Consider the following 111973-nt stretch of genomic DNA (forward strand, 5'->3'; position numbering starts at 1 on the left):
GTATCGCGCTTGGGCGGGGGGGCTTGGGTAGCGCGATACGGGTGCCGTCCTGCGAACAGGATGCCGACATTAAATAAGTACGAGCGCTGAATTCGGAAATGACAGTTTGTTGCAGTTGCAAATTGTTAGTGCAGCAACCAAAAAAGTCGCCCTGCAGCGAGGGCTGTCAGAGCGACTGCGTACGGCGCCCCCACCCGGAAGCCGATACGCAATTCAAACGTAACATCAAAGGCATGCAAGTAAAGTTACATTTACTTTAGATTCCTATTGCGTCGAATGACGCCCCCACCACAATGAGTATTACTGGCCTCACCAGCCAACCACACGAGGAGCACAAATGAAAAATCCTGACACTGAAACATACGATCCGTACAACGCCAGAACCACAGCGCAGGCAGGCCACAACAACCCGCCGACTTCCCTGTATGAAGAGATCAAGCAGGAAATCGAAGACCTGTTCGACGAGGCGAAGAACTTCGCGGACGGCGAAGCGATCGACAATCAGGCGTTGGCAGACGCTGTGACTGAGTTGCACGATAAGATCCACGATGCTGGCAACCGTGCTGATACCGCTCGCAAGACTGAAGCCAAGCCGCACGATGACGCTAAGGCTGAAATCCAGGCGCGTTACAATAAGCTGATCGGCAACACCAAGACGTCAGGCAAGGGCAAGGTCGTGCTTGGCAAGGAAGTGTTGCAGGGGCTCCTGACACCATGGCGCAATAAGGTTGCCGCTGAAAAGGAAGCTGCTGCCAAGGCAGCGCGCGAGGAAGCCGACCGCGTAATCCGGGAGGCGCAGAAAGCCATACAGGAGAGTGCTGGCAATCTGGAAGCGCGCGAGCAGGCAGAGGAACTGGTCAAGGAAGCCAAACAGGCTGACCGTTGGGCTAAGCGCGGAGACAAGGCAGCAACGACTGGTACTGGCCTGCGCTCGGTATGGCATTGCGATCTGGTTGATGAAGGCGTGGCTTTGGATTGGGCATATGGCCGTGCGCCGGAGCGTTTCAAAGCTGTTGTGCAGGCAATGGCCGAGGAGACCGTACGCGCCGGTATGCGTCAGGTGCCGGGCTTTAATGTGCGAGAGGAAAGGGTGGCGCGGTGAGGGTACCGGTCTTTAGACTTTAAGATCGTATTGGGCGCGATAATGGTCGCGAACTTCTTCGAATTTGTGAAGAAACTCTCTCGAGGCCGCTGAAATTGCAGGGATAGCGCTCCAACCATCGTCTTGCGTCACAATCCTGACGTCAACGTCGAAACCCAGCGCGATCAATCTCGATTTGATAATTTCTACCAATTCATCAGCGGTCTTCAATTCTTTAGTCATGGCAACTCCTAACTAAAAATTAAGTCTATCACACACCACGCCAGCCACCAACTGGCGGGTTACCACACACGAGGAGAGAATATGTCTTATGCAGAGTTGTTGGCGCGTAAAAGCGCCGACGCCCCACTGCGCGGGCTTTCGTCTATTCCGTCATTGCATGAAGGCATGTTTGCTTATCAGCGTGACGTAACCAAGTTTCTACTTGGTGTAGGCGGGGGTGCTGCGTTTCTGGATACCGGGCTTGGGAAAAGCTTTGTCGCATTAGAATGGGCGAGAGTAGTTTCAGAGCAGATCGGAAAGCCCGTTTTGATGCTGGCGCCGCTCGCTGTTGCGCCGCAGCACGTTCGAGAGGCGCAGAAATTCGGATACGAAGACGCGCGAGTTGTTCGTTCGCAAGACGATGTTGGACCGGGCATCAACGTCACTAACTACGCCAAAATCGATCATTTCGACCCTAGCGAGTTTGCGGGTGTGGTGCTTGATGAGTCCAGCATCATCAAGAATTTCAGTGGCCAGACAACCCGCAAAATGATTGCGATGTGGAAAGACACACCATTTCGTTTGGCATGCACCGCAACGCCGGCGCCGAATGACCATATGGAGTTGGGCCAGCATTCGCAGTTCTTGGGCGTGATGAATTCCAACGAGATGCTAACTCGGTGGTTTATCGCCGATCAAACGAATATGGGCCGCTATCGTCTCAAGGGACACGCCGTAAAACCGTACTGGAGTTGGGTTGCGAGTTGGGCCAGATGCATTTCAAAGCCATCAGATATCGGTTATTCCGACGAAGGTTTCGGACTCCCACCTTTGGAAACATTTCGACACGAGATCAGGGCCGACCTGAGTGTCGACGCGGGAGAAATGCTGTTTCGAATTCCGGATACGAGCGCTACAGCCATTCACAAGGAAAAGCGCCTAACTGCCAACGCACGAGCCGAGGCAATTGCCGAGCAGGTGAATTCAGAGCGCTCTGAGCCTTGGGTTGTGTGGTGCGACACCGATTATGAAGCTGATGCTTTGACTAGCCGTATCCCCGATGCGGTTGAGGTTCGAGGATCGATGACTGACAAGGTTAAAGAAGATCGATTGGTTGGTTTCAGCGAAGGGAATATCCGCGTAATCGTCAGTAAGCCGTCAATCGCCGGTTTTGGATTGAACTGGCAGCACTGCGCCCGAATGGCATTTGTCGGGCTATCGTTCAGCTACGAGGCATATTACCAGTCAGTGCGTCGCTGCTACAGATTTGGGCAGAAACGCCCAGTTCATGTGCACATTGCGCTAGCAGATACCGAACGAGCGATCTGGGACACAATCAATCGTAAGAGCGGCGATCACGAGCAAATGAAGAGCGAGATGTACGCAGCGATGCGTCGAGCTCATCAGAAACGCCAAGTCAAAATCAACTATCAGCCAACCACGCCTGTAAACTTGCCCGATTGGGTGAAGGGAGCTTCAGCATGACCTATGTCCTAGACCAAGCAGCCGGCGAAAAATGGGCGGCTTACAATGCAGATTGCGTGCCATTCACACAGGGTCTGCCTGATGCGTCGATAGATTTCAGTGTTTACTCCCCACCGTTCTCTTCGCTCTACATCTATTCGGAGAGCGTAGCAGACATGGGAAACTGTGCGACGGACGATGAGTTCTTTGAGCAATACCGCTACTTGGTGCGCGAAAAACTTCGCGTGACCCGGCCGGGACGCCTCACTGCAATCCACGTCAAAGACCTAGTCTATTACCAGAATAGCAGTGAACGTGGCACAGCAGGTTTGCGTCCTTTTTCGGATGACTGTACCCGCCTCCATATTGAAGAAGGGTGGGATTTTCATTCGCGGATCACAATCTGGCGCGATCCAGTGCGGGAAATGCAAAAAACCAAAGCTCATGGGCTTCTTTGGAAAACACTTCGCGCTGACAGCACGTTTAGTCGAATGGGTATGCCTGAGTATTTGCTTGTTTTTCGGAAGTGGGCGAAGGATGGCGAAGAAGTTAAGCCCGTAACCCACACCAAAGAGAGTTTTCCAGTTACGGACTGGCAGGATCATGCGTCGCCAGTATGGAACTTTAGCAAGCAAGATTTGCCCGAGACTGATGTTCTGAATGTTAAGGTTGCCAGATCAGACAAGGACGAAAAACACCTTTGCCCCATGCCTCTAAACATCACAAAACGCGCATTGCGTATGTGGTCAAATGCAGGCGACACCGTTTTTTCGCCGTTTATGGGAATTGGGTCTGAAGGATACGTTGCTCTGCAGAATAAGCGCCGCTTTATCGGCACAGAATTAAATCCCAACTACTTCAAACAAGCCGTGAAAAATCTAGGTGACGCCGCAGCTGTTGGCGAGGTTCCTAGCCTCTTTGGAGATAACGACAACGTCGGGGCTGCAAATGCAGCCTGACGACATCTGCCACGTCTGCTTCCGTCACGCCGTTGGACTCGGCGTCCAGGAACACAAAGAACCCATCCGCTGGCTATGCAAGGAATGCGCAGACATTGCTGAGCATATTCGATCGCGCCGCAGGATGGACCCTTACGAACTGCGCGCTCTTGATACCGGCGTTGAGGCGGTTGGGGAATTTTTGCAGTCCATACAGAAAACCGACCTTGCTGAGTGCGACGAGCTGGAAGCACGCATGCTGGTGAAAGCCGCATGGGAGGGCTGCGGGCGAGGGATGCGGGAAGCTTTGAAGGAGGCGCCGTTCTAGTTAGGTCCATCTTTGGAATGTGACGGTTGCTCACTATTCAGCTTTTTAAGCTTTTCGGTAAGCATCCCAGCTATGATGGCATCAGATATTCTTTGAATTTTGGCAATATCTGGATCATTCGCAAGAGCGGAGGATAATCCAATCCTCTTTTCAGCAAATGATACCGTTCCTACCTCTGCCCAAGTTGATCCCGTGACACCATCGATTTCAACGCCTGAATATTTTCGGAGAATGGACACAGCAAATCTGCGACTCTCTTGGGTTTTATCACTTATCTCTCCACCAAGAATATTCAGAGCAAGCTTAACCATCTCTATGTCCGACTGACGATCCGTTGTGGCTTTCTGTAATGCCGCCACCTGCTTATTTGAATCCGCTGCTGCAATAGCTGACTCTCTAGCAGCGGATCCTGACTGATACGCTGAATATGCTGATGCAACTGCTGCGATTAGCGCTGCACTGGCTGCCCATTTATTTCCGTCCATTAGCCCCCTCACAAGTGGAGTGAAACATATCGTGTTTTTACCCAAACCGAACATGCTTAAGCAAGAGGCAGGCGCATGACCGCCTACTACAATGAATTTGATCCGAAAGCTGCCGCTTGGCTGCGCGAGCTAATCAAAGCGGGGCACATAGCTCCGGGAGATGTTGATGAGCGTTCAATTGTCGATATTCGACCTGCCGACCTCGTCGGATACACACAATGCCACTTCTTTGCCGGGATCGGCGTCTGGTCCTACGCATTGCGCCGAGCAGGATGGCCCGACGACCGTCCTGTCTGGACAGGTTCTTGCCCCTGCCAGCCTTTCAGCGCGGCAGGCAAAGGAGATGGGTTTGCTGACGAGCGGCACTTATGGCCGCACTTCCACTGGCTTATTCAAAACTGCCGACCTGCAGTGGTCTTTGGCGAGCAGGTTGCGAGCAAGGACGGACTTGGCTGGCTCGACCTTGTACAAGCTGACCTGGAAGGATCGGGTTACACCAGCGGGGCGGTCGATACCTGCGCTGCGGGCTTCGGTGCGCCGCACATCAGACAAAGACTTTATTGGGTGGCCTACACCGACAACGCGCGATCAAAAGGACGGGGCCAACCCGAACGTGAACGTACCCTTGAATGCCTTGTTGGGCCGTGTGGCTTGGTTGACGGGTTGGCCTACGACAACAACAACAACGGATGCGCTGGGCAGCCGTCACCGGGGTTTCACAACTCCGAACATTACTTTGAACCATGCGGGGGCGGTGGCGTGCTGGAAAACCCCGTGCACTCCGAACGGCGGACGCAGCATGTCAACGGAGAAGATGGACGCGACGGGCAGGACGATCGACGGGAAGAAACACACGGCGTCATTGGAACACGAAGCGAAATTCTCAGGATGGCCGACACCAACAAGCAGCATGGCTACGCTCGGGGACATCGTGCAAGCCATGACCGCGGGCAACGCAACGAACCGTCCGAGTTACGAGAAGGCGAACGAACCGTTCTTCGGCCCCGCCCGACTAACGGCCTCTGGTCAGATGCTGACTGGCTCTTTTGCCGGGATGGAAAGTGGCGGCCAGTTGAACCCGGCACATTCCCGCTGGCTCATGGGGCTGCCGCCGGAGTGGGACGATTGCGCGGTTACGGCAATGCAATCGTTGCGCCCGCCGCGCAAGCCTTCATCGAAGCGTATCTCGAAACAGAGTTAGTCGCCGCGAACGACAACGAAATCAGGAAGCCTGACGCTTTGCCTCGAGCGTGTTGAGAAGGTCGCTAAGTTCCTTGGCATCGCGGTAGTTCAGACCTACCGCCTGCCTAGATCCCATCTCGACTAGTTTTTGAGCTTTCTGATCAAACACTGACCAAGTGTCGTTTACTCCGTTCGATGTCTTGTAGCGTCCACCGATGTACCGTCCACCCGTTAATGTCGATCTGCTCATGCGAGTCCTTTCAAGGAACGAATCAATTGAAAACAATGAGTACAGCTATGGTTAATGCAGCGCAACCTTTGGTCAATGATGCTGACCCAATGCTCGACGTCGCGCTGTCGTACCAGGCGCAGAACTGGCCCGTATTTCCATGCCGGCATCGCGACGATGAATATGTCGATCAGGACGGCTGCATTGAGATCCTCGCCACCAAGACCCCGCTCACAAGCAACGGGTTCCGTGGCGCGACGCTGAATGAGCGCATCGTTCGCGAATACTGGCGCCGCAATCCTTCCGCTATGATCGGCGTGCCAACCGGTGCACCTATTGGCGCGTGGGTACTCGATATTGATCCGAAACATGGTGGCGACGAAACGCTTGCAGCCCTTGAATTAACACACGGCGATCTGCCTGCAACCCTGACAGCAGAAACCACGAGCGGCGGCCGTCACTACTTCTTTCGTCACCGTCAGGGCGTTCGCAACCGCGGCGCTCTTGGCTCCGGCGTCGACGTGCGCGGTGACGGCGGTTATGTCATTGCGGCCGGGAGCGTGCCGGAGGTTGGCCTGCCTTATCGCTGGATATCAGAACAAGAGCCGGTCGACGCGCCAGACTGGTTGCTGGAGCTGGTGCTGCCACGCTCGTACGAGAGCACATACACTGCGGCGCCGTCTGTTAGCGGCAAGATCAATGACCGTTATGTCGAGCGTGCAGTTCAATCCGAGTTGGACGATCTTGCGCTTGAACCGATGGGCAACCGCAACAACCGGCTGAATGACGCAGCGTTCCGTTTGGGCACTTTCGTCGGTGCAGGCGCTCTGGCTGAATCCGAGGCGCGCGCTCTGCTGCAAGATGTGGCACGAGGCTGGGGCCGAGATTGGCCGCGCTGCGTCAAGACCATCGACAACGGCCTTGCTGCCGGTGCGCGCAGCCCACGTAGCGTGCCGCAGAATGATAACGACAACACGCGTCTGGTCGATATCAGCCGCATGATTGCCAATGGCTTGGCGAAAGCGGAGGCGCGCACAGACATCGTTGCAGAGCCAGTCACGGACTTTGATTCATCTATAAACGAACCGGAACAACCTACTGAAAGCAAACGTGCAATCATTGCAACGCCTTTTGTCTGGAAAGACCCGGCGACGCTTCCACGGCGCGAGTTTGCGTTTGGTAAGCACTTCATTCGCAAGTATGTTTCAGTGACGGTTGCCCCGGGAGGTCTCGGCAAAACTGCCAACAGCATCGTCGAAGCGCTGGCCATGGCGTCGGGTAAAGCGCTCAATGGCACGAAGCCGCCGAAGCGTCTTAAGGTCTGGTTATTCAATGCCGAAGATCCGCGCGACGAGCTTGAGCGCCGCATCATGGCCGCGTGTATTCACTTCAATCTGAAGCCAGCGGATATCGTTGGGCATCTGTTTCTGGACACGGGCCGCGAGCAGGAATTGGTCATTGCGATCGATGACAAGAAAGGCGTGCGCATTCAGGAGCCGGTCGTTGAAGCCGTAGTTGAAACGATCTCTGAGCTTGGCATTGACGTGATGATTGTTGACCCGTTCGTATCGACGCACCAGGTCAATGAAAACGACAATGGCGCAATCGATAAGGTAGCCAAGCTTTGGGCGCAGGTCGCTGACCGGACGAACTGCTCAATCGATATTGTGCACCATCTGCGTAAGGTGAGCGATCGTGAAGCTACGGTTGAAGATGCTCGCGGCGCTGTGTCCCTGATCGGTGCGGCACGCTCGGTGCGCGTGCTTAACCGTATGTCAGAAGCGCAAGCCAGTGAGGCTGGCCTTACACACGAAGCGCGGTTTTCATATTTCAGCGTGGTGTATGGCAAGTCGAACTTGTCGGCGCTTTCGCACAAGGCTGACTGGCGGAAGCTGGAAAGTGTCGCGCTGGGGAACGGGCAGGGCCTGACCAAGCCACAGGACCACGCACCGGTCGTGACCTCGTGGGCATGGCCGACAAGCGAGGAAGTCGCTGAAACACTCACCGAAGACGAACGCGACGCAATCCGTGGCGTTGTGAACGGCGGCATGTACAAACCGGCGCCGCAGGCCAAGGAATGGGTAGGGCGTGCCGTTGCATATGCACTGCAGCTAGACGTTGACGAGGAGACAGATAAGAAGCGTGTCGGCATGATCACCAAGGCGCTGTTCGCCGAAGGCTTCCTAATGAAGGTGGAAGACCGCGACCCTGTTCAACGCAGGGCGACGACGTTTGTTCGAGCGATGTGAAGAAGCAAGAAAAAGGCAAGCGGGGCTTCGGCTCCGCTTTTTGCTTTTACTGAACGTTCACTATGTAACATTCTGATTATTGGAGAGTCTATGAGTATGAATGGTTTAAGCTGGGCGTCTATTCGACAGATGGTTGCACCAGCCGTTAAGGCGAAAACTAACGGGAAATGCTATTACTGTGGCGTCAATCTTGATGGCGTATTTGACGTTGAGCACTTGGTTCCACAAGCCAGAGGCGGCACCCATGCGCTTAAGAACCTTGTTCCATCATGCAAACCGTGTAACAGCGAAAAAGGGGCAAAATCGCTCGAAGATTGGCGCGATTACAAGCATATGCTGATTGCATGTCGAGACTATCGCTTGCCATCTTTCAATTCTCGACAAGTGTCATGGCTTCGCTCTCAAGGATTCGAGCCATATGAGTCGGTCCCTAAACCAACATTCTGGTTCGAAATGGAGCGGACTGCTCACAACGATAACGGTCCATTGTCAGAAATTGCAGCTTAAAATGCAACCTGCTGTCACAATACAAATACAACTAAAAGTTTGCGTAAGTCATACTGCGTAAGTCTCAAAAAACCTAAAAAGACTTGCGCAAAAGCACGCTGCTTTTAGTGCGTAAGAGTTCTTATATAGAAACTTACGCACAAAGCGCGCAGCGCGTAGTTCTATGCGTTTGAGAACTACGCACTTTTGAGAAAATTTCCTGATTGAAAAATACAACCTGATTTGAGGTTTGTTGAAATTATGCCGGTTGACGCTTGACCGACCTGTCACCCCCACCATGATGTGAATTGTCAGCCAACCAAGCTGACGCACCATGAACACGAGGAGAGACCATGACACGAAGAAGTGCGCTGAAAGGCGCGTCTATTTCCAAACCTGCAGCAAAGACAAAAGCCACAACCCAGACCGTGCGCATTAATGGCGTCCGGACGATCATCACGACACGCGATGGCAAGGTGACGACAAAAGCTGCCTTGCCTCTGGAATGGGAACTGCAAGCTGCGCAGGTCCGGGCATTACGCAGATTACCAGAATACATTCACACAGCGAAAGACGTTCGACCGGGTACATTCACGCTGGCGGGTGATCAGAACGCAGCCAAGCGCGGCACCAAGGCGAGAGCAGAGGCATTAGCTGCAGGACTGACGCCAGGAGAAGCAGACGTCCGGATCTATCTCTACGGAGGTGTACTGCGGCAGATTGAAAACAAGGTCGGCAAGGCCAAGCTCGAACCAAGCCAGATAAGCCGTCATCCGTTACTTGAAGCTCTTGGCTTTCCCATCGTGGTCGTCAGGGCGGTGACCGAAGAAGATGCAGCGGAGCAGGCCGTGAGGCTGGTTAAAGGCTGGCTGAGTGAAAGCGCGACATACCAAGCCGCGTGACGAACCAAACACGAGGAGAATTTTATGAGCAATGCATTAACAAACAAAATCATCCCTGAAGGCTTCTATTGGTCAAAGTTGTGCGGAATGGCTTTAAGGAAGAGACACCTTGGATCACCGGTCACGGTAGAACGGCACACCATGGCCCCAAATTCTTTGTTGAGGCGGGTACTTGCAGAAATATCGCCTGTCGAGAACGACGCGAATGAAGCCAAAAAACTGACATCAGAAGACGCTTCCCGTTACGGTTCCGCATTGTGGTCTGGTAAATTGAAAGAATACTTCTCTTGGAGAGCGGAGCAAGGTTTGTCGTGGTGGCATGAACAAGAGCGCCTTTATCCTTCCGCAGCAAATGACAATTCGACGGTAGCAGTCAGGAAGGCGGCATGAGCAGGCACAAGTCCCTTGCCGGAGCCATGGCTGCTTTGATGGCTTACAAAAACCGGCCTGAAAGCGAAATCATACCCGTTTCAACAAACTGGAATGTCTTACCCGCGAATGACAATGAGCCTGAAGTGCTGGCACAAATGCATACAGAGCGACGCATCCAGATACTTCCGACCGTTGAGGAAATCATGCGAAATGTCGACAGTGAGGACATCGAGCGCAATGATCTAGGTCAGATCGTTCGTATAGGTCGGCTGAAATTTAGCGATGGTACGCAAGTTGAGGCAGGGCATAAATACGGACCAGGTGGCGAGGTAATCGCCACTAAACATCGTATGCCAGCTGGTGCAATGCTTGGATGCCGCGAACAGGAGAGCAGAACGCTCGGTGGAGATGAAAACCCGTCTGAAGTTGCAGCAAGTAATAGCTACTTTCTAGCTGCGTTCGAATTGAAGCGCCGAGAGCGTATTCCATCAGGAAAAAAGACAAAGCGCTCGTACCAAACGCATGACGAGGCGAAAAAGGATCTCGCAAAGGCGTACGCAAACACGCCAGAGCTGCCGCCAGTAATTAAATGTCCGCCCGGTCTGCCCAATGCAGGCAACCGCATTGGTGACAGCTTTCTCGGAATGAAGAAAACGACAACCGGTGAATCGGGTTCAATGGGTTGGCAGGATGTTTCTACTGCGCTGGTAGATCGCGAGATATGGGCCCAAGCCATCGAGGCGCTATCTGAGAGGGATAGAACGGCAATGGATACGGCGGCACATGGGAAGGTGAGGAACTACGAAGGGTTAGGAATATCTTTGGGCTTCAAGCCAGAATATTCGAGACGGAGGGGTGGACGGAAGGCTCTGACAGCCGCGAATGATAACCTCCAAGAAAATATAAAAAGATTTTCTGCTTAGGTCCATATTCCGCATAGTTATGGTTCTTAGATGTGAAGGGGTCGAGATGGAAACATTGCGACCCCAAACATTTCCGGCCACGGACCCTGCGCTATGCTGCATCAAGTGCAGCCTCTGAGTGTGGGGTAACTACCCAACGAGAGTAGAAAGCATGCCGACCCCACTGGCTTTGCCATGCGTCGCCTGCGCTGTCGTCAATCTGACAAGCAAGCGCAATCCCCTGCAGTCATGGGCTCGCAGACATAGGCAGTGCACGCCTGCATTGCGCTTGCCAATCAATTCAGATCCCCGGCGCCGTTTCTCCTCCGGCAGACGGGATACGGCGGGTTGAGCTCATTCCTGTGGGCTCCCCGCCGATCAATAAAAGGAAGGTTGGCAGAGCGGCTTAATGTAGCGGGTTGCTAACTCGTCGGGCGGCAACGTCCCGTAGGTTCAAATCCTACACCTTCCGCCATTCATAGCAGGATAGAGAAGCAGCATCTCATCTGGTTCATACCCAGAAGAACGCCGGTGCAAGTCCGGCTCCTGCAACCAATTGATCTGTTCTAGGGCGTGGCCCGCGAAATCGCCTTTGCGGTTGCAGATCATCCAAAACGAGACCGGCAAAGCTTCGTCGTAAACTACGGGAAAATTATCAAAAGGTCTGAACTGAATAGTTGTTGAGGGAATAAGATCCTCTCTCTACTCGGATAAAAAGCGCAACTTCTAAGGGTAAGTTGTAATCACTGTTGTAAGCTAGAAAGCCGAAATAATCGGTGTAATTCCAACCTGGTATAATTCGACGTAAATCACGAGCCGTAAATGGTTCTAAAAGGGTTCCATCGACGTACACGGCAGTTAGAACGAGCTGATAGGCGTTCTTCGCCGAAATTTTCATCATACAATGGTATACATAATCACCAAACTAGCAAGCAAACCTAAGTCCGCGCTTATAAAAAGGGGCGATCCAGCTTAGAGTGATGTGAAATGCGGCCACAAAAAATCCTTTGAATCGGCTTGTCGGGGCGTTTTCATTTGAGAAAAGGCAGGCGGTAAACGCCTACCTCAAGTTCGTATCCGGCAGTATTGTGCAAGAGCTTTAAATTATTTCTTTTGCTTCTCGGTATCTTTGATTTGGGTGGTGAAGCCACCTCCTGTTTTGCTTGCAGATTTCTCAGCAGATGCTGATTTATCCTTCTTCGGTTTGCGCACTTCACGATTACTGCGTACTTGGCCTTTTGCCATGACGGAAACTTTCTTGTTCAGAGCGGATTGTTCCAAACCTGCACAGATATCCGTTCAGGTCATTTTGCTCTAATTTAAGCCTAGCACCTATGCCTTGCGCCCGTACGATAATTCGACAGTTCAGGCCGTTTTGTTTGGAATGAGTATAGATTACCTGCAAGCATCGGCGCGCGATCTAAACGTATTTGTCAATTGAAACTGCTCATTGATAAGTCCCCTGCTTTTTGCCGGATCTCTATGTTTGGTTTCACACCATGACACAACGCACATGGCTCCGCCTTTATAAGACTGCCCGTTGGCAACGAATGCGCGAGCGACAGCTGACCGAGCAACCGCTCTGCATGTTCTGTTTACAGGTCGGTGATGTGGAACCAGCGACAGTTTGCGACCATGTCATCGCTCATAAGGGCGACGAGTTCCTCTTCTGGGATGCTGGCAACCTCCAGTCACTTTGCAAGACGTGCCACGACCGAACCAAGCAGCGTTTGGAGCGAGGTCAGGACATCGTGACCTTCGGGGCCGATGGATGGCCGGTCTGACCCCCGGGGCATCAAAAAGTCGACGAAGGTCGAAAACGCCGGAACGGCGAGGGTCCACAGCGCACGCATCCACAATTCAAAATATGACCCCTGTAAAGGATTTATGCCATGGCGAGGCCAAGAACGCCTCGCGCCAAGGCGGCAGTCGAGGCAAGCGATAAGAAAAACCCGCAGCGCTTTAAAAACCGTACCGAAGCGAAGGCTGATGGCCCGCTCGGCAATCCTCCCGCATGGTTGAAGGATACTCCGGAGCTTAAAGCCAAGGCTGCATGGAAGCTGTTTGAAAAAGAGCTGCCGTGGCTGAACCAGTCACATCGCACTTTGGTCGGTATGGCGGCCAATATTCAGGGCCGCATCATGGCTGGGCAAGAAGTTGGCGTGCAGGCGATGAACTTGCTGCGTCAGATGCTTGGCCAGATGGGCGCAACTCCGGCTGATGCATCGAAAGTTGCGACTGGCGACGACGGCGACGAGAAGGACGATTTGCTTGACTGATATGCCTGCGCTGGAGCGTGTGAGCGCTTACGCGCAAGCTGTCCTTGATCGTACTGAGATAGCAGGCCCGCACGTTCGGAACGCTTGCCAGCGTCATTTCGACGATTTGGCTACAGGTCATGAGCGCGGGCTCTGGTTTGACGACGAGGAAGCGGATCGTGTGTTTCGCTTCTTCGAAGAGCGCCTGAAGCTCTCAGAAGGCCAGTTCGAAGGCAAGCCATTTAAACTACATGCATCGCAAGCCTTCAAGCTCGGTTCGCTGTTCGGTTGGAAGCGTGAGGACGGTTCCCGTCGTTTTCGTCGTGCTTACATCGAAGAAGGTAAGGGTAACGGTAAATCTCCATTCGCCGGCGGTGTCGGTCTATTCGGACTGATCGCAGACAAGGAAGCTGGCGCACAGATTTATGCAGCCGCTGCCAAGAAGGAGCAGGCCGGAATTCTATTCCAGGACGCTGTGAAAATGGCGCGTGCCGCGCCTGCACTGATGCAGCGTGTCAAGTTCAGTGGTGGTATCGGGCGCGAGTTCAACATCGCGCACCACAAATCGCAGTCTTTCTTCCGTCCGATCTCAAAGGATTCAGGCAAGTCGGGTTCTGGACCGCGTCCCCATTTCGCGCTTTGCGATGAGGTGCACGAGCATCCAGACCGATCGACGATGGAAATGTTGGAGCGTGGCTTCAAGTTTCGTCGCCAGCCGCTGCTTTTGATGATTACAAACTCTGGAAGCGACAAGAACAGCATTTGCTGGGAAGAGCACGAACACGCAGTTCGGGTTGCAGCCGGGACGCAGACGCCAGACGAGGTGTTTAACTACGTCGGTGAAGTCATCGACGACACGACGTTTGCATGGGTTTGTGCGCTTGATAAGGGCGATGATCCTCTGAACGATCCGACTTGCTGGAAAAAAGCTAATCCACTTCTCGGTGTGATCCTGACGCACGAATATCTTGCAGGGGTTGTTGCTCAGGCCAAACAAATGCCGGGCAAGCTAAATGGCATTCTGCGCCTGCACTTTTGCTGCTGGACGGACGCCGATAAGGCATGGATGCCACGCGAGACTGTCGAAAGCGTCATGGACGACTTCGAACCCGAAGAAGATCATGCTGACAAGCCGGTTTTCATGGGTGTCGACCTTTCGGGCAGCAAGGATATGACTGTTCTTGCCTGCGTGGTGCCTACTGGCTTCATGGAGTTGGAACGCGAAGACGGTGCTACCGTCAGTCTGCCGACCTTTGACGCTTGGGTTGAGGCTTGGACGCCACAGGAAACGCTGCAAGCGAGAGCGCAGGCCGACAAAGCGCCATATGAGCTTTGGGTGCAGCAAGGCTGGCTCAATGCCACGCCCGGCAAACGTGTCCGATATGACTTTGTTGCAGCACGCCTCCAGCAGCTTGATCAGCAGTTTGAAATAAAAGCCATTGCTTACGACCGCTACGCTTACGACAAGTTTCGCGAAGAGGTGGATGCGCTCGGCATTGAAGTCGATCACGTTGCGCACCCGCAGGGCGGTAAGGTCAGGGCTAAGCCTGAACCAGCCAAGGTTGAAGCGGCAAAAGCTGCAGGTCTTCCCGCACCGCAAGGCTTGTGGATGCCGGGTTCTGTCCTGGCGCTGGAAGATATGATCATCGACGGGCGCATTCGTTTACGGCGAAACCCGGTGTTGATGACAGCGCTCATGGGCGCCACGTTCGATCACGACCCACAAGAAAATCGATGGTTTGTCAAAACGAAAGCTTCGGTGCGCATCGATGCGGCAGTAGCTTTGGCGATGGCTATTGGTGCTGCGATGGACACTCCGATTGAGCCGGAAGAAAACCTAGATGACTTCATCAATAACATGGTCGTCATCGCCTAACTCACGACGGAGCGAATATGGGCTTCATTGATAGATGGGTCGGAAAGCCCATCAAGCTCACCGACGGCGAGTTCTGGCGGGGTTTCTTCGGCCTTGGAACGACGTCAGGTGAAACAGTCAATTACGAAAAGGCTCTTGAGCTTGATGCTGTTTGGGCCTGTGTAAATCTCGTAGCGAACTCTGTAAAAACGCTGCCATGCAACGTTTTCAAGGACGACGGCGTAACAATCGATCGTGAAAACGTTCTCTATGAGCTGCTTCACGATATGCCAAATCTCGACGACACAGCGTCTGATTTTTGGGCAATGGTGGCCATGTGCCTTTGTCTGGACGGTAACTTCTTTGCAGAAAAGAAGATGAACGGCGGTCGCCTTACAGCGTTGAATCCATTTCATCCGCTCGCCGTTAAGGTCTGCCGTGACGATCGGAACAATCGATACTACGAAGTGACTGAAACCTCTAAGGGCAAGTCAGGCACCATTCGTCGTATCAGCGAAGACAAGATGTTTCACGTTCGTGGCATGGTAATTCCCGGCTGTGATCGCGGTCTTTCGCCAATTGGTGTTGTCAGGAACACTGTCGGCAACGCGCTTGCGGGTGAGAAGACTGCGGGCAAAATGTTTGCCAACGGTATGCAGGTTGCCGGCGTTCTTTCATCTGACCAGATCCTGAAATCAGAACAGCGTAAACAGCTTGGTGAAGTTCTTGGCCAGTTTGCCGGGTCTGAAAAGGCCGGCAAGATTGCTGTTCTGGAAGCTGGGCTTAAATACCAGCAGCTAACGATCAATCCTCAAGACGCACAAATGCTAGAAACTCGACAGTTTAGCGTTGAGCAGATCTGCCGCATCTTCGGCGTGCCCCCTGTCATGATTGGCCATGCATCAAATGGGACAACGACGTGGGGCAGCGGGATTGAGCAACTTATCCTACAGTTTACTAAGACCTGCCTCACCCCGTTGCTGCGCAGCATTGAATCGGCCGTTTATCGCGATTTGCTAGACGCAAAGACCCGCAAAACGACTGTCGTGAAGTTCAATATGGAAGGCTTGCTGAGAGGCGATAGCCAAGCTCGCGCTGACTTCCTGCAGAAGATGGTCAATAACGGCATTTATACGCCGAATGAAGCTCGATCCTATGAAAACAAGGCTGAAATGCCTGGCGGTGACGAGCTCATCGTAAACGGGACAATGCAACCTTTGCACGGCATCGGCCACAACGGCGGACCATCGCTCGATGACGCGCCGGACACGCGCGCTGCTTAAGGATACTTTATGAAATTCGAACACATTTTGACGGCCTTTGAGGCTGAGCCGTGGGCGATTCAGCGCGAAAAACTGGCAGTTCTTGCGGATATTATCGCAGCTCGTGCGGCTGGTGATAAGTTTGTGACGTCTGATTTTGCTGCTGCTGTTTCTGATGCTCGGGCGAAAGAAATTGCGGAAACCGACGGTAAGGTTGCAGTTATTCCTGTTTACGGGGTTCTCTCTGACCGTATGGACATGTTTTCTGCAATGAGCGGAGGCACTTCATATGCCGGCATCAAGCGGCAGCTCCACAAGGCGCTGTCGAATGACGATGTTAAGGCCGTCGTGCTTGACGTTGATAGCCCAGGCGGTTCTGTACCTGGCACCGATGAGCTGGCCACCGAGATCCGCAAGCTACGCGGTGGCGAAAAGCCGATCATCGCGCATGTCAACAGTCTTGCCGCAAGTGCCGCATACTGGTTGGCATCGTCCGCTGACGAAATCGTTGTTACGCCTTCGGGCCGAGCTGGTTCGATCGGTGTCTACACCGCGCATGATGACATTTCTGCTGCCTTGGATAAGGCAGGCGTCAAGCGGACATATATTTCGGCGGGCAAGCACAAAGTCGAGGGCAACGAAACCGAGCCGCTCGGCAAGGAAACGCTGGCGTATATTCAGGACAGCGTTAATCGCTCATATGAACGCTTCCTAACAAGCGTTGCCGATGGTCGCGGTATCACAAAAGCCCGTGTGGAAGCTGACTTCGGTCAGGGCAGAGTTTTCTACTCAGAAAAGCTCATCGAGCTGGGTATGGCGGACCGTGTCGCAACGCTCGACGAGACACTGGCACGCTTCGGGGCCGAAACTGAGCCAGCGTATGTGCGCAGGGTGAAAGCATCAAATGCCGCGAAGGCCGATGCAGCCACGCTTCTTGCCTCGAAAATGGCAACGGGCGAACAGATTACCAAACGCGAATTCGAGAATGGTTTGAAGGGTCTTCTAAACCTATCGAATTCTGAGGCAGAGCGGGCCGCTCGGCTCTACCTCAAGGAAGGTCAGGGGGCTCCTGACGTCGAGACGGATGCTGCTGCTTTGGCAGCCCTAAACCGGCTTTTGGCCGAAGCAAACACACCACTCATCAAAATTTAAGGAGCCACACATGGCTGATAATGTACTTGCCGATAAGATCGGCGAGCTTGGTACTTCGCTTGCCTCCATTAAAGAACAGGTCGGCAATCTCGCTGTAGACTTTACGTCGAAACTTGCTGCTAACGGCGAGGTTTCGGCTGAGCTCAAGGAAAAGACCGACAAGGCACTTTCTGAACTCGGCGACATGACCACGCGTCTCGGCGACCTCGAAAAGCGTGCCGCTCGCGAAAAGGAAGAAGGCGCGAACGAACAGAAGTCGCTTGGCGATCTGGTTATCGACTCTGCCGACTACAAAGCGGGCATGCTGACGGGTTCGTCTCGCGGTTCGATCAAGGTAACGGCTGACCGTGCTGCAATTACTTCGGCCAACACCACGGTCGGTGCTGGTCGCAGTCAGGGCACTTCGCTCGTTCCGGGTGCACGCGTGCCGGGCATCTTTGGTCTGCCAGAGCGTACTCTGACGATCCGCGATCTCGTGCTTCCGGGTCAGACTTCTTCTAGCTCTATCGAGTACGTGAAGGAAACCGGCTACACGAACAATGCGGCTCCTGTCGCTGAAACGACTGCAAAGCCATATTCGGACCTGACGTTCGATATGACTTCTGCGCCGGTTCGTACGATTGCTCATCTGTTCAAGGCTTCGCGCCAGATCCTGGATGATGCTCCGGCTCTTCGTTCCTATATCGATGGCCGTGCTCGTTACGGTCTGCGCTTTGCCGAAGAAAATCAGCTGCTCAATGGCTCTGGTACTGGCCAGAACATTCACGGTCTGGTTCCGCAGGCAACTGCGTTCAATCCGGCGTTCGCCGCAGAGAATGAAACCGGCATTGACCGACTGCGCCTTGCGATCCTTCAGGTCGTACTCGCTGAATACCCGGCAACGGCATTTGTCCTCAATCCAATCGATTGGGCAAAGATCGAGCTGACCAAGGATCTTGGCGGGAATTACATCATCGGCAATCCGCAGGGATCGTTGACGCCAACTCTCTGGAACCTGCCAGTGGTTTCCACTCAGGCTATGGCTGCAGGTGAATTCCTCACTGGTGCGTTCAGCTTCGCTGCACAGATCTTCGATCGTCTCGATATCGAAGTGTTGCTGTCGAGCGAGAACGTCGACGACTTCGAAAAGAACATGTTCACGATCCGCGCGGAAGAGCGACTGGCATTCGCCGTCTATCGTCCAGAGTCGTTCGTAACCGGCGACGTCGAAGGCGCTTAATGGGGGACGGGGAGCTTCAGCGCCCCTTTTCCAGATTGGAGAGAACATGACTGATTTTCTAGAAGTTAAAGCCCTAAAGACTTTTGCTCTCGGCAAAGATCTAAAAACTCGCAAGAGCCCGTCTTTCGAAGTTGAAGCTGGCGAAGCTCGACAGCTGGAAGCACAGGGCCTTGTGTCTTTGGCTGGCAAGACAGATGCGACTAAGGAAGCGGACGGCGGCGCGCCAGAAAATGGCACCAAGCCTAAGCAGAAGGCGAAATTAGATGGCAGTATCGACAAAGACGCGTAAGAGGCGGGTAGCCAGCTACATCGGCGCCGGGGTCGTTATCCCAAATCCTCAGCCCGAACCGGAGCCGGAAGTACCACCTGAAGGTGGGGGCGATGGCTCTGATTGATCTTACTGTATTCAAGCGTCACCTTCGTGTTTTTCACGACGACGAAGACGACGAGCTGACGCTTTATCTCGTCGCCGCAGAAAATGTGGTCACTGAATACCTCGATCGCGAGGTCGTAGCGGCGGGTCAAACGCCGTCACTTGCTGACGGCATCGTCATTAATGCCGCTATTTCGGCGGCCATTCTGCTTGTCGGTGCAGACCTTTACGAAAATCGCGAGCCTGACATGAGCGCGAGCGGAGACGCAGTGCTACCACGGCATGTTCGTGCACTGCTTTCAGCGTACCGAGTTTGGCGGGACTAAATATTCAGCGCGGCAGAGAAAATGGGCAGCCAATATTGGCTTTTGCCCATTTGTTCCAAACAGTCTCAAAACGATCATGCGGAAAGGCCTGCCGGTCTTTGTAAAATGACGCATCCGCATACAGCAGCTTGGTTCTCAATAACTCCATCATAAAGTTGAGAAGCAAGTGCTTCCTTTTTGTTAGTAAATCGACGACTGGCTTAGCTAGTTCGGACTCAGAGAATTCACCTGCTTTGTTCGGCAGATCAAAAATCCTGACGCGTACCAGATGCCTCATGACTGGATCTGGATTCAATCTCCAGACTGATCCACCCGGCTCATCGTAAAACGGCTGAGTATGTTGATGATTGTCGATGACTGCTTCGCAGCACGTAAGAATATTGTTGACGATGTCGGAAAATACGTCGGTTACAACTGAAGTATGTGTGCTGTTCGGCAAGCTAAGAACAAGATTTGACCATCCATGCTTTCTGACAAGCAAGGAAATCTGAAACTCATCAAAAATTTCGTTTTGCTCTGCAATCATCGATACACACGCGCGGCTGATTGGCGTTTGATTTTTGCTCTAACCGCGCTTCTCCAGTCTTTGCCGCCATACGATCAGACTCGTTCTTTGCTGTCGAGCGAAGGAGGAAAATATGCCCCACGTCCGCTTCTCCGAAGACTTCGACTGGAAGCCACTCCCGCAAGTCACGCTTGCTTATAAGGCTGGCTGGTCCGGCCTTGTGACTACACCGTGCGCGACTGCAGCGGTTGAAGCCAAAAAGGCTTTGCAGCTGAAAACCCCGAAAAAAGGTGAGAAGGATGGTGACACGTAAAGGCGCAGGTGCGCTCAACAACATCGTCGTCTTTCAACAGCGTGAAGCGGTGCGGGACGAAGGCGGTGGCACTAGCCAAGAGTGGGTAGACAAGTTCGAAACTTCTGCTCGTTTACAACCTCGCCTTGGTTCTGAAACCGACATTGCGGCCCGCACGCAGGGCATCCAGCCGTATACGCTCGTTGTCAGAAGCGAACCACGAACACGAGGCGTTACTCCGTCATGGCGCGCGAGAAACAAGCGAACTGGCATCCTTTACGAGATCCAGTCTTGTGCGAACCCCGACGAGGTTAATCAGTACATCGAAATGCGCACTGTTGTGCAGGGCGGTGGCTGATGGCAACAAAGACTACGGGTCTCACGCAGTTAAATCGCAAGCTTAAGCTTTTGCCTCAAATAGCCCAGGATCTCATTCGAAAAGCCATGGAAAGAAGCGCGGAAGAGATTTGCGATATGATGCGCAATCTTGTTCCCGTTGACGATATGGTGCTTCATGACAGCATTGGCTGGACATGGGGCAAGGCGCCTCCAGGCAGCATTACAATTGCTTCTGTGGATTCCGTTGTCGGAGATGACACGACGATCACGATCTATGCTGGCAACAAAGAAGCCTACTACGCTCGCTGGGTTGAGTTTGGCACTACGCGTTTCACGAACCGGGGAATGTTCGCCGGTACCAGCAATCCCGGACAGGGAAAGCAACCATTCTTTTACGTGAGCTGGCGCGCCAAGAAAAAAGGCACGAAACGCCGCATCAGATCCGCAGTCACACGAGCCGCCAAAAAAGCTGCAGCGGGGTATTAAGGAATGGATCCTGTATGGGAACTTCAAACCGCGATCTATGCGCGGTTATCGCAGAATGCTGCGCTTACAACGCTAATCGGCGCTGACAAAGTCTATGACAATCCTCCCGCCGATCCTAATGGCAATATACCGGCCGCGACCTATCCATATGTTTCATTTGGCGATGCATCAGCAAATGATGAGAGCGTCGACTGCACCGATGCGGTAGACGTTACTTTTCAAATTAATTGCTGGTCGTCTCTGCCAAGTCAGAAACAGGTTCGACAAATCGCTGACGCTGTAACCAAAGCGCTTAAACGATGGGAGCCGCCGCTCACGGTGAACGCACTAGTCACCTTCGATTATTGGCGGACTGACTACATTCGCGCTCCCGGCATGAATCAGGCGTCGATTCAATACACGGCCGTCATCGAGACGCCGTAACTCGCGCTGCCGGATCTCACCACCACCAAATCACGAGGACCAATATGGCCCAAGCAACCACGATTAAATCGGGGAAGATCCGCGTCTTGCTCGGCAATGACGCGACTCCGATTGTGTACACCAATCCATGCGGATTCACGCAGCGCTCAATTACAATCACAAAGGGCCTCGAAGAGGTCAATATTCCGGACTGCGAGAACCCTGACCTAGTTGATTGGGTTGGACGTGACGCAACCAGCCTGTCGATGAGCGTCAGTGGCGAAGGCGTGCTGGCCGCCGAAAGCGTCGACGCATGGCTTGAAGCCGTTGACAGCATCGATTCAGTGCCTGTGAAGGTCGAATGGGAATTCCCATTGAAGACGATTACATGGACTGGGTTCATGCACGTTGAAAGCATGGAGGTTGGCGCAACCAACGGCCAGCGCGCGACGAACAACGTTAGCCTGCAGTCCGACGGCGTTATGGTGCGCACGTCTACGCCGGTCACACCGTAATGAGCCGCGACGCATCTGTGTCGCTCGACTTTGCAGACGGAACTTACACGTTCCGTCTCGCATGGGGCGAGCTTGAAGAACTTCAGGAGAAATGCGACGCGGGTCCTTACGTAGTGTTGGAACGTCTGCACAATCGCTCTTGGCGCATCAAAGATATCAGCGAAACGATCAGGCTTGGCCTTGTCGGCGGAGGTTTGGAGCCCACCAAAGCGCTCACGCTCATTCGTCGATATGTGACCGATCGCCCACCTCTTGAGAATCTGACCCTGTCGCAAGCAGTTCTATCTGCGGGTCTCGTCGGAGCTCCGGAGGAGAAGGTGGGGGAGCAGGAAGCGGCAAGTCAGAAGAAATCGATAGTCTCCCCAATGGAAAACTTAGATTTGCCGCCATCTACGGAAACGGAGCCGCAATAGGCTTTAGCCCGCAGGAAGTCAGGCTAATGTCGATGTGGCAGTACATGGCTGCGCTTGATGGTTACATCAAAGCAAATACGCCAGACGAGCCGGGTAAGCTATCAGAATCCGAAAAGGACGATCTTTGGGATTGGCTGCAGGGTGGGTAAGCTTTCAAATAAGGCTTTGATCTGCGACCTTCATAAACACATCTAGCCTACCAGCCGCTTTAGAAAGTGTTTTAACGTCTTTAGGGTTCAGTCTCATCATGAACGAGAATTGGCTGATGAAGGTCTCGTCAAAAATTGTAACGTAGGTGATCGTACCTCGTACACTAACGTAATTATTCGTAACTTTGGATAGCTGGGAAAGGGTGACGCCTTCACCTTCTATAGCTACCGTTTTGGGCTCGTTCACACCAAGCGAAGAATAAACCGGAGACATCGTGTCAGTTTCAACAGGTGGAATGACGATGGGATCGCCTGGATCTTTAACGTCAATCGTTCCTTGAACTGAAAAGTATTTGGCTGGTGTGGTACCGCAATTCGCTACAGTAACAATCGCCTGGGCACCTTCACTAAACCAGTTCATCACTGCTGACTCAGCATAAACATACGCACGCGTTTGTGCTTCACCGAAATGTCGAGTGACATCAACAGCCTCGTGAGCCGCGATGGCTGATTTTCTAGCGAAGACCACCGCCGCAATTGCGGTCACAAAGGTCAAGAGCGCGAACAATATTGACGCGCCAGCAATCCAGACCTGAAGGGAAGTATAATGAGCAACCTGCTCGGAGCTATTTGCGATGGAACGTTGAACTGTCAGATTGGATTCGTCACGGTTGCGGCTATCCTCACGATCCTTTGCTTCCGCGTCATATTTTTCTTGGTCGCTTGGAGTTGTGATGATCCGAACGGGAAGCGAGACTTCATTGCTTGTGTCGGCGGAATGCTCGCTGGCTGCGTTTGCGTCGCCGTTATTATTGGGTTGGCTATAGCCGTGTTCCCACCATCCACAAGTTACCAACAATACACTTACGAATACAGTGAGACGCACAATTCGCACTTTCAATGTTCCCCAGCCAGTGTGATTACAAAGCCAGAGTCGCAACTGTAAGTCGATAGTTCTGATGGACGGGAGAGGTGTTAGTCCTTGAATGGGTTCAGGGATTTGCCGCCTTTTTTGGCGTTGAGCGTCATAGTGTAGATGCCGGCAGGAAACTTATACGGCGCGCAGCGCATGATTGACCGCTTCAAAGTTTCGCCAAAACCTCTGGAAACACCGTTCTGTACGTAACTTTTAGCAGTGATGTCGATCGGATGTCCCTTCTGATCGATTTCAACTGCCATTTCGAATTTTCCGGCGTCGTCAAACGAAACAGGCGTATTCCAGCACTTCAAAGCTGCCGCCTGAAACCCTGCATCATCAAGAGACAATGCCGGTGCCGTGAGCGCTGACAGCGCGATGACGCTTGCAATAATTCTCTTCATAAGGCCCCCAATGGCAACAGATCTTGAGAAACTTGTAGTTCAGCTCGCTGCTGACCTCAAGGGCTTCGAACGCTCGTTTAATCGTGCAGTCGGAATCACCAATCAGAAGATGGCGCAGGTTGAAAGACGATCCGATCAGGCAGCCAAGCATATTGAAAGCGCTTTTAACCGCATTTCGTTTGGCGGTCTAAATTCTGCTTTGGCTGGTGTCGGCGTCGCATTCGGTGCGAAGGAGATCGCCTCATATGCCGATGATTGGACGCGCGCAGGCAACCTTATCCGTTCGGCTGCAACCTCGACAGGCGTTGAGGTGCGTTCGCTGGATGAGCTCAAAGAAGGCGCTAATGCCGCACGTACAAGCCTGCAGGATTATACAGAACTCTATGCACGCTTGATCCGATCGGCCTCGGCCGTCGCGGAATCTGAAAGCGAAATATCGCTCGCTACCGATCTCGTTTCCAAGGCATTTAAGGCTGGCGGTGCGGCTGCTCAGGAGCAAGCGGCCGGCATTCTGCAGCTCGGCCAAGCGCTCGGATCTGGCGTTCTGCAGGGCGATGAACTTCGCTCGCTGCGTGAGAATGCTCCGATCATTGCCAAAGCCATCGCGGATGAATTTAAGACAACTATCGCGGGGCTTAAGCAGTTAGGCGCTGAAGGCAAACTGACTTCTGACCGTGTTTTCAAAGCCATTCTCAATGCGCAAAAGCCAATTGAAGCGCAGTTCAAGGCGACGAACGCAACCATCAAAGACGCGTTCACTCAGGTTAATAATGAATTCCTGTCGTACATCGGCAACGCAGACGCATCGTACGGTGCAAGTGCGAAGCTTGTGGCTGCCCTCCAATATGTCGCCGACAACTTCAAGGAAGTAGCTGACGTAGCCGCAACCTTTGCTACGGTCATCATCACGGCCTTGACAGGTCGAGCTCTCGGCGGACTGGCTGCAAATCTTCTTACGGCACTTGGTTCATTGGGGAAGTTCCTCACAGCGATGAGGACCGGCGTGCCAATCGTCACCAGCTTTGCCGCAGCTCTGGGGCCTATCGGTTTGCTGGCAGGCGCTGCCGCCGCAGCTGTTCTGCTGCTCTACAATAATATGGATGGTGGCGATCGCGCTGCGAAGTCCTTCACTGAGGCAGTTCGTGGCAACGAAACGGCGCTGAATAACGCGGCCACGGCTTCACGCAACTACCAGGCTGAGCTGGTTAAGCAGATCAGCTTGCAGTTGGAGGCGGCAAAGACGGCCGAGACGCAGGCCAACGCAGATTTCTACTCAGCTTTAGGGCGAGCAAATTCGTTCAAAGAATTTACTGGCTTGGAGTTTGCGCCTTTAGAATACGCTGCCAACCAAGCTCAAGCACAGGCAGGTATCCTTAGTCGTGCTGTTGGCGATCTAGAAGTCCAAAAAAAGCGCGCCGAATCCATTCTTGCTTCAACGCCATCTGGTTATGGCAAGGGCATTCAGACCCCGTCTGAAGATAAGAAAAAGGGTCGCACTAAGAAAACTCCGTCAGAGCGTTTTGACGGGGACATGCAGCGTGTCACCGACCGCACAGCAGCACTTGTCGCGGAAACTGAAGCTCTTCGGCAACTCAATCCATTGATCGACGATTATGGCTTTGCGGTTGAAAAGGCTCGCACTGAACAGGAACTGATTAATGCCGCGCAGAAGGCCGGCGTTGCTATTACTCCAGCGTTGCGTGCGGAGATTGCAAAGACCGCCGAGCAGTGGGCTTTAGCTACCGCAGAAGCCAATAAGTTCAATGAGGCAAATGGCAGAATACAGCAAACTGCGCAGGAATGGCGTGATACTGAGAGGGATGCGATTGGCGGCGTTGTCAGTGACTTGATAGCGGGAAAATCGGCAGCTGAGACATTTGCAGATGCTTTGGGGAAAGTTCTCGATAAGCTTCTCGAGATTTTGTCTCAATCCCTCTTTGACGGCATTTTTGGTCAATCAGGTAGCATCTTTGGTGGGTTGGTTTCTGGGATTGTCGGCAAGAAAGACGGCGGTGTCGTTAAAGCTGCGACGGGTGGATTGATCCGTGGCCCCGGTGGACCTCATACAGACAGTATTCCAGCGCGTCTCTCTGACGGTGAGTTTGTTGTTAACGCCAAAGCGACCAAGCAGAATAGATCATTGCTTGAACGTATCAACAATGGGCAGTCTTTGGCGCTTGCAACCGGAGGGATGGCGACACTACGTGCGCCCTCAATGCCCATTCTCCGGCCCTCTTCTGCATCACAGCAAGCGCAAGCGGGCGGAATTGCCGACGTGCGTGTTTTCATGGATCGCGACGGCAATTGGCAAGCCGAAGTTGAGCGCATTTCACAGAGATCGGTCAAGCAAGGTCTCGTGACATATGAAAAGGGAAGCACCGTGAGAACCGCAAGGGATCTTCGGCAGGTTAGTTCGAGAGGAATGGCAAAGTAATGGCTGAACTTCTCCCATCGGGTCTTCGATATGAAGCGACTTTCCCTGTACTCAATCGCTCGGTCTCCATGTCAAAATTTGGCGAGCGGGCGATAGCCTTTATCGAGAACGGTGATCCCTTTTGGACATGGACAGCTAAAGTCATCAAGATGTCCAATGCTGACCGAAATCGGCTTGAGGCATTCATTGATCGCTGCCGTGGTGGTCAGGTGACGGTTCATTACACGCCCAAGCACGTTTGCATTCCGCAGGCTTATTGGGGCGATCCTAACAATCCAGCAATCATTGGCAATCCGACACTCACTGCGATTAACGGCAACACTGTTACCCTCGGAACTGTGGTTGTCGGACTAAAGCTGAAAGCGGGTGATCTGATAGGGTTGTCGAATGGCGATTATAACCTGATCGTTCGAGTGGCTGCCGATGCGACAGCAGCTACAACAAACTTGCAGGTTAGGATTGAGCCCTTTCTGCCTTCGTACATCACAACAGGCTCAGTGGTCCGATTGAAAAACCCGATCATGAACATGCGGCTAATTCCGGGCAGTTGGAGCATTGGCGAGGGTAAATTCCCCGAAGCAACCTTCCAACTAGTGGAGGTTCCGAAATGACAGAGCCGTTGCACGAAGCAACTCGGACGTGGATGAAGGACGGAGTGACTGTTCTTGACAGTGACGAAATTTACATCGCTTGCTCGGACACTGATGATTACCATGCTGAAAACACTCAGCGTCAAACTGAAGTCCAGAGAATACGGGAGGGTGAAGTTATCGCACGAATGTGGTGGGTCCGTTAGACAAGAGGCTCAGGATATTCTTTTGCTGCTCCCAGTGCTTTAAGCACCGCAGCGCGGCCATTGAAGTCGATATCGTTTGGCGGCATCTTGTCGAAAGCGCTCAACATAATCTCTTGTACATTGTTGGCTCGGAAGATCGCTTCGATCATTTGATCGACATATTCAGCTCCTCGTTCTTTGTTGATCACCCTCAGGGCCTCCGACAGAGCAAACCTCAGATAGAGGTGCTCGGCTTTAATCTTGTCACTCATACTTTCCTCCCGGGTAATGCCCTGCAAGATGATTAAAACTTCCAAGATTGGAGAAAACAATGGAAAAGAACAAAAAGGCGGACATCAATCCGCCAGTTTATGGTTTTTTTGACCAGATCAGCCAGAACGTTGTTTCACTTCTGAAATGGCTTCAGCCGAAGAGCTACTAACTCTGAAACTTCTGCAGGAGCTTTGTCTATTATCTTCTGCACATCGGCTGAGCCAAAAATACCCTTCTCAATTAGCAGGGCGATTATCATAGAGGTGGTGTAATACTCCGAGCCGATTGAGAGCCGAACTCGCAGTTCGTGTGGCGTATCTTTCGGATATTCCTTCATATCAAGCCTCCCTTTTTGTTAGGCTGCCATATAAGCCGATAACAAAAAGAATGGCGATCCTGACTAAAGTTGAGCCTATTTCAGGCGCGGGAAACCTTTGAAGCGTTCATTTTTGTCGGCCGGTGTTTCACTGTGATAAATCATACGTACTTTTCCGAGGATTTTATCCTTCGGTAACGGTCCTGACGTGAAGCGGCTATCGTCTGAATTATCTCTGTTGTCGCCCATCATAAAATAGTGATTTCCCGGGACATGAAAGACCTCTGTGTTATCGCCAAGTGAGTCATCATTCTGGCTTACAACGATATGGCTTTCGGAATTATTTGGCGCGAACTCACGAAAGAAAGTGCAACTTTGTTCCGTACCAAACACGTCAACCGGGCAGTTGATATCGGGAAGGTTGTCAATCTTCACCAACTTAAGAGGTTGATCGTCGATGTAAACAACACCTTTCTTTATCTGAATTTTCTCACCGGGCAGGCCAATAACCCGATGTACAAAGATAGTGCGTGTATCATTCGTATTTTTCGTGCTGATGATAATATCGCCCCGCTTGACAGGTTCATCCTCAAGGTAAGTGCTGGATCCAATAAGGTCGCCCATTATCAAAGTCGGATACATACTATTACTTGGTACGACATTATTATAGACCTCTGCCATCGCAGCCATAGGGATGAAAGTAATCATAGCCACCAATAGTGAGCGCATGTGGGTCATCTCCGATTTTCTGCCACCCCCCTTAATCTTACTACGATTGAGAAATTACAACCCTATTCGGAGGCTTGATGGCCTTTCCAGCACGTCTTCAGCAGCTTCTAAACGAGGGCAGAGGCAAGATTGCTTCTGCCGTCAAATTCGAGTTTGGCACTGGCACATATGGCTTCTTCGCGGGCAAGGGCAGTATCGATTATGGCGGTTTGACCTATCACGGCAATACGCTGATTGATATTGACGAGCCTGTCTATGCGCTCGGAACAGCGGCGCAGCCGATCACAATGAAGCTGCCCGCAAAGGCCGACTTTGGCCTTACACCGGACAAGCTCGGTCTGATCGAACAGGAAGATTACAAAAACCGACCTGTCACATTCTACGACTTCTACTTTGACCCGGACAACAACGCCTTTCTTCATGCGGAAGCGACATTCTACGGCTATGTGGATGTCATTGATCATCGCGAGGAAGGCGACGAAGTCTGGCTGGAGGGCCATATTGAAACCGGCGCAGTCGATAACTTCCGTGAAGGGTATCGATATGCATCGCATGAGGATCAGCAGCTCGTTTCACCGGGCGACATGTTCTTCGAATATGCAGCAAGGATCAAAAATGAATACTTCAAAATTAAGTTTGGCTAGGGTGCCTGGTTGGGACCGAGCGGTTGAAGATCTTGCTTCGCAGCATGTGAACATTTTGCCGGAGTGGGGAACATCCGACTGCCTGATGTCTGCTGCCGATGCGATTAAGGCGGTTACTGGGATTGATCCACTCTCGAAGTTTCGCGGGAAGTATCAGACTGAGGCTGGGGCAGCGCGAAAGATGCGCCAGAACGGCTGCAAGAACGTCAAAGATGTGTTTGAGACCTATCTTGGCCTTGAGCCTGTCAATCGCCTCTCGGCGCGCCGTGGCGACGTTGGCGTCATGAAACTGAACGGTGAGTATGTTGCCGGTTTCATTTGCAGCTCTGGCTTCGCAGTCAAACAGCCACAAGGGCTGACATTCTTTCCAGTGACGGAAATCGAGCAAGCCTACACCGTAGGCGAATAACAGCACCGACAATTTGCAATGACCAGGGCTCGTACCAGTTGCGGGCCAGCTTTGTTGCATTCCTTTGCAAGGTTTATCTCATGCCATTTCTTGCGCCTGTCGCTGCCTGGATCGGCGGAATTGTCTCGAGCGTGGCAGCTTGGGCTGCGGCAAGTCCAATTCTTGCCGGTATCGCACAAACAGCTTTCGGCATTGCGCTGAAATATGCGGTCAACGCGCTTTTCCCACCCAAGACCCAGAGCCGTGCATCCGAGCTGGAAACGCAATATGGCGCAAACATTCCGCGCTCGGTCATTCTCGGTACCTGTGGGATTGAAGGGCATCACGTCTATCGTAACAGCTATGGCTCTGGTGGCCGGCTTATTCAGGACGTTTTTGCTCTTGCGAGCTTTCGTATCACAGCCGTTCCGCGTGTTCGATACAACGGCGCATGGCGCGTGCTGGCTGAACAAGATGCTGATGGTTATTGGCTGGTTCCGAACGAAGGCACGAGTGGCGATGACCATGACAACGTACGCGTCAAATTCTACTACGGCACTATGGATCAGCAGGCCGATGCGACACTGATTATTCGTGCGCGTCCCGCTGGCCGTTGGACCGCAAACCATCGTGGCGCAGGCGTTGCTTATGCGATTGTTTTCTCAGAACTGCGAAAGAACGGCGATGGCCTCACTTCTCCGGCAAAGTTGCTGTTCGAAGTCGTCGGCGCTCCTCTTTATGATTGGCGTAAAGACAGCACGATGGGCGGTTTTGGTCCTCATCGCTGGGATAATCAGAACACTTGGGAATACAGCGATAATCCCGCGGTTCAAATTTACAACCTCGAACGCGGCTTCTTCAACGGTTCTCAGCGCATGGTTGGCAAAGCCGTTCGCGCAAGCCGACTACCTTTGGCAGAATATACACAAGCTGCAAACATCTGCGACGAAGTGATGTCCGACAACACGAAACGTTATCGGTCAAACGCAATCGCAAAAGACGGTCCCGGCGCCAACCACGATGCAAACCTCACTCCAATTCTTGAAGCGATGTGCGGTTCTTGGGTAGAGCGTGTGGATGGTGAGTTTCCGATTGCTGGCGCGCCACAAGCTATCGTGGCGACCATTACGGACAATGATGTCAAGAAAGGCGCACCGCTCCGCATGAGCGTAAAGCGGAAGCGGACTGAACTGATCAATACCGTCGCTGCGTCTTATATCTCAGTAGATGATTTCTATGAAACGAAAGACGCCGCAACCCGCATCGATACAGGCGCTTTAGCAGAAGACCGCGAAACGCTTGCCAGTGCTATCCCGTATGGCGCTGTCACCGATCCTAAGCAGGTTGACCGTCTCGCAGATATTGCCATTCGTGGCGCTCGCTATCAGGCGTCTGCCGAGATTACCGTTCATCCGAAGTTTCTTGATATGATCAAGGAAGGGCGGTGGCTTCGTTGGAACAGCGCGAAGTATGGCGATAGGACGTTTCAGGTTCTCACGCGCCAGCTCGGCGGCATTAATACGGATGGTGCGCGTGATATCTCAATTGCGTTGCAGCAGATCAGCAACGGCGTATTCGATCCGACAGCGTATGAAACTAACCCTCCGAATATCGTAGTCGTTCCCCCGCCTCAGTATCTTGCTGAGGTACAAAATTTCGATGTTCTGCCGATTATCGTTAAGGCGGACGGGGGTGGAGAGCTTCCGGGCGCACGTCTTCTCTGGGATCCGATTGATGATATTTCAGTGGTTGGCGTCGATATTGAATATTGGCCTGCCAATGATCCCTCTCAGGTCTTCAGGAAGTTTGTTACCTGGGATGTTACCAACGTCATCCTTGTTGAAGGCCTGACATCGCTCACCGATTGGTTTGTTCGAACCCGACTTCGTGTTGACAACGGGCGCTCTGTGGCTTGGTCTGCGGCAACCCCATTTCGCACACTCAATGCTAATAACGGTAATCCTATCGATTACGAGGGGCTAGACGATGATCTGAAAGGTTATATGGGCTGGATTGGTCCGCAGATGCGCGAAATCATCCGTCAGGCGGAAGAACTCGCAACAACGACATCTGACAACCACAATGCGAACTATGCAGATATCCAGCGCTTAAGCCGTCAGCTTAGCAGCACATTCAACGATGCGCAGGCGAGCTGGCAAGAAGACATCCTTGTCGCAACTGGTCCAAACAGCGCGATAGGGCAGCAACTGATCCGGATCAACGCGCAGCTTTGGGATAATACCGGCGCCAGCATCGTCCAACTTCTTCAGGCCAGAGTTGATGGCGTTGAGGATGAGGTTGAAGCTCAGGCAACGGCAATCACCAGCCTGACGACTGTTGTGAACAATGTCAGCGCAAATGCGACGTTCAGAATGGCAAGCTCGGTTGCGCCGTCTGGTTGGAATTCCCGTATCGGAATGCAGGTTGAAGGTGGCACGGTTGGCGACTGGAAGAGCGCGGGGCTTTTTCTGGACGTCAACAGTACACAAGCTCGCATAGCGCTGATGGCTGCACAGATTGTTTTCACCAACGGCACTGAGTTTTTTCACCCCTTCGTCATTCAGAACAACGTCATGTATGGCGAAGGCTTCGTCATGGACTGGGCGAAGATCGTTAATGTCTCGATAGAGTGGGCGCAAATTCAGAATGCTGTGATCAACAATCTGATTGTCGGAACAAGCAATCTCGACTTCAACGCTGTGACAGCGACGACCGACACGCCTTACAACATCAACACGTCAGTCAATGACGTTACCCTAAGCTCATTCGTGATTAACAGCCCGCAGGGCAACACGATTTTGCTGGATTGGTACATCAATGCGACGCTGACTATTGTCGGTGGTTCAACCCAGTCAACGACCACGATATCGCTGATTAATACGACTACGGGGGCTGTCATTCGACAGTTCAGCTATGGCCTAACCACCGGTCAGAGCACAGCTGTATCCATCAACACGGCAGCTATTGATAGCAGTGCTGTTCGTGGGAACAATACCTATCAGGTCAGAGAGACCAACAACCAGACCGGAACGAACTTAAGCGGTACAGGAAATCTGAAATCGCTCGTCTGGAAACGCTGAACGTCTCAATCAAACAATCTGACTAACAATACCGTGCTTTTGCATGGGGAGGCAAATCTATGGCCGTTTTACCTGATTATGTGTCGGGAACGATTACGCTCGCCAACGGGTCTACGACTGTCACCGGCACAGGCACCATGTTTCAGGCTGCCGCATTCAAGGCCGGTGACACGCTGCAGATCCAAAACCTGACGGCTGTTATCGCCAGCGTGAATAGCAACACGTCTCTGACGCTAACGGCGCCATGGACCGGCACGTCACTCACCAATGCGCCTTATCGAGCAAGATACTTGCCTGATGGCGCTCGTGTGACTGCACAGACGACAACGCTTATCGAACTTCTCGGTAACGGCGTCCTGACAAATCTTGCTGAAATTGGCGTGGAGGAAGGAAAGGCGCCAGTCGGCAATGCGGCTGGGCAGTATGAGCTGGCTAACCTTGTGACTGACCCGAGCGGCAGCCTTGCCAAGCTTGCGGCGCTGACGTTGGCTGCAAACAAGTTCATGAGTACGAACGGCGATAAAAATCTTACTCAGTCTGACATTACTGCGGCGGCAATCGCTTTGCTCAATCTCAGCGGTGCAGCTGCAGCGGACATGATGCCTTATCTGAATGGCGCAAACGGGGCAGCGCTAACACCGTTGACGCCGGTTGCGCGCAACCTCTTGGACGATACGACAACTGCTGCGCAGCGTGGTACATTAAGCGCCGGTCGCCCAGTATTCAAAGCACATCTGGCAGCTAATCAGTTAGTTTACAACGGCACGACCAATCTCAGCTTTACAGCCTCACCTTTGAACGTGGGTAATTGCTGGAGTGGTGGGTTGTTCACCGCGCCTGAGGCCGGAATGTACTTCTTTTCCATGGGCACTACGCTGGGAGATGGGTACGCAGGCCAGTTTATCGTCCAGATATTCGTCAATGGCAGCGTTTACACCGAGATGGTTTATCCTATGAACCCACAGAATGTGCAGCAGTATTACCGCGCCGGAACGCTCTCAGCAGCTCTTCAGCTAGCCGCAGGAGGAACCGTTCAATTCAAGCTTGTTCTTGACGCGGTTCAGGGCAATCCGATGATGCAAGCTTTCAGAAACTTCGCCACGGGTTTTTTGATTTAGGGAACACTCATGCATTACAAATTTATCAAGTTCGGCCCGGAAGGCTTTCCGCTATTTTATTATTGCGAAGAAACCTATCCGCCTGTTGGCAATGATGCTGGCGAACATATCGCGGTCAATACAGACATTCCGCATGACGCGGTTCCCGTAAGCGACGAACAGTGGCAGAAAGCGCAGTCGATGGACCTATGGCGCGCTTCTGATGGCTCTTTGACAAGCCCGCCATTGCCGGAGCCTGTCGAGCCAGATCCGGTCGTTACGATTCTGCCAGCCATCACTCTGTGGGAAAGAATGACGGAAGATGAAGCTGTAGCTGTAAGCGAAGCAATGAAAACGCAATCAGTACGCACAATTGAAATATTCAGAAACGCTTCAACTTTCCGCTCAGATCACGAGCTTTGGCCGCTGCTTGAGCAGATGGCTGCTAATCTGTTTGGTGAGGCGCGGGCGGCTGAGTTGCTGGCAGATTAAAAGCCCCAGCAGATCCCCATCCGCCGGGGCTACGCAGTTCGATAGTCACGTCTCTATATTGACCTGCGCCAGTAGAATTTACACCGGCACCAAAACAAAGAAAACCCCGGCACGTATTGCGACCGTACCGGGGCTTAGTGCGCTGAAGGTCTGATATTCACCAACGCTCGAACAGAATAACAAGGCTACCACAAAAAGAAAACCCCGAACGACGGTAGGTCAAATCCGGGGTTACACCTCGGGCAACTATGACGGGCGGCCTTTGGTGCGGCTTCATCATCTCATAATAACGCCAAAAGAAAAGCCCCGGCGTGTTGAATGAAGGAAGCACTAGCCGGGGCTGCGCCAAGACAGCTTGCGGACAATCTCAGCGCAAAATCTCAATAACAAATAACGCGGAAAAGAAAAGCCCCGACCGGTTGTGTGCGATCGGGGCCATGCGAGCCATCCGATTGCGTCGTTAAGGTTGGCTCGCGCGAGTCGAGTTTACACTCACCGCAGATTGAAGAAAACCCCGGCAGGCGGGCAGCCATGAACCGGGGTTACTCACTGGTGCAACTCGAGCAATGCTTCGATCCGGTGAATAACAAAGATCTAGTGTCGCATATCTCAGCGTCAAGAGTTGGAAAAAGCAAAAACCCCAGCCGGAGGGAACCAACTGGGGTTACTCACTTTGCACTCAAGCGGGGGCTGTGATGCTGTGAATAACCGCTATTTAGAGCGAAACGTTGAGGTGTCAATGGACGAGAGATCGAATTCTTTTCACTGACACTTGGTGCGCCATATAGCGATTGGAAAAGTAATTTTTTCTGTCTGCAGAGTTATAATTGTCTATTGCAACGCGGTTAGCTTAATTAGATAGGGAAAGGAGGTGAAGTTTTCCTCGAAAAATGGAGAGTTGTCGGTTGGCGCCACTTACGGACCAGAATGGAAAACTAGCCATCTTCATCAAATCGTTGAAGGGAGGCGGTGCCGAAAGATCAACTGTGAATCTTGCTAATGCTCTTGCTGCGTCGGGCGTCGATGTCGATCTTTTGGTAGTTGATGAAAAAGGCGTTTTCCATGATCTGGTTTCCGACAAAGTTAATTTTATCAGGCTACGCCAAGCCTCCTTCGTCCAAACAATGCGTAGTCTGTGGCGATATCCGATGGACTTATTATACCTGCTGCGACTAATCGTTATTCCCAGCTCACCAAAGCCCGCAGCTGCAGTGCCGGCTTTGGCTGATTATCTTCGCAAAACTCGGCCCCGAGCGCTACTGACTGCTCTAGATTATGGTAACATCGCAGCGGTCGTTGCACGAACGGTGTCAGATGTGGATACACGCATCGTTATAGGCCAACGAAACCAATTGGGTGAAGGTTATATCGGGCGAGCAAAATGGCGTCAGAAACACGTAGCCCCAACGCTAAGGTATTTTTTTGAACGCGCCGATGCAATTGTTTCTGTTTCAAAGGGCGTTTCTAAAGATCTCGGCGAAGCTTTAAAATTACCTGATCATCAGCTTCATGCCGTTTACAATGCTGTATACAATTCGACACTTGAAAAACAATCATTGGAAGACATGCAGCATGTCTGGTTTAACAATAAAGAAATCCCCGTAATTATCGCGGTAGGGAAGCTGAAGCCCCAAAAGGATTTTGAAACACTAATAAAAGCGTTTGCACTAGTCCGAACCAAACTTAAAGCTCGTCTGATCATATTGGGCGAAGGTCCAATGCTCTCAGATCTCAACCTATTGGTAGAGAAGTTAAATATCTCAGATCATGTTATATTTGAGGGCTTCGTTCAAAATCCGTTTAAGTACATGCGCAACGCTGATTTATTTGTTCTGTCCTCGAAGTATGAGGGGCTGCCTGGTGTTTTAGTCCAAGCTCTAGCCTGTGGTTGCCCTGTCGTGAGCACGGACTGTCCGAGCGGACCCAGAGAAATTCTTGAGAACGGAAAGTACGGTCCACTTGTTCCTGTTGCAGATGCGAATGCCTTAGCAACTGCCATCATCTCACAACTTCAGACCCGGCACGATCGTGATTATCTGCAAATCAGAGGACGGAGCTTCTCTGAAGAAGAGGCTGTGCGAGGCTACCTAAGGGTTTTACTCGGAAACTAAGCGTTGAGCGCAAGTCCATGAACTTTTACTTTTGGGCAGAAATAAAAAGCCCCAGCTCGTGGGTATCTTTAACGAGCTGAGGCCATGCGTACAGCCTGTCTGCGGTGACGTCGATACGCATCAGTATCTTCTCACAAATGCGTGCCAATGCAATGTACGGTAGCGTACAGAGAGGCGATAGTTTCAATCTCGCTGTACCCACAAAATCACGAGACATAATAGGCCGAACCCTACCATCGATATTGCCAAAGCCATATTGATAACGCTGATCCAGTCCATGATCCCCTCCTGATACAAAAGACGATGCTACAGTCTGCAGTTGAAATTCTCAAGCCGTGCAACGAACTGAGCAGAAGCCGCGAGTTCATCGCCGGTCAATAAAAAAGCCCCGACGAGACGGATCAAGTCGGAGCTTTGCGCTAGGCAGTATTTGGCAGACCGTCTTTGCGCGGTTTCATCATCTCATAAATCCCCGCCTAATCAATGTACGAAACCGTACAGATAGGTGCATTTCCTACCGAGGGCCGCACTAAAACTGCTTGCCTTCCGCAAATACAATTCCAAGGACAATCAAATGAACAAAACAACGTTCTTCGCGTATGCGAGGCGCGCGCCTTTTGGCGGCCGTTTGAGCCAGGCTCAGGTTGATGGCACATCGGCTATCTTGGCCGAAGCTGAGCGCCGTAATCTGCCCGACGAGCAGATCGCTTATATCCTAGCGACTGTCTTCCACGAGACAGGCGGCAAGATGCATCCGGTTGTCGAGAATCTGAATTACACCAGTGCGGCGCAAATTCGGAAGACATGGCCGAAGCGTTTTTCGTCGATCGCGGCAGCCCAGCCTTATGTTCGCCAGCCTCAAAAGCTTGCAAACAAGGTCTACGGCGGTCGCATGGGTAACGACAGCGTTAACGAGGGCTGGACTTATCGCGGACGCGGCCTGCCTCAGATCACTGGCGAGGACAATTACAAAAAGTTCGGTATTGCCGATGCACCTGAGAAGGCGCTGGAGCTCGGAACAGCAATCCGCATCCTCTTTGAAGGCATGGTGTTGGGCAAGTTCACGGGGCGCAAACTGAGTGACTTTTTCGGCAAGGGCAAAGCGGATCCTGAAGGCGCGCGTGTTATCGTCAACGGTACGGACAAGGCAACGCTTATCGCCGGCTATTACCGCAACTTCCTCGACAGTCTGATTGCTGCGCGCGAAATGAAAGCCGTCGCTCCTGATGACGCCAAGTCTGATGACGTGCCTTTGCTTCAGGATAAGACGGTGCAGACCATCGTCGCAGCTGGCGGCGGTACGTTTGTGACTGGCCTTATTGGTGCGGTTTCGAACCCTTGGGCTTTCCTGACTGTCGCGCTTGTGCTCGTCGCTATCGGTGGCGGTTTCTGGCTTTGGCATACAGGCAGGCTAGAATTGAAGAGGGTGGCGGCGTGATGTGGCTCGCAACCATGAAGGCACGCATGACAGCCTACGCCGTTGCTCTTAGCGCGGCGCTGGCCGTCCTTGTCGGCGCGTATCTCAAAGGGCGGTTTGACAGCAAAACGGCTCAGACCGCGCGCGACGCACAATCCGCAACCAAAGCAAGGAAGATAGAAAATGAAGTCAGCCGTCTTGATGACAGCGCTGTTGACGCTCGGCTTGCTAAGTGGATGCGCGACAAGCGGTAATTACTGTGATGTGGCGCGGGTGATCTACGCCAGCCACGACGACACATCAGAAACCAAGCGCCAGATCCTGGCCGAGAATGAGAAAATGGAAAAGCTGTGCGGGGTACAGCCTTGAGTTCAGTTGCCCAAAGGCTCAGTCACTCCTGGGGTTTGCTCTTTCGGCACGAACGCCCGTCTTTCTTCGTACTTCACAATGAAGACTATAGCTGCCAATGCAACAACCACCGGCACCGCGATGCATAAAACCCGCAGAACCGCACCGAAGATTTCGCCAATCAAACTGTTCGACACCTGTCTCATGCCGCAATCATATCAGCAAAGACCTTAAGCGAACACAAAGGGGCACATTAACTATGTTTAATCTAAAGAGAAACGAAGCATGACCGGGCCTGAAATCATGGGCGTTGTCGGCTTCATCGTGATGCTGTTTGGCTTTTTCTTTGGCCTTTGGAAGTACGTCGACAGCAAGATAAACGCCGCGAGAAACGAAACAGCCGCCAAAGCTGACGCAGCCACAGCGCTCGCCGCACTAACGCGGCAGGAGCTGTCAGATTATAAACTGCGCGCGGCCGAAACCTTCGCGACAAAGGCCGGGATGCAGGAACAGACGTCGCAGATCATGCGCGCAATCGAAAGCGTTGCAAACCGCATTGATGGACTTACCGAGCGCATGGACCGTGTGTTTGAGCAGAAGACGACGCGGGCGAGGGGGTAGGGCAGTAACCCGACAGGAATTAATGAGTTCGCGTAATGGATCAACATTAGCTAGGTAAAACATCGTGCGGCGACTTCCCGCCAGATCAAAAAACAAGCTATTGTTTCATCTCGTGTGGATCGTGGTACTTCTCACTAATGTCGTTTACGTGCCCTCTTCTTTTTTGCCACTGGAGGAACAATAGTTTGTTCATATTCCATCCGAGCTTTCCTGAGGCGCAAGGTCTTTGCAATTCGAGCATCTGTCTCGACCTTTTGAATGGAACGTGCAGTACGATCTATTCTCTCTGCGATCGACTCTTTAACAGATGAGGTTGGCTTAAAGAGTGTCTCTTTTGTGTGGGTTGGTTGCATTTCAATGGACATAAAAGAATTCCTTTTTAAATAAAAAAGGTCAGGCATTGCCTGACCTGTAAAGTAAACTTCTTTCAACAGTGCCAGTACATCCGTGGTCAAAGGAAAGAAGGATAATATTTATGCAGGCTGGAGGTTACCAGCCGACATCCTGCCCGACTTGTTGTCGCGTTCCAGATCGTAGCCGATTTTCTGGCCTTCGATGAGTTCGCGCATTCCGGCGCGCTCGACAGCAGATATGTGAACAAACGCATGGAGGCCGCCATTATCAGGCTGAATGAAGCCGAAGCCCTTGGTGGAATCGAACCATTTAACTGTGCCAGTGCTCATAAAGAACCCTTTCATAGCAATAAAGATAGCAGCACGCATTTGCGTGACGCAAAGTGATAACGATTTTTAAAAGGGGGTTCGTTCAGGGCGCGTTGCTAAACGCGCAATAAGCAAAACACATCAAGAAAACATCGATAAATATTGCATAAAGATTTATTTTGCTTTTGTCAAATTATATTTATTTTTGTTATTAAAATGACAATCGTAGTTAGCTTTTTTAAATGTATTTATTTGTTAATTATTTTAACAGTTGCGAAAGACGATCTTTGAAAAGGTAGCTCAGGTATTTGCCAGTCAGAGAATTAGGGACTTGCTGCCGTTATTTCGGCGCAAACCTGTTGACGCCTCTTTCACTTTCACCAAAATGACAAATTGCGGGCTACCAACCCGCAAACCAACCAACACGAGGAGACTGTATGTCCAATGACAGACAGCGGGCGAACACGCGCCTTTCAAAACAAGAACTAACCCGCCGTGTTGCTGCGTATCAGCAGCACGGCACGATAACGAAGGCTGCGGCCGCATGTGGCATCAAGAAGTCTGCATTTCACGACAGCATTAAACGCGCGGCTGAGCTTGGGTTGATGGGTCCGAAGGAAACGCTGCCCGGCTATGCAATCAAAAGCCTGACCGAAACGCCTAACGGCACCTACATGCGCCAGACGAAAGAGGCTGGCCCTGTTTATGAAGCGACTGCCGGTCTAGCGGTCAAAGGCAAGACGACGCTCGTTAACAGCGAAGGCCGCATCGTCACTCAGCACATCATGGAACGCGCGGACGCCGACCAACAGCGTGCAGCAATCACGGCCATGGTTGAAGCGATAAAAGAAGATTTGCCGCGCGTTTCGATTATGCCGGCGCCAAAGGGGTGTCGCGAGGATCTGTTGAATCAGTTCACGATCACTGACAACCATTTCGGCATGATGTCGTGGCGCGAAGAAACTGGCAGCGATTACGATCTGCGGATTGCCGAGCAGCTATTGCTTGATTGGTTCTCTGCGGCTGTGGCACAGGCTCCCGACGCTCATACGGCCATTCTGGCGCAGTTGGGCGACCTTATGCATCACGATGCACTTGAAAGCGTCACGCCTGCCCACAAGCATGTTCTGGACGCGGATAGCCGCCTCCAGAAAGTCATTCGCATTGTGATCCGCACGATCCGCCGCATAATTGATATGCTGTTGCAGAAGCATGAGCGGGTTCATGTAGTAATGGCGTCGGGCAACCATGACCCAGCCTCATCTGCATGGCTGCGTGAAATGCTGGCCGTACTGTACGAGAACGAGCCGCGCATCACTGTTGATAATTCACCCAGCCTCTATTACGCCTTCGAGTGGGGCAGCACGATGCTGGCCTATCACCACGGGCATAAGCGCGGTGTCGCAAATATCGAGGGCACGATTGCAGGCATGTTTCGCGGGATGTTCGGTCGCTCACTACAAGCCTACGTGCATATAGGTCACAGACACAGCGACGATGCCAGAAAAGGCACGCTGATGTATGTCGAGCAGCATGAAACGCTCGCGGCACCAGACGCTTATGCAGCTGGCGGCGGGTGGCTGTCAGGCCGATCAGCAAAGCGAATAACCTATAGCAAGCAGTTCGGTGAAGTCGGTCGCGACATTCTACGGCCCGAGATGGTCGCAGGTAAGTATGCGGCGGCAAATGATAATGCGGAAAGTCAAAGGGCTGCAGCCTAACTGTCAGCCCTTTTGGGACGCTAGATAGTCTGCAACGGCCGCTCGAATTTCAGTTTCAAGTTGGTTGGTTTGTGCCAAGATTTCTTTCATGGCTAAATCCTTATTGTCGATGAAAGGGGAATGCATTGTTCCGTCCAATGGTGGAGCTATCGGGCCATATTCCACGACCACTTTCTTTCCGGAGAACTGCACAGTGATGGATGCTGAGTTCCCAATGTACTTGGCATCTAATATTTGCATATCGGCCTCCCTGATTGTTTGTCCACTGTAGGCTTGGAAACCGCATCCAGACAATACCAACCCCACGCCGCCCACCAAGCGGCGTAACACCACAACACGAGGAGAGAATATGCTTGAAGAAGCAGAAGACAAAGCTGCGCGTGCATCTGTTGAAGGTCGGCAGTTAAGAACAGGGGTTATAAGGTGCCCGCCAAAACCTTATAACGTCAACCGCCAACCACTCATCATCATCGAAACGCCGTATAGCGGCGACGTGGAAGCCAACACCGCATATGCACGGTATTGCCTCTTAGACAGCCTAAGGCGAGGCGAGGCACCGATTGCCAGCCATTTGCTGCACACGCAAGTGTTGGACGATATGCGGCCCGATGAACGATCGTTGGGCATTGAGGCCGCTCTTGCCTGGTATCGCGTGGCTACGAAATGCGTTGTTTACTCTGATCGTGGTATCAGCGCCGGAATGACGATGGGCATCGATCGAGCGATGCAGCACGATGTGGCAGTTGAGTACCGAAGCATTGAGAATAGGGCAGCGGCGTGATGGGCGAAAATATTGCAGCAATTAAACTTGAGCGTCACATCGAGGAGAGAATTGCAGCAGCCGTCCTTGCAGAAAGGCAGCGATGTGCGGCGATAGCGATCTGCGTATTCGACGATGAGGATGCGTGGTCGGATATACATAGAATTGCAGGAGGCATTATTGCCGGAGCCATTATTGAAGGAGACACAGCATGAACCAATTCCATGTTGGGCAAAAAGTGGTCTGCATCGATTCAGTCGTTGGCTTTGAGCAATACCTCGAGGTGAAGGAAGGCGAGATTTACGAGATCGAGTGGATCGGACCTTTTGAGCATTATATTCATGGCTCTTACATCGGCGTTCGTCTCAAGGGTGTCGATCGCGGAACTTGCCCGCAGTTTGGTTATGAAAACCCGCCGTTTGCAGCAAGGCGCTTCCGACCGCTTGTGGAAGATAAGCTGTCAGCGTTGCGCGGATTGCTTGCTGGCGGGCCTCTGACAGAGAGCTTCGAAGAGCCAAAGCGTAAGGTGAGGGAGGGTGTATGAGTAGCTGGCAGCGAATGGAAACTGCGCCTTTAGATGGGACTGAGGTCGATCTGTGGACGAACTTTGGACGCATAACCGGCTGCGCATTCACTCACCATCATTGGCTTAATGGCGAGCCCGTGGGTGAAATGGGCTGGTTCGACGAGCGCTTTGACGGTGGAATGCCACCCGTACCAACTCATTGGATGCTGCCGCCAGCACCGCCGGAGGATATGTGATGGTGCCAGATGCAAGAATTGACCGTGAGATCGCGCGTGGAGAGTTGGATAAACCTAAGGTGCCTATGCCGAAGCCTTTGCATTTAACTGCTCTTGGCATGCGATCCTGCAGTGCGATCAAATCCGACGGCGGCTCAACCAGCTATTATGAACTGCCTGAAGGTGCGAGCGAACTAAACGATCTTATTGAACACAAACGCATGTCCTTTGCGCTCGGTAACATCTTTAAGGCTTGCTATCGTTTTGGAGAGAAGGACGCGGCCAGTCGCCTTTACGATCTGAATAAGATCATCTTCTTTGCTGAAAGATTGAAGGCGATCGAGCTGCGCGCCAAAAATCGCACGGCTATAATTACAATCTAAGTTATTTTAACCGCACATTAACCTTGATAGCATTTACTAAGTTGGCTGGCTGATCCAACCCGTACCGATCCCTCCCGCCGGCGAAAACCCAAAAAACCCGCTCAGATAATTTACTGGGCGGGTTTTTCGTATCCATTAAATAAAATAACCCTACCGAGGCGGGGTCAGCTTAACCAAGTTACTTTTTCGGTGGGCCAACGCGATCGAGCAACTTGTAGACGATCTCAGCACAGTCGCTCGTTGACTCATCCTCAGAGCATTTCACGTCTACCTTGAAGCCCTTATCCTCAACGCGAATGTGTGCTGACTTTTCGGGAGGAGGCGGTCCTCTGTGTGGCGGCGGCGGTGGGGGCGTCCCCGGTGCTTCTGTAGATGGAGGTGCAGGTGGCTTAGGCGGCTCCTGCGCTAGTGCAGAGCTTGAAATCATAGCGAGTGCAGCGGCAGCAATAAGGACGATCTTCATTGCATTACTCCTAGGGGTGTTTGCTCAGGAGAAACATGCGGACGAACCTTAGGTTCCTAGGCGAGTTGATCATATTTTTATGATTGCTGCCTGCAATAAAAAGCCCCGGCACGTCTCCCAACGTCACGGGGCTGCGCACGTGGGCATGACCCGTATTCCTCCACGCGGCGCGGCGATAATTTATCAAAGAGAATTATCGTTGAAAAGTGTATTTTAACTCTGTTGGACCGTGCCAGAGATGCGATGCCTGAATAAAACTGAACCCCGCTTTGACGGGGGGTTGGGTTTCAGGTGTTTTGTTATTCCATGTCTGGGATCTCGCCAAACTGAAAAATAATGGCTGGAGGTCCATATTCACCAATATCTGGATCGGCTTCCCGGCTCCAAGCGACAATCCCTGAATGCTTTCCTTCGAGACTAGTCGCAGCTTTCATTGCACGGCCTTCGGTCTCAAACGACATTGGATCGAATGCGGGAACGAGCTCACCGTCATCATTCTTATCAAAGGCAGCAACCACGATCAGACGCGCATTAGCCATTTAGGTCACTTCCCGTTGGTATCTTCGTCGAGATCGGAATTATCGCGGTTCGACGGCCCACCTGCTTTTTTCGAACCTTTGGCTTTACCTGTTTTAGGCTCTACTGGGCGGACAGGGGTGTTCGTAAACTTAATTGCCATGAGTCTTTCTAATTCGTCTTCGCTTCGGATGTTCCTATAATGTTCTCATTCTACTCGAGAGTCAATTGGCGTTATCATCGCTAAGATATCACTTAGGAAACGCGCCGATGAATGTTCGAATGGGATTACGTTCGATGCCATAGCCAGTTTTGCCGCGATTGCATATCGACTGGCCGGAATTCGAGGGGTGCAGATATCCAACTCAACAACAAAAAGCCCCGGCACGAGAGGTGTGATCGAGTGGCCGGGGCTGCGCTTCGCCTGGACCCAGCTTCCTGTCACGAAGCGCGGCAAAATTTTATCAAAATGATCTCGTTTTGGAAGAGAAAAAAGTTCATAAGTCTACACGCACATACGCAGATCACTTCTCTTTTTTCTCGACCTCATCCAACTTTCTTAAGAGCTCATCGAACTTGTCTGCTGCATCACGATCTGCATCATGAATTTCTATTAACCCAAGACCGATTGCTCGACTAGCTTCATTGAGTTGAGGGTGTTTCAAGGATTTGTTTTTTCTAGCCGCGTTGATTAGATCATTATGAATAGGCATTAGGCCTGCTTTCAACTGGAGGGCGCAGGCTGAACATCCAGAAGAAAGCTTTGTTCCAAAATAAAAAAATAGTTAGCTAATTAACCTGTTTTGGACCAGTTGGCGTTATCTAAGCCCGCATTCAAAAACTCATTCGCATGCTTTTCTGCAAGCCTTGCAGCTAGTTCCGCCCACTTTTCCATATTTCTAAGTCCACCATCGTACAGTTTGATGATAGTCTCTGCTAAGTGCGCTTCGTCGTATTCCCTGCCGCTTTCTTCCAACATAATAGAGGCAATAGAGAAGCAACGTCGCATCGCTTCCAGTTCGTCAGGGGCATACACTTTGCTGGATTGACTGAACAATGGCATCTTATCCTCCTCGGGATAGCGGAAGTCTCCCCTCCATTTTTACGAGCGAAAGTGCATACTGATACTTAAGGTGTATCATATCAACCTTTATGTGCCTGAGTGACTATTTGCTCGGATCGGTATGCTCTTACCGCACCAGTCAAAACAGACTAGTTTGTTCTTCCTTATTGTCATTGCTTGGCGTCAGGTCGATCAAGTCTACATCTGGTAGTGGCTTTTGCATCTCCTTCGCTTCATCCCATGGCGCACGCAACCACGCGTCGATCTCCTCGGTCGTGCGTAGGATTACCGGCATCGCTTTCGGGTGAATAGGTTTGACCACGGCGTTAGGTTCGGTGGTCAGGAAGGCAAAGATATCAACTTCGACCGGCCCTTCTTTTTTCTTCCGCACGCCCTTCCAAATCGTCCAGATGCCAGCAAAGACAAAAAGCGGCTTCGCCTCGTTTAGAGCGAACCAGTGCAGAGGCTTGCGTTTGGTCTTTGGATCGGGTTCTTGCCCATATTCGGAGAAGGATGTGGCAGGTACAACGCAACGGCTTTCAACGCCTTGCCACCGACGCCAATGGGGTGACGTGAGGTTGCGAATATTCGTCACACCGCTGTCGGCTTCACCCTTAACGTACATAGGTGGCGTCGGCATTCCCCACCGAAGATGTGCAAGCTCGTGCTCACCATCTGCCATGTTGCGCAGGACCGGGGCTGGATAGTCTGGATAGACATCTAACTGCGGATCGACGCGGTTCGTCACATCTCCGAACTTCGGAAACAGACGGCGCATGGCTTCATGTGCCGTAGTGAGGTTGTAAAGATTGCACATGCGCTCCTCCTGAACCGGATAGGATAGAGCGCCTTTCACTTCCGTCCAGCTAGCGCGTCTTCGCCTCGCTGCTTGTGTTCGTAGCAGAACCACAACTGCCCAAACTTGGTTTTGTATCCGTAGGTGCCCCAGGCTTCGCATCCGTCCGCGTCACACCAATGCTCAAACCTTTTACTGCTTGTTCCAGCGACACCGCTTTCAGACTTATATCCGGACATATTTACCTCGGCGCTCTAAAAACAACGAACTCACTTTGCCCTTTCACAGTGCAAGCTCTGCATCTAAGTTTCCATTGCTGAGTTTTGAGAAACTCATTGGGCCCGATTTTTCGGCTAATTTCACCAATGTTCAAGTCTCGAACATGGCCGCACCTTGCGCAAAGGCCGCAGAGAACAGCCCACGGCTCCAGGTCGGCTATGCAAGTGAACTCGCCAATTTTCTCATAAGACGTAGGCCTGGGCATGCTGATTACCGAACGACAACTCGTTCCCAATTACCATCACCAAATGGCTTGCCGCCGTGACGCCCCATGAAGACGCTCATTCGCCTTTCCGATTGAAAACTGAATACGCAGAAGTCGATACCCGACTTGCGTGCCATGCGGTGAGGTAAGCGAGCACCAAGCCGGCCGGCATCTCGGTGAACTTCACGTCGAGCGCATTTCAGTGCGTACTCTTCTGGAAGAGCAACTTGGAACGTTTTCATCACGCGGCCCTCTTGAAAGAACTGCCACGCTGGCCGTGGGTGAGAGCAAGGCGCGAAAGCTCAATTTCACGCGCTAGGAAATCTCGGTCTTTTAAAAGCGCTTCAATGGACGCGCGAACATCGCCCTTGTGGTAGGCTAATACCAGATCTATCTCAGCGTCGTAGTTTCCCGAAACTCCATTCATGGCGCTCTCCATCGTTGAATTGCCACCCGTCAATGTTCTTGTAATGTTCTCTTTTTTGTGAGATGTCAATAATCCTGGTTAGATTGCAGCCGTGTGTGCCATGCGGTATCATGTGACGCGATTATCAGGAGATCATTTTGGCTAGAATTAAGAAGCGTTCGTGGGAAAACGCGAGCGGAAAACACGAAGCGTGGCAGTTGGATTTCACTGACAGGCATGGGAAGCGTCATCGAGAACAGTATGCAAAGAAACGCGAAGCCGAAGCTCGTCTTTCTGACCTTGTGAGTGCGACAGGTGCCGCGACATACAAAGAAGCAGCTCAAAAGACGACCGTAGCTGACGTATGCGTTGATTATTATGAGGAGATGGAGAAGCGCAACAAACGTGGTGAAAGCGTCGTACAATCCTATCTGCGCACCACAAAGCAGCACATCGATAATTGGATTGATCCAAAAGAGGAAAGCGCTGTTGGCTTCACCAAAGGAATCGGAACCAAAACACTGTCGGAACTGACGACGGCGGACGTGATAAAGCTTAGGAATGAAATGCGCGATGCTTCAGCCGGAGTTGTCACGACACGGCGTGTTCTCGGAACGCTGAGTCGTATTCTGAAACATGGCGTTGAGACGGATAAGGTGGGCGTCAATGTCGCCAAAGGTGTTCGAGTTATTGGCAAGCGCGATGAGGCCGGAGATAAGGTAACGCCACCTTCAAAGGCGGCTCTCGCTAAGATCCTTAAGAAAGCTGATGACAAATTAGCGGTACGAATCAGGTTCGCTGCTTCGTCAGGCCTGCGAGCTTCCGAGCAATGGGCGCTACGCTGGGTGCACCTCGATCTGAAGAAAGGCTTCGTCTCGGTCGAAACGCGCGTGGATGCGTACGGTGAATTCGACACGACAAAATCATCCGCAGGTCGTCGCACTGTTCCAATCGGAAAGGCGATGCTTGAGCAGTTAAAAGCTTGGAAGGGTGAAACGAAGCACAGCGCGCCTGATGACTTCGTTTTCACTGACAGCAAGGGCGGCTTTGTACGCCACACCAACTTTATGAAGCGCGATTGGAAACCCACAATTAAGCGCGCAGAAGTTGAAAATATCGGCTGGCACGCTCTTCGACACTTCGCTATTTCGACTTGGATTGAGGCTGGCCTTTCACCCAAAGCGGTACAGACATTGGCCGGTCATGCGAGTTATGCCATTACGATGAATCGCTATGGCCATCTGTTTCCTTCGGACGATCATAAAGCAGCTTTCGACAGGATTGCGGAAACACTCGCATAATCATAGTTTGGCACATGAATGACACATGATGGTTATAAGTTATGGAAAAATAAGATGATATATTCTGACTTTTAATCAGCAGGTCCAGGGTTTGAATCCCTGCGCGCTCACCATTTTCAATGACTTAGCAAACATTAAGACTAGCTGTTTTACCTTTATGTTTTTATTTTAAACTTGTTCGTCAGTTTATTTGCTTAGCTTTACCCTCCTTCGAAATATTAGTTGCTACCCCAATCAATGGGTCGCGAAGCTTTGCGATACCGCCAGCTGTTAATCTACTTAGATTGCGTATGATTGTTTGGAGAATGATCATGCGCTTAACTTTAAAGCTTTTTATCATTTCAATTATTGCAATTTTGATCGGTTTTAGCAGCCCTGCTTTCGCAGGAGTGGTGAGTTGCAACATCGTTCCGCTAGAAGGAACAGGTGCTCTGAGCAAAACTGTTACTCGGCCTGCTTGGCGCATTAAACCAGAACTGCCGGCATCGGGAGATTTTCCCTGGTATCCGCCTGCAAAGTCGCCGCAGCTTTATCAGTTTGATTGCTCTGACAATCCCAAGGGTAAACCATTGTCTGGAATTTCACCAAACATTCCTGTTCTCCAATTGAACAGGAAATAGCTCAGAGCAGATTCTGGTGCTCGGCTCTCGCATTTGTCGCAGTGACAATCCCGCCAAGGGATGAGATGAGCGATTATGAGCCTTAAAGCCAGAATTATCGGCGATAAATTTGAAGCTGCCCTTTGGGTGGCCTCAATTGCGCTCGTCATTCTGTTTCAGGGCATCGTAACATCCTATGCTCAGGCCTCGATGGTTGCGTGGTCCAATGGTCCAACCGCAATCATCTGCTCGATCCATAACAATCAGGGCACGAGCGACGACGCACCACTAAAGGATCTTGCGCGGTCCTGTTGCTCGACGCTTTGTCAGGCTGCGTGTGCCATAGGCACAGGTCTTGCGGCTCAGACGCTTTCATTTGCCTATCACGCCGTTTTCATTCCCTCGCACCATGTCGTGCGACTTGCGGTTCTTGGTCCACCGGATCATGTTGCGGAAACACATCTTCCCAGAGGCCCGCCCGCATTTTCAGCTCAAGTATGAATCAAATCCGACGTTACGTAGTTTTCGCGCATTCTAAGTGAGGCGCGATCGCGTGACGTCCGGCTGTTTCACATAGGCTGGAGATGCCAATGTTTTCTATTCGTTTATTCGCAGATGCTGCACGATATGGGGTGCAGCTATGACAGATACTGTATTGTCGAAGCCCAAGTCCCATCCTGCTGAGGCAACGCGCGTTGCCAGTTCAAGCTTAAAGGCTTTCATTACACGGCTGCACTTTTATGTCGGGCTGTTCGTCGGTCCCTTCATTCTGATCGCAGCGATTACAGGCACGCTTTACGTGCTGACGCCACAACTCGAAGATATGATCTATCGCGACCAGTTGCGCACGTCCTCTCTGGGGACCGTGCAGCCGTTGGCGGATCAGGTTAAGGCTGCGCGCGATTTTATCGGTGACGAACCAAGGCTCTTTGCTATACGGCCATCAACAGGTCCGGGCTGGAACTCGCGTATTATGTTCAGCGAGCCGGGTTTGGGTGAATCGGAAAGTCGAACGATTTTCGTTGATCCGATCACGCTGGCGATCAAAGGCGATCTCGTCGTCTATGGAACGAGCGGTATTTTGCCGTTGCGCGCGTCGATTGACTATCTCCATCGCAATCTCATGCTTGGCAATCTCGGGCGCTATTATAGCGAGCTTGCCGCGTCTTGGTTGTGGGTCGCCGCACTTGGCGGGGTTCTGCTCTGGTGGTGGAAACGTGATGTTCGCCGCAATGCAAAGGCTAACGAGAACAAGCACCTCCGCACCCGTCGCCTGCACGGACAGATAGGAATCTGGATCGCCGTCGGACTGGTCTTTCTTTCGGCAACGGGTATGACCTGGTCGCAACTGGCTGGTGGCCGGATTGATGACTTCCGTGCCGCTGTAGGCTGGATCACGCCATCTGTTTCGGTGGCACTTGATAAGCCTGCTGTCGCGGCTGATCCTCATGCTGAACATCACGATCATGCAGATCATCTGGATCATGATGCTACACCTGCAACGATTGACTATATTGGTCAGCTGGACGCCGTAAATCTTTTGTCGCGACAATCCGGCCTTGAATCGCCGATGCTGGAAATTCGACTGCCGCGCAATGCCGAGCAGGCCTGGCTGGTTCGTGAATATGATCGTTCATGGCCAACGCAGGTCGACACGATTGCAATCGATCCGCGCGATATGCAGGTCATCAGCCGGGCCGATTTTGCAACCTTTCCGATCATCGCAAAGCTGATCCGCTGGGGTATTGATTTGCATATGGGCGTCCTGTTTGGCGTCGCCAATCAGGTCATCATGGCTTTGCTGGGTTTGGCGCTGATCGGCACAATCATCTATGGTTATCGCATCTGGTGGCAGCGACGTCCGCCCGCGGGCAGCACGCCGCGAACGCTGATTCAGAGCTGGCTCTATCTTCGCATATCGCAGAGGCTCGTTGTCGTCGTGATTGCGGCTATCATCGGATGGACTTTGCCGATGGTCGGTTTAAGCCTGTTGGTATTTCTGGTCATAGATTTGGTGCGCTGGAAACTGGCTACAATCGCCAAAATCTGAGTCATAAAAGGCACCGGCCTTGGCCAGTGCCTTTTATTAACTTCAGCTCGCAGGGCGTGGGGGCAAGCCTGCGCGTGCCCGCATTTTGTCGAGCAGTGCTGCTGCAATCGGTTCGTAGTTTTCATCGAAGTGATGCCCGCCCGACAGCTTCATTAGGTCAGCGCCTTTAAGCTCCGGCGCGGTGCAGGCAGTATCGTCTTCCTCTTCGCCATAGACGCAGACAACGCGATCAAGCGGAATTGTCGTAATGGCTGGAACAACGTCTTTGTCGCCATCCATACCCAGCCAGCCTTCAATCGAAACCTGGAATGTGGTGGTTGTTTCGACGCCAAGGAGCCCGATCATTTTCGTGCGATCCTGCAATACAGGATCGAGATATTTCCACGCAAAGGGGAACGTATCGGCACCAAAGGAATAGCCCAGAACTGCGACTGGCAGCTTGCCGGTTGGATCGGCTTTCTGGATCATGGCCGTTGTATCCCGGGCAATTTCTTCCGGTGTCCGTTCCGACCAGAAATAGCGCAAAGAGTCGACACCGATGACATGAACACCATGGGCCTGCAGCCATTCGCCAATTGATTTGTCGAGATCGCGCCAACCGCCGTCGCCGGAATAAAACACAGCAACCATATCGGCATTGCCATTCTTTGCAGGCAGGTCAACGATTGGGAGAGCCTCGTTTTTTGCGTCCTGATCGGCCATGGCAACGACGTTATCGACCGCCATCTTCATGCGTGCCGGGAAATCTGGCCCGGATTGCAATACCGCAATCTTCCTCTGACGCGCTTCAACCGGGTTGTTTACTGGCGAGCCTGTCGGCCCGATAACCAGCGTTGGGGCAGGCATGTTGGCATTATAGCCATAGGTAAAGCCGCCTTCCGGTGCCTTATTGGCTTCTGCTGCTTCTGTGCATGAAGGCAGACGCGTTTTCGCAGGCGTTGGGTCGAGCGAAATGGCCCCTGCGATAGTTGCATCTGGCGAGTCCGATGCGGCGGCGTATGCAATCGTTGCGCCCTGACCGATGCCGGTTACGACGGGATGGAAATAGATATCCAGATCAAGCCCGCGCAGGGCTTCCTTGGCAATCGCCTCAAAGTCGGAATCGAGATAGTTGCACTCGCCATCTTCCTTGTCTAGCGCCGCACGCCAAGGGCCAAGCTCCACAGGCAACACGATGATGTTGCGTGCCAACATGGCATCCATATAGCTGCGTTCTTTGTCGCCAATGCCGTTCTCATCGCTCAAGAGAATGGCAAGGCCAACTGGATCGCTTTTGGGCATATAAACTGGAATGTTTGAAAGCCGCTCAGCGCTTGCATGAATGACGGGTTCATCTGCATTGAAGAACTGCGCCCACTGACGGGCAATTTTGCCCGGATGAAGTGCGGTATAGGCGCCAGCGCCACCGATCAGTGCCAGCCCAAGGACGGTCAAAAGAATGCGTCGCTTCTTCATTTGCGGATGAACTCCAGAGGGTTGCCGTTGATCAGGGTTGTGGCATCGATAAGAGTACGTGGTGTTTCAAGTCCGCCGGGACAGACCATATAGTGCGGCGTCCAGATCGGGTCGAACTTCTCTTTGAAGGCTTTGAGGCCATCAAAGTGATAAAGGTCTGCGCCTCGACGATAAATGAAGGACCCAAAGCGGTTCCATCGCGAAGCGAGCCTGCTGCGGTTCAGGCCGGAGAGTGGCGCCGCACCCAGATTGAACCATTTATAGCCCTGATCCTTGCTATACATAAGCAGCTTGGCAAAAAGCGCGTCCATCAAAAGCTTATGGACATTGGGCATATAACGCATCAGATCGACGGTGATTTCGTATTTATCAGCGCCGCGCCAGAGATTGGCGAAAGCCACGATCTCGCCATCCTTTTTCAGAACGGCCACATCAAAGCGCTCCATGTAGTCATCATTGAAGTAACCGAGTGAGAAGCCTTTTTCGCTGCCGGACTTATGATCAAGCCATGCATCCGAAATTTCACGCAGACGCGGCACCAATGGAGGCACGTCTTTAACGTCAATGACTTCAAAGGTCAGTCCGTCCTTATCAACCTTGCGATCAGCATAACGGAACGGCTGGCGACGAGGGCCTTCAAGCGAGAAATCAGTCAAGTCGACGCGAGCGACTTCGCCGAGTTTCAGTGCCACCAGCCCCATATCAAGAAACAGCGGCAGACTTTGTGGGCCAACGCCGTAAAAGACTGTGCGTAGAGCCATTCGGTCGGCAAGGCCATGGAAGGACCAAGCAAGTTCCTTGGCTGCTTGTGCATTGCCGATAGGCTCACCCAGCGCAATCAGGCTGCCGCCAGACTGCGCATACATGATGAAGGCGCTATCATCCGGAGCGAGCATGAATTGCTTGTCGCCAAGCATGGCAAGAGCTGCATCCGTATGCGGGCAAGCGGCCACAAGCGCGGGTACCGCGTCAGGAATGGAATAATCGCGCTTGCGTTTGCGCTGGCTGTGCCGGTTGATGATGGAATGAAGACCGACTGCTGCCACCACCGCGAAGACGAGAACTGTTGCTCGCAGGAAGCGCGGCGCGTTGTCGTTCCAGGCAAAATCCCACCAGAGATCGTTGGAATATTCGACGTGGCGATAAACGAAAAAACCTAACCAAGTCGACACGATAACTGTCGTACCGACTGACGCAATCCAGCTCCAGCTCAGTTCAAACGGGCCGGAGATGGGGCGGCGATAGAATGAATCGCGGAAGCCCCATAGGGCGAAGGCAAAGACGCAGAGAATAGTCGCCTCTTCCCAGTCGAGACCCTTGGTGAGTGAGAAAACTGCACCGAAAAGCAGCAGTGCTAGTGCTGCAATCCAGGCGCGCTCCAGCCGCTTAAACAGGCCGCGCGCAACGATAAGCAAAGCGACGCCGACCAGACTTGCAGCAAGATGCGATGTTTCGACAAAAAACTCAGGTACGATGCCTGAAAGAATTTTGGTCCGGTTATGCAGATCTGGTGTGGCTCCTGAAACGAGCAGGATAATGCCGCCGAGGAAAATGATACTGGCAGAAAGGCCGGGAATGAGAGGCTCGACAAGCCGCTTGGCAAACTTGGCTTGTCGGCCAAGCATGTGCCTGCGGCGCATAGCTTCCCAGATAAGAAGACCTATCGTGGCAACTACGAGCGGCATGACCGTATAGATCACACGATAGGCGAGGAGCGCTGCAATCGCATCGGGTTTTCCGCCAATGCCCAAGCCTGCAATGATTGTCGCTTCAAATGCACCGAGCCCGCCCGGTGCATGGCTGGCAATGCCAAGCACGATAGCAATCACATAGACCAGTGCGAAAACCGCAAAACTTGGAACCGCATCCTGTGGCATCAGCACGTAAAGAGTTGCTGCTGCTGCGCCGACATCAACAAGACCTGCGAAAATCTGGGTGATTGCACCCTTTGAGTTGGGCAGGCGAAGGCTAAGTGAGCCGATGCGCAGCGTCCGCTGACCGTGCGAAAGCCAATAAATCAGCCATGTGATGCCACCCAGAATGACGATGCCGGCAACAATATCGATGCGCGAGTCGATGGTGGAAATCCATGGCACATCTTGTGGGTCGATAAGCAATGCTGCTCCGACCATGATGATGAGTGCAAACCAGATCGCAAACCATGACGTGCCAACGATCTTGCCAATGTCGGCAAGGCTTATGCCTTCGGCTGCATAGATGCGATAGCGAAGCGCACCGCCGGTGAGCAGTGAGAAGCCGATTGCATTGGAGATCGCATAGCCCGCAGCGCCTGCGACCGCCGCGATACGGCGCGGAATCTGGTTGGGTGCAATCGTATCAACCGCGACCACGTCGTAAAGTGCTACCGCTGCATAGCTGAGCATTGTGAAGAGAACAGCAAGGCCGATAGTGGACCACGAAAAGCTGTGGAATGCTTCAAGCGTATCCTTGCGGGACGTGTTCTGAAGAAGGTTTTCCAGAACATAAATTGCCAGCAGAGCGATCGCTATACCGGCGACAGGAAATAGAAAATGTTGGTATCGCCTTAGCCAGCCAAATGACGTACTCGGTCCGCTGGTTACTACGGTAGGTTCATCATCATCAATTAGGCTCATAGGAGCGTCGTCCAGTTGGAGCAATCTAAAATCGCGCAGTGATCCTGATTTAGGGCGAACTTATGTTCGAGCGAGATGCCGCATTGAAAATACTAAAAGTAATGTCGAAGTTAGACGATATAGTTGAGCGAAATGGTTTTTGCCGCAAGCGCTTTGAACAGAGTGGGGAAAGAAAGCTCAATTTCTTCTAACTTTGATCAAAAACAAATGAATAGAGCTATTTATCTGTATCAGATAAAACCAAGTTCTATGTGAAAAATGAGGTTTTGGTGCTTAGTGTTTCTTATCTGACGGCTGCCGGTGCGGGTGCGCTGTCGTTTCTTTCGCCCTGTGTTCTGCCGCTTGTACCGCCTTATCTGTGCTATATGGCGGGCGTGAGTGTTGAGGATTTTCGTGCCGAAAAAGAATCACGGATTGCTGCCGCCCCTTCGCATCGTCGTTCGCTAGCTTTCGCGGCTATCTGCTTTGTACTCGGTTTCACCACTGTTTTCGTCGCGCTTGGCGCGGGAGCTTCTTCTATCGGCGCATTCCTGCGTATGTGGCAGCAGGAAATCGCAATGGTGGCGGGCGTTGTCATCATCCTGATGGGCCTGAACTTTCTTGGTGTTCTGCGATTTTCATTTCTGTCACGCGAAGCACGTTTTCAGGCGCGCAGTGCGCCAGCCACGCCATTGGGCGCTTATGTCATGGGGCTGGCTTTTGCGTTTGGATGGACGCCTTGTATCGGCCCGGTTTTAGGCCCGATCCTCACTTTGGCAGGCGGCAGCAGCACTGTAGGCGAGGGTGCAGCACTGCTTGCGGTCTATTCGCTTGGGCTTGGTATTCCGTTTTTGATCGCAGCGCTTTTCTCTGGCGCGTTCATGCGGTTTTTGTCCCGCTTCCGTGTGCATCTCGGCAAGGTCGAGAAAGCGATGGGCGCTCTTTTGATCGCTGCAGGCATCCTTTTCCTTACGGGCGGAATGCAGTCTTTCTCGTTCTGGCTGCTTGAAACCTTCCCTGCATTGGGCAGACTTGGATAAAGAGCTGTAAGCTTCCATATACGCTTTGATGCTATTGAGCAGAGAAGCCTTCAATCATTCTGGACGAAACAATGACAGACCGTACCTGCCTTTCCATCGTGCTTGCCGCTGGCGAAGGCACACGAATGAAGTCGAATTTGCCAAAAGTTCTGCATCAGGTGGCTGGCCTGCCGCTGGTCTCGCATGTGGTCAAAGCCGTGCAGGGAACCGGTAAGAGCGACGTTGCGCTGGTCGTCGGACGTGGTGCTGATGAGGTGCGCGGCGCTGTCGAAAAAGTTGCCGATGCTGTTTCTGCTTTCGAGCAGAAAGAACGTCTTGGTACGGCGCACGCAGTTTTGGCTGCGCGTACAGCGATTGAACGCGGCTATGATGATCTGCTGATCGTCTTTGGCGATACACCGCTTATCGAAGCACATTCGTTGCAAGCTGCGCGCAACAAGCTTTCAGAGGGTGCTGATGTTGTCGTTATCGGTTTCCGCCCCGCGAGCCCGCATGGCTATGGTCGCCTGATCGAAGAAGGTGGCAAGCTCACCGCAATCATCGAGGAAAAAGAAGCAAGCGAAGCGCAGAAGAAAATCGGTTTCTGCAATGGCGGACTTATGGCCGTTCGTGGAAGCCACGCACTTGCTCTTCTCGATGCGGTTGATAACAAGAACGCCAAGGGCGAATATTATCTCACCGACATTGTCGGCCTTGCTCATGGCAAGGGCCTGAATGTCGTAGCGATTGAAGTGCCGGTCGATAATGTGATTGGCATTAACAACCGCGCCGAACTCGCTGAAGCTGAAAACATCTGGCAGAACCGCAAGCGTCAGGAAATGATGCTTGCCGGTGTGACGCTGATTGCGCCTGAAACCGTGTTCTTCTCGCACGATACGCTGGTCGAAGCTGATGTTGTGATTGAGCCAAATGTCTTCTTCGGGCAGGGCGTGCATGTGGCGTCTGGCGCGCTGATCCATGCTTTCTCACATATTGAAGGTGCGAAGATTGGCGTAAATGCCGAGATCGGACCGTTTGCGCGTTTGCGTCCAGGTGCAAATCTTGGTGAAAAATCTAAAGTGGGTAATTTCTGCGAAGTGAAGAATGCGCAGGTCGGCAAGGGCGCCAAGATCAACCACCTGACCTATATTGGCGATGCAACCGTTGGAGCGTCGAGCAATATCGGCGCAGGCACGATCACCTGCAATTACGACGGCTATAACAAATACAAGACCGTGATCGGCGAAAACGCATTTGTCGGTTCCAACAGCTCGCTCGTTGCACCTGTATCGATTGGTGATAATGCCTATATCGCATCCGGCAGCACGATCACGGATGATGTGCCTGCGGATGCTCTGGCTTTCGGTCGTGCGCGACAGGAAACCAAAGAAGGTCGGGGAAAGATCCTGCGAGAGAAGTATGCTGCCATCAAAGCGGCTAAAACCTCTTCGAAATAAACCACGAACAGATGAATGAAACGGCAGTCCTCTGGGTTGCCGTTCAGCGTTAGAATCTTTAAATCGCAATTGAATGCGTGAATCTCGGATCTGGAGCACCCTATGTGTGGAATTATCGGCATTATCGGCAATGACGAAGTCGCACCGCGTCTGGTCGATGCGCTGAAGCGACTTGAATATCGTGGTTATGACTCTGCCGGTATTGCTACGCTGCTAGATGGCAAGCTTGATCGTCGCCGTGCGGAAGGCAAGCTGGTCAATCTGGAAAAGCGCCTTGCAGGTGAACCGCTTCCGGGCGTTATCGGCATTGGCCACACTCGCTGGGCGACCCACGGCAAGCCTGTTGAGCGCAATGCGCATCCGCATATCACGCCACGTCTGGCCGTTGTTCATAACGGCATTATCGAAAATTTTGCCGAACTGCGCACCATGCTTGCAGCGGAAGGCTACAAGTTCGAGACAGAAACCGACACCGAAGCTGTCGCACATCTCGTGACGCGTGAGCTGGAAAAGGGCAAGTCGCCGGTAGAAGCCGTGCGCGATTGCCTGCCGCAGCTGCAGGGTGCTTTTGCTCTCGCTTTTCTGTTTGAAGGCGATGAAGAAACCCTGATTGGTGCCCGTCAGGGACCACCACTGGCTGTTGGCTATGGCGAAGGTGAAATGTTCCTCGGCTCCGACGCTATCGCGCTTTCGCCGTTCACGGATACGATTGCTTATCTCGAAGATGGCGACTGGGCCGTGCTGACCCGCAAGGGCGTGACCGTCTATGATGAAAACAATGTAGAGGTTGAGCGCACGATTCAGAAATCGCAGACTGCAAATATGCTGGTCTCGAAGGGCAATCATCGCCACTTCATGCAAAAAGAGATGTTCGAGCAGCCGGAAGTGATTTCGCACACGCTCGCCAATTATCTCGATTTCACTACCGGCAAGGTGCGTCCGGAAGCAGTCAGCATAGATTTCAGCAAGATTGATCGTCTGACGATCTCTGCTTGCGGTACGGCTTTCTACGCAGCTTCGGTGGGTAAATACTGGTTTGAGCAGATCGCACGTTTGCCAGTCGACAGCGATATCGCTTCGGAATTCCGCTATCGCGAAATGCCGCTTTCAAAAGATTCGCTCGCGATGTTTGTTTCGCAGTCTGGTGAAACGGCAGATACGCTTGCTTCGCTTCGTTATTGTAAGTCACAGGGCCTGAAAATCGCCTCCGTGGTCAATGTCACTGGCTCGACCATTGCGCGTGAATCGGATGCTGTGTTCCCGACGCTTGCCGGTCCTGAAATCGGTGTTGCATCGACCAAGGCTTTCACCTGCCAGCTGTCGACCATGGCATCACTTGCTATTGCTGCTGCTAAAGCACGCGGTGCGATTGATGACAAGCGCGAGCAGGAGCTGGTGCGCCAGCTTTCGGAAGCTCCGCGCTTCCTTAATCAGGTTCTCAAGCTTGAAGACCAGATTGCTGCCGTCTGCCATGAGCTGGCCAAGGTTAATCATGTGCTTTATCTCGGCCGCGGAACATCCTTCCCGCTGGCGATGGAAGGTGCGCTGAAGCTCAAGGAAATTTCCTACATTCATGCCGAAGGCTATGCGGCTGGCGAACTCAAGCACGGCCCGATTGCGCTCATCGATGAGACCATGCCGGTTATCGTCATTGCACCGTCGGATCGTCTTTATGAGAAGACCGTTTCCAACATGCAGGAAGTGGCAGCACGCGGCGGTCGCATCATTCTCATCACCGATAAGAAGGGTGCTGCGGCAGCGAGCCTTGATACGATGGCGACCATCGTTCTGCCGGATGTGCCTGAGTTTATCACGCCGTTGGTCTATGCCCTGCCGATCCAGATGCTCGCTTATCACACCGCTATTCTGATGGGTACAGACGTCGATCAGCCGCGTAATCTCGCAAAGTCAGTGACTGTAGAATAAATTAAAACAATCGCTTATCTGGAAATTTTGACAGATAAATAGAAAAGGCCGCAGCGATGCGGCCATTTTCGTCTTTAATTTCGTGCATGTCGTTATCGGAAAACCGGTTCCCACTTTTCCGCGACATGCTTTATCCTGCGCGTAGCAGACGAATGGCCTCATCGCGACCGAAAAGATAGAGCAGAACGCGCAGTGCCTTTCCGCGTTCGCTTTCAAGGTCGGGGTCGCTGGTCAACACATAACGGGCATCTTTGCGGGCGATTTCCAGCAGGTCTCCGTGTGCCTCAATCGAAGCAAGACGGAAGCCTGGTGTACCGGATTGGCGGGTGCCAAGCAGCTCGCCTTCACCGCGCAGCTTCAGATCTTCTTCGGCGATGCGGAAACCGTCTTCCGTTTCACGCATCACCTTGAGACGCGCCTGTCCGATTTCACCAAGCGGACCTTTATAAAGCAGAAGACAGGTGGATGGTTTGTCGCCACGTCCGACGCGCCCGCGCAGCTGGTGCAATTGGGATAGGCCGAAACGTTCCGCATGTTCGATGACGATGATCGTTGCATCCGGCACGTCGACGCCAACCTCAATGACGGTGGTGGCGACGAGCAGCCGTGTTTCGCCCTGCTTGAAAGCGCGCATGGCTTCGTCTTTTTCAGCACCATTCATGCGGCCATGGATGAGGCCGATCTTGTTGCCAAAAACAGATTTGAGCGATTCAAAGCGTTCTTCGGCGGAAGTCAGCTCTACGACTTCGGATTCCTCAACGAGTGGGCAAATCCAATAGATCTTCTGCCCTTCGTGAACGGCCTTCCGAATACGCTCGACAAGTTCGCCCATGCGTTCCATGGGCAGAATGGCAGTGGTAATCGGCTGGCGTCCGGCGGGCTTTTCGGTGAGCTTGGATACATCCATATCGCCAAATGCGGTCAGAACCAGCGTGCGTGGAATAGGGGTTGCCGTCATCACCAGCATGTCGGGCGCGCTGCCTTTTGCCGTCAGCATCAGACGCTGATGCACGCCGAAACGATGCTGCTCGTCGATGATGACGAAGACGAGATCGTGATACTCGACCTTCTCCTGAAAAAGCGCATGGGTGCCGATAACAATATCGACTTCGCCGCTTTTCAAGCCCTCAAGCACGGCATTGCGTTCCTTGCCTTTTTCGCGACCTGTAAGAAGAGCGGCTTTCAGCCCAACCTTTTCTGCCAGAGGCGCAATGGTTGCAAAATGCTGCCTTGCCAGCACTTCCGTAGGCGCCATCAGGGCAGACTGACCACCAGATTCCGCAGCATGTGCCATCGATAAAAGGCCCACAACCGTCTTACCTGAGCCGACATCGCCTTGTAGCAGGCGAAGCATACGCTCAGGCGATTTAAGATCGGTGATGATTTCGCGAACCGCCTGATCCTGGCTCCCGGTCAGTTTATAGGGGAGGTGGCGCATGATTTCAGCAACGATGCGGCCATTGCCTTCCAGCGGACGCCCTGAAAGGCGGCGTGTTTTGGCACGCACGAGAGCCAGCGCCAGCTGTCCCGCCAGAAACTCGTCATAAGCCAATCTGCGCCGCGTAATGCTTTCAAGCGCAATATCGCTGGGGTCTTCCGGCAGATGCATCGTGTTGAGTGCGTCTTTGAAAGCGGTAAACCGCTCGCGTGCGATCAGCGGCCCGTCAATCCACTCGGGCAGCACCGGCACGCGTGTCAGAGCTTCTTTCATGGCGCGGCCAAGCGTTTTGGAAGAAAGCCCAGCCGTCAACGGATAGACGGGTTCGACCATAGGCAGATTGGCTGCATCTTCAAGGCTTGCGATATAATCCGGATGCACCATCGAGGCACGCCCGTTGAACCATTCGACCTTGCCGGAAACGATTACAGTTTCGCCTTCGGGCAGCATCTTTTCAAGCCATGGTAATTGCGCATGAAAGAATGTGAGGATGATTTCGCCGGTATCATCATGCGCAACCACGCGATGCGGAACATTGCCGCGTCCGCGCGGTGCTGGCTGATGCTGATCGACCATCACCTCAAGCGTGACAATCGCGCCTTCCTGCGCAAATGCAACGCCGGGACGATTGCGCCGGTCGATCACACTGTGAGGCGGCAGGAAAAGAAGCTGGCCAACTTTTGGCTCGGCTCCGGGCACATCTGTGCCTAAAAGTTTGCCAAGCAAAGCTGCCACTTTCGGGCCAATGCCGGAAAGGGAGCGGACGGAAGCGAAAAACGGATCAAGCACAGACGGACGCATGGCGGGGAGCATTAACTGCTTTGCTTTTCTGTGCAAGCCTTTGAAATAGTTTTGTACTATTTTTGTTCTTATTGAGGAAACTGGTTCCCTCATCGCCAACAGATGCTATATACCGGCAACATATTTGTTAATGGAGCGCTTAAACAATGACTGGCAGCACACTTGCGGCAGGGAATCTTGATGTAAGGCGTCGCAAGCTTCTGTTCCGCGCCTGGCATCGCGGTATGCGCGAGATGGATCTGATCCTCGGCCAGTATGCCGATCAGTATCTTCCAGACTTCACCGATGCACAGTTGGATGAGTTTGAGCAGATTCTTGAGGTGCTCGACCGAGATCTTTTGAAGTGGGTGACAGGCGAAAGCGAAACACCACAGGAATACGATACACCTTTATTCCGAGACATTATCGCTTTCCGCGACCGCATAGAATTTTGAGAATAAATCCCCATGCCCGTATTCAGCAAATTTGGTCTTAAAACCGGCCCAAGCGTTAAAAATGGCAAGCATATCGTTATCGACGGCGTAGCCGATGGTTTCGAGGCTTTTTGTCTTGCGCGTCTGGTAGAAGAGATCGGAGAACGCGGGCCTGTCTTGTATATTGTGCGCGATGGGCAGCGCATTGCTGATCTGGAACAGGTGCTGAACTTTGTTTCGCCCGATCTTCCTGTACTGCATCTGCCAGCATGGGACTGTCTGCCATATGATCGTGTGTCGCCGGGGGCTGACGCATCGGCGCGCAGGCTTGCGGCACTCGCTGCCTTGGCATCACTCAAGAAAACGCCGCATCCAGCTGTCATTATCACCACTGCCAACGCCATTCTGCAAAAGCTGCCACCGCAGGCCGCAATCGCCGAGCAGGTGATTTCCGCACGCCCCGGTAATCAGCTCAATATGAATGATCTGAGTGCGCGGCTTGAGCGTAACGGCTTTGAGCGTGTCTCGACGGTGCGTGACATTGGCGAATATGCTGTGCGCGGTGGCATTCTTGATCTTTATGCGCCGGGTTCAGAAGAACCGCTGCGGCTCGATTTCTTTGGCGACACACTCGAAACAATACGCGCGTTTGATCCGGCGTCGCAGCGCACCACAGGCGCGCGCAAGGAATTCGTGCTTCAGCCTATGAGCGAAATTTCGCTCTCGCCGGATATGATCAGCCGTTTCCGCAAGAATTACGTGGCGATGTTTGGCGCACCACAGCGGGATGATGCGCTTTATCAAGCGATCAGCGAAGGGCGTCGCTTTGCCGGTATGGAACATTGGCTGCCGCTGTTCTACGACAATCTCGAAACCGTATTTGACCATACGGGCGACATGCCGGTGGTGTTCGATCATCTGGTACATGAAGCGCTGACCGAGCGCCATACGATGGTCGTCGATCATTTTGAGTCGCGTTTGCGACAGTCCGAAGGCAAAGAGCCGGGCAGCGATGCTGTGCCGTATAAGCCGGTTAAGCCGGAAGCGCTTTATCTGACGCCACGCGAAGTTGAAGCAATTGCAGAAACGAGTGGTCTGCGCATTGATCTGACACCGTTCGGCACACCGGAAGTCTCAGGCCGCACGGTTGTTCATGCTGACGTTCATAAAGGTCGCAGTTTTGCAGAAGAGCGCGCTGCGACCGATGTGAACTTGTTTGAAGCGGCGGTTAAATATATCGCCGATCTGCGCGTGGCTGGCAAAAAAGTGCTGGTGGCTGCATGGTCGGAAGGTTCGCTCGACCGTCTCTTGCAGGTGTTGGACGAGCACGGCCTTGAAAAGATCGAGACGGTGGATCGTCTTTCCACTGTAAAGGCACTGTCGCGTGACAACATCACGGCTGCGGTTCTGGCTGTTGAAAGCGGCTTCGATGCAGGTGATCTCGTTGTCGTTGCCGAACAGGATATTCTGGGCGATCGCCTTGTACGCCGCTCCAAACGCCGTAAGCGCGATCAGGATTTCATTTCGGAAGCGGCTTCGCTTTCGGCTGGCGATATCGTGGTTCACGTCGATCACGGTATTGGTCGCTTCGTCGGTCTAAAGACCATCACGGCTGCAGGTGCGCCGCATGACTGTCTCGAAATTCATTATGCGGGCGATGATCGGCTGTTCCTGCCAGTTGAGAATATTGAGCTGCTCTCTCGCTTCGGGTCGGAAGGATCGGAAGCAGTTCTTGATAAGCTCGGCGGCGGCGCATGGCAGATGCGCAAAGCCAAGCTCAAGAAGCGCCTGCTTGAGATTGCCGGTCATCTGATCCAGATCGCAGCCGAACGACAGATGCGTGGCGCGCCAGTCATGCAGCCGCCAGAAGGCCTTTACGCAGAATTCGCAGCGCGTTTCCCTTATGATGAAACCGAAGATCAGCTGCGCGCCATTGATGCCATCACGGACGATCTGGGTGCAGGCAAGCCAATGGATCGCCTCATCTGCGGTGACGTTGGTTTCGGCAAGACGGAAGTGGCGCTTCGCGCGGCGTTCGTTGCAGCTTTGAGCGGCTTTCAGGTGGCTGTCGTCGTGCCGACCACGCTTCTGTCGCGCCAGCATTTCAAGACTTTCTCGACGCGCTTCCATGGTCTTCCGGTCAATGTCGCGCATGCTTCGCGTCTTGTCGGAACGAAAGAGCTGGCCGCCACCAAGAAAGGTCTTGAAAACGGCACTGTCGATATTGTGGTTGGCACCCATGCACTATTGGGCAACTCCATCAAGATCAGAAATCTCGGCCTGCTTATCATTGACGAAGAGCAGCATTTTGGCGTGAAGCACAAGGAACGGCTTAAGGAACTGAAGTCGGACATTCACGTCCTGACGCTTTCCGCAACGCCGATCCCACGCACATTGCAGCTGGCTTTGACGGGCGTTCGTGAGCTTTCACTGATTACGACGCCACCGGTCGACCGCATGGCCGTGCGTACCTTCGTATCACCGTTTGATCCCTTGGTGATCCGCGAAACATTGCTGCGCGAACGCTATCGTGGTGGCCAGAGCTTCTATGTTTGCCCGCGCATTGCCGATCTCACAGAGATCGAGGAATTCCTGAAGGACCATGTGCCGGAACTGAAAGTGGCCGTGGCACATGGCCAGATGGCGCCGGGTATGCTCGACGACATCATGAATGCCTTCTATGACGGGCAATATGATGTGCTGCTGTCGACGACCATCGTGGAATCGGGCCTCGATATTCCGACGGCCAATACGATGATCGTGCATCGCGCCGATATGTTCGGTTTGGCGCAGCTTTATCAGTTGCGGGGACGTGTTGGCCGCTCCAAGCAGCGTGCTTTCGCGCTGTTCACACTGCCTGCCGGTCGCACGCTGACGCAGACTGCCGAGCGCCGCCTGAAGGTTCTGCAATCGCTCGACACACTTGGCGCGGGCTTCCAGCTTGCAAGCCATGACATGGATATTCGCGGTGCGGGCAATCTGCTCGGCGAAGAACAATCCGGTCACATCAAGGAAGTGGGCTTCGAGCTTTATCAGCAGATGCTGGAAGAAGCAGTTGCAACGCTCAAGGGCACCATTGAAGTTGAAGACAGCCAGTGGTCACCGCAGATTGCAATCGGTACGGCTGTGATGATTCCGGAGGCCTATGTGCCGGATCTGCAATTGCGCCTTGGGCTGTATCGTCGTCTTGCAGACCTTGAAGAACCGCAGGAAATCGATGCATTCGGCGCAGAGCTGATCGACCGTTTCGGACCAATGCCGGAAGAAGTACAGCATCTGCTCAAGATCGTTTACATCAAGGCACTCTGCCGCCGCGCCAATGTCGAGAAGCTCGATGCTGGTCCGAAGGGCGTGGTTATCCAGTTCCGCAATGCAACTTTCAACAATCCGGTCGGGCTGGTGAAGATGATCGGCGAGCAGGGGTCCATGGCCAAGATCAGACCAGATCAGAGCATTGTTTTCATTCGCGATTGGGCTACGCCCGAAAAGCGTCTTAATGGCTCGGCTGTCATCATGACTCAGCTGGCCAAGATTGCTACCGGCAGTTAAACAGTTAGCTATTAAACACTGAGGGTTCAGTGCCATTCCCCGGCTCTGAAGTTTAAAACGGAGAGAACTTTGATGCTAAAGAATGCTTTGCGCGTTTCCTGCGCCGCTGCAGCACTCCTATTTGTTTCTCAATCGGCTTTCGCTTTGTCTACGCCGAATTGCAAGGTTGAGACGATTGAGCATTTCGTCAAGACCTTCAGCCATGATATTTCGATTCAGGAAGCCAATACCGCAAAGACCGTCATCTTTGAGAGCTTGGATATGGAAGCCGATCCGGAGCCAAAGAAGGTCAGCACCGAAGTTCCGCTCGCTGATGTTGAATGGCCGGTGATGCCAGATGTGGAAACGCTGGCCGGAAGAAAGAAACAGGCTGAGTACAAAGACGGTGAAAACGGCAATAAGATTGTCGTAATCAAAGGCACCGACAATGGCGAATATATGGAATTTGAATTTGCCAAGCAGCCGTGCTGGACGCTGGTTCGCGTATCAGACGAAAGCATGTAAATATTTGTTTGATATTTAAAGAAAAAGCCCGTGCATCTGAATGAATGCACGGGCTTTTTAGTTGCTTATTCGGGTATCAGCGGTCTTCGGAAATGCCAGGCTCAAAACCTTCCGCTGTCTGCTGAATAGCATCAGCGAGCGCGGAGGCTGACTGCGCACCCATGACGGCATATTTCTGGTCGATGATGAAGCACGGAACGCCGCGCACGCCGATGCGGTTTGCAGTGTCGATTTCTTCGCGGATCGTGGCCTTGTCGGCCTCGCTTTGCAGGAGGCGGGCAACGATCGGTGCTTCCATACCAACGCTTGCTGCAGCATCAATCAACACTTCATGGTCGCCAATATCCTGTCCCTGCTCGAAATAGAGCGAGAATAGTCGGCCAACCAGCTTGTCCTGAAGGCCGGTCCAGCCTGTGCAGCCCAATGGATCAGCCGGTGAGCATCAAGCGTATTTGGCGCGCGTGTAATGGCTTCAAAATCGAAGACAATATCGTTCTCTTCGCCAAGCTCAGTTAGCTGCTTGTGAATGTCGTCAATTTTCGAGCCGGTACCGAATTTTTCGCGCATATAGGCCTGACGATCCTTGCCCTGTGGAGGCAGAGAAGGGTCGAGCTGATAAGGACGCCAGCGAACTTCAGCGTCAACTTCCGGCGTCAATTCGAGTGCCTGTTCCAGCCTTTTGCGGCCGAGGAAGCACCATGGACAAACGACATCAGACACAACGTCGATGGTGATTTTTCTTGTGGTCATAAGGTGCTCCGTTCGGCGAGCAGGAGGATTATCCTCCCGCTTGCTTATCTTTATAGATCGAAAATGTAGGGTGAATTACGACGTGATCAACTCAGTCTATTTGCTTGCCTGCCACCAGGTTGGCAACTGATAGCCGTAAAGCGATGTTTTCTCCGGATGTCTGATCCGATCCCAGCGTGCCACCCACTGATAAGGCAGGTAATAGAGCGGGATGTAATAATCACCGGAGATGAGAATGCGGTCGAGGGCACGCACGGCACTCACAAAATCATCGCGTTCCCGCGCCGCAAGCATCGCTTCGATCATCGCATCGACTGCCGGATCGGATACGCCGGGATAGTTGAAGCTGCCTTGTGCATCGCGTGATGCAGAGCCCCAGCGCATCCATTGCTCGTTGCCTGGTGATAGCGAGCCCGTGAGGGCACCGAGGATCATGTCGTAGTCGAATGTCTGCAAACGCTGCTGATATTGTGCGTCATCAGCGGTGCGAATTTCGGCATCGATTCCGAGGCGGGCGAGGTTGCGCTTATAGGCCAGCGCTACCTTTTCCTCGTCAGCGGAACGTGTCATGATTTCAAACTGGAATAGCTTGCCAGATGGATCAATCGCCTTGCCATGCTCAAACGAGAAGCCGGCATCTATCAGCAGTTCATAAGCTTCCTTGGCCGGGCCGCGATCATGGCCGGTGCCATCGGTGGTCGATGGATGCCACGTTCCTTCCAACACATCCTTGCGAACAGCATCAGGGAAAGCGGCGAGAAGCTCCCGCTCGTGCGCATCAGCAGCTTTACCTACCGATGACAGATCTGAGCCTTCCCAGAAACTTTGCAGACGTTCATACTGACCAGCAAAGAGATTTCGATTGGCCCATTCGAAATCGAACAGAAGCCCGAGTGCCCGTCTGACGCGACGATCTTCGAACACTGGACGGCGTGTGTTGAAGACGAAGCCAAGCATATTTGCTGGCGTTCCCTTCTCGAAGTTTTCTTTAACGACTTTGCCTTCCTTGACTGCCGGGAAGTCGTAGGATTTTTCCCAGCGTGTCGGGTTGGCATCGATGAATACGTCGAGAATGCCCTTCTTGAAGGACTCAAACAGCGATGTCTCATTGCGATAATACTCAATTGAGATCGTGTCGAAGTTATTCAACCCATGCTGAACTGGCAGATCCTTGCCCCAGTAATCCGGGTTGCGCTTATAGGTGATGCGCTGGCCGGGCTGAACGCCAGAGACGGTGTAAGGGCCGCTTCCCACTGGAGGCTTGAGTGTCGAATTGCCAAATGTCGCTGGATCGATTGCGTGCTTGGGCAGCACCGGCATCGTTCCGGCAATCAGCATCGGAAACTCGCGATCGGATTTGTCATTGAAGACAAAGCGCACGGAGCGCTCGCCGGTCTTTTCGATTTTCTCGATCCGGCTCATTCGATTGTTGTAAGGCGGACGGCCTTTTTCCGTGAGAATGTCGTAGGTGAAGATGACATCCTCAACTGTTACCGGTTCACCATCAGACCATTTTGCTTTTGGATTGAGCGTGAATTCGACCCATTTGCGTTCCGGGTCGATCGCGACCTTCTCAGCAAGCAATCCGTAAAGCGTGAAAGGTTCATCGCGTGAACGCTGCATCAGCGTTTCGTAGACCAGATTCCCGAAATCGGCATCGCTGAAAAGCGCGCGCGCTGTTGTACGCATACTTTTGAGAACGAACGGATTAAGGCTGTCAAACGTTCCGACAACACCCATACGCAGCGCGCCGCCTTTTGGGGCGTCGGGATTGGCATATGGAAAGCTGGTGAAATCAGCAGGCAGTGCCACGTCGCCATGCATTGAAAGTGCATAGTCTGGCGCTGCACCATTTTCGGCCTTCGCTGGAGCGATGCTGGCGCAAATGCCGATAAGGCTGGCTAAAGCTGTGTTGCGGAAAAGAGCAAACAATCCAGTCAACTTTCTCGCGTCCTCGTTCAACTTAATAGGTTCATTGTAAATAAGTGTGAAATCTTAGTATCGATTCGTGTGGCGAAATTAGCATGAACCTTGAGTTTGTGCGGATTAACAGCGTGTCTGACGCGCGACAGTGCAGATTAAAACAAAAAATATGACGTATTTTGCTGGTTGAAAGGCTTCGACCATCTGGATTCATATCAGAAGTCGTTGTAACACGACGCCCGGAATGGGATGTTAATTCCCAAAGGTCACGCTGTTGCCGCATTTTCTAATCAGTGACGGTCTATCGCTGACTCAACCAGAGACGGAAGATCATAGCGTTGAAAGGAACCTGTTGATCATGACCAGCACGAAGACAATCGCTGCCGCATCCGCATTTGCTGGCGCGTTCGCCCTGCTTGCCTCCGCGACGATGCCTGCAGCTGCACAGCAGCCGCCTCAGGGTTGGTTCAAGGTTTGCTCGAAGCAGGAAGACAATGACATCTGCAACACGCAGAACATTATCACTGCAGACTCCGGCCAGTTGCTGACCGCAGTCAACCTCATCGAGATCAAGGGCAAGATCAATCGTAAGATTTTTCAGGTCACTGTTCCAATCGGCCGCCTGATCCCTGCTGGTGTAGGTCTGCAGATCGACAATGCCAAGCCAACCAAGCTTGAGTATGGCATTTGCTTCCCGGATCGCTGCATTGCTGAAGCTCCGCTTTCAGACGATCTGATCAATGCGCTGAAGAAAGGCACGAAGGTTACGCTGACTTCGGTCAACTACCAGAACAAGCAGAACCCGATTCCAGTTGCTCTGACCGGCTTCTCGGCAGCTCTTACCGGCCCGGGCCTCAAGCAGTCTGAACTCGAAGAACGCCAGAAGGAACTTCAGGACGCTGTTGCTAAGCGCCAGAAGGAATTCGAAGAAAAGATGAAGGCTGAACAGGCCAAGGCAAAGGGCGCAGCTAACTAAGCTGCTCTATTGCAATGAATCGAAAAGGGCGCTTTTTAGCGCCCTTTTTGTTTGTGCATTTGATTAAGTGATCCGAGTAAATACCCGATTTTATTTAATTGGCGTGCAGCTTCACGCGGTACGACCCGTTATCAAGCTTGTCGAACATTTCACTGATCTGCGGATGACGCAGCGGCTCATCGCTCAGATCCGGTACGAGGTTTTGCTCAGAGACATAGGCCACATATTCGGACTCCGAGTTTTCTGCCAGCAAATGATAGAACGGCTGATCGCGGCGCGGCCGGGTCTCTTCAGGGATGGACTCATACCATTCCTCGGTGTTCGCAAATTCCGGATCGACATCAAAAATGATCCCTCGGAAAGGAAACAGTCGATGCTTGACCACCTGTCCGATCTGAAACTTAGCGTGCGTTATCTGTGTTATACCCATGAGACATATGTAGTTCACCGCGCGCTGAATTAAAGCTGCGGGAGGTTTCAGGTTCGGTTATTGAGGCGATTTATTATTTTGTCGCGCTTTTCCCGCGATTAGGGAGTTTCGGAAGCCGCGGCAACAGCTGAGAAAAGCCGCTGCCAGGGCGCAAGCCTTCACGCATGAAGAATGCGCGGAGTGGCGCAAAAGAGCGCAGCATTTCCAGGCCAACGCCGCGTGCAATCTGTGCTGGCAGCATCGGCGAGAGCAGCGAACGGTTGAGTGCATCCACAGAACCTGTGCGGGCCAGAATATCTGGACGACGGCCACGATCATAAGCGCGGATCACACGGTCCGAACCGGGGTCCGATGGATCGCTTGCAATGGCCTTGATCAGTGTTTCGACGTCGCGTGTGCCGAGATTAAGCCCCTGCGCGCCGATAGGCGGGAACACATGCGCTGCTTCACCGATTAAAATAGTGCGCTTTGATGCAAATGAAAGCGGCACCATTCCCGATAGCGGCCACGCTTGCGGACGGATATCAATCGTCACCTTGCCAAGCATTGATTGCATCATGTCTTCGATGCGCTGAGCGAGGGCCAAGTCATCCAATGCGAGCAGCATTTCGGCACGGCCGGGATTCACCACCCAGACGAGACTCGAACGTTTTCCCTTAAGTGGAACCTGTGTGAACGGGCCTTCTTCTGTATGAAATTCGGTCGAGATGTTCTCGTGTTCGACTTCATGCGCAAAAGAAAGCACCACGGCCGTCTGCGGATAGCTCCAGCGACGTGTGCGAATACCAGCGGCTTCGCGCGCAGCGGAATTGCGTCCATCAGCTGCTACGACAAGACGGGTATGCAGCGTATCGCCGCCTGCAAGCGTTATGGTGACGTGATCGCCATTGTTGCGATATTCGATTGCAGGCTGCGTGATGCGTTTAATTGCAGGGTTGTTTTCAACCGCTTCCGCAAGCTTCTGGTTCAACGCTGCATTGGGGATGTTGTAGCCAAAGGCTGTTTCATCGATTTCGCCTGCGCGGAATGTTACGGCGGGGCTGCGGATGAGACGCTGCGTGGCATCGACAATACGCATTGAAGCAAGAGGAGCAGCTTCAGGCGCGATATCGCCCCAGACGCCGATTTCTTCAAGAAAGCGGATAGCTGGCATCATCAGCGCTGTGGTGCGGCGGTCGTTTCTGTCGGTTTCCGGACCGAGCAGTGCCGTGCGATAACCTTTGGCGCTTAGGGCCAATGCGGCCATCATTCCGGCAGGGCCACCGCCACTGATTGTGATTTCGGTGAGGGGCTTTTCTACAACCACGTCATTCATAGTGCTCTATCCCTGGCCAGAAACTTCCGGCCCAAAGCGATTCTTATCGCGTCGTATTTGTTGTCACTTAACCGCAAATGGCGGTCAAAGGCCATTGTTGCATAAGCTAAAACCCAATCTTTGGTGGAATGAGGGCGGTTTTGTCTCACGACTTACTTGCTCTTTTCGCCTTATTCGGGGAAAGCTTTGTGCAACAGCATGGCTTCCACCGATCATTCGCGTTGGAGGTCTTATCTGCCGCTTCACGCCTTGTTGGAAGATTGAAGGCGGCGATCAAGAGAAATGGCAAACGGCGTGAAAAGCAAACTGACCGGAAAACTCAAAGCCAAGAAAGTGACCGCGCCACAGGCGAAGGCATTTTCTGTTCATCTGCTCACCGCGTCCGGTTCATTTCTGGCGTTTCTGTCAATCGTGGCTGCAAGTGATGGCCGCTACACCGCGATGTGGTGGTGGCTTGGTCTTGCATTGTTCGTCGATGGCATCGACGGACCAATCGCGCGTAAGCTCGAAGTCAAATATGTGCTGCCGAACTGGTCGGGCGAATTGCTCGACAACATTATCGACTATGTGACCTATGTGTTGATACCGGCCTTTGCGCTTTATCAAAGCGGTTTCATGGGGACGAACCTGTCGTTCATATCCGGTGCGATTATCGTGGTTTCGAGCGCGATTTATTATGCCGACACCGGCATGAAGACGAAGGAGAACTTCTTCAAAGGCTTCCCGGTCGTCTGGAATATGGTGGTGTTTACGCTCTTCATTGTCCGGCCCGGAGAATGGGAAGCCTTCGCCATTGTGGTTCTGTCGGCGATCCTTTCCTTCCTGCCAATCAGCTTCCTGCATCCGGTGCGTGTGGTGCGTCTGCGCCCGCTCAATCTGACGATCTTTTTACTGTGGTGTGCCTTTGGCGCTGCAGGTCTTTACTATACGCTCGATGCGCCGCTCTGGGTGCGCGTCGGCATCACAGTGACCGGTCTTTATATCTACTTCATCGGCGCAATCATGCAGTTCTTCCCTAATCTCGGACGAACTGCTGCTGTTATCGCGGCTGAACAGGCTGCAGAAGCGAAGAAGAGAGGCTGAGGAGACCATGATCAACGCTATTCGGGTTCACCAGACCGGCGGTCCGGGAGTCCTGCAATATGAACAGATCGAGATCGGTGAGCCGGGAGCAGGTGAAGCCAAGGTGCGCCATGAGGCCATTGGGCTGAACTTCATCGACGTTTATTTCCGCACTGGACTTTATAAGGCAGCGCAGATGCCGTTTACGCCCGGCAACGAGGGGGCAGGCATTGTCGTGGCTGTCGGCTCTGGCGTCGAAAACCTCAAGGTTGGCGATCGGGTTGCCTATGCAGCGACGCCCGGCTCCTATGCCGAAGAGCGCATTTTGCCTGCCGACAGGCTTGTTAAAGTACCTGACAGCATCGAACTGAAAACCGCTGCTGCCATGATGCTCAAGGGCATGACGGCGCAATATCTTCTGCGTCAGACCTTCGTTGTGAAGCCGGGACACACGATCCTGTTTCATGCGGCAGCAGGCGGCGTGGGGCTTATTGCCGGTCAATGGGCGAAGCATCTTGGTGCAACCGTTATCGGTACAGCCGGATCGGAAGAGAAGATCGCTCTGGCCAAAGCGCATGGCTATGACCATGTCATCAATTACCGCACCGAAAACTTCGTTGAACGTGTGAAGGAATTGACCGGCGGCGAGGGCGTGAATGTCGTCTATGATTCCGTGGGTCGCGACACCTATATGGGGTCGCTCGATGTTCTGAAGCCGCTGGGCATGTTTGCCTGCTTCGGTCAGTCATCCGGCGTTATTCCCCCGTTTGATCTCAATCTTCTCGCTCAGAAGGGTTCGCTTTTTGCCACCCGCCCGACGCTGTTTAATTACGTTGCAAAGCGTGCTGAACTCGAGAAGACGGCGAACGAGTTGTTCGATGTCGTCGCAAGTGGTGCAGTGAAGATCGAAATCAACCAGACCTATGCGCTGAAAGATGTGCGTAAAGCGCATGAAGACCTCGAAGCGCGCAAGACGACGGGTGCGAGTATTCTGCTTCCGTAATATAGAAGCTGTGAGCACGATCCCGAAAAGTTGCGAGGCTTTTTGGATCATAAATTGCGTGAAATGAATCGGCGGTGTGCATATGTCCTCCGCCGTTTTCTTTTTGGCTTTTCAAGAACGAACTTGCTGGATAAGGTCGTTCAAAAATAACCTTGGGGAACAATGTCAGCGCCTTTATCCGACCGGCCTCTTTTGGATGTCCGCCGGCTCACTAAAGTATTTGGTCAACTCAGAGCGTGCGATGCGGTAGATCTCGTCATCGAAGCTGGGGAAATACATGCCCTTTTGGGTGAAAACGGTGCTGGCAAATCCACATTCGTGAAAATGCTGTTCGGCGCGCTCCAGCCTCTGGAGGGCGAGATCGTCTGGAAGGGTCAGCCGGTAACAATCAACGAACCAGCTACGGCAAGAAAACTTGGCATCGGCATGGTTTTCCAGCATTTCTCGCTGTTTGACTCGCTCACTGCTGCCGAAAATATTGCGCTGTCGCTCAACGGTTCGCTGTCCCTTTCCGAAGTCGCAAAACGTGCGCGCGATGTGGGGCAGGCTTACGGTCTTCCAATTGATCCGCAAGCCCATGTCGGTGACCTCTCGGTTGGTGAACGCCAGCGTATCGAAATTGTGCGCTGCCTTTTGCAGGAACCGGACCTCATCATTCTTGACGAGCCGACATCGGTTCTCACACCGCAGGAAGCTGACCGCCTGTTTGAAACGCTGGAGCGTTTGAAGGCGGAAGGCAAGTCGATCCTTTATATCAGTCATCGCCTGGAAGAGGTGAAACGGCTTTGCGACCGCGCCACTGTGCTGCGTCACGGCAAAGTCGTCGCGCATTGTGATCCCAGACAGGAAACGGCTGCATCGCTTGCCCGCATGATGGTCGGAAATGACATCAAGGTCGTGGCACGCAGCCCGATGGCAGCTTTAGAAACACAGGCAGCGCCGCTTTTTGAAATCAAAAACCTGTCTCAAGCTCCGCGCGGTCCGTTTTCGACTGCACTGAAAGACATTTCTCTCAGCATTAAAGCCGGTGAAGTTGTTGGTATTGCTGGCGTTGCCGGTAACGGGCAGGGCGAGTTCTTTGAAGCCATTTCGGGCGAGGTTCTGCAATCTACGCCCTCGTCGGTACGCATTCGTGGCACGGATGCTGGCAAACTCGACATTAGTGAGCGCCGCATGATGGGCGCAGCTTTTGTGCCGGAAGAGCGCCTTGGACATGGCGCGGTTCCAGCGCTGACGCTGACCGACAATCTTTTTCTTTCGCGCTATAAGACCGATGCGAAGGCCTTCATGCGCGGCGGCAAGTTGAAACTTATTGCCGAAAGCGCGCTGCGCTCGGCTGCAAAGCGCATCATCGATACAATGGATGTACGCAAGAGTGCGGAAAATCCCCCAGCTTCGGCCTTGTCGGGCGGTAATCTGCAGAAGTTCATCATCGGACGCGAGCTGGACCGTTCTCCCTCTGTAATGGTCGTCAATCAGCCGACATGGGGCGTGGATGCAGGCGCTGCGGCGCATATCCGGCAGGCTCTGGTTGATCTCGCCCGCTCGGGTTCAGCCGTGCTTGTGATTAGTCAGGATTTGGATGAACTGCTCGAAATCAGTGATCGTATTGCCGTGATGAACCATGGCGCGCTTTCCGATCCAATGCCTATCGCAGACGTAACGCTGGAAAAGATTGGCCTTCTGATGGGCGGCGTTTCCGGCTCGGATCAGGCGGGGGCAGCGTGATGCGTATTGAACTCGTAAAACGTCCGCAGCCTTCAAAAATCTTTAGCGCCGTTTCGCCGTTGCTGGCCTTGGCGCTTACACTTGTTTTTGGTGGTATTGCCTTTGCGTTGATGGGCAAAGACCCGCTTCATGCGCTTTATGTCTTCTTTGTCGAACCACTGTTTGACGTCTGGTCATGGCATGAGCTTCTGGTTAAGGCCACACCGCTTATTCTGATCGCCATTGGTCTTTGCGTCTGTTTCCAGTCCAACAACTGGAATATCGGCGCTGAAGGCCAGTTCATTATTGGCGCAATTACCGGTTCGATCCTGCCGGTGATGTTCCCCGATCTGCAGATGTGGATCGTATTGCCTTTGATGATGCTGATGGGCATGGCGGGTGGAGCTGCCTATGCCTCCATCCCGGCGCTTCTGAAAGTTCGCTTCAACACCAATGAAATTCTTACCAGCCTGATGCTGGTTTATGTCGCGCAATTGTTCCTCGACTGGTTGGTGCGTGGTCCATGGCGCAATCCGGAAGGCTATAATTTTCCGGAAACCCGGCAGTTTAATCCAAGTGCGGTGCTGCCTGAAATCTGGAGTGCATCAGGCCGTGCCCATTGGGGCTTCATCTTTGCCATTGTTGCTGCGGTGCTGGTCTGGTTCCTGCTCGCCAAGACGCTGAAAGGCTTTGAGGTCAAGGTTATCGGCCAAAGCCCACGGGCAGGGCGCTTTGCAGGTTTCAGTCGCGGTAAGCTGGTCTTCTTTGTCTTCGCAATTTCAGGCGCACTGGCTGGTCTTGCAGGCATCGCCGAAACCTCCGGTGCCATTGGCCAGCTACGCCCTGTCATCTCACCCGGATATGGCTTTACGGCGATTATCGTTGCCTTCCTTGGAAGGCTCAATCCGATTGGTGCGATTGCAGCTGGTTTCGTGCTGGCACTTTCATATCTTGGCGGCGAAGCGGCACAGGTTGCCATCGGTATCTCCGAAAAGTCAGCGCGCGTGTTTCAGGGCATGATCCTGTTTTTCGTGCTCGCTTGCGACACGCTCATTCACTATCGCATCCGCTTTGTGGCGGGTCGCTCAGCAGGAAAGGCCTGATCAATGGATTTGACACAGGCAATCCTCCTCACCATCGCAACAGCTGCAACACCGTTGCTGATTGCAGCCATTGGTGAACTCGTTGTCGAACGCTCCGGCGTCTTGAACCTTGGCGTCGAAGGCATGATGCTGATGGGTGCTGTTTCCGGGTTTGCTGCCGCGCAGTTCACCGGCTCGGCGTGGCTCGGCATGATTGCCGCCATTCTGGTAGGCACGTTGTTTTCAGGCATTTTCGCTTTTCTAACACTGTCGCTTGTGACCAATCAGGTAGCAACAGGTCTCGCGCTCACTATTCTGGGCATTGGTGCCTCAGCCATGTTGGGCGAAAGCTTCGTCGGTATGCCGGGCGTGCGTTTAGGTGCGATCAATATCCCATATCTCAGCGATATTCCTTATGTCGGTCGCTTCCTCTTCGGGCAGGATCCGATTTTCTACATATCCATATTGCTGGTGATTGGCGTGACATGGTTCCTGTTTCGCACGAGAGCAGGTCTACAATTGCGCGCTATCGGTGACAATCACGGCTCAGCCCATGCGCTTGGTGTGCATGTGGTTCGCACGCGTTATCTCGCCGTGCTGTTTGGCGGCGCTTGTGCAGGGCTCGCGGGAGCGCAGCTGTCGCTGGTCTATGTGCCTCAATGGGTGGAGAACATGTCGGCAGGGCGTGGCTGGATTGCACTTGCACTCGTCGTATTCGCCTCATGGCGTCCATGGCGTGTTCTGATCGGCGCCTATCTCTTCGGTGCCGTAACCATTGGCCAGCTTCATGCGCAGGCGCTTGGTTTCGGTCTTCCGTCGCAGTTCCTTTCGGCCTTGCCTTATATCGCGACTATTGTGGTTCTGGTCATCATCTCGCGCAACAGGCGTCTGACGATGATGAATACGCCTGCGTCGCTCGGCAAACCTTTTGTGCCGGACAGGTAAATATGAGTTCTGAACGGCAGACCGGCTCCCACGGCCTGCCGTTTTGTTTTGAGGGTGACAACAAGGAGTGCAGGGAACATGAAAAAGACGCTGTTGGCGATCGCCACTGCAGCCAGCTTTATGGTTGGCGGGGCAGCACATGCAGAAGACAAGCTGAAAGTCGGCTTCATCTATATCGGACCTCCGGGAGATTTCGGCTGGACCTATCAGCACGATGTGGCCCGCAAGGAAATGATCGAATCTCTTGGCGACAAGGTCGAAACGACCTTCCTCGAAAACGTACCGGAAGGTGCGGATGCCGAGCGTTCGATCGAGCGTCTTGCTCGCGCAGGCAACAAGCTGATCTTCACGACCTCTTTCGGTTATATGGACCCAACCATCAAGGTTGCTGCCAAGTTCCCGGATGTGAAGTTTGAACACGCAACCGGTTACAAGACCGCTGACAACGTATCTGCTTACAATGCGCGCTTCTACGAAGGTCGCTATGTGCAGGGCGTGATCGCTGCCAAAATGTCGACCAAGGGCGTTGCTGGCTATATCGCTTCGGTTCCAGTGCCGGAAGTGGTGCAGGGCATCAATGCATTCATGCTCGGCGCTCAGTCGGTCAATCCTGACTTCAAGGTCAAGGTCATCTGGGTCAATTCATGGTTCGATCCAGGCAAGGAAGCAGACGCTGCCAAGGCACTGGTTGACCAAGGCGTGGATATCCTGACCCAGCACACGGATTCGACTGCTCCGATCCAGGTTGCGCATGAGCGTGGCATCAAGGCATTCGGTCAGGCTTCGGACATGATCAAGTTCGGCCCTGAAACCCAGCTCACAGCAATCGTGGATGATTGGGGCCCATACTATATCGACCGCGCCAAGGCCGCGCTTGACGGTTCGTGGAAGACGCAGAACATCTGGTGGGGAATGAAGGAAGGCCTCGTCAAGATGGCGCCTTACACCAACATGCCAGACGACGTTAAGAAACTGGCTGAAGAAACCGAAGCCAAGATCAAGTCGGGCGACTTCAAGCCATTTACCGGTCCTATCAAGAAGCAGGACGGTTCGGAGTGGCTCAAGGAAGGCGAGCAGGCTGACGACAAGACCCTGCTCGGTCTGAACTTCTACGTCGCAGGCGTTGACGACAAGCTGCCACAATAAGCAATTTGAAGATCGAATAAGGAAGGGCGCTTGATGCGCCCTTTTTCTTTTACATCAAGGAACTAGTTGAATTCATTAAAGCGACAGCTTCATGCCTTCATGACTGTCAACAAAACCGAGCGATTGATAAAAACGCAGGGCATCGGCGCGCGATTTATCGGTCGTCAATTGCACAAGTTCGCAACCACGTTCGCGGCATTTATCGATTGCCCACGCAATCATTTGTCGGCCTACGCCACCACCGCGTATACTACTTGCAATACGCACGCTCTCGATCTGCCCGCGCCACATGCCCTTGCGCGAAAGGCCGGGAATGAAGCTGAGCTGTAAGCAGCCGATTAATTGTTCATCCTGTTCAACCACAGCAAGCAGCTGGTTTGGGTCGCTTTCGATGGCGTTGAATGCATCAATGTAACACGCTTTCAATGGGTGGCTTGCATCTTCGCGTTTTGCCCCAAGTGCATCATCTGCAAGCATGGCAACAATCGCCGCCAGATCGGACTGACTGGCTTTGCGGATGGATATTGCAGTATCGGTCATTGAGAACGTCCATGGGCTTTACAGCGGTTCCAGTTAAGACTGAATCGTTGGAGCCGCTGTAACTATTTGTTTTTACGCATTATCCGACGCAAAACCGGTTCCCACTTTTGCTGGAAATGCTTTAATTTGTAGGTATAAGCCTATTCGTTCACGCGCATTCCCGAAACCCTTCATAAACAAAAAGCCGGAGCGTAGCCCCGGCTTAAAATCGTTCATTCAGGCTATTTTACTCAGCAGCGTCGGCAGGTGCTGCATTGAGCATGCCGTAGCGTTCTTCGCCAATCTTAGCGAGAAGATCGAGCTGCGTTTCGAGGAAGTCGATGTGGCCTTCTTCGTCAGCAAGCAGTTCGTCGAAAAGCTGCTTGGAAACGTAATCGCCGAGTTCGTCGCAAATCTCGCGCGACTTCTTGTATGATGCGCGTGCATCATATTCGCCAGCCAGATCGGCTTCCAGAACTTCCTTGACGTTCTGGCCAATGCGCAGCGGAGCAACCGTCTGAAGGTTTGGATGACCTTCGAGGAAGATAATGCGGTCGATCAGCTTGTCAGCATGCTGCATTTCTTCGATGGATTCTTCACGTTCCTTCTTTGCAAGACGCGTGAAGCCCCAGTCGTTCAACAGACGATAGTGCAGCCAGTACTGGTTGACGGCGCCGAGCTCGAGAAACAGTGCCTCGTTAAGCCGCTCGATGACCTTTGGTTCGCCTTTCATTCCAAGAACTCCCGAATTTTTCTCGTAGAGAACGTACACGATCCATGAACTGGATGACGTTTTCGTCCATATGGTTGCGACGAAGATGGTATTCTTCGGTAACCCTTATGATGGTTTCTACGACGTTTGGGAAGCAGCCACAGCAACGGCCGCTCTTGGACATGGCGTTATAAACGGTGCCAGGGACAATCAACCGCCAGCAATCTTCATCGAGAAGTTGTATGACGACGGCTTCGATGTCTTTATCAGTAATAACATTGCAGCTGCAGACTAGCATGAGCAGTAAACTCCGGCATCTGCAATGCGATGTGAAAGTATATTATTCACAATACGGCTGGAATAAACCCGTTCGTTGCCTGCGAAGGCATCAGAAATACAGCTATCAGCTGCTACATTTATTTGTACGCGCGCTTGGCGCAACTCTGAACCGAACAATGGTTCCTCCAATTGCAGGGGTTAAAGGCCCGAACATCAAAGGTAAGCTTCGATAAGTCTTTATAAAACCCACCGAATTAAGTCAGGTTATGGCTTTTGTGGGGTGGTTCTGTCAAATTTTATGTTTTTGAAACGTTCTAAAAATCAATAAGTTAGAATAATTCTAAATATGAGTTAACAGCCCATCTTTAAACATTAATTAGCATTTTCACCTACTCAAAACGGGGCCATTTTGACCCCGTTTCAACTTTATGTGCCATTTCGCCGCACCGTGTGGAAAACACACTCAAACGAGCGATCAGATGCCTTCAACAGCCTCGAATCCCTCAAACTGAGGTGGGCCGGCATAAAGTGGCTTACGGTCGCCTGCATTGCGATGCGCGTTGCGGAACTGCTCTGATTTGGTCCAGAAGACAAAATCTTCACGCGTTTTCCAGACAGTGTGCGAGGAGTAAAGCGTATAGCCTTCTTCTTCATTGGTCGCGCCACGCAGAAGGTTGAAACTTTCGAAGCCCGGAAGTTCGGCGAGCTGGGAATCGCGGTTTCTCCAGACGGTTTCGAACTCGGCTTCGTTGCCGACGATAACCTTGAAGCGATTCATTGCGATGAACATTGCTGATCCTTTTCTTTGCAAAGATGGACTGGCTACAAAAATTCGTCAGGACAATCGCACAGATGATCTGTCGTGTCCTGTTGGTTTTCCGGCGAGTGCGGTGGTAGGGCCCGCACTCGCCGCGTCGTATCTCGGGATATGAAGGCCACAGCCGCGGTCAGAGTTGGGTGGACTTCGTAGACACGACGATTGGTTTCCGGGAGGCAACAACCTCCCGAATGTGATTAGAACTTCTGCGTCAGCGACAGCTTGAAGTAGCGGCCAGCTTCTGAGTAGCGTTCAGTCACATTAGCTAAGCTGTTTACATTCATAGCGTTGTAGTAGGTCTTGTCGAATATGTTGTAGACGCCAGCCTGAAGACGCGTGCCATTCAGTTGTTTTGGCTCCCACCAACCTGTCAGATTGACGAGACCATAGCCGGGCAAACGACGTGTTTGTGTCCCTGTTTGGGTTGAAATAGTCTGATTAACGTACGCCGCTGCGACAACACTGGTGTCAAGGCCCCAGGATTCAGCATTGTAACCCACACCGAACACGCCCTTGAAGGGCTGTGATGATGCCAATGGGATATTATCATCCAGGTTCATAGCCTTCGCGTAAGCCAACGTGCCGTGCACATTGAAGCCGTTCACGAAGTTATGGTGCGCTTTTACTTCGATACCGGCAATCCGTGCCTTATCGAGGTTGCGATACTCGGTCAGGCCCATTGGAAATTCGGTTGTGCGGGTGGTTACGGTATCGATGAAGTCACTGTAGCGGTTCACGAATGCCGTGATTTTACCGCCTGAATTCTGATCGCCAAAATTTGCGCCGACATCGATGCCGTATCCCTTCTCAGGGTTAAGGTCAGGATTGCCGATTGTGCCATAGCCAGCAGACAGGTAGGTGACATAAAGCTGATCAATTTCTGGGGCTTTGTAAGTCGTAGATACCTGCGCAAAGAGTTCAAGAGCTGGTGTGGCCTGCCAGGAGAAGCGGATCTTTGGCGAAATGCGGCTGTCCGAATTGTTAGCATAACCGCTTATCGAATCTGGCTCATACTTAAACCAGTCAAACCGCATACCCGGAGTGATGGCAAAAGGCGTATCGCCTATTTCGATACGGTCTTCAGCGAAGAGGCCAAAGCGATAGTTGTCGACGTCAGGTGTATCTGCCTGATTGATATGCAAGAATGCGCAGGTCGGGCTTTGAACACCACGAATACATGCGTCATCACCTGTAAACGACTGAGTGCTTTTGCCGATACTGAAATCACCACCAACAGTCAGCGAGTGATTGAGAATCCCAGTGTCGAAACCGAGATTTGTATAACCACTTGCCCCGTAACGTTCATCCTCCAGCTTATAATGGCGGCTGAAAGGACCTGCGAGGGCGCCTTTGCGTATGGTGTCCGTACCATAAGAGCGCGTCATCTTTTGCCAGTAAACAGTTGCCCAGGCATTGTTTACAAGGCCATCGCCTTGGCCTTCATAACGATAGTCGAGCGATACACGATCACGATCGTTTTTGCGGTTCTGATTGTAATCGCGATTGTTGTAGGTCGTGCCTGCGTCCGAATTCAGATTGGTGTCTGAATCATACCGATTGCGCTCGGCTGTTATGCCGATGGTGTGACCGCCTTCAAGCTCCTGACGTAGCTTGAACATCAGGTTGCTGCGGTCGTAATCTTTAGGATCGGCCTCGGTGCGTGCTGCGCCATATCCGCCGACGTCACCCGTTCCGCGAATTTCATGGCCGCGCTTATACGAGCCCTGAAACAGAACCGAGGTGTTCTGAATCTTCTGTGCAACCGCGCCAGAGCCGATGAAGGATCGGTCGGAGCCGTCGTAAGTCAGCTTTGCGATGCCGCCGAATGCTTTGCCCGGAGCAAGCAGGTCTTCCGGTTCCAGTGTTCTCAACGCGATCGCGCCGCCCATAGCGCCCGAGCCAAGACGGCTGGCATCTGCGCCGTAAAGCACGTCAAATGTGGAGAGAGCAGAAATATCATATGCATCGCTGCTGCCACCGCTCACATCGGTACGGATGGCTGCGTCGAGATAAGGAATAGGAATGCCGTCGATTGTCGTGAGTACGCGATCATCCTGAAGACCGCGAATGTTCACGCTACCGGTCGTAGCGCTGACGGCGAGGCCAGGTTCCAGCGTGTTGGACAGATCCCGGACGGAATCAATGTCCTTCTTGCGGATTTCGTCAGCGGTTGTGACGTTTGCCAAAGGTGTATCGGAAACCGATCCCTTTGTGCCGCGTGTGTTCTTGATAACAATAGGTTTCAGCTCGACGCCGTTGTTGTCTGTCGCTGCAGCTTGTTCCTGCGCGTATGCATTCGATGTCATTGCCAGAATTACAACAGCGAGACCTGTGCTCGCCAGAAATGACCGCGTCTGTTCCCCGTTTTTCGCCCGCATTGCCTTGGTTTCTCCTGAGGCCAAAGGAAGTCTCTCGCGCCCAAAGGGGAGCAAGAAGATCAATTGTTACAAATGGTTAGTTTCTCCTCATCCCGAGAGGAGCATTTGTGCTGGCTGGAAGGGACAACCTTCGGGCTTGCGCTGGAAAAAACAAGATTTAAACTTGACTCGTTTAATCCAGTAAGGCAGTGATTATAAAACATGACTTTCGATGTCAACTAATGATTTGTTTGGCATCCGGTCAGTTCACAAGACGGCTCCATAACTGGTGCAGAGGCAATAAAATGAATAGGCGAATCCATATCGACATGCAGGTGCGGTTGCCGCGTGAACGCGTCTCCAGCCGCATGCCCGAAATTCAATCCCGTCTTGAAACGGGCGGACAAGCTAAATCGCACGTTTCTGAACAGTCCTACGAGCCGCAGCTCAAAACTTATGGCAGCCGTGAACTCTTCAACGGCTCTCGTGAAGTGGCGATAGAGCACGGCGGCTCTCTCTATCGTTTGAAGATCACCCGTCAAGGCAAGCTCATCCTGAACAAATAGGCAAACAACAGATGACGACCCAGACCAAGCCCTCCCCAGAGCAGATACTCAAGGCACGGGCAGATAACCCGAAAATGCGTGAACGTGATTTTGCGCAGAGCCTCGGGATATCAGAGGCCGATTTCATTGCGGCTTACACCGGTGCAGATGCTGACAGCTCGATCTCCGCTCGCCGTATTCGCGCAGATGTGGAAACCTTGCTCAAACACGCCCCTTCGCTTGGCGAAGTCATGGCGTTGACACGCAATGAAAGCGCTGTGCACGAGAAGATCGGTCCATTTGAAAAGACGATCTGGGGACCGCATGCGTCGCTCACGCTCGGCAAGGAAATCGATCTCCGCATTTTCCCAAAGCACTGGGTGCATGGTTTTGCGGTTGCCAAGCTTGATGGCGAACACGTTCGCCGCAGCCTTCAGTTCTTTGATGCATCGGGCGAAGCCGTTCATAAAATTCATCTGCGTCCAGCTTCTGATCTGGAAGCCTACGAGCAGCTTGTTTCTGAACTGTTGCTTGATGATCAGACGCCTTCGATCGAAACAAAGCCTGTCGCTGCCAAGGCAGAAAAAGCCGATGTTTCGGCTATCGATGCCGATGCGTTCCGTGAACGCTGGGGCGCACTCACCGATGTTCACCAGTTTGTCGGTCTTCTGAAAGATTTCGGCGTTGATCGTCATCAGGCCGTGCATCTTGCTGGGCAGGATTTCGCATGGCGCGTTGATCTGACTGCTGTCGAAGCGATGATGAACCATGTCGTTCAGGAACAGATTCCAATCATGTGCTTTGTTGGAAGCCGTGGCTGTATCCAGATTCACACCGGCAAGATTGCCGAAATCAAGACAATGGGTCCATGGCTCAATGTGCTTGATCCGACTTTCCATCTGCACCTTCGCGCCGATCATATCGCCAATGCCTGGGTTGTTCGTAAGCCAACCAAGGACGGTCATGTCACTTCGCTTGAGGCTTATGATGCCAATGGTGAGCTGATTATCCAGTTCTTCGGCGAGCGTCACGAGGGCGAAGCGGAACTGGCTGACTGGCGTATGATCGCGGAAAATCTGCCGCGCTTGCCGCAGTCGAACGCTGCTTAAAGAACAGGCGGATAACTCCTTGTTTTGATGTGTATTCCGGATGTTTTTTCCGTTCGGAATACACACTAAGCCCAATTTTATATGCACGTCATCATTGGAGAACGAGTTAGCTCGTTTCCACGGCGTGCTTTAGGGAAGCGGAACATGTCAATCATTTCATCAAGCATCGGTCGTTGCGCAGCGCTGGCGGTTATTGTCGCTTCTGTTGCTTTTGGCGGTGTCGCAAAAGCCGATACGGTTGAGAAAATCACCGATACGTCACGTCTGGTGTCCATCGGCGGTTCTGTCACCGAAATCGTCTATGCGCTTGGCGCGGGCGATAAGCTCGTCGCTCGTGATCAAACCAGTAGCTATCCGGAAGAAGCTCGAAAACTGGTTGATGTCGGCTATATGCGCCGTCTTTCGCCGGAAGGTGTTCTTTCAGTCAATCCTACGGGTATTTTGATGCTTGAGGGCAGTGGTCCTCCAGAAGCGCTTGAAGTGCTGAAAAAAGCTTCGGTTCCGATGGTTGTTATTCCCGAAGAGCATACCGGCGAAAGCGTGATTGCCAAGATTGAAGCCGTCGGCAAGGCGCTTGGTCTGGAAGATAAAGCCAAAGCGCTCGCAGCTGACGTATCGCGGGATCTGGAAGCTGCGCAGAAAATTTCAGCAAACCAGAATCCGCGCAAGCGCGTGTTGTTCATCATGTCGGCTCAGGAAGGACGCATTATGGCGTCCGGTACGGGCACAGGTGCCAATGGCATCATCACCCTTGCGGGCGGTGTGAACGCAATCGACTCTTATCAGGGTTATAAGCAGCTCACCGATGAAGCCGTTGAGAAGGCTGCTCCTGATCTCATCCTCACCATGAATATTGGCAAGGATAGCGTTCAGAAAGAGGATCTGCTGAAGAACCCGGCTCTTGCTAATTCGCCTGCTGGACGCAGCGGTAACATCGTTCAGATGGATTCACTCTATCTGCTCGGCTTTGGTCCACGCACAGGCGCTGCCAGCCGTGAATTGTCTGAAAAGCTCTATGGCAAGCAGGCTGCAAACTAAAACATATGCCTGTCGAGCATCATTGCTGGCAGGCATATCGCGGAAACCCGCAATAAGGACATATCGAAATGACCAGCCAAGACCGCGTGGCAAAACCCGGGGGCTTTGCCGTGCGTGATCAAGCCAACGATAGTCATGCCGGAGATCGCTCTGCGCGCGCTCGTTTGGCTATCGCAATTCTCGCTGTTGCACTTTGCATAACCGCACTGTTCAGTCTGACTGCGGGTGCTTCCGACGCCTCTGTCATGAGCGTTTTGCGGGAACTGGTTTTTGGAACGCAAGAAAGTGCAGACGCATTCCGGCGTGACCATCTGATCATTATGGAAATTCGTCTACCGCGCATCATCATGGGAATACTGGTTGGCGCTTCGCTTGCCGTTTCCGGTGCCGTTATGCAGGGCTTGTTCCGCAATCCGCTTGCTGATCCGGGACTTGTTGGTGTTTCCGCAGGTGCCAGCCTTGGTGCGGTTTCAATGATTGTCTTGGGTGGAACAGCACTTGCTCCGCTTTATCTGTTGCTCGGTCTTTGCGCCCTGCCTCTCGCTGCATTTTTTGGTGGCCTGATAACTACGCTTATCCTTTATCGCGTGGCGACGCGGCGCGGACGTACTTCTGTCGCTACGATGCTTCTGGCTGGTATCGCGCTTGGGGCTCTGACAGGTGCTGCCACTGGAGCTCTCGTCTATATTTCTGATGATCGACAGTTGCGTGATCTGACCTTCTGGGGGCTTGGCTCGCTGGCAGGTGCTACTTGGGGCAAGATCGGCACGGCTGGCCCGATTATCATGGTCATACTTTTTGCGACACCGTTTCTGTCGCGGGGTCTTAATGCGCTCGCGTTGGGTGAGGCGGCAGCCGGCCATCTTGGTATTCCTGTGCAGCGGATTAAAAACGTCGCAATCGTAACTGTTGCTGCGGCGACGGGTGCGACGGTCGCAATATCCGGCGGCATCGGCTTTATCGGCATTGTCGTGCCGCATATGCTGCGCTTGAGCATTGGTCCTGATCACCGTTACTTGTTGCCTTCCGCAGCACTGCTCGGGGCAATCATGCTTTTGCTTGCAGATGCGGTAAGCCGCACCATTGTTGCACCTGCCGAATTGCCGATTGGCATCATTACGGCTGTGTGCGGCGCTCCATTCTTCCTCTGGATATTGCTGCGCCAGCGCGGCGTTCTTGATCTGTGAGGCGCGAAATGATCGAAACCAAAAACCTAAGTGTTTCTATCGGCAATAAGCCGATTATAGAGAATATCAATTTTGTCGCGCGTCCTGGCGAAGTGACAGCAATTGTTGGGCCTAACGGTTCCGGTAAGACTACGCTGCTGCGCGCGCTTTCTGGTGATATTACTTATACGGGTTCTGCTTATCTGGATGGCGAGGATTTTGCAGGGATCAAGCCCTGGCGCATGGCTGCGCGCCGGGCTGTGCTGCCGCAAGCCAGCGCTTTGTCGTTTCCTTTTACTGTCCGCGAGATCGTCCATATCGGTTTGACGGGTGGTTTCAGCGGTGTAACTGGTGCAGAGCAGGAGAAGTTGCCCGATCTTGCATTGCAGAAGGTTGATCTCGCAGGCTTCAGCGGCAGGCTTTATCAGGAGCTTTCGGGTGGTGAACAGCAGCGGGTGCAGCTTGCACGCGTGCTTTGTCAGGTCTGGAAGCCAGTCGTGGATGGAAAACCGCGTTATCTGTTCCTGGATGAGCCTATTTCGAGCCTCGATATAAAGCATCAGATCACAGTTATGGAAATTGCACGCGATTTCGCAGCCGCTGGTGGCGGCGTGATTGCTATCCTTCACGATCTCAATCTGACTGCCATGTTCGCCGACAGTATCGCTGTCATGCACAAGGGCAAACTTGATACCATCGGCACGCCACAACATGCGCTGACTGATGATCGGTTGGAGCGGGTTTATGAGTGCTCTCTAAGGGTCGGTGTGCCGCCAGCGCAAGGCGTGCCATTCGTGTTGCCACAATCGGCCTATGCCGCGGCACTCTAAAAAGTTTGAGACAAACAAAAAGGCTGAGAACCTGCCCGGTTCTCAGCCTTTTTCTATTCAACCACGCTGCAAATCAGCTGGCAACACGTTCCGCTTCGAGATCTTCATCAAGACCGAGCAGCACGCGAACATTTGGACGTGCCTTAACCAAATCCGAGATGCTATACTTCATCAATACGCCGAAGAATGCATTGAGTGCTTCACGCAGGGCTGAGTTGAGGCCACAACTATCGACAAGCGGGCATTCTGTTGCGTCATTTTCGAAGCATTCGGCCATGGCGAAGTTTTCTTCAGTCACGCGCACGACATCGAACAGCGAAATATCCTTGGCAGCGCGTCCGAGACGCACACCACCGTTACGGCCGCGTACAGTCTCAACCAGTCCGTTTTCGACAAGTGGCTGCAAAATCTTGAAGAGGAAAAGCTCCGAAACGCCATAAGCGCGGGCAATTTCCGGAACGCGGCTCAGTTTGCCGTCATTGGCGGCACAATACATAAGCATGCGAATGGCATAATTCGTCTGACGAGTAAGACGCATTGATTATTCCTTTCAGCACATCCTCAAGCCTTCCTGATGGACCTACCCACGGAAAACTCTGCTTTTGGTTACGTCACAACCCCATCAGGCTCCTCCGGAGCCCGGAGATTTCAGGGGTATGTGCCAAGCGAGTGCATTCACTTCGAATCCACTTTAGAACTATTCTTAAAATATATGAAGTGTTTTATCACCTTTAAAGGGCAAAAAAGCACTTCATTTCATCACGTCATCGCGATTAGATAATCCGGGCAACACATGCCTTACTGGCAAACATCAATCCATTCAGCCGAAACAAGCTCGGCCATTTTCTGCGGTGCGATCCGCACTGCACTGTTTGTAGCCCCGGCAGCCGGAACGACTTCGTCGAAAGTCTTGAGCGACAAATCGCAATAAACGGGCAGGGCGCTAGGCAATCCAAACGGGCAAACACCACCGACCGGATGACTTGTTTCATTCAAGACGCTTTCCGCATCCAACATGCGCGGTTTGGTTCCGAACTGGTCCTTGAATTTGCGATTATCGATACGCGCATCTCCCCGCGTCACGATAAGTATGGTCTGATCTTTCGCGGCAAATGACAGTGTCTTTGCGATCTGTCCCGGTTCGACACCATGCGCCTCGGCTGCGAGGGCGACTGTCGCCGTACTGGTTGGCAGTTCAATCACTTCGATTTCGGGTGCCTTGTCTGCGAAAAACGCCTTGACCGATTCCAGGCTCATACGTTCCCTTTTCTTTATGACTATTATTCTCAAGTTTATGCTTCATTAACCTGAAGAGCAAGACTATCAGTCATTTAATCGAGGATGACATCAAGTGGCAGATTGACGCTGCTGTTTGATAACGATAAAGAGGCGTTCACATCTGCTTCGTGCAGATGCGGAGGGGTGGCCGAGCGGTTTAAGGCACCGGTCTTGAAAACCGGCGTGCAGGAGACTGTACCGTGGGTTCGAATCCCACCCCCTCCGCCATTTCAGACCGCCTCTGGGCACGCCAATCGCCGCCGATTGCCGCCCTTGACCGGCAATAAGCGTCTTTAGCAGCTCCGTTTTCGATCCCATGATGCGAATCGCGTCGTCCGCGACCTCGACACGCTGCGCTAGCGAGCGCAGGTGATCCCGCCGATAGCCGCCCTCATGGCCGCGAATGCGCTCCCGCGCGCGGCGTGCAAACCCTTCGATCATCGCGGGACTGAGGGCGCTGTGGCCGGGACTTTCGAGCAACGCTTGCGCCCGGTCGGCATCGGCCCTGGCCTGATCGCGGAGAACCTTGAGGCCAGCGATGCGCTCCTTGAGCGCCGGGTCGTCCAGATCAGCCACGCCCGCTTCGATGGCGTCATAGAGCCGCTTGAGGCGCGATTCCGATTCGGTCGCCTGCCGTTGCAAAGAGGCGATGTGTTCGCGGCGGCGCTCGGCCTGATCCTCACGACGACCGAGGACGGTCCCAAGCAGCTTCTCCAGCCGGTCGGGATCGAGCAAGCGTTCCTCGATATGACTGGTGACCATCCTATCGAGCTTGTCCATAGGGATCGCGCGGCCCTTGCAGCCGGTCTCGCCCTGCCGTGCCTTGATCGAACAGGCATAGTAGCGGTAGCGGCCGCTCTTTCCGGTGCGGATGGTCATGGCTCCGCCGCAGTTGCCGCAATAGCAGATGCCGGTTAGCAGGGTCGGCCCGATCACCACGCGGGCGGGCAACTCGGTCTTGGGGTTGCGGGCCTGCAAAAGCGACTGAACGGCGTCGAAGGTCTCCCGCTCGATGATGGCGGGCACCGGGACGATGACGATCTCGCCGGGAGCGCGTGGGTCATTGTGCTTGCTGCGCTTCCCCCATTCATGTTCGCCGATATAGGTGCGGCGGGTCAGGACGCGATGGACCTGGCCGATGCCCCAGCGGCCGCCATCGCGGGTGAAGATGCCTTTGGCGTTCAGATGCTTGACGATCGCCTTGACGCCCATCTGGCCACTATCGCCCTGACCTTCCAGAGCGAGCCGGTAGATCAGCCGGATGGTGTCGGCGTGCAGCGGGTCGATTTCCAGCTTCTTCTTGGTCTTGGCCCCCCGCTGTTCGGCGGCGGCGATCCGGTAGCCGATCGGTGGCAGCGAACCGTTCCAGAAGCCCTGCCGGGCATTCTCCTTCAGGGCGCGCGTGACGTGCTTGCCGTTTTCCTTCGACTGGTATTCGTCGAATAATGACATGATCCGCCGCATCATGTCGTGGATCGGGTCGTCCCCTAACTCCTGCGTGATAGAAATGAGGCGCACGTCATTTTTGGCGAGCTTCCGGTAGTAATATTCCATGTCGAAGGCATCGCGGAAGAAGCGCGAGAAGCTGTGAACCAGCACCACATCGAAGGGTGCGGGCTTCGACGTGCCCGCCTCGATCATCCGCTGGAACTCCGGGCGGCGATCGTTCGTGGCCGTGTTGCCTGGCTCCACGAAGATTTCGACAAGCTGATAGCCGCGCGCCGCGCAATACGCCTCGCCTTGCTTGCGCTGGTCAGGGATCGACACGTCATGCTCGGCCTGCCGGGCGGTCGAAACGCGCAGGTAGAGGGCAGCCCGCAGGGCGACGTTGGGAGATTGTGCGTTCATTTGCGGGTTCCTTTCGACTTGCGCCGCTCGATCAGGGGCAAGACCAGCTCTACGCGGTCGTACACCACCTTGGGGACCAACCTGAGACCTTGGCCCTTCTCCATGCGGATCAGGCCGAAACTCTCCATTTTCTTGAGGGTGCGTGAGACGTTGGGCGTGGCGCGGCCGGTGATCTGTGCCAGTTCCTCCAGCGAGCCGGGTTCTTGCTCATGGATGATGCGCAGCAGATCGCGATTGCCTGCCGACAGAAGCCGGGCGAACGATTCCGTGGAGGCGAACCAGACGGTGGGATCGCCGGGCGATGGCTTTTCCTCGCCCTTTGCGATCCGCATGGTGCGGGCTTTCATTTCCTCCGGGTCGGCGATCCCGACTTTCAGCGTCGTCACGGCAAATCCCCTACTTTCGTCAGGGCTTATCATTATCATCACGAGATAGGTATTTCAAGCCTGCCGGCAGATCGAGCGAGCCGAACATCTCATCGAAAACATCAGCGAACCAGCGTTCGAATACCTGAATCTCGGCCTCGGAGATCGGCACTTCATCGGGCCAGTCATCAATGACGGGCAGCTTCTCCACGTCGAAGACATGAGGCGGACTGCCGCGCGGCGGACTGATGCGCGGCGCGGGATCGTGGCCATAGTCGTAGAGGTCGTCGGGAAGCGTTCGGGGGGCCGGCTGTCTTGGGCGGCCTCGTTGGGCGCGGCGGCGCTCTGCGCACATGGTATCCTCCGTGTTTTGCTGGTAGATTCAGGGGCGCTAAAGCCCCGGAATTAAGCGAAGCATGGAGGGGGAACGGCGGTGTGTAGCGTGCCGCATTCGCGTCTGTGCACTGACGGCACCCCCTAGCGAGAGGCGGCAGCGTAGTCGCCTGGCGTCGCACCGAAATGCTGACGGAAGTGGCGAATGAGATGGCTTTGATCGAAGAGGCCGACGCTCACGGCGGTCTCGGCTGAGGAGACGCCGCAGGACAGCAGGCTCTTGGCCCTGTTGAGGCGTATCTGGGTCAGGTAGCGATGCACGGACAGTCCGGTGTTCGCCCGGAACACGCGCATGAAATGATATTCGCTGAGACCGGCGACTGCCGCGACCTCGCCCACGGATACGGGTTCGGCGAAGTGTGTTTGCAGATAGTCGATCGCCCGCCGCATATCGGCCCTGACGATCCGCGAACGGCGCCCATGGCGTGAGCGTTGGCCGTAACGGGCGATAATCGCGCCGAAGCCGTCATAGGCCGCGCATTCCTTTTCCATGCGATCGGGGGTGCCGGCGATGACGGCATGGGCGCGCAGAAGGTGCCGCGTGGCTTCGGCGTCACCGAGTATAGGGTCAACACCGAAATCGAGATGTCCGGTCCCGCCCAGAACGTCGTCGGCGATGGATTCGAGAAAGCGGGCGGAGGGATAGAAGGCGCAGTATTCCCATCCGCGATCCCGTTCGGCGGCCTCGCCGGTCTGAACCTCGCCGGGCGGGATAATGAGGATCGATCCCGCGCCCGCGACGCCTTCACGCCCGGCGATCCGGTGGCGTTGCGCGCCGCGCGCAAAAGCGGCGATCACGAACTCTTCATGGAAATGAGCCGGGTATCGGTAGTCGAAGAAGGACGCGCGCAGCAGTTCAAGCCCGTCCGGCAGGCTGCTGTCCTTCCACAAGCTGATCTTGTCCCGCTTCCTCGTCATGCTCTCTTTCCGACCGCCTTGCCGTCCATCGCCGGCGAGCGATGCGCAGGATTCTCCAATCATGTTCGCAATGTGCCGGACTAAGACGTGCTGAAGCAGACGTTAGACTACGGCCAATGATGACAGAGAATATTTCAGCGAAAACTACTATCCACCATCACGATCAACTTCCCTTAGAGCTTTTTCGGCAAGGTGTCATCGCCTGCCTGCCGACGATCCTCGGTTTCTGGAGCATCGGTTTCGCCGCCGGCGCCATCGGTGCGCTGGCCGGTTTCTCGGTGCTCGACATCACGCTGCTGGCGGTCTTCCTCTACGCCGGATCGGCGCAGTTCATGTTCTACTCGCTGCATGCGGCCGGGGCCGGCGTTCTGGCCATCGTGCTCGGTGTCATGCTCATCAACATGCGCTACGTCCTGATGAGTTCCTATATGGCCATCTATTTCACCAGGGCCAGTTCCCTCCAGAAGTTCGTCAGCGGCGCTCTCCTGACGGACGAGACGTTCGGCGTCGCGGCCCAACAGGGCAGCCGCACCGGCGAGTTGCCCTTCGCGTGGATGCTTGGCCTCAACGTCACGGCCTGGCTCAACTGGATCGTCGCCAATCTGACGGGCGCGCTGCTGGCGGCCTCGCTGCCGGAGTCGATCACGCAGGGTCTGAGCTTCAGCCTCGTCGCCATGTTCATCGGTTTATTGCTGATGACATGGTTCGCCAGCCGGCAGCGGCTGCTTGAAACCATCGCAATTGCAATCTCGGTCGCCGTGATCGCCGGCACGTCCCGAACGCTCGACGTCAATATCGGCGTCCTGCTGGCGACGGTGGCGGCTGCGAGCGTTTCGACGCTGCTCCTGTGGCGCGCTTACACGAGGAAACATGACCAATGACCGGCTCTCTCTACCTCGCGATCGGACTCTCCGCCGCCGTCACGATCATCTTGCGAGCCTTTCCGGTGTTGCTTCTGTCGCGGTTCGCTATGCCGCAGGTTGTCCGGGACTGGCTCGGCTTCGTGCCAGCCGCCATCATGGCCGCGATCGTGGCGGCCGAACTCATCCATAAGCCCGAGTTCAGCGAATCCGGCGTCAGCATCTCACTCGTGGCGGCACTTGCGGCGACGCTGGCGGGCGTGGTCTCACGCAGCCTGTTCGTAACGGTGATCGTAGGCGTCGTGGCGTTCCTGATTGCACAGACGCTTTTGGTCTAGGCCGGTGCGAGCGTCTATCCGCTAGCAGGACCAGTTGCCCGCCGCGCCTTGGCGAACCCTCGATCCGTGGCGATGAAACGCTCCAGCATCGGCACGATCAGTCTGGCAGGTTCGATTGGCGCTCCGCCATCGGCCAACAGAGCGCCATAGTCGATCAGGTCACGATGGAGCTGGGCGGGCAGTTCCACCGTCACCTTCACCGGCTTGTCGTCGGCCAGTGGACCAAGTTTCAGCTTCGTCATGGTCAATTCCTGTAAGGTTCGAGGACTAAATCATATGCCGACTGGAAAACTATGCCGACATCGGAACGAAATGAGCGAGTAAAGGGATGAAAAACTTCGAGATTGACAGTGTTCTGTATCGGCATAGTCGTGGCTCCCATAGCCAGGTGACGTGTGTGGAAGGCATCGTGTGGGGGGACGCTTTTGCGTTGTTTCAAGGAAATATTCTTCTTTGGGCTCCGCCCGCCAGCAATCTGGCTCGTCTTCCTCGCATAGAACTATGCCGACTGATCGCGGCGAATTCGTCAGGGAACCGGGCAAGATACACTCGGAACGCGGGATAGTCCTGAAGTCGGCATATGATTTAGTATTCCGCTAGCGGAATACCAGGTCTCGGGTGACTATGACCCTGACCGGGAAGCCGGGCCGGATGGTCAGCGTCGGTGCGACCTGCAACTGGCGCTGGACGATCTGCTGTCCGGCCTGATTGATGGTGTCCTGCGCCCCGTCGCGGATGGCGCGGATCAGCCGGTCCTCTTCGTCGGTCGCCAGTTCCGTGCCGATGCCGAGCAGCGTCGAAAGGCCGGCGGCTTTCATCAGATCCCACCAGTGATAATCGACGCCATCCTCAAGGCCGGCATAGCCGGAAGCGTCCGCGCCGGGCTGGCGCTCCAGCACGATGGAGCGGCCATTGGGCAGGATCAGACGGTTCCAGACGAGCAGCACGCGGCGCTGGCCGAAGGTCACGCCCGCATCGTATTGGCCGATGATGCGCGTGCCCTGCGGGATCAGGAGAAGCGAGCCGGTCGGGCTGTCATAGACGTTTTCCGTCACCTGCGCGGTGATCTGCCCCGGAAGGTCGGAACGGATGCCGGTAATCATCGCCGCCGGGATCACAGCCCCGGCTTGAAGGATATATGGCGATGCCGGAGCCATGATGCGGTCCAGGGCGACGGTCTGCCGATCCACGGGGCCATTGAGGAAGGCGGTGTGCCGATCCTGTGTGCCGGCAGCACCTAGCTGGCCGGTCGGAGCGAGACCGGCGAGACTCGGGCTTGCGGTTCCCGTTCCAGGGGCGGTCTGGAAAAAGACGCGGCTGACGCGCGCGGCTTCCTCCTCGGCGATGCGGCGTTGCTCCGCCGGATCGACGGCGGGCGTCGTCATGACGGGCGGCGCAACCGGCTGGCCCCGGTTCTGCGCGTCGAGGATGGGGCCGCCCAGGTCGCCCGGCAATGCCGGTCCCAGGACGGGGCCGGTATAGTCGCGCGGCAGGCCGGACAGCCCGTCCGCCGTGGGGCGGTTCTCGGTCGAATAGAGTTCTTCGCCGCTCCCGCCCATGTCGCGGGTCTGAAGCGCGTAGATCAGCGCGCCGCCGATGCCGAACAGCGCGACCGCTCCGACACCGGCCAGCATCTTGCGGGACAGGCGGGTAACGCGCGGCGGTTCGGCACGCAGCCGCATCGTGTCCGTGGTGGTGGTATCTTCGGTCATGACCGGGATTCTCCGGTCGCCTTCGCGGGCTGTGCAGCCTGCCGTTGCTCGATACGGACGATCCTGACCGTCTGCTGACGATCGCCGCTGCCAAGGCGCAGCTCGGCCGCGCCGAACAGGCGGTCCACGATCAGGATGTTCTGGTGGATGCGGCTGTTGACGATCTGGGTTTCACCGTCCGAGCCGATGACGAAGATCGGCGGCATCTCGCCCTGCACGATGCCGCGTGGGAAGACGACATAGATGCGGCGGCCGTCGTCAAAGACGGAGATAGGTTTCCAGGGTGGATTATCGCCGGTCAGGCCGTAGCGATAGTTGCGCCCGGCCTCGGCGGGGATGATCGGAACGGCCGGAACGGTCTGGCGCTGGCCCGCTGGTGGCGCGGGATAGGCCCAGGCCACCGCCGGCATGTAGAGGGCTTCGCGGGCGCGCAGTTCGATCAAGTAGGTGCGCCGGTCGGTGGTCACGACGAGATTGGTCGAGATGTCCGGCCGGGTTGGTTTGACGAGGATATGGACGCGGCGCGACGTTCCGCTGCCGCTCTCTGTATCGCCGATGATCCAGCGGGCCGTATCGCCGGCGGCGATCGGCCCTGCGCCGGTCAGGCTCTCGCCCGGCTCCAGCGCGATGCTGGTTATCTGCCCGACGGCCGCATAGACCTGATAGAGCGCGCCTTCGCTCCACGGGAAAATCTGGATGGCGTTGTAATAGCCCTCGCGGCGCGGCTCGACGCGGGCGGCTGCATTGGCGTTCTCGACACGGCCTGCCGGTGTCCCGGCAACAGTCCCGCCGCGCGCGACTGTCCATGCCGGCGGCGTGTGCAAAGGCCGGGGCCGGTCATCGGTGACGGCGGCCGGCACGACGGGCAGCGACGGCACGTCGGTGTCGTAGCTGAACTGCGGGGGTTTGTTGGTGGCGCAACCGGCCAGCATGGTGGCGGACAGCAGCAAAGCCGGAAGCCCATGTTTACGGAAAACCGGAACGGCGGGTTTGCGGCTCAACATGCTCATTGGCTCATCTCCCGCGACCATGAGATTGCATTGACGTAGATGCCGAGCGGATTGGCGCGCAGGCGCTCGGCGTCACGCGGCGACTGGATCACGATGGTCAGGATCGCGGTCCAGCGTTCGGTCGTGGAAATCTGACCGTTCTCATAGTGACGCTCGGTCCACGCCACGCGGAAGCTGTCGTTCGATGCCCGGATGACGCTGGACACCTCGACGGCGATCTGCTGCTTGCCGACCTTCGTGAACGGGTCGTTGCTGCGGGCGTAATCGTTCAAGGCGGCCGCGCCTCGGTCGGTCGTCAATTCATAGGCGCGCAGCCAGTTCTGTCGGACGATGATCGCATCGGCCGGGATGGCGCGGACCTGCTCGATGAAGCGGCCGAGATGGAACGCGATCTGCGGATCGGTCGGGCGATAGTCGGCGACGGCCGGAGCGACGGTTTGCGCCTGGCCGAGCCGGTCGACCTGCACGACCCATGGCACGACCGACCCGCGCGCCGACTGCCAGACAAGGGCGGCGGCGAAACCGGCCGACAGGATCAGGGAACCGAACGCCATGTAACGCCAGTTTTTCGCCTGCACGCGGGCCGATCCGATCCGTTCATCCCAGGCTTGAGCAGCCTTCTGGTAGGGCGTTTCGGGTTCCGGCGATTTGCCGTAGTGGGTGGCTGGTCGTTTGAAGATGTTCATGAGCGGTCACTTTCGGAAAGATTGACGGAGGAGCCGCCGCCGTGGCTGTCGCCCGAGCGAACCGCATGGGCGGCCATGGTGGTGCCGTGGCGGAGAGACTGTGAGCGCCGCATCTGCTGCGCCCAGGCCGGGGGACCGGCAGCCGGGGAAGAGGATGCGGTTGCGGCATCCGCAGCGCCTGCGCTGCCAACCGTGCCCGCGGTCGAGGAGCCGCCCGTCGCGCCAAAAGCCGCGCGTGCGCCATCGGAGAAGCTGGATTTGACGCTTTCCGACGCTTTCGACGCTGCACGCTTCAAGGGCGAGATGGCGGCGGAGCCGGCAGCGCGGGCGACCCCGCCAAGGCCGGAGGCGACACCCGCCGCACCAGATTGCCCGAACGAACCCATGCTGTAGGCTGCGGAGGCCCCGCCTGCGGCGGTTGCACCACCGCGAACCGCCGCGGCTCCACCGGACAATACGGCGGCACCTCCCTTGACTGCGAGACCGGCCGCACCGCCTGCGGCAGCCCCGCCGGCGAGCACCATGCCGCCGGCTGCCAGGCCGGTGCCGACCGCTGCGCCCGCGCCAAGTTGCGGCCCGCCCGAAACGAGGCCGGAGGCGATGCCGGGACCGAAGATGCCCAGACCGAGCAGCGACAGCGCCGCCAGGACGACAGCCATCGCGTCGTCGATGCTTGGTGTCTGGCCGCCGAAGCCTTGCGTGAATTGCGAGAAGAGCGTCGAGCCGATGCCGACGATGACTGCCAACACCAGAACCTTGATGCCGGACGAGATGACATTGCCAAGCACGCGCTCAGCCATGAAGGCGGTCTTGCCGAACAGGCCGAATGGGATCAGCACGAAGCCCGCCAGCGTGGACAGCTTGAACTCGATCAGGGTCACGAAAAGCTGGATCGCCAGGATGAAAAAGGCGAGGATGACGAGCGCCCAAGCGAACAGCAGGCAGGCGATCTGGATGAAGTTCTCGAAGAACGCCACCCAGCCCATGAGGTCGGAGATGGAGTCGAGCAGCGGCCGCGCCGCGTCGAGGCCGGTCTGCGCCACCTTGCCGGGCCGCATCAGATCCTGCGCGGTGAACCCCGTGCCGGATGCCTTCAGGCCGAGGCCGGCGAAGCTGTCGAAGACGATCTTTGCGAGGTTGTTCCAGTTGCCGATGAGATAGGCGAACACGCCGACGAACAGCGTCTTCTTCACGAGCCGGGCGATGATGTCGTCATCGGCGTTCCAGCTCCAGAACAGTGCGGCGAGCGTCACGTCGATGACGATGAGCGTCGTGGCGATGAACGCCACCTCGCCGCCGAGCAGGCCGAAGCCGGAGTCGATATATCGGGTGAAGACCCCGAGGAAATTGTCGATGACGCCCGCACCGCCCATGCATCACCGCCCTTCGCTGGAGGACGGCGCGGCGGGCGCAGGCGAGCGGCCAAGGAAACGGTCGCGGGATTCGGCCCAAACCGCCAAGCATTCGGCGTCGTTGGCGGCCGTTGTCCCAAGCTGCTGGCACCGGCGCTGCCCTTCACGCAGCGGGTCGCGTTCGGGCTGGACAAGACGCGGCGACGATGCCGGCGCATCTTCCTTGCGGGTCATCTCGATGGCCGTCGCGGTGATGGCGATCGCCACGAATATGATTGCACCCAGCCGGGTCAGCATTTTACCGTCCATGGCCGCGCCCTCAGTTGCCGGTGTTGAACATCTGCGCGTTGCCCGGCTGGTAGCCATTGCCCGGTGTCAGGAACCGGCGGCGCTGCTCTCGTCCCTGATCAACCGCTGCGGCACGTTCGGCCTCGGTCAGCGCGCCCGCGCGGCCGTTCGCGGCGAGAAGCGCAACAAGGTCTGAAAGCTGCTGCGACTGGAGCGCCAGAAGCTGGTTGCCCGCCTGCGTCGCCTGAAGCGCGCCCGTCGCCGACTGGCTCTGGCCGACAAGTTCGGACATCTGCGTGCGGTTGGTGTCGATATTGCCGACGACGCCTGCCTGTACGCGCATGGCGTCCTGCAAGCCGCCGACCGTGTTCTGCCAGCGTGAGCGGGCGTCGGTAACGAGCTGCTGATCGGTCGCCGACATCGACACGTTGCCATATTGCTGCTGGAACGCCTGGTCGATGTTCTGGACATTGAAGGCGATATTCTGCGCCTGGCTCAAAAGCTGCTGCGTGCGGCTCACGTTCTGCTGGAGCTGCTGGAGCGAGGAATATGGCAGGCTCGCCAGATTGCGGGCCTGATTGATGAGCATGGTCGCTTCGTTCTGAAGGCTCGTGATCTGGTTGTTGATCTGCTGGAGCGTGCGCGCGGCTGTCAGCACATTCTGCGCATAGTTCGACGGATCATAGACGATACGACCGAATTGCGCGTGGGCCGGGCTGGTCAGCATCGGCGACAGCGCGATCGGCATGGCAAGCGCCAGCGCGACCATGGAAGCGCCGACGAAGCGGGGAACAGGAACACGGATCATGGAAGGGTCTCCTCAGCTTGGGGGGCATCCGGCACGACCGACGCGGCGGTTTCCGTCCGGTCGGCAAGATTGGTGAGATCGGGGATGAGGTCGGCCGCCCATTCGACGCCGCGCAGGCGCAGCCACGCCGCGAGGAAGCCGTCGCGACCATGCTCGGCGATAAGTCCGGCAATGCGCTTGTGGTCGGATTTCGCGGATGCGGTGCAGAGCGCGAGGCCGATTTCGGACAGCCCCAGTTCGAACAGGCGGTTGCCCCGCCGCGACTGGCAGTAGTAGTCCCGCTTGGGCGTTGCCCGTGCGAGGATTTCGATCTGCCGGTCATTGAGGCCGAAGCGCCGATAGATGGCGGTGATCTGCGGTTCGATAGCCCGCTCATTCGGCAGGAGCAGTCGCGTCGGGCAGCTTTCGATGATGGCGGGCGCGATGTTGCTGCCGTCGATGTCCGATAGCGACTGCGTGGCGAAGATGACGCTGGCGTTCTTCTTGCGCAACGTCTTCAGCCATTCGCGAAGCTGGTTCGCGAATCCCTCGTCGTCCAGCGCCAGCCAGCCTTCATCTATGATGAGCAGCGTCGGCCGCCCGTCGAGCCGATCGCCGATCCGGTGGAACAGATAGGCCAGCACGGCCGGGGCCGCGCCGGTCCCGACAAGCCCCTCGATCTCGAACGCCTGCACATCCGCGTGCCCAAGATGTTCCACCTCGGCGTCGAGGAGCCGACCATAAGCGCCGCCGATGCAATAGGGCCGCAATGCCTGTTTCAGATCGTTGGATTGCAGCAAGACCGTCAGGCCAGTGATAGTGCGCTCCCCAATCGGGGCGGACGCCAGCGAGGTCAGCGCCGTCCAGATATGTTCCCTGGTCTCGGGCGTGATCGGGACACCTTCGCGGCCGAGAATGGCGGCGATCCAGTCGGCGGCCCACGCGCGTTCATAGGTATCGTCGATTCGGACGAGCGGCTGGAGCGAGACGGAAGCCTCGTCCCCTTCCGTCAGGCCGCCGCCCAAGTCGTGCCAGTCGCCGCCCATGGCGAGCGATGCGACCCGGATCGAGCCGCCGAAGTCGAAGGCGAAGACCTGCGAGCCTGTGTAGCGACGGAACTGCAAGGCCATGAGCGCGAGCAAGACGGACTTGCCCGCGCCGGTCGGGCCGACGACGAGGGTATGGCCGACATCGCCGACGTGAAGGGAAAACCGGAACGGGGTCGAGCCTTCGGTCTTGCCGAAGAACAGCGGGGGCGCGCTAAAATGCTCGTCCCGTTCCGGCCCCGCCCACACCGCCGATAGCGGGATCATGTGGGCAAGGTTGAGCGTCGAGATGGGCGGCTGCCGGACGTTCGCGTAGGCATGTCCGGGGATCGAGCCGAGCCAGGCATCGACAGCGTTGACGGTTTCAGGCATCGCGGTGAAGTCGCGGCCCTGAATGATCTTTTCCGCGAGGCGCAGTTTCTCGTCGGCAATGCGCGGGTCGGCATCCCAGACGGTGATGGTGGCCGTGACATAGGCCATGCCGGCGACATCAGCCCCGAGCTCCTGCAAGGCCATGTCGGCGTCAGCGGCCTTGTTCGCCGCGTCGGTATCCACGAGGGCCGACGCCTCGTTGGTCATGACTTCCTTCAGGATCGCGGCGATGGACTTGCGCTTGGCAAACCACTGCCGCCTGATCTTGGTCAGCAGCCGCGTGGCGTCGGTCTTGTCCATGAGGATGGCGCGGGTGCTCCACCGATAGGGGAACGGCAGCCGGTTCATCTCGTCGAGCAGGCCGGGTGTCGTCGCGGTCGGGAACCCGATGATGGTCAGGACGCGCAGATGCTGGTTGCCAAGTCGCGGTTCCAGTCCGCCGGTCAGCGGCTGGTCGGCGAGCAGCGCGTCGAGGTGCATCGGCACCTCGGGCACGCGGACGCGATGCCGGTTGGTCGAGATGGTGGAATGCAGGTAAGTCAGGGTGCCAGCATCATCGAGCCAGCGGCACTCGGGCATGAAGCCGTCGAGCAAGGCCAGCACGCGGTCGGTGCGGTCGATGAAGCCGCGCAGAAGTTCCCACGGGTTGACGCCGGATTGCTCGCGGCCCTCGTAAAGCCAGGTCTCCGCGCGGGCGGCGTCTTCAGCAGGCGGCAGCCATAGGAAGGTCAGGAAGTAGCCGGACACGAAATGCGTTCCGGCTTCCTCGAATGCAGCTTTCCGTTCGGCATCCAGCAACGCAGACGCGGCGTCGGGAAAGGTGCTGTCAGGATAGGTGGCCGCCTCGCTGCGCTGCGCCTCGACGAAGATGCTCCAGCCCGAGCCGAGACGGCGCACGGCATTGTTGATGCGGCCGGCGACCGCGACCAGCTCGGCGGCAACGGCGGAATCCAGATCGGGACCGCGAAACTTCGCCGTCCTTTGGAAACTCCCGTCCTTGTTCAGCACGACGCCGGAACCGACCAGCGCAGCCCAGGGCAGGAAATCCGCAAGACGGCTGGCGGTGCGGCGAAATTCGGCGAGGTTCATCATGGCCGCGCCCTCACACCGACAGATGGCCGGGGATGCGCAGATGCCTGCGGCCCACCTCGACAAAGAGCGGATCGCGCTTCGCGGCCCAGACGGCGGCGAAGTGGCCGATGGCCCAGATGGCGAGGCCGACCAGCCAGAGGCGCAGGCCGAGGCCGACAGCCCCGGCGAGTGTTCCGTTCATGATGGCGATGGAGCGCGGAGCGCCACCGAGCAGTATATGCTCGGTCAGCGCCCTGTGGACCGGGACTGTAAATCCCGGCACCGCGTCCAGTTGTTCGAGGCCGCCCGCCATCAGACGAGTGCCCCGCCGCCGAACGAAAAGAACGACAGGAAGAAGCTTGATGCGGCGAAGGCGATGCTGAGGCCGAACACGATCTGGATCAGGCGACGGAAGCCGCCGCTGGTGTCGCCGAATGCGAGCGCGAGGCCGGTGGCGATGATGACGATCACGGCGATGATCTTGGCGACCGGCCCCTCGATCGACTGAAGGATGCTTTGGAGCGGCGCTTCCCAGGGCATCGACGAGCCGGAGGCATGGGCGGCCGGGGCGAGCATCAGGCTGATGGAAACGGTGGCGGCTGCGGTCGCCATGGTGCGGCAGCCGCGCGAAAGCGTGTGGATCATAAAGGGTCTCCTTTTGCAGTAGTTGCGGGGTTGATGCGGTAGTCGCCGTCCGGCCCCAGCCCCTCGACGCGTGCGAGTTCGGCAAGCCGGCGCGCGGAACCGCGACCGGCGAGGACGGCAACGACGTCGATGGTTTCCGCGATCAGCGCGCGCGGGACGGTGACGACAGCCTCTTGAATGAGCTGTTCCAGGCGACGCAGCGCGCCGATGCCGGTGCCGGCATGGATTGTGCCGATGCCGCCCGGATGGCCGGTCCCCCACGCTTTGAGCAGGTCGAGCGCTTCGGAACCGCGCACCTCGCCGATCGGGATACGGTCGGGACGCAGGCGCAGCGAGGAGCGGACCAGATCGGAGAGCGTCGCCACGCCGTCCTTGGTGCGCATGGCGACGAGGTTGGGCGCGGCGCATTGCAGTTCGCGCGTGTCTTCGATGATGACGACGCGATCCGCCGTCTTAGCCACCTCGGCGAGCAGCGCGTTGGTCAGCGTCGTCTTGCCAGTGCTGGTGCCGCCCGCGACGAGGATGTTGGCGCGGGACGCGACGGCTTCGCGCAGGGCCGCGGCTTGATCGGCGGACATGATCCCGGCTGCCACGTAATCGTCGAGCGTGAACACCGCGACGGCGGGCTTACGAATGGCGAAGGTCGGGGCGGCGACCACGGGCGGCAACAGGCCTTCAAACCGTTCGCCGGTTTCGGGTAGTTCCGCCGACACGCGCGGGGATCGGGCGTGAACCTCCGCGCCGACATGGTGCGCGACCAGCCGCACGATGCGTTCGCCATCGGCGGCGGACAGGCGCTCGCCGGTATCGGCCAGACCTTCGGACAGCCGGTCGATCCAGATACGACCGTCCGGGTTCAGCATCACCTCGATGACGGCAGGGTCTTCGAGAAACCGGGCGATGGACACGCCGAGCGCCGTGCGCAGCATCCGCGCGCCGCGCGCAATCGCCTCCGGTTTTTGGTGATGTGCAGTCATATCGGCCCCGATTTCCGACGGGGCGCGACAGACGGTCCCCGCATCGGGGTCGATTAAGAAAGCCCGAAATTGGGCCGATTCAACAAGTATTTACGCGCGTGCGGCCATCGGCGGCTATCGGCGGCAAATAGGATGGATTGGAGAAGTGGCGGCGATCAGGCTGGCGCTTCGCGGGACCAGATCGGCCAGCCAAGTCTGGAACGCGGCGGCTGTCGAGTCGCTTTCCTGTTCTCCCGCCGAAAGCACGAAATAGGCGCTGCCATCCAAATGGAAGCCCTGGGGCGCGGTCAACAGACCGGCGCGAATATCGTCCTGCACGAGATGCCACGGCCCGATCGCGACGCCGAGACCCGCGACGGCGGCTTGCAGGCTGAAATAGAAATGCTCGAAGTCCTGTCCGGGGTTGGTTGAACAGGTTTCGCCGGTGGTTTCAGCCCATGTCGTCCATGCCGATGGGCGCGTGCGCGTATGTAGCAGGATCGCAGCCGCGTTCATCCGACCGGAATCGAAGAACGTCGCAGCCTTGTCAGGGCGGCAGACCGGGCCAATCCGTTCGTCGAAAAGGTGCTGCGCTTTATAGGTTTCCGGCCAGGTGAAATCGTTGCGGCGGATGGCAAGATCGATCCCCGATCCGAGGACGACCTGCCCGCCGCCTGCCAGCAGGCGAACATCGGCGCTCGGATGCGCGGCATGAAATTGCGGCATCCGGGGGATGAGCCAGCGCATCATCAGGGTCGGTTCGCATGAGACGGTGACGGGCGCGTTGGCGTGTTCGGCCTTGATGCGCTGCGCTTCCTCTTCGATCTCGCCGAGACCCCGCGCCACCACCTGCGCCAGCCTGCGCCCGGCATCGGTCAGAAAAACCGCACGATTGCGGCGCTCGAACAGGGACGTGCCAAGGTCTTCCTCAAGCAACCGAACCGCCCGGCTGACAGCGCCATGTGTCAGGTTCAGACGATCCGCTGCCTTGCTGAAACTCTCAAGCTCGGCAGCAACCCGAAAGCAGGCAAGTGCCGGGAGCGATGTGATGTGCTGCCTCATATGTCATTTTTTCTCACACATTCGGTCAGAAGTCATCGTTTTTGTCGGGATCGTCACGGCGTTACCCAAGGGAAAAACCGAAAGGATACGCCTATGGCCGAATGGCTCGCCGTCATCAGCATCACCATCTTCGCCGTTATCAGTCCGGGACCGGACTTCGCCATGGTGTCGCGCAACTCGCTATCGCTCTCCCGGCGCGCGGGCATTTTGACCGCGCTCGGCATCGGTGTGGGGGTGCTGGTCCATGTGACCTATACGTTGCTCGGAATCGGAGTGCTGATCCGCGAGTCGCCGGCCCTGTTCAACATCCTGAAGCTGGTCGGCGCGGCCTATCTGGTCTGGCTGGGCGCGAAGATGCTGTTCAGCCGCAAGGCCGAGGGGCCGGTTACGACGAACGAAACGGCGCTGTCGGATTTCGGGGCGTTGCGGAGCGGTTTCCTGACGAACGCGCTGAACCCGAAGACGACGATTTTCATCGTCAGCCTCTTCATGCAGGTCGTTCAGGTGAATACGCCGCTGGCGACGCGCATCGCCTACGGCTTGTTCATCTCGCTCGCTCATGTGGTCTGGTTCGCCGCTGTCAGCCTGTTCTTTGGCGCTCCGCGTATCCAGAAGCGGATTTTCGGCGTGCGTCACTGGATCGACCGGATGTTCGGCCTGTTGCTGATCGGCTTCGGGATTGCATTGGCGGCGGCGAATATCGCTTCCTGATTGTCCTGATAGTCGTCAGTTCACGTCCGGGTCCGGGTCCGGGTCCGCGCCGTTTTCCGGTTCGATGTCACGCGAAAGCTCTTTCAGAAATCTGTCCCCCGTCGCAAGCCTGCGGCCGAGGTTCTGCATGAAGCCCTCGAACCGTTCGTTGCCCTTGATCCGTGCGGACTGTTTGGCGCTGTCCGGCAACGGTGGGGTCATCGTCAGCCAGAAATGGACGAACAACGAAAGCGTCTCGCCGAGCACGGCGAGATCTTCGTCCAGCGTGCCGATCTGTCGGCCGATCTTGTCGAGGCGGCGCGACATGGCCGCTTCCAGCCGATCCGTCGTGTCGCCCGACAGGAAGGATGCGACGGCCGCCTCGACGATGGCGGACTTCGAGACCTGTCGGCGCAGCGACAGCGCTTCGACCTGTTTGAGTAGTTCCGGGTCGAAATAGACGTTCATGCGGGTGCGGGTTGTCATTGGCTCCCCCTCAAAGCTCGATGCCGTCATTGGGATTCATGGACGCCTGGCGGGCGATCATCCGCATCCGGGAGCGCAGCGCGCGGGCCTTGGCGGCATCCACGTCCGGCTCATCGTCCAGAATGTCGAACTCCTGGGCGGGCGTTGGTGGCGGCGGGATGATCTCCTCATGCTCGGGCAATTCCGGCTCGCGGCGGATGCCGGCATTGTCGGGATCGCCCTCGGCCCCCTTGGCAGCGCTGGTCGCTGGCTTATCCGCCGCCTCGATGACGCGGCTCGTCCAGTCGTCGGCTGGTGGCTTCGCCACTGGTGCGGATGGCAACTCGGGCGGCGGCAGGATGCGCTCCTGCAATCGCGTGTCCTCGAAATACCGCGCCTTCTTCGCCCGGATCGGTGGCGTTCCCGCCACCATGACGATCTCGTCGGCGGGCGGAAGCTGCATGATCTCACCGGGGGTCAGCAGCGGCCGCGCCGTTTCCTGCCGCGACACCATCAGATGACCGAGCCAGGGCGCGAGCCTGTGGCCGGCATAGTTGGTGGAATCGCGCATCTCGGTCGCGGTGCCGAGTGAATCCGAAACACGTTTGGCGGTGCGCTCGTCGTTCGTGGCGAAGGCGACGCGCACATGGCAGTTGTCGAGAATGCTGTTGTTCGGCCCATAGGCGCGCTCGATCTGGTTGAGGCTTTGCGCGATCAGGAAGGACTTGAGGCCGTAGCCAGCCATGAAGGCGAGCGCCGATTCAAAGAAGTCGAGGCGGCCGAGCGCGGGAAACTCGTCCAGCATCATGAGCAGGCGATGCCGCTTGCCGGATAGGGTCAGTTCCTCGGTCAACCTGCGGCCGATCTGGTTGAGGATGAGCCGGATCAGTGGTTTCGTCCGGTTGATGTCGGACGGGGGGACGACGAGGTAGAGCGTCACCGGCCGGAAGCTGCCGACCAAATCGGCAATCCGCCAGTCGCAGCGGTCTGTGACGCGTGCCACGACCGGATCGCGGTAAAGGCCGAGGAACGACATGGCGGTGGAGAGCACGCCGCTCCTCTCGTTCTCGCTTTTATTCAATAGCTCGCGCGCAGACGAGGCGATGACGGGATGAACACCGGCTTCGCCCAGATGCGGCGTGTCCATCATCGCGCGCAAGGTTGCCTCGACGGGGCGGCGGGGATCGGACAGGAAATTAGCGACGCCGGACAGGGTTTTGTCCTTCTCGGCATAGAGAACATGCAGGATCGCGCCGACGAGCAGGCTGTGGCTGGTCTTTTCCCAGTGATTTCGCTTGTCGAGGCTGCCTTCGGGATCGACCAATATGTCCGCGATGTTCTGAACGTCGCGGACTTCCCATTCACCCTGCCGCACCTCCAGCAGCGGATTGTATGCCGATGACTTCGCGTTGGTCGGATCGAACAGCAGGACGCGGCCATGCTTCGCCCGAAAGCCGGCCGTCAGGGTCCAGTTCTCTCCTTTGATGTCGTGGACGATGCAGCTTCCCGGCCAGGTCAGCAGCGTCGGCACCACAAGGCCGACGCCTTTGCCCGACCTCGTGGGAGCAAAACATAGGACGTGCTCCGGCCCGTCATGGCGCAGATAGTCCTGGGTATAGCGGCCGAGCAGAACGCCATCGGGGCCGAGCAGACCGGCGCTGCGGATTTCCCTGTCTTCCGCCCATCGCGCCGATCCGTAGGTGGCCACCCCGCGCGCTTCGCGCGCCCGGATGATCGACATTAGGATGGCGGCGGCAATGGCGAGGATGCCGCCGGACGTGGCGATGGCGGCGCCCTCCATGAAGATCGCGGGCGCGTAGGCGTCGAACGAGAACCACCACCAGAAAAAGGCGGGCGGATAGTAGAACGGCCATCCGGCCAGCTCGAAACAGGGGCTTCCGAGCTGGGGCTGAAAGCCGAGCCGGAACGCCACCCATTGCGTTGCGGCCCAGGTCATCACCATGACAATGGTGAAGACGACGGCGATCTGCCCCCAGAGTATTCGGCCTCCGCGCATACAGGCTCCAATCGGCAAAATTGATGGAGCCGATCAGAGAATGGGCAATTATGCGGTAATCAACAATAAAGGTGGAGCGATAGGGCGACCGGATACTATCGGCGGTAAATAGGATGGGTTGTCACGGCACTGAACCGGCACTGTACCGGGTATCATGGCCGCGGATCACATCGGCACATACCTGTCGCCAGCGTGAGCAGCTTAACCAGCGCGGGGTCGCGGTTGGATGGCGACCAGACGGCCGAAAAAGCGATGGTTTCCGGCTCGTCGCGGATCGGCAGGAAAGTGACGTTCGCTGTGTTGGCGACGGTGCTGTCCTCGGCGAAAAGCGAAATGCCATGTCCGGCCGCGATCATCGACAGAAGCGCGCTGTGGCTAACATCGAGGCGTAGGATTTCAGGCGTCGGCCATTTCGCGGCCGACCGCAGCACGATCAGGTCATGAACCTGTGGCCCGGTGCCGCCATGGCGGACGAGGAAGGTTTCCTCCGCAAGCTGCCGCCATTCGACATCCTGCCGGGACGCCAGGAGATGCCGTGCCGGCACCGCAACCATCAGGCGGTCACGCCAGATCACGCGGGAATTGAGGTCGGGGATTTCATGGGTGCAGACCATGAATGCGACATCGAGTTTGCCTTCCCGCACCATAAGCTGCCCGTCCCGTGCCGTGCCTTCGGTGATGTGCAGACGGACGCCCGGATGCTTGCCATGGAACCGCTCCAGCAGGCGGTCGAGAAAGCAACCCGCGGTGAGGGCATGAACGCCGATGCGAAGCTCGCCGTCCTCGCCGCGCGCCTGCATTCCAGCCGTCCTGATGGCACGGTCGAGGATGCCCATGGCCTCATCGACCTGATCGACGAAGCGTCGTCCGGCGTCGGTTAGCCGGACGCCACGGGTGTTGCGGTCGAAGAGAACGATGCCAAGGTCTTCCTCCAGCGCCTTGATCCTCGCGCTAACGCTCGACTGGCTGGTGCCGAGCGCCTGCGCTGCGCGATGGAAGCTGAGATATTCCGCAACGGCGAGCGTTTGAACCAGAGATGCCATCGGGATGCGACCGCAAAGAGGCGACGAGCGTTCTTCTGCCTTCATGTGCCGAAGCGGCCGCCTGCGCATTGCTTGCCGCCACCTATGGATCGAGCCGTCTTGCGCTGGCTGGCGCAAGGCTCAGCAGACCGATCAACGCCAGGCCCACACCGACCCAGAGCGGCGAGCGCAGTCCATAACCTGACGCAATACCGACGCCGCCCAGCCACGCGCCCGCACCGAGGCCGACATTGATGACCGAGGTATGGACCGTATTGACCAGCGACCCCGGATTGGCGGTCTTCATAACGCGCGCGATCATCGCGGGGTTCATCGGCACACCGACCAGTCCGATCACGACGAACGCCACGACGCTGATGGTTCGATTGTCTGCGAAGATCGCGAAGATTGCCAACGTGACCGCAAGCACAGTCAGGCCCACCACCATGATCGGCATGGTGTATCTGTCAGCGTAGCGTCCGACGATGGCGTTGCCTACGACATTGGCTACACCATAGATCATCAGCAGAACAGGCACTGCGCTTTCCGAAAAGCCGGTGACTTCGGTGAAGATCGGCGAGAAATAGCTGAACGCCGCGAATGTTGCGCCGATAATCAGCGCGCTACTGGCATAGGCGGCCCAGAGACCGACATTACGGAAGGCCGCCAGTTCAGTACCCAGGCTCACCTCCTGCGACTTGCGTGATGCCGGAATGAGAATGGCGGAAACCACCGCGCAGGCGACGGTCATGGCGACGACCAGCCAGAAGCTCGCCCTCCAGCCATAGTGCTGGTCAATGAGAGTGGCGGCCGGAACACCCAGCACCGTCGCGAACATCAGACCTCCGATCACGATCGAAGCCGCGCGCCCTCGCGATTCCGGTCCGACCAGATCGGCGCAGATCGCCAGCGACACGCCGAAGCAGGCCGACCCTGCAACGCCTGTAACGACGCGGGCAATCGCCATGACTTCGTAATTCTGCGCCATGGCGGCGATCACACCGCCGATGGCATAGATGGCGAGCAGCGAAAGCAGCGCCTGCTTGTTCGGCGCCCTGAGTTTCAGCAGGCCGACCGTCAACAAGGGGCCTCCGATCACCATGCTGGCCGCATAGATCGAGATCAGATAGCCGACTTCGGCGACAGAGACGCCGAACGCCGCCGACAAGGACGGCATCATGCCTGCAACCATGAACTCCGAGGTCGTGACCGACAGGATCGTCAGCCCCAGGACATAGACGACCAGCGGTAGCCCCGCCTGCTTTGCCTCTGCCGTTTTCCCCGACGTCAGCGCAGCGCGCGCCTTTGTTTCAGCATCCGTCATAGCCCGGAATCCTTTTCTATAAATCTCGCTATAGAAATAGCTATCGGGCTTGCCGTAGACGGTCAACAGATTTATATAAATCACACTACAGAAAGGATCGTCATGCCGGCACCACGCGGACGCCCCCGCAGTTTCGACCGCGACGACGCGCTGCGCCGCGTGATGGAGGTGTTCTGGGCCAAGGGCTACGAGGGAGCACAGCTCATCGACCTGACGGCCGCCATCGGCGTGACACCGCCGAGCTTCTATGCCGCCTTCGGTTCGAAGGAAGCCGCGTTCCGCGAGGCGGTCGAACTGTACAAGGCTACGACGGGGGCGGTCTTTATGGATGCGCTGGATGGGGATGGGACTGCACGGGACGCCATTCACGCCATGCTGATGGCGAGCATCGACGTGGCGGTCACAGCGCCCAACTCGGCTGGCTGCATGCTCATCACAGGCGCTATGGGTTGCCAGCCCGACAGCGATCCACTGTCTAGACTTCTCATAGGCATCCGGCGAGACAACATAGCTCGAATCGAAGGCAGGCTGGAGCGCGGACGCGAAGCGGGCGATGTCGCACCTGACGCCAACATACCGGTCCTGGCGCGCTTTTACGGCGGGATGATGCAGGCGATCTCGATGCAGGCGCGCGATGGAGCCACGCGCCGAGAGTTGGAGGCGTTGATCGAACCGGCAATGGTTGCGCTGACCTGACGGTCCACCGGTCATTTCCGGCTCGCCCTTGCCAGAATAGCTCCGACATTGTAGCTCGTCCCCGCAACGAAGGCTGAGGCATAGCTGCCCGACTGCCCGACCGACCCTGATCCGAGCGCCGCACCGATCTGCTGGAGCATCGAGATCACGCCGGACGCCATACCGGCCTGCCGCTCGTCGACGAGGCCCAGGACGAGGTTGAGCAGCGGCGTCATGATCAGTCCCGTGCCGGTCGCCGCGATTGCTGCCAAACCGACAACACCGAATAGTCCGACCTGCGTGTGTGAATAAGCGAATGGCACGGCAAAATGACAGCGAACATGGGGCTGGCGTAATCTCTCCACGGATGGCGCCGATGGCGATCTCAACGCTGAAAGAGCCGCTCAATAGCCATTCCAATACTCAGAAGTGTGCGGTCTGCTCCCACCGGGCCGTCAAGTTCGATGCCTACCGGAAGCCCTGATCTTGTAATACCTGCAGGAAGACACAAGCCAGGTAGTCCCGCATTGGCTCCCGGATCTGTGTTGCGGATGCAGGTGTCAAAGACGGGATGCCTCTGGCCATTCACATCGATCATGTCAGAAGCGCTTTCTTCGTTGATGAGTGGGGCTGGCACGGGAACAGCAGGGAAAATCAGCGCATCCAGATCATTTGTCCGGAAAGCTTCACGATAGATACGGCAGAGTTCAGGTCGGTAGATTTCCTTGGCGGCGCGATAACTGTCAGCGAGTTCGTCTGTAATGACGACCTCAAATGCAGCCCGAACATCAGGATTGGCGATCTGGCGGTAGATATCTGCCAGAGAGATGTCCTTCCGACCATTTTGTGCTAGCCAGGCGGGAATGTCAGCAATGGGCTCGTGCAGGACAACCGGTGCCGAGACCTTTTTCCAGACGTCACGAAGCCCAGGCAGTGCAAGATTGATCAGCACGGCTCCCTGTTCAGCCAACCTGTCGCATAAGGCTCGGCAGATCCGCTCTACTTCTGGATCGAGGTCGTTCCAGAAACAGTCGGGTAAACCCAGGCGAAGTCCCCTGAGCAAGGCTGCAGAAACCGGGTGTGTGCCGGTGATGATTGCGTCGAGAAGTGTTAGATCTTCGACAGAGCTCGCCATCGGTCCGGGTGTATCGTTGGTATGGCTGATCGGCAGCACTCCGTCTGCCGAGTAACGCCGGTCTTGGCACTTTACTCCCACCGATGGTCGCAGCCCCGGGATACCGCAAAGCGCGGCGGGAATACGAATAGAACCGGAGGTGTCCGTTCCGAGGCCCGCACTCACTATTCCGGCAGCAATGGCCGCCGCGGTGCCACCGGACGAGCCACCGGTAACGCGCTTCGGATCATGAGGATTGCGCGCAGATGGAAAGATGCCAAAGTTGGTGTTCGTGATCCCGAAGGCAAGTTCATGTAAGTTGGTCTTGCCCAGTAAGATCGCCCCTGCATCGAGCAGCCTTTGCGCGACTGGGGCTGTGCGCTTGGCACGCACATCGGCCAAGGCCGGAGTAGCTCCGGTTGTGAGCCAGCCCTCT

121 protein-coding genes, 3 tRNA genes and 2 pseudogenes (1 of these 126 cut by a window edge) are annotated in these 111973 nt (G+C 55.0%); 72 read left to right on the plus strand and 54 right to left on the minus strand.

The genetic code is table 11. The features are described from left to right. The first annotated feature begins 337 nt into the window (after nt 1–337). Nucleotides 338–1102 carry a hypothetical protein gene (locus CEV34_RS22590; protein WP_094544613.1) on the plus strand — a complete coding sequence of 255 codons (765 nt, stop codon included), beginning with the start codon at nt 338–340 and terminating at the stop codon, nt 1100–1102. A gap of 12 nt (nt 1103–1114) precedes the next feature. Here the strand turns inward: CEV34_RS22590 and CEV34_RS22595 are convergent, their stop codons facing one another. Beyond that, nucleotides 1115–1324, minus strand: a complete 210-nt coding sequence (locus CEV34_RS22595) for a hypothetical protein (RefSeq protein WP_094544614.1) — start codon at nt 1322–1324, stop codon at nt 1115–1117. 81 nt (nt 1325–1405) lie between these two features. Here CEV34_RS22595 and CEV34_RS22600 point away from each other — a divergent pair, with 81 nt between their 5' ends. Genes CEV34_RS22600 through CEV34_RS22610 form a run of 3 tightly spaced genes read left to right on the plus strand, consistent with a single transcriptional unit; the run spans nt 1406 to nt 4033 of the window. Continuing rightward, complete coding sequence (locus tag CEV34_RS22600; RefSeq protein WP_094544615.1) at nt 1406–2788, plus strand: helicase-related protein; 1383 nt, start codon at nt 1406–1408, stop codon at nt 2786–2788. Continuing rightward, nucleotides 2785–3726 (plus strand): DNA-methyltransferase, encoded by a 942-nt coding sequence (locus CEV34_RS22605; RefSeq protein WP_094544616.1) that lies wholly within the window; start codon nt 2785–2787, stop codon nt 3724–3726. Before CEV34_RS22600 ends, CEV34_RS22605 begins: the two co-directional genes overlap by 4 nt. Further along, a complete protein-coding gene (locus CEV34_RS22610; protein WP_094544617.1) occupies nt 3716–4033 on the plus strand; it encodes a DUF6511 domain-containing protein in 318 nt (105 codons plus the stop codon). The genes CEV34_RS22605 and CEV34_RS22610 overlap by 11 nt, the downstream gene beginning before the upstream one ends. On the opposite strand, the gene CEV34_RS22615 is transcribed toward CEV34_RS22610, so the two are convergent. Further along, nucleotides 4030–4518, minus strand: a complete 489-nt coding sequence (locus CEV34_RS22615) for a hypothetical protein (protein ID WP_094544618.1) — start codon at nt 4516–4518, stop codon at nt 4030–4032. The two genes, CEV34_RS22610 and CEV34_RS22615, sit on opposite strands and share 4 nt — an antisense overlap. A gap of 75 nt (nt 4519–4593) precedes the next feature. On the opposite strand from CEV34_RS22615, the gene CEV34_RS27500 reads away from it, so the two are divergent. Further along, entirely contained in the window at nt 4594–5775 is a 1182-nt protein-coding gene (locus CEV34_RS27500; protein WP_094544619.1) for a DNA cytosine methyltransferase, read from the plus strand. Here CEV34_RS27500 and CEV34_RS26870 read toward each other — a convergent pair. Continuing rightward, the gene (locus CEV34_RS26870) at nt 5741–5950 is read right to left on the minus strand and encodes a hypothetical protein (protein ID WP_024898821.1); all 210 of its coding nucleotides are present in this window, start codon (nt 5948–5950) and stop codon (nt 5741–5743) included. The two genes, CEV34_RS27500 and CEV34_RS26870, sit on opposite strands and share 35 nt — an antisense overlap. A gap of 47 nt (nt 5951–5997) precedes the next feature. Here CEV34_RS26870 and CEV34_RS22625 point away from each other — a divergent pair, with 47 nt between their 5' ends. The 7 genes from CEV34_RS22625 to CEV34_RS22655 all read left to right on the plus strand — a co-directional run bounded on the left by CEV34_RS22625 (nt 5998) and on the right by CEV34_RS22655 (nt 11395). Then, nucleotides 5998–8178, plus strand: a complete 2181-nt coding sequence (locus tag CEV34_RS22625) for a bifunctional DNA primase/polymerase (RefSeq protein WP_235819159.1) — start codon at nt 5998–6000, stop codon at nt 8176–8178. A 90-nt stretch (nt 8179–8268) separates the two neighbouring features. Continuing rightward, nucleotides 8269–8685, plus strand: a complete 417-nt coding sequence (locus tag CEV34_RS22630) for an HNH endonuclease (RefSeq protein ID WP_094544620.1) — start codon at nt 8269–8271, stop codon at nt 8683–8685. 332 nt (nt 8686–9017) lie between these two features. Then, nucleotides 9018–9566, plus strand: a complete 549-nt coding sequence (locus tag CEV34_RS22635; RefSeq protein ID WP_094544621.1) for an oxidoreductase — start codon at nt 9018–9020, stop codon at nt 9564–9566. Nucleotides 9567–9590: 24 nt separating this feature from the next. Beyond that, a complete protein-coding gene (locus tag CEV34_RS22640) occupies nt 9591–9956 on the plus strand; it encodes a hypothetical protein (protein ID WP_094544622.1) in 366 nt (121 codons plus the stop codon). Continuing rightward, the gene (locus tag CEV34_RS22645; RefSeq protein WP_094544623.1) at nt 9953–10861 is read left to right on the plus strand and encodes a hypothetical protein; all 909 of its coding nucleotides are present in this window, start codon (nt 9953–9955) and stop codon (nt 10859–10861) included. The genes CEV34_RS22640 and CEV34_RS22645 overlap by 4 nt, the downstream gene beginning before the upstream one ends. 366 nt (nt 10862–11227) lie before the next feature. Beyond that, nucleotides 11228–11315 (plus strand) — tRNA-Ser (locus tag CEV34_RS22650). Nucleotides 11316–11320: 5 nt separating this feature from the next. Beyond that, nucleotides 11321–11395: transfer RNA gene (locus CEV34_RS22655), tRNA-Met, on the plus strand. 549 nt (nt 11396–11944) lie between these two features. Here the strand turns inward: CEV34_RS22655 and CEV34_RS27155 are convergent. Continuing rightward, complete coding sequence (locus CEV34_RS27155) at nt 11945–12085, minus strand: hypothetical protein (RefSeq protein ID WP_170289491.1); 141 nt, start codon at nt 12083–12085, stop codon at nt 11945–11947. Between the two features lie 254 nt (nt 12086–12339). Here CEV34_RS27155 and CEV34_RS22665 point away from each other — a divergent pair, with 254 nt between their 5' ends. From CEV34_RS22665 to CEV34_RS22700, 8 genes are all read left to right on the plus strand, one after another. Further along, nucleotides 12340–12624 (plus strand): HNH endonuclease, encoded by a 285-nt coding sequence (locus CEV34_RS22665; protein ID WP_094544624.1) that lies wholly within the window; start codon nt 12340–12342, stop codon nt 12622–12624. Nucleotides 12625–12732: 108 nt separating this feature from the next. Continuing rightward, nucleotides 12733–13119, plus strand: a complete 387-nt coding sequence (locus CEV34_RS22670) for a hypothetical protein (protein ID WP_094544625.1) — start codon at nt 12733–12735, stop codon at nt 13117–13119. Between the two features lies 1 nt (nt 13120). Continuing rightward, nucleotides 13121–14974, plus strand: coding sequence for a terminase large subunit (locus CEV34_RS22675; protein ID WP_094544626.1), 1854 nt, complete (start codon nt 13121–13123; stop codon nt 14972–14974). 17 nt (nt 14975–14991) lie between these two features. Further along, nucleotides 14992–16236 carry a phage portal protein gene (locus tag CEV34_RS22680; protein WP_094544627.1) on the plus strand — a complete coding sequence of 415 codons (1245 nt, stop codon included), beginning with the start codon at nt 14992–14994 and terminating at the stop codon, nt 16234–16236. Nucleotides 16237–16245: 9 nt separating this feature from the next. After that, nucleotides 16246–17367, plus strand: a complete 1122-nt coding sequence (locus CEV34_RS22685; protein ID WP_094544628.1) for a S49 family peptidase — start codon at nt 16246–16248, stop codon at nt 17365–17367. A 10-nt stretch (nt 17368–17377) separates the two neighbouring features. Continuing rightward, complete coding sequence (locus CEV34_RS22690) at nt 17378–18586, plus strand: phage major capsid protein (RefSeq protein WP_094544629.1); 1209 nt, start codon at nt 17378–17380, stop codon at nt 18584–18586. A 46-nt stretch (nt 18587–18632) separates the two neighbouring features. Continuing rightward, nucleotides 18633–18875 carry a hypothetical protein gene (locus tag CEV34_RS22695; RefSeq protein ID WP_094544630.1) on the plus strand — a complete coding sequence of 81 codons (243 nt, stop codon included), beginning with the start codon at nt 18633–18635 and terminating at the stop codon, nt 18873–18875. Between the two features lie 92 nt (nt 18876–18967). Continuing rightward, nucleotides 18968–19285, plus strand: coding sequence for a head-tail connector protein (locus CEV34_RS22700; protein ID WP_094544631.1), 318 nt, complete (start codon nt 18968–18970; stop codon nt 19283–19285). 4 nt (nt 19286–19289) lie between these two features. On the opposite strand, the gene CEV34_RS22705 is transcribed toward CEV34_RS22700, so the two are convergent. Next, the gene (locus tag CEV34_RS22705) at nt 19290–19811 is read right to left on the minus strand and encodes a hypothetical protein (protein WP_094544632.1); all 522 of its coding nucleotides are present in this window, start codon (nt 19809–19811) and stop codon (nt 19290–19292) included. Nucleotides 19812–19923: 112 nt separating this feature from the next. On the opposite strand from CEV34_RS22705, the gene CEV34_RS22710 reads away from it, so the two are divergent. From CEV34_RS22710 to CEV34_RS27610, 7 genes are read left to right on the plus strand one after another with little or no spacing between them, the layout of a single operon-like run. After that, a complete protein-coding gene (locus tag CEV34_RS22710) occupies nt 19924–20103 on the plus strand; it encodes a hypothetical protein (RefSeq protein WP_094544633.1) in 180 nt (59 codons plus the stop codon). Beyond that, nucleotides 20090–20440, plus strand: a complete 351-nt coding sequence (locus CEV34_RS22715; protein WP_094544634.1) for a head-tail adaptor protein — start codon at nt 20090–20092, stop codon at nt 20438–20440. Before CEV34_RS22710 ends, CEV34_RS22715 begins: the two co-directional genes overlap by 14 nt. Then, nucleotides 20440–20907, plus strand: a complete 468-nt coding sequence (locus tag CEV34_RS22720; protein WP_094544635.1) for an HK97 gp10 family phage protein — start codon at nt 20440–20442, stop codon at nt 20905–20907. Before CEV34_RS22715 ends, CEV34_RS22720 begins: the two co-directional genes overlap by 1 nt. Before the next feature lie 3 nt (nt 20908–20910). Further along, nucleotides 20911–21330, plus strand: a complete 420-nt coding sequence (locus CEV34_RS22725; protein ID WP_094544636.1) for a DUF3168 domain-containing protein — start codon at nt 20911–20913, stop codon at nt 21328–21330. Nucleotides 21331–21374: 44 nt separating this feature from the next. Beyond that, on the plus strand, nt 21375–21824 hold the full coding sequence (locus CEV34_RS22730; protein ID WP_094544637.1) for a phage tail tube protein: 450 nt from the start codon (nt 21375–21377) through the stop codon (nt 21822–21824). Next, nucleotides 21824–22237, plus strand: a complete 414-nt coding sequence (locus CEV34_RS22735) for a gene transfer agent family protein (protein WP_094544638.1) — start codon at nt 21824–21826, stop codon at nt 22235–22237. The genes CEV34_RS22730 and CEV34_RS22735 overlap by 1 nt, the downstream gene beginning before the upstream one ends. Before the next feature lie 26 nt (nt 22238–22263). Then, the gene (locus tag CEV34_RS27610) at nt 22264–22386 is read left to right on the plus strand and encodes a hypothetical protein (RefSeq protein WP_268877860.1); all 123 of its coding nucleotides are present in this window, start codon (nt 22264–22266) and stop codon (nt 22384–22386) included. A gap of 4 nt (nt 22387–22390) precedes the next feature. On the opposite strand, the gene CEV34_RS22740 is transcribed toward CEV34_RS27610, so the two are convergent. Then, nucleotides 22391–23281 carry a hypothetical protein gene (locus CEV34_RS22740; protein WP_094544639.1) on the minus strand — a complete coding sequence of 297 codons (891 nt, stop codon included), beginning with the start codon at nt 23279–23281 and terminating at the stop codon, nt 22391–22393. Nucleotides 23282–23361: 80 nt separating this feature from the next. Next, nucleotides 23362–23706 (minus strand): hypothetical protein, encoded by a 345-nt coding sequence (locus tag CEV34_RS22745; RefSeq protein ID WP_094544640.1) that lies wholly within the window; start codon nt 23704–23706, stop codon nt 23362–23364. Between the two features lie 10 nt (nt 23707–23716). Between CEV34_RS22745 and CEV34_RS22750 the strand changes: the two genes are divergently transcribed. Both CEV34_RS22750 and CEV34_RS22755 read left to right on the plus strand, forming a co-directional pair. Beyond that, complete coding sequence (locus tag CEV34_RS22750; protein WP_094544641.1) at nt 23717–26140, plus strand: tape measure protein; 2424 nt, start codon at nt 23717–23719, stop codon at nt 26138–26140. Then, on the plus strand, nt 26140–26751 hold the full coding sequence (locus tag CEV34_RS22755; RefSeq protein WP_007877951.1) for a hypothetical protein: 612 nt from the start codon (nt 26140–26142) through the stop codon (nt 26749–26751). Before CEV34_RS22750 ends, CEV34_RS22755 begins: the two co-directional genes overlap by 1 nt. Nucleotides 26752–26932: 181 nt before the next feature. Here CEV34_RS22755 and CEV34_RS22765 read toward each other — a convergent pair whose 3' ends face one another. Further along, complete coding sequence (locus tag CEV34_RS22765; RefSeq protein ID WP_007877955.1) at nt 26933–27187, minus strand: hypothetical protein; 255 nt, start codon at nt 27185–27187, stop codon at nt 26933–26935. 413 nt (nt 27188–27600) lie between these two features. Further along, nucleotides 27601–28233: a signal peptidase I gene (gene lepB / locus CEV34_RS22770; RefSeq protein ID WP_179253631.1), complete on the minus strand. Its 633-nt coding sequence runs from the start codon at nt 28231–28233 to the stop codon at nt 27601–27603. A 77-nt stretch (nt 28234–28310) separates the two neighbouring features. Between lepB and CEV34_RS22775 the strand changes: the two genes are divergently transcribed. The 8 genes from CEV34_RS22775 (at nt 28311) to CEV34_RS27165 (ending at nt 37716) form a co-directional block, all read left to right on the plus strand. After that, on the plus strand, nt 28311–28877 hold the full coding sequence (locus CEV34_RS22775; RefSeq protein WP_094544643.1) for a hypothetical protein: 567 nt from the start codon (nt 28311–28313) through the stop codon (nt 28875–28877). Beyond that, on the plus strand, nt 28849–29286 hold the full coding sequence (locus CEV34_RS22780) for a DUF6950 family protein (protein ID WP_179253633.1): 438 nt from the start codon (nt 28849–28851) through the stop codon (nt 29284–29286). The genes CEV34_RS22775 and CEV34_RS22780 overlap by 29 nt, the downstream gene beginning before the upstream one ends. Nucleotides 29287–29366: 80 nt before the next feature. Then, nucleotides 29367–32345 (plus strand): phage tail protein, encoded by a 2979-nt coding sequence (locus CEV34_RS22785; RefSeq protein ID WP_235819161.1) that lies wholly within the window; start codon nt 29367–29369, stop codon nt 32343–32345. Between the two features lie 59 nt (nt 32346–32404). Next, complete coding sequence (locus CEV34_RS27510) at nt 32405–33463, plus strand: hypothetical protein (RefSeq protein WP_235819162.1); 1059 nt, start codon at nt 32405–32407, stop codon at nt 33461–33463. A 9-nt stretch (nt 33464–33472) separates the two neighbouring features. After that, nucleotides 33473–33934, plus strand: coding sequence for a hypothetical protein (locus tag CEV34_RS27160; RefSeq protein ID WP_179253635.1), 462 nt, complete (start codon nt 33473–33475; stop codon nt 33932–33934). 905 nt (nt 33935–34839) lie between these two features. After that, nucleotides 34840–36045, plus strand: a complete 1206-nt coding sequence (locus tag CEV34_RS22800; protein ID WP_179253637.1) for a glycosyltransferase — start codon at nt 34840–34842, stop codon at nt 36043–36045. 574 nt (nt 36046–36619) lie between these two features. Continuing rightward, nucleotides 36620–37483 (plus strand): chitinase, encoded by an 864-nt coding sequence (locus CEV34_RS22805; RefSeq protein WP_094544647.1) that lies wholly within the window; start codon nt 36620–36622, stop codon nt 37481–37483. Further along, entirely contained in the window at nt 37483–37716 is a 234-nt protein-coding gene (locus CEV34_RS27165) for a hypothetical protein (protein ID WP_094544648.1), read from the plus strand. Before CEV34_RS22805 ends, CEV34_RS27165 begins: the two co-directional genes overlap by 1 nt. A 117-nt stretch (nt 37717–37833) precedes the next feature. On the opposite strand, the gene CEV34_RS22815 is transcribed toward CEV34_RS27165, so the two are convergent. Continuing rightward, entirely contained in the window at nt 37834–38016 is a 183-nt protein-coding gene (locus CEV34_RS22815; RefSeq protein WP_007878800.1) for a hypothetical protein, read from the minus strand. 79 nt (nt 38017–38095) lie between these two features. Between CEV34_RS22815 and CEV34_RS22820 the strand changes: the two genes are divergently transcribed. Beyond that, nucleotides 38096–38431, plus strand: coding sequence for a hypothetical protein (locus tag CEV34_RS22820; RefSeq protein ID WP_007878801.1), 336 nt, complete (start codon nt 38096–38098; stop codon nt 38429–38431). Between the two features lie 134 nt (nt 38432–38565). Here the strand turns inward: CEV34_RS22820 and CEV34_RS26880 are convergent, their stop codons facing one another. Continuing rightward, the gene (locus CEV34_RS26880; RefSeq protein WP_143853495.1) at nt 38566–38862 is read right to left on the minus strand and encodes a hypothetical protein; all 297 of its coding nucleotides are present in this window, start codon (nt 38860–38862) and stop codon (nt 38566–38568) included. A 42-nt stretch (nt 38863–38904) separates the two neighbouring features. Continuing rightward, the gene (locus tag CEV34_RS22825; RefSeq protein WP_007878803.1) at nt 38905–39114 is read right to left on the minus strand and encodes a cold-shock protein; all 210 of its coding nucleotides are present in this window, start codon (nt 39112–39114) and stop codon (nt 38905–38907) included. A 416-nt stretch (nt 39115–39530) separates the two neighbouring features. On the opposite strand from CEV34_RS22825, the gene CEV34_RS22830 reads away from it, so the two are divergent. Beyond that, a complete protein-coding gene (locus tag CEV34_RS22830) occupies nt 39531–40814 on the plus strand; it encodes a hypothetical protein (RefSeq protein ID WP_007878804.1) in 1284 nt (427 codons plus the stop codon). Between the two features lie 3 nt (nt 40815–40817). On the opposite strand, the gene CEV34_RS22835 is transcribed toward CEV34_RS22830, so the two are convergent. Further along, the gene (locus tag CEV34_RS22835; protein ID WP_007878805.1) at nt 40818–41054 is read right to left on the minus strand and encodes a hypothetical protein; all 237 of its coding nucleotides are present in this window, start codon (nt 41052–41054) and stop codon (nt 40818–40820) included. A gap of 109 nt (nt 41055–41163) precedes the next feature. Between CEV34_RS22835 and CEV34_RS22840 the strand changes: the two genes are divergently transcribed. Genes CEV34_RS22840 through CEV34_RS22860 form a run of 5 tightly spaced genes read left to right on the plus strand, consistent with a single transcriptional unit; the run spans nt 41164 to nt 42698 of the window. Continuing rightward, nucleotides 41164–41595, plus strand: coding sequence for a DUF7768 domain-containing protein (locus CEV34_RS22840; protein WP_094544649.1), 432 nt, complete (start codon nt 41164–41166; stop codon nt 41593–41595). After that, nucleotides 41595–41789 carry a hypothetical protein gene (locus CEV34_RS22845; protein ID WP_007878807.1) on the plus strand — a complete coding sequence of 65 codons (195 nt, stop codon included), beginning with the start codon at nt 41595–41597 and terminating at the stop codon, nt 41787–41789. Before CEV34_RS22840 ends, CEV34_RS22845 begins: the two co-directional genes overlap by 1 nt. Continuing rightward, nucleotides 41786–42118 (plus strand): hypothetical protein, encoded by a 333-nt coding sequence (locus CEV34_RS22850; protein ID WP_007878808.1) that lies wholly within the window; start codon nt 41786–41788, stop codon nt 42116–42118. Before CEV34_RS22845 ends, CEV34_RS22850 begins: the two co-directional genes overlap by 4 nt. Then, nucleotides 42115–42336 (plus strand): hypothetical protein, encoded by a 222-nt coding sequence (locus tag CEV34_RS22855; protein WP_007878824.1) that lies wholly within the window; start codon nt 42115–42117, stop codon nt 42334–42336. Before CEV34_RS22850 ends, CEV34_RS22855 begins: the two co-directional genes overlap by 4 nt. Further along, nucleotides 42336–42698, plus strand: coding sequence for a hypothetical protein (locus tag CEV34_RS22860; RefSeq protein ID WP_007878834.1), 363 nt, complete (start codon nt 42336–42338; stop codon nt 42696–42698). The genes CEV34_RS22855 and CEV34_RS22860 overlap by 1 nt, the downstream gene beginning before the upstream one ends. Nucleotides 42699–43460: 762 nt before the next feature. On the opposite strand, the gene CEV34_RS22870 is transcribed toward CEV34_RS22860, so the two are convergent. The 5 genes from CEV34_RS22870 to CEV34_RS22895 form a co-directional block, all read right to left on the minus strand. Beyond that, a complete protein-coding gene (locus tag CEV34_RS22870) occupies nt 43461–43700 on the minus strand; it encodes a hypothetical protein (RefSeq protein ID WP_007878837.1) in 240 nt (79 codons plus the stop codon). A gap of 501 nt (nt 43701–44201) precedes the next feature. Next, entirely contained in the window at nt 44202–44390 is a 189-nt protein-coding gene (locus tag CEV34_RS22875; protein WP_007878838.1) for a hypothetical protein, read from the minus strand. A gap of 80 nt (nt 44391–44470) precedes the next feature. Further along, nucleotides 44471–44740, minus strand: a complete 270-nt coding sequence (locus CEV34_RS22880; protein ID WP_007878839.1) for a hypothetical protein — start codon at nt 44738–44740, stop codon at nt 44471–44473. A 139-nt stretch (nt 44741–44879) separates the two neighbouring features. After that, a complete protein-coding gene (locus CEV34_RS22885; protein WP_094544650.1) occupies nt 44880–45557 on the minus strand; it encodes an SOS response-associated peptidase in 678 nt (225 codons plus the stop codon). A gap of 704 nt (nt 45558–46261) precedes the next feature. Continuing rightward, nucleotides 46262–46447 (minus strand): hypothetical protein, encoded by a 186-nt coding sequence (locus tag CEV34_RS22895; protein WP_007878841.1) that lies wholly within the window; start codon nt 46445–46447, stop codon nt 46262–46264. Between the two features lie 137 nt (nt 46448–46584). Between CEV34_RS22895 and CEV34_RS22900 the strand changes: the two genes are divergently transcribed. The 4 genes from CEV34_RS22900 (at nt 46585) to CEV34_RS22915 (ending at nt 50376) form a co-directional block, all read left to right on the plus strand. Further along, complete coding sequence (locus CEV34_RS22900) at nt 46585–47727, plus strand: tyrosine-type recombinase/integrase (protein ID WP_235819163.1); 1143 nt, start codon at nt 46585–46587, stop codon at nt 47725–47727. Between the two features lie 311 nt (nt 47728–48038). Next, nucleotides 48039–48347 carry a hypothetical protein gene (locus CEV34_RS26885; RefSeq protein ID WP_143853497.1) on the plus strand — a complete coding sequence of 103 codons (309 nt, stop codon included), beginning with the start codon at nt 48039–48041 and terminating at the stop codon, nt 48345–48347. A 75-nt stretch (nt 48348–48422) separates the two neighbouring features. Next, nucleotides 48423–48827 (plus strand): hypothetical protein, encoded by a 405-nt coding sequence (locus CEV34_RS22910; protein ID WP_007878844.1) that lies wholly within the window; start codon nt 48423–48425, stop codon nt 48825–48827. A gap of 139 nt (nt 48828–48966) precedes the next feature. Beyond that, nucleotides 48967–50376 (plus strand): PepSY-associated TM helix domain-containing protein, encoded by a 1410-nt coding sequence (locus CEV34_RS22915; protein WP_007878846.1) that lies wholly within the window; start codon nt 48967–48969, stop codon nt 50374–50376. 42 nt (nt 50377–50418) lie between these two features. Here CEV34_RS22915 and CEV34_RS22920 read toward each other — a convergent pair whose 3' ends face one another. Then, complete coding sequence (locus CEV34_RS22920; protein WP_171379653.1) at nt 50419–51831, minus strand: virulence factor family protein; 1413 nt, start codon at nt 51829–51831, stop codon at nt 50419–50421. Next, nucleotides 51828–54446 (minus strand): bifunctional lysylphosphatidylglycerol flippase/synthetase MprF, encoded by a 2619-nt coding sequence (gene mprF, locus CEV34_RS22925; protein ID WP_039860721.1) that lies wholly within the window; start codon nt 54444–54446, stop codon nt 51828–51830. The genes CEV34_RS22920 and mprF overlap by 4 nt, the downstream gene beginning before the upstream one ends. Nucleotides 54447–54715: 269 nt before the next feature. On the opposite strand from mprF, the gene CEV34_RS22930 reads away from it, so the two are divergent. The 3 genes from CEV34_RS22930 (at nt 54716) to glmS (ending at nt 58827) form a co-directional block, all read left to right on the plus strand. After that, nucleotides 54716–55465: a cytochrome c biogenesis CcdA family protein gene (locus tag CEV34_RS22930; RefSeq protein WP_039860724.1), complete on the plus strand. Its 750-nt coding sequence runs from the start codon at nt 54716–54718 to the stop codon at nt 55463–55465. A 71-nt stretch (nt 55466–55536) separates the two neighbouring features. Continuing rightward, nucleotides 55537–56901, plus strand: a complete 1365-nt coding sequence (glmU, locus tag CEV34_RS22935; RefSeq protein ID WP_007878850.1) for a bifunctional UDP-N-acetylglucosamine diphosphorylase/glucosamine-1-phosphate N-acetyltransferase GlmU — start codon at nt 55537–55539, stop codon at nt 56899–56901. Between the two features lie 102 nt (nt 56902–57003). Continuing rightward, nucleotides 57004–58827 carry a glutamine--fructose-6-phosphate transaminase (isomerizing) gene (glmS, locus tag CEV34_RS22940; RefSeq protein ID WP_007878851.1) on the plus strand — a complete coding sequence of 608 codons (1824 nt, stop codon included), beginning with the start codon at nt 57004–57006 and terminating at the stop codon, nt 58825–58827. Nucleotides 58828–58957: 130 nt separating this feature from the next. Here glmS and recG read toward each other — a convergent pair whose 3' ends face one another. Further along, nucleotides 58958–61078 (minus strand): ATP-dependent DNA helicase RecG, encoded by a 2121-nt coding sequence (recG, locus tag CEV34_RS22945; protein ID WP_171379654.1) that lies wholly within the window; start codon nt 61076–61078, stop codon nt 58958–58960. Between the two features lie 134 nt (nt 61079–61212). On the opposite strand from recG, the gene CEV34_RS22950 reads away from it, so the two are divergent. The 3 genes from CEV34_RS22950 to CEV34_RS22960 all read left to right on the plus strand — a co-directional run bounded on the left by CEV34_RS22950 (nt 61213) and on the right by CEV34_RS22960 (nt 65532). Then, a complete protein-coding gene (locus CEV34_RS22950; RefSeq protein WP_064321612.1) occupies nt 61213–61500 on the plus strand; it encodes an FAD assembly factor SdhE in 288 nt (95 codons plus the stop codon). Between the two features lie 12 nt (nt 61501–61512). Beyond that, nucleotides 61513–65028 carry a transcription-repair coupling factor gene (gene mfd, locus CEV34_RS22955; RefSeq protein ID WP_007878860.1) on the plus strand — a complete coding sequence of 1172 codons (3516 nt, stop codon included), beginning with the start codon at nt 61513–61515 and terminating at the stop codon, nt 65026–65028. Nucleotides 65029–65100: 72 nt separating this feature from the next. Continuing rightward, entirely contained in the window at nt 65101–65532 is a 432-nt protein-coding gene (locus CEV34_RS22960; RefSeq protein WP_007878861.1) for a hypothetical protein, read from the plus strand. 76 nt (nt 65533–65608) lie between these two features. On the opposite strand, the pseudogene CEV34_RS22965 reads toward CEV34_RS22960, so the two are convergent. Then, nucleotides 65609–66282: pseudogene (locus CEV34_RS22965) on the minus strand (DsbA family oxidoreductase). 96 nt (nt 66283–66378) lie between these two features. Then, a complete protein-coding gene (locus CEV34_RS22970) occupies nt 66379–68106 on the minus strand; it encodes an extracellular solute-binding protein (RefSeq protein ID WP_083898664.1) in 1728 nt (575 codons plus the stop codon). Nucleotides 68107–68563: 457 nt separating this feature from the next. On the opposite strand from CEV34_RS22970, the gene CEV34_RS22975 reads away from it, so the two are divergent. Then, the gene (locus tag CEV34_RS22975) at nt 68564–69181 is read left to right on the plus strand and encodes an invasion associated locus B family protein (protein WP_007878867.1); all 618 of its coding nucleotides are present in this window, start codon (nt 68564–68566) and stop codon (nt 69179–69181) included. 94 nt (nt 69182–69275) lie between these two features. Here CEV34_RS22975 and hspQ read toward each other — a convergent pair whose 3' ends face one another. Together hspQ and CEV34_RS22985 are read right to left on the minus strand one after the other, a co-directional pair. After that, entirely contained in the window at nt 69276–69611 is a 336-nt protein-coding gene (hspQ, locus tag CEV34_RS22980) for a heat shock protein HspQ (protein WP_007878868.1), read from the minus strand. A gap of 73 nt (nt 69612–69684) precedes the next feature. Beyond that, a complete protein-coding gene (locus CEV34_RS22985) occupies nt 69685–70926 on the minus strand; it encodes a UbiH/UbiF family hydroxylase (protein ID WP_007878869.1) in 1242 nt (413 codons plus the stop codon). A gap of 282 nt (nt 70927–71208) precedes the next feature. Between CEV34_RS22985 and pcsA the strand changes: the two genes are divergently transcribed. The 6 genes from pcsA (at nt 71209) to CEV34_RS23015 (ending at nt 77871) form a co-directional block, all read left to right on the plus strand. Continuing rightward, nucleotides 71209–72009 (plus strand): phosphatidylcholine synthase, encoded by an 801-nt coding sequence (gene pcsA / locus CEV34_RS22990; protein WP_007878870.1) that lies wholly within the window; start codon nt 71209–71211, stop codon nt 72007–72009. A gap of 7 nt (nt 72010–72016) precedes the next feature. Next, nucleotides 72017–72991: a quinone oxidoreductase family protein gene (locus CEV34_RS22995; RefSeq protein ID WP_007878876.1), complete on the plus strand. Its 975-nt coding sequence runs from the start codon at nt 72017–72019 to the stop codon at nt 72989–72991. A gap of 162 nt (nt 72992–73153) precedes the next feature. Then, nucleotides 73154–74719, plus strand: coding sequence for an ABC transporter ATP-binding protein (locus CEV34_RS23000; RefSeq protein WP_007878877.1), 1566 nt, complete (start codon nt 73154–73156; stop codon nt 74717–74719). Continuing rightward, a complete protein-coding gene (locus CEV34_RS23005) occupies nt 74719–75801 on the plus strand; it encodes an ABC transporter permease (RefSeq protein ID WP_007878879.1) in 1083 nt (360 codons plus the stop codon). The genes CEV34_RS23000 and CEV34_RS23005 overlap by 1 nt, the downstream gene beginning before the upstream one ends. A 3-nt stretch (nt 75802–75804) precedes the next feature. Further along, entirely contained in the window at nt 75805–76725 is a 921-nt protein-coding gene (locus CEV34_RS23010) for an ABC transporter permease (protein ID WP_007878881.1), read from the plus strand. A 78-nt stretch (nt 76726–76803) separates the two neighbouring features. Continuing rightward, entirely contained in the window at nt 76804–77871 is a 1068-nt protein-coding gene (locus tag CEV34_RS23015; RefSeq protein WP_007878884.1) for a BMP family ABC transporter substrate-binding protein, read from the plus strand. 75 nt (nt 77872–77946) lie between these two features. Here the strand turns inward: CEV34_RS23015 and CEV34_RS23020 are convergent, their stop codons facing one another. The 5 genes from CEV34_RS23020 to CEV34_RS23040 form a co-directional block, all read right to left on the minus strand. Further along, a complete protein-coding gene (locus CEV34_RS23020; RefSeq protein ID WP_007878886.1) occupies nt 77947–78411 on the minus strand; it encodes a GNAT family N-acetyltransferase in 465 nt (154 codons plus the stop codon). Between the two features lie 226 nt (nt 78412–78637). Continuing rightward, nucleotides 78638–79123 (minus strand): bacterioferritin, encoded by a 486-nt coding sequence (gene bfr / locus CEV34_RS23025; protein WP_007878888.1) that lies wholly within the window; start codon nt 79121–79123, stop codon nt 78638–78640. Beyond that, nucleotides 79089–79400 carry a (2Fe-2S)-binding protein gene (locus CEV34_RS23030; RefSeq protein ID WP_083898663.1) on the minus strand — a complete coding sequence of 104 codons (312 nt, stop codon included), beginning with the start codon at nt 79398–79400 and terminating at the stop codon, nt 79089–79091. Before CEV34_RS23030 ends, bfr begins: the two co-directional genes overlap by 35 nt. A 456-nt stretch (nt 79401–79856) precedes the next feature. Next, nucleotides 79857–80171 carry an antibiotic biosynthesis monooxygenase family protein gene (locus CEV34_RS23035; RefSeq protein WP_007878892.1) on the minus strand — a complete coding sequence of 105 codons (315 nt, stop codon included), beginning with the start codon at nt 80169–80171 and terminating at the stop codon, nt 79857–79859. 224 nt (nt 80172–80395) lie between these two features. Continuing rightward, nucleotides 80396–82576, minus strand: coding sequence for a TonB-dependent hemoglobin/transferrin/lactoferrin family receptor (locus CEV34_RS23040; RefSeq protein WP_007878897.1), 2181 nt, complete (start codon nt 82574–82576; stop codon nt 80396–80398). A 284-nt stretch (nt 82577–82860) separates the two neighbouring features. Here CEV34_RS23040 and hemP point away from each other — a divergent pair, with 284 nt between their 5' ends. From hemP to CEV34_RS23065, 5 genes are all read left to right on the plus strand, one after another. Next, nucleotides 82861–83121: a hemin uptake protein HemP gene (gene hemP, locus CEV34_RS23045; protein WP_039860725.1), complete on the plus strand. Its 261-nt coding sequence runs from the start codon at nt 82861–82863 to the stop codon at nt 83119–83121. Between the two features lie 11 nt (nt 83122–83132). Next, a complete protein-coding gene (locus tag CEV34_RS23050; RefSeq protein ID WP_007878899.1) occupies nt 83133–84209 on the plus strand; it encodes a hemin-degrading factor in 1077 nt (358 codons plus the stop codon). A 144-nt stretch (nt 84210–84353) separates the two neighbouring features. After that, nucleotides 84354–85247: a heme/hemin ABC transporter substrate-binding protein gene (locus tag CEV34_RS23055; protein WP_007878905.1), complete on the plus strand. Its 894-nt coding sequence runs from the start codon at nt 84354–84356 to the stop codon at nt 85245–85247. A 68-nt stretch (nt 85248–85315) separates the two neighbouring features. After that, on the plus strand, nt 85316–86434 hold the full coding sequence (locus CEV34_RS23060) for a FecCD family ABC transporter permease (protein ID WP_007878908.1): 1119 nt from the start codon (nt 85316–85318) through the stop codon (nt 86432–86434). Nucleotides 86435–86442: 8 nt separating this feature from the next. Further along, nucleotides 86443–87243, plus strand: coding sequence for a heme ABC transporter ATP-binding protein (locus CEV34_RS23065; protein WP_007878910.1), 801 nt, complete (start codon nt 86443–86445; stop codon nt 87241–87243). A gap of 73 nt (nt 87244–87316) precedes the next feature. Here CEV34_RS23065 and rirA read toward each other — a convergent pair whose 3' ends face one another. Both rirA and CEV34_RS23075 read right to left on the minus strand, forming a co-directional pair. Beyond that, nucleotides 87317–87781, minus strand: coding sequence for an iron-responsive transcriptional regulator RirA (rirA, locus tag CEV34_RS23070; RefSeq protein ID WP_007878913.1), 465 nt, complete (start codon nt 87779–87781; stop codon nt 87317–87319). Nucleotides 87782–88041: 260 nt separating this feature from the next. Next, entirely contained in the window at nt 88042–88500 is a 459-nt protein-coding gene (locus CEV34_RS23075; protein WP_007878920.1) for a YbaK/EbsC family protein, read from the minus strand. Nucleotides 88501–88659: 159 nt separating this feature from the next. Between CEV34_RS23075 and CEV34_RS23080 the strand changes: the two genes are divergently transcribed. Together CEV34_RS23080 and CEV34_RS27675 are read left to right on the plus strand one after the other, a co-directional pair. Further along, nucleotides 88660–88749, plus strand: a tRNA-Ser gene (locus CEV34_RS23080). A gap of 231 nt (nt 88750–88980) precedes the next feature. Next, complete coding sequence (locus CEV34_RS27675; RefSeq protein ID WP_328589892.1) at nt 88981–89439, plus strand: hypothetical protein; 459 nt, start codon at nt 88981–88983, stop codon at nt 89437–89439. Here CEV34_RS27675 and CEV34_RS27680 read toward each other — a convergent pair. The 4 genes and pseudogenes from CEV34_RS27680 to CEV34_RS23100 form a co-directional block, all read right to left on the minus strand. Then, a pseudogene (locus CEV34_RS27680) lies at nt 89326–90369 on the minus strand (recombinase family protein); the annotation flags it as partial. The gene CEV34_RS27675 and the pseudogene CEV34_RS27680 overlap by 114 nt on opposite strands. Further along, nucleotides 90366–90755 (minus strand): HVO_A0114 family putative DNA-binding protein, encoded by a 390-nt coding sequence (locus CEV34_RS23090; RefSeq protein ID WP_094544694.1) that lies wholly within the window; start codon nt 90753–90755, stop codon nt 90366–90368. The gene CEV34_RS23090 and the pseudogene CEV34_RS27680, both read right to left, overlap by 4 nt. Before the next feature lie 19 nt (nt 90756–90774). Further along, entirely contained in the window at nt 90775–91089 is a 315-nt protein-coding gene (locus CEV34_RS23095; RefSeq protein WP_094544653.1) for a hypothetical protein, read from the minus strand. A gap of 122 nt (nt 91090–91211) precedes the next feature. Continuing rightward, entirely contained in the window at nt 91212–92045 is an 834-nt protein-coding gene (locus tag CEV34_RS23100) for an AraC family transcriptional regulator (protein ID WP_094544654.1), read from the minus strand. Between the two features lie 116 nt (nt 92046–92161). Between CEV34_RS23100 and CEV34_RS23105 the strand changes: the two genes are divergently transcribed. Both CEV34_RS23105 and CEV34_RS23110 read left to right on the plus strand, forming a co-directional pair. Next, a complete protein-coding gene (locus CEV34_RS23105; protein ID WP_210199591.1) occupies nt 92162–92926 on the plus strand; it encodes an AzlC family ABC transporter permease in 765 nt (254 codons plus the stop codon). Continuing rightward, the gene (locus CEV34_RS23110) at nt 92923–93243 is read left to right on the plus strand and encodes an AzlD domain-containing protein (RefSeq protein ID WP_094544655.1); all 321 of its coding nucleotides are present in this window, start codon (nt 92923–92925) and stop codon (nt 93241–93243) included. The genes CEV34_RS23105 and CEV34_RS23110 overlap by 4 nt, the downstream gene beginning before the upstream one ends. Nucleotides 93244–93257: 14 nt before the next feature. Here CEV34_RS23110 and CEV34_RS23115 read toward each other — a convergent pair whose 3' ends face one another. The 12 genes from CEV34_RS23115 to CEV34_RS23170 all read right to left on the minus strand — a co-directional run bounded on the left by CEV34_RS23115 (nt 93258) and on the right by CEV34_RS23170 (nt 104230). Continuing rightward, on the minus strand, nt 93258–93485 hold the full coding sequence (locus CEV34_RS23115) for a DUF2274 domain-containing protein (protein ID WP_094544656.1): 228 nt from the start codon (nt 93483–93485) through the stop codon (nt 93258–93260). A gap of 354 nt (nt 93486–93839) precedes the next feature. Further along, a complete protein-coding gene (locus CEV34_RS23120; RefSeq protein ID WP_094544657.1) occupies nt 93840–94955 on the minus strand; it encodes a TraB/TrbI/VirB10 family type IV secretion system protein in 1116 nt (371 codons plus the stop codon). Next, complete coding sequence (gene trbG, locus CEV34_RS23125; RefSeq protein ID WP_094544658.1) at nt 94952–95965, minus strand: P-type conjugative transfer protein TrbG; 1014 nt, start codon at nt 95963–95965, stop codon at nt 94952–94954. The genes CEV34_RS23120 and trbG overlap by 4 nt, the downstream gene beginning before the upstream one ends. Then, nucleotides 95962–96651, minus strand: a complete 690-nt coding sequence (gene trbF / locus CEV34_RS23130) for a conjugal transfer protein TrbF (protein ID WP_094544659.1) — start codon at nt 96649–96651, stop codon at nt 95962–95964. The genes trbG and trbF overlap by 4 nt, the downstream gene beginning before the upstream one ends. Continuing rightward, nucleotides 96648–98024, minus strand: coding sequence for a P-type conjugative transfer protein TrbL (gene trbL / locus CEV34_RS23135; RefSeq protein ID WP_094544660.1), 1377 nt, complete (start codon nt 98022–98024; stop codon nt 96648–96650). The genes trbF and trbL overlap by 4 nt, the downstream gene beginning before the upstream one ends. A 3-nt stretch (nt 98025–98027) precedes the next feature. Beyond that, entirely contained in the window at nt 98028–98312 is a 285-nt protein-coding gene (trbK-alt, locus tag CEV34_RS23140) for a putative entry exclusion protein TrbK-alt (protein WP_094544661.1), read from the minus strand. Between the two features lie 10 nt (nt 98313–98322). Then, entirely contained in the window at nt 98323–99099 is a 777-nt protein-coding gene (trbJ, locus tag CEV34_RS23145; RefSeq protein ID WP_179253639.1) for a P-type conjugative transfer protein TrbJ, read from the minus strand. Further along, nucleotides 99096–101588 (minus strand): conjugal transfer protein TrbE, encoded by a 2493-nt coding sequence (gene trbE / locus CEV34_RS23150; RefSeq protein WP_094544662.1) that lies wholly within the window; start codon nt 101586–101588, stop codon nt 99096–99098. Before trbE ends, trbJ begins: the two co-directional genes overlap by 4 nt. A 10-nt stretch (nt 101589–101598) precedes the next feature. Next, the gene (locus CEV34_RS23155) at nt 101599–101880 is read right to left on the minus strand and encodes a VirB3 family type IV secretion system protein (RefSeq protein WP_094544663.1); all 282 of its coding nucleotides are present in this window, start codon (nt 101878–101880) and stop codon (nt 101599–101601) included. Then, nucleotides 101880–102212, minus strand: a complete 333-nt coding sequence (locus CEV34_RS23160) for a TrbC/VirB2 family type IV secretion system protein (protein WP_094544664.1) — start codon at nt 102210–102212, stop codon at nt 101880–101882. The genes CEV34_RS23155 and CEV34_RS23160 overlap by 1 nt, the downstream gene beginning before the upstream one ends. Continuing rightward, nucleotides 102209–103189, minus strand: a complete 981-nt coding sequence (gene trbB, locus CEV34_RS23165; RefSeq protein WP_094544665.1) for a P-type conjugative transfer ATPase TrbB — start codon at nt 103187–103189, stop codon at nt 102209–102211. The genes CEV34_RS23160 and trbB overlap by 4 nt, the downstream gene beginning before the upstream one ends. A gap of 114 nt (nt 103190–103303) precedes the next feature. Beyond that, nucleotides 103304–104230, minus strand: coding sequence for a LysR family transcriptional regulator (locus tag CEV34_RS23170; protein ID WP_094544666.1), 927 nt, complete (start codon nt 104228–104230; stop codon nt 103304–103306). Nucleotides 104231–104323: 93 nt separating this feature from the next. On the opposite strand from CEV34_RS23170, the gene CEV34_RS23175 reads away from it, so the two are divergent. Continuing rightward, nucleotides 104324–104941 (plus strand): LysE family translocator, encoded by a 618-nt coding sequence (locus tag CEV34_RS23175; protein WP_094544667.1) that lies wholly within the window; start codon nt 104324–104326, stop codon nt 104939–104941. Nucleotides 104942–104956: 15 nt separating this feature from the next. Here CEV34_RS23175 and CEV34_RS23180 read toward each other — a convergent pair whose 3' ends face one another. From CEV34_RS23180 to CEV34_RS23195, 4 genes are all read right to left on the minus strand, one after another. Continuing rightward, on the minus strand, nt 104957–105406 hold the full coding sequence (locus CEV34_RS23180; RefSeq protein ID WP_094544668.1) for a ribbon-helix-helix domain-containing protein: 450 nt from the start codon (nt 105404–105406) through the stop codon (nt 104957–104959). Between the two features lie 10 nt (nt 105407–105416). After that, a complete protein-coding gene (locus CEV34_RS23185; protein ID WP_094544669.1) occupies nt 105417–107402 on the minus strand; it encodes a conjugal transfer protein TraG in 1986 nt (661 codons plus the stop codon). Between the two features lie 152 nt (nt 107403–107554). After that, nucleotides 107555–108490, minus strand: coding sequence for a LysR family transcriptional regulator (locus tag CEV34_RS23190; protein ID WP_235819164.1), 936 nt, complete (start codon nt 108488–108490; stop codon nt 107555–107557). A 37-nt stretch (nt 108491–108527) separates the two neighbouring features. Continuing rightward, nucleotides 108528–109832, minus strand: a complete 1305-nt coding sequence (locus tag CEV34_RS23195) for an MFS transporter (protein WP_235819165.1) — start codon at nt 109830–109832, stop codon at nt 108528–108530. 18 nt (nt 109833–109850) lie between these two features. Here CEV34_RS23195 and CEV34_RS23200 point away from each other — a divergent pair, with 18 nt between their 5' ends. Continuing rightward, entirely contained in the window at nt 109851–110444 is a 594-nt protein-coding gene (locus tag CEV34_RS23200; protein WP_094544671.1) for a TetR/AcrR family transcriptional regulator, read from the plus strand. 11 nt (nt 110445–110455) lie between these two features. Here CEV34_RS23200 and CEV34_RS23205 read toward each other — a convergent pair whose 3' ends face one another. Beyond that, on the minus strand, nt 110456–110788 hold the full coding sequence (locus CEV34_RS23205) for a hypothetical protein (protein WP_210199594.1): 333 nt from the start codon (nt 110786–110788) through the stop codon (nt 110456–110458). Nucleotides 110789–110808: 20 nt separating this feature from the next. Next, a protein-coding gene (gene iaaH, locus CEV34_RS23210) for an indoleacetamide hydrolase (RefSeq protein WP_179253641.1) crosses the window boundary here: on the minus strand, nt 110809–111973 show its 3' portion. The gene runs 233 nt beyond the window's last position; the window shows 1165 of its 1398 coding nt (coding positions 234–1398); its start codon lies beyond the right edge, outside the window; the stop codon is at nt 110809–110811.

This window comes from Brucella pseudogrignonensis, assembly GCF_002252525.1.
Classification (GTDB): Bacteria; Pseudomonadota; Alphaproteobacteria; order Rhizobiales; family Rhizobiaceae; genus Brucella; species Brucella pseudogrignonensis.

Coding starts and splice junctions, on each gene's coding strand:
- CEV34_RS23170 (WP_094544666.1), bottom strand. CDS start 104,230: ATGAGGCAGCACATCACATCGCTCCCGGCACTTGCCTGCTTTCGGGTT.
- trbJ (WP_179253639.1), bottom strand. CDS start 99,099: ATGATCCGTGTTCCTGTTCCCCGCTTCGTCGGCGCTTCCATGGTCGCG.
- CEV34_RS23185 (WP_094544669.1), bottom strand. CDS start 107,402: ATGCGCGGAGGCCGAATACTCTGGGGGCAGATCGCCGTCGTCTTCACC.
- CEV34_RS22590 (WP_094544613.1), top strand. CDS start 338: ATGAAAAATCCTGACACTGAAACATACGATCCGTACAACGCCAGAACC.
- CEV34_RS27160 (WP_179253635.1), top strand. CDS start 33,473: ATGCATTACAAATTTATCAAGTTCGGCCCGGAAGGCTTTCCGCTATTT.
- glmS (WP_007878851.1), top strand. CDS start 57,004: ATGTGTGGAATTATCGGCATTATCGGCAATGACGAAGTCGCACCGCGT.
- CEV34_RS22715 (WP_094544634.1), top strand. CDS start 20,090: ATGGTGACACGTAAAGGCGCAGGTGCGCTCAACAACATCGTCGTCTTT.
- CEV34_RS23155 (WP_094544663.1), bottom strand. CDS start 101,880: ATGGCGGGCGGCCTCGAACAACTGGACGCGGTGCCGGGATTTACAGTC.
- trbB (WP_094544665.1), bottom strand. CDS start 103,189: ATGACTGCACATCACCAAAAACCGGAGGCGATTGCGCGCGGCGCGCGG.
- CEV34_RS23110 (WP_094544655.1), top strand. CDS start 92,923: ATGACCGGCTCTCTCTACCTCGCGATCGGACTCTCCGCCGCCGTCACG.
- CEV34_RS22730 (WP_094544637.1), top strand. CDS start 21,375: ATGGCCCAAGCAACCACGATTAAATCGGGGAAGATCCGCGTCTTGCTC.
- lepB (WP_179253631.1), bottom strand. CDS start 28,233: ATGCGCTCACTATTGGTGGCTATGATTACTTTCATCCCTATGGCTGCG.
- CEV34_RS23175 (WP_094544667.1), top strand. CDS start 104,324: ATGGCCGAATGGCTCGCCGTCATCAGCATCACCATCTTCGCCGTTATC.
- CEV34_RS22835 (WP_007878805.1), bottom strand. CDS start 41,054: ATGCAAATATTAGATGCCAAGTACATTGGGAACTCAGCATCCATCACT.
- CEV34_RS22830 (WP_007878804.1), top strand. CDS start 39,531: ATGTCCAATGACAGACAGCGGGCGAACACGCGCCTTTCAAAACAAGAA.
- CEV34_RS22910 (WP_007878844.1), top strand. CDS start 48,423: ATGAGCCTTAAAGCCAGAATTATCGGCGATAAATTTGAAGCTGCCCTT.
- CEV34_RS22745 (WP_094544640.1), bottom strand. CDS start 23,706: ATGAAGAGAATTATTGCAAGCGTCATCGCGCTGTCAGCGCTCACGGCA.
- CEV34_RS27165 (WP_094544648.1), top strand. CDS start 37,483: ATGTGGCTCGCAACCATGAAGGCACGCATGACAGCCTACGCCGTTGCT.
- rirA (WP_007878913.1), bottom strand. CDS start 87,781: ATGCGTCTTACTCGTCAGACGAATTATGCCATTCGCATGCTTATGTAT.
- CEV34_RS22985 (WP_007878869.1), bottom strand. CDS start 70,926: ATGAATGACGTGGTTGTAGAAAAGCCCCTCACCGAAATCACAATCAGT.
- CEV34_RS23050 (WP_007878899.1), top strand. CDS start 83,133: ATGACGACCCAGACCAAGCCCTCCCCAGAGCAGATACTCAAGGCACGG.
- CEV34_RS23115 (WP_094544656.1), bottom strand. CDS start 93,485: ATGACGAAGCTGAAACTTGGTCCACTGGCCGACGACAAGCCGGTGAAG.
- CEV34_RS22785 (WP_235819161.1), top strand. CDS start 29,367: ATGCCATTTCTTGCGCCTGTCGCTGCCTGGATCGGCGGAATTGTCTCG.
- CEV34_RS22820 (WP_007878801.1), top strand. CDS start 38,096: ATGACCGGGCCTGAAATCATGGGCGTTGTCGGCTTCATCGTGATGCTG.
- CEV34_RS23160 (WP_094544664.1), bottom strand. CDS start 102,212: ATGATCCACACGCTTTCGCGCGGCTGCCGCACCATGGCGACCGCAGCC.
- CEV34_RS22690 (WP_094544629.1), top strand. CDS start 17,378: ATGGCTGATAATGTACTTGCCGATAAGATCGGCGAGCTTGGTACTTCG.
- CEV34_RS22705 (WP_094544632.1), bottom strand. CDS start 19,811: ATGATTGCAGAGCAAAACGAAATTTTTGATGAGTTTCAGATTTCCTTG.
- CEV34_RS27610 (WP_268877860.1), top strand. CDS start 22,264: ATGTCGATGTGGCAGTACATGGCTGCGCTTGATGGTTACATCAAAGCA.
- CEV34_RS22915 (WP_007878846.1), top strand. CDS start 48,967: ATGACAGATACTGTATTGTCGAAGCCCAAGTCCCATCCTGCTGAGGCA.
- pcsA (WP_007878870.1), top strand. CDS start 71,209: ATGGCAAACGGCGTGAAAAGCAAACTGACCGGAAAACTCAAAGCCAAG.
- CEV34_RS22970 (WP_083898664.1), bottom strand. CDS start 68,106: ATGCATGGCGACGTGGCACTGCCTGCTGATTTCACCAGCTTTCCATAT.
- CEV34_RS22765 (WP_007877955.1), bottom strand. CDS start 27,187: ATGAGTGACAAGATTAAAGCCGAGCACCTCTATCTGAGGTTTGCTCTG.
- recG (WP_171379654.1), bottom strand. CDS start 61,078: ATGCTCCCCGCCATGCGTCCGTCTGTGCTTGATCCGTTTTTCGCTTCC.
- CEV34_RS23040 (WP_007878897.1), bottom strand. CDS start 82,576: ATGCGGGCGAAAAACGGGGAACAGACGCGGTCATTTCTGGCGAGCACA.
- CEV34_RS22610 (WP_094544617.1), top strand. CDS start 3,716: ATGCAGCCTGACGACATCTGCCACGTCTGCTTCCGTCACGCCGTTGGA.
- CEV34_RS23005 (WP_007878879.1), top strand. CDS start 74,719: ATGCGTATTGAACTCGTAAAACGTCCGCAGCCTTCAAAAATCTTTAGC.
- CEV34_RS27500 (WP_094544619.1), top strand. CDS start 4,594: ATGACCGCCTACTACAATGAATTTGATCCGAAAGCTGCCGCTTGGCTG.
- CEV34_RS22860 (WP_007878834.1), top strand. CDS start 42,336: ATGGTGCCAGATGCAAGAATTGACCGTGAGATCGCGCGTGGAGAGTTG.
- CEV34_RS23015 (WP_007878884.1), top strand. CDS start 76,804: ATGAAAAAGACGCTGTTGGCGATCGCCACTGCAGCCAGCTTTATGGTT.
- CEV34_RS22780 (WP_179253633.1), top strand. CDS start 28,849: ATGAATACTTCAAAATTAAGTTTGGCTAGGGTGCCTGGTTGGGACCGA.
- CEV34_RS22880 (WP_007878839.1), bottom strand. CDS start 44,740: ATGCCATTGTTCAGTCAATCCAGCAAAGTGTATGCCCCTGACGAACTG.
- CEV34_RS22875 (WP_007878838.1), bottom strand. CDS start 44,390: ATGCCTATTCATAATGATCTAATCAACGCGGCTAGAAAAAACAAATCC.
- CEV34_RS22630 (WP_094544620.1), top strand. CDS start 8,269: ATGAGTATGAATGGTTTAAGCTGGGCGTCTATTCGACAGATGGTTGCA.
- CEV34_RS22640 (WP_094544622.1), top strand. CDS start 9,591: ATGAGCAATGCATTAACAAACAAAATCATCCCTGAAGGCTTCTATTGG.
- bfr (WP_007878888.1), bottom strand. CDS start 79,123: ATGAAAGGCGAACCAAAGGTCATCGAGCGGCTTAACGAGGCACTGTTT.
- CEV34_RS22710 (WP_094544633.1), top strand. CDS start 19,924: ATGCCCCACGTCCGCTTCTCCGAAGACTTCGACTGGAAGCCACTCCCG.
- CEV34_RS22605 (WP_094544616.1), top strand. CDS start 2,785: ATGACCTATGTCCTAGACCAAGCAGCCGGCGAAAAATGGGCGGCTTAC.
- CEV34_RS23020 (WP_007878886.1), bottom strand. CDS start 78,411: ATGACCGATACTGCAATATCCATCCGCAAAGCCAGTCAGTCCGATCTG.
- CEV34_RS22750 (WP_094544641.1), top strand. CDS start 23,717: ATGGCAACAGATCTTGAGAAACTTGTAGTTCAGCTCGCTGCTGACCTC.
- CEV34_RS26870 (WP_024898821.1), bottom strand. CDS start 5,950: ATGAGCAGATCGACATTAACGGGTGGACGGTACATCGGTGGACGCTAC.
- CEV34_RS22645 (WP_094544623.1), top strand. CDS start 9,953: ATGAGCAGGCACAAGTCCCTTGCCGGAGCCATGGCTGCTTTGATGGCT.
- CEV34_RS22885 (WP_094544650.1), bottom strand. CDS start 45,557: ATGTGCAATCTTTACAACCTCACTACGGCACATGAAGCCATGCGCCGT.
- CEV34_RS22600 (WP_094544615.1), top strand. CDS start 1,406: ATGTCTTATGCAGAGTTGTTGGCGCGTAAAAGCGCCGACGCCCCACTG.
- trbL (WP_094544660.1), bottom strand. CDS start 98,024: ATGGGCGGTGCGGGCGTCATCGACAATTTCCTCGGGGTCTTCACCCGA.
- mprF (WP_039860721.1), bottom strand. CDS start 54,446: ATGAGCCTAATTGATGATGATGAACCTACCGTAGTAACCAGCGGACCG.
- CEV34_RS22680 (WP_094544627.1), top strand. CDS start 14,992: ATGGGCTTCATTGATAGATGGGTCGGAAAGCCCATCAAGCTCACCGAC.
- CEV34_RS22720 (WP_094544635.1), top strand. CDS start 20,440: ATGGCAACAAAGACTACGGGTCTCACGCAGTTAAATCGCAAGCTTAAG.
- CEV34_RS22920 (WP_171379653.1), bottom strand. CDS start 51,831: ATGAAGAAGCGACGCATTCTTTTGACCGTCCTTGGGCTGGCACTGATC.
- CEV34_RS22975 (WP_007878867.1), top strand. CDS start 68,564: ATGACCAGCACGAAGACAATCGCTGCCGCATCCGCATTTGCTGGCGCG.
- CEV34_RS22815 (WP_007878800.1), bottom strand. CDS start 38,016: ATGAGACAGGTGTCGAACAGTTTGATTGGCGAAATCTTCGGTGCGGTT.
- CEV34_RS23105 (WP_210199591.1), top strand. CDS start 92,162: ATGATGACAGAGAATATTTCAGCGAAAACTACTATCCACCATCACGAT.
- CEV34_RS22950 (WP_064321612.1), top strand. CDS start 61,213: ATGACTGGCAGCACACTTGCGGCAGGGAATCTTGATGTAAGGCGTCGC.
- CEV34_RS22840 (WP_094544649.1), top strand. CDS start 41,164: ATGCTTGAAGAAGCAGAAGACAAAGCTGCGCGTGCATCTGTTGAAGGT.
- CEV34_RS22960 (WP_007878861.1), top strand. CDS start 65,101: ATGCTAAAGAATGCTTTGCGCGTTTCCTGCGCCGCTGCAGCACTCCTA.
- CEV34_RS23120 (WP_094544657.1), bottom strand. CDS start 94,955: ATGACCGAAGATACCACCACCACGGACACGATGCGGCTGCGTGCCGAA.
- trbF (WP_094544659.1), bottom strand. CDS start 96,651: ATGAACATCTTCAAACGACCAGCCACCCACTACGGCAAATCGCCGGAA.
- CEV34_RS22665 (WP_094544624.1), top strand. CDS start 12,340: ATGACACAACGCACATGGCTCCGCCTTTATAAGACTGCCCGTTGGCAA.
- CEV34_RS23190 (WP_235819164.1), bottom strand. CDS start 108,490: ATGAAGGCAGAAGAACGCTCGTCGCCTCTTTGCGGTCGCATCCCGATG.
- CEV34_RS23180 (WP_094544668.1), bottom strand. CDS start 105,406: ATGACAACCCGCACCCGCATGAACGTCTATTTCGACCCGGAACTACTC.
- CEV34_RS27155 (WP_170289491.1), bottom strand. CDS start 12,085: ATGGCAAAAGGCCAAGTACGCAGTAATCGTGAAGTGCGCAAACCGAAG.
- CEV34_RS22775 (WP_094544643.1), top strand. CDS start 28,311: ATGGCCTTTCCAGCACGTCTTCAGCAGCTTCTAAACGAGGGCAGAGGC.
- CEV34_RS22995 (WP_007878876.1), top strand. CDS start 72,017: ATGATCAACGCTATTCGGGTTCACCAGACCGGCGGTCCGGGAGTCCTG.
- CEV34_RS22685 (WP_094544628.1), top strand. CDS start 16,246: ATGAAATTCGAACACATTTTGACGGCCTTTGAGGCTGAGCCGTGGGCG.
- glmU (WP_007878850.1), top strand. CDS start 55,537: ATGACAGACCGTACCTGCCTTTCCATCGTGCTTGCCGCTGGCGAAGGC.
- CEV34_RS22615 (WP_094544618.1), bottom strand. CDS start 4,518: ATGGACGGAAATAAATGGGCAGCCAGTGCAGCGCTAATCGCAGCAGTT.
- CEV34_RS22635 (WP_094544621.1), top strand. CDS start 9,018: ATGACACGAAGAAGTGCGCTGAAAGGCGCGTCTATTTCCAAACCTGCA.
- CEV34_RS22825 (WP_007878803.1), bottom strand. CDS start 39,114: ATGAGCACTGGCACAGTTAAATGGTTCGATTCCACCAAGGGCTTCGGC.
- CEV34_RS26885 (WP_143853497.1), top strand. CDS start 48,039: ATGCGCTTAACTTTAAAGCTTTTTATCATTTCAATTATTGCAATTTTG.
- CEV34_RS22595 (WP_094544614.1), bottom strand. CDS start 1,324: ATGACTAAAGAATTGAAGACCGCTGATGAATTGGTAGAAATTATCAAA.
- CEV34_RS22895 (WP_007878841.1), bottom strand. CDS start 46,447: ATGAATGGAGTTTCGGGAAACTACGACGCTGAGATAGATCTGGTATTA.
- CEV34_RS22755 (WP_007877951.1), top strand. CDS start 26,140: ATGGCTGAACTTCTCCCATCGGGTCTTCGATATGAAGCGACTTTCCCT.
- CEV34_RS23200 (WP_094544671.1), top strand. CDS start 109,851: ATGCCGGCACCACGCGGACGCCCCCGCAGTTTCGACCGCGACGACGCG.
- CEV34_RS22850 (WP_007878808.1), top strand. CDS start 41,786: ATGAACCAATTCCATGTTGGGCAAAAAGTGGTCTGCATCGATTCAGTC.
- CEV34_RS22855 (WP_007878824.1), top strand. CDS start 42,115: ATGAGTAGCTGGCAGCGAATGGAAACTGCGCCTTTAGATGGGACTGAG.
- CEV34_RS23000 (WP_007878877.1), top strand. CDS start 73,154: ATGTCAGCGCCTTTATCCGACCGGCCTCTTTTGGATGTCCGCCGGCTC.
- CEV34_RS22845 (WP_007878807.1), top strand. CDS start 41,595: ATGGGCGAAAATATTGCAGCAATTAAACTTGAGCGTCACATCGAGGAG.
- trbE (WP_094544662.1), bottom strand. CDS start 101,588: ATGATGAACCTCGCCGAATTTCGCCGCACCGCCAGCCGTCTTGCGGAT.
- trbG (WP_094544658.1), bottom strand. CDS start 95,965: ATGAGCATGTTGAGCCGCAAACCCGCCGTTCCGGTTTTCCGTAAACAT.
- trbK-alt (WP_094544661.1), bottom strand. CDS start 98,312: ATGGACGGTAAAATGCTGACCCGGCTGGGTGCAATCATATTCGTGGCG.
- CEV34_RS22735 (WP_094544638.1), top strand. CDS start 21,824: ATGAGCCGCGACGCATCTGTGTCGCTCGACTTTGCAGACGGAACTTAC.
- CEV34_RS23075 (WP_007878920.1), bottom strand. CDS start 88,500: ATGAGCCTGGAATCGGTCAAGGCGTTTTTCGCAGACAAGGCACCCGAA.
- CEV34_RS23100 (WP_094544654.1), bottom strand. CDS start 92,045: ATGACGAGGAAGCGGGACAAGATCAGCTTGTGGAAGGACAGCAGCCTG.
- CEV34_RS23065 (WP_007878910.1), top strand. CDS start 86,443: ATGATCGAAACCAAAAACCTAAGTGTTTCTATCGGCAATAAGCCGATT.
- hemP (WP_039860725.1), top strand. CDS start 82,861: ATGAATAGGCGAATCCATATCGACATGCAGGTGCGGTTGCCGCGTGAA.
- CEV34_RS23060 (WP_007878908.1), top strand. CDS start 85,316: ATGACCAGCCAAGACCGCGTGGCAAAACCCGGGGGCTTTGCCGTGCGT.
- CEV34_RS23055 (WP_007878905.1), top strand. CDS start 84,354: ATGTCAATCATTTCATCAAGCATCGGTCGTTGCGCAGCGCTGGCGGTT.
- CEV34_RS22805 (WP_094544647.1), top strand. CDS start 36,620: ATGAACAAAACAACGTTCTTCGCGTATGCGAGGCGCGCGCCTTTTGGC.
- hspQ (WP_007878868.1), bottom strand. CDS start 69,611: ATGGGTATAACACAGATAACGCACGCTAAGTTTCAGATCGGACAGGTG.
- CEV34_RS22625 (WP_235819159.1), top strand. CDS start 5,998: ATGGTTAATGCAGCGCAACCTTTGGTCAATGATGCTGACCCAATGCTC.
- CEV34_RS23030 (WP_083898663.1), bottom strand. CDS start 79,400: ATGCTAGTCTGCAGCTGCAATGTTATTACTGATAAAGACATCGAAGCC.
- CEV34_RS23035 (WP_007878892.1), bottom strand. CDS start 80,171: ATGTTCATCGCAATGAATCGCTTCAAGGTTATCGTCGGCAACGAAGCC.
- CEV34_RS22700 (WP_094544631.1), top strand. CDS start 18,968: ATGGCTCTGATTGATCTTACTGTATTCAAGCGTCACCTTCGTGTTTTT.
- CEV34_RS23095 (WP_094544653.1), bottom strand. CDS start 91,089: ATGTGCGCAGAGCGCCGCCGCGCCCAACGAGGCCGCCCAAGACAGCCG.
- CEV34_RS22725 (WP_094544636.1), top strand. CDS start 20,911: ATGGATCCTGTATGGGAACTTCAAACCGCGATCTATGCGCGGTTATCG.
- CEV34_RS22870 (WP_007878837.1), bottom strand. CDS start 43,700: ATGGCTAATGCGCGTCTGATCGTGGTTGCTGCCTTTGATAAGAATGAT.
- CEV34_RS22670 (WP_094544625.1), top strand. CDS start 12,733: ATGGCGAGGCCAAGAACGCCTCGCGCCAAGGCGGCAGTCGAGGCAAGC.
- CEV34_RS22675 (WP_094544626.1), top strand. CDS start 13,121: ATGCCTGCGCTGGAGCGTGTGAGCGCTTACGCGCAAGCTGTCCTTGAT.
- CEV34_RS23010 (WP_007878881.1), top strand. CDS start 75,805: ATGGATTTGACACAGGCAATCCTCCTCACCATCGCAACAGCTGCAACA.
- CEV34_RS27510 (WP_235819162.1), top strand. CDS start 32,405: ATGGCCGTTTTACCTGATTATGTGTCGGGAACGATTACGCTCGCCAAC.
- CEV34_RS22695 (WP_094544630.1), top strand. CDS start 18,633: ATGACTGATTTTCTAGAAGTTAAAGCCCTAAAGACTTTTGCTCTCGGC.
- mfd (WP_007878860.1), top strand. CDS start 61,513: ATGCCCGTATTCAGCAAATTTGGTCTTAAAACCGGCCCAAGCGTTAAA.